Annotated in this window: 111 protein-coding genes, 2 tRNA genes and 1 pseudogene (2 of these 114 only partly in view); 43 read left to right on the forward strand and 71 right to left on the reverse strand. The window is 68.8% G+C overall.

Features of this window, described 5'->3' with window-relative positions; genetic code table 11:
* The 3 genes from sufB to EI982_RS08765 form a co-directional block, all read right to left on the reverse strand.
* On the reverse strand, positions 1 to 775 hold the 5' portion of the coding sequence (gene sufB / locus EI982_RS08755) for a Fe-S cluster assembly protein SufB (protein ID WP_157689337.1). The gene continues 656 nt to the left of window position 1, outside the view; 775 of the gene's 1,431 nt are visible here — the first part of the coding sequence; it begins with the start codon at positions 773 to 775; the stop codon falls past the left edge of the window.
* 26 nt (positions 776 to 801) lie between these two features.
* Positions 802 to 1,719, reverse strand: coding sequence for an ABC transporter ATP-binding protein (locus EI982_RS08760; RefSeq protein ID WP_157689338.1), 918 nt, complete (start codon positions 1,717 to 1,719; stop codon positions 802 to 804).
* A 104-nt stretch (positions 1,720 to 1,823) separates the two neighbouring features.
* Positions 1,824 to 7,019 carry a DNA polymerase domain-containing protein gene (locus EI982_RS08765; protein WP_157689339.1) on the reverse strand — a complete coding sequence of 1,732 codons (5,196 nt, stop codon included), beginning with the start codon at positions 7,017 to 7,019 and terminating at the stop codon, positions 1,824 to 1,826.
* A 107-nt stretch (positions 7,020 to 7,126) separates the two neighbouring features.
* On the opposite strand from EI982_RS08765, the gene EI982_RS08770 reads away from it, so the two are divergent.
* From EI982_RS08770 to EI982_RS08780, 3 genes are read left to right on the forward strand one after another with little or no spacing between them, the layout of a single operon-like run.
* A complete protein-coding gene (locus tag EI982_RS08770) occupies positions 7,127 to 7,306 on the forward strand; it encodes a DUF7331 family protein (protein WP_157691111.1) in 180 nt (59 codons plus the stop codon).
* Between the two features lie 47 nt (positions 7,307 to 7,353).
* On the forward strand, positions 7,354 to 7,728 hold the full coding sequence (locus EI982_RS08775; protein WP_157689340.1) for a DUF7322 domain-containing protein: 375 nt from the start codon (positions 7,354 to 7,356) through the stop codon (positions 7,726 to 7,728).
* Between the two features lie 25 nt (positions 7,729 to 7,753).
* Complete coding sequence (locus tag EI982_RS08780; RefSeq protein ID WP_157689341.1) at positions 7,754 to 8,182, forward strand: DUF7346 family protein; 429 nt, start codon at positions 7,754 to 7,756, stop codon at positions 8,180 to 8,182.
* Positions 8,183 to 8,216: 34 nt separating this feature from the next.
* Here the strand turns inward: EI982_RS08780 and rad50 are convergent, their stop codons facing one another.
* The 4 genes from rad50 to EI982_RS08800 are packed head-to-tail and all read right to left on the reverse strand — an operon-like array spanning position 8,217 to position 12,746.
* Positions 8,217 to 10,883 (reverse strand): DNA double-strand break repair ATPase Rad50, encoded by a 2,667-nt coding sequence (rad50, locus tag EI982_RS08785; protein ID WP_157689342.1) that lies wholly within the window; start codon positions 10,881 to 10,883, stop codon positions 8,217 to 8,219.
* The gene (gene mre11, locus EI982_RS08790; protein WP_157689343.1) at positions 10,880 to 12,151 is read right to left on the reverse strand and encodes a DNA double-strand break repair protein Mre11; all 1,272 of its coding nucleotides are present in this window, start codon (positions 12,149 to 12,151) and stop codon (positions 10,880 to 10,882) included. The genes rad50 and mre11 overlap by 4 nt, the downstream gene beginning before the upstream one ends.
* Positions 12,148 to 12,459: a DUF7966 family protein gene (locus EI982_RS08795; protein ID WP_157689344.1), complete on the reverse strand. Its 312-nt coding sequence runs from the start codon at positions 12,457 to 12,459 to the stop codon at positions 12,148 to 12,150. The genes mre11 and EI982_RS08795 overlap by 4 nt, the downstream gene beginning before the upstream one ends.
* Before the next feature lie 26 nt (positions 12,460 to 12,485).
* Entirely contained in the window at positions 12,486 to 12,746 is a 261-nt protein-coding gene (locus EI982_RS08800; protein WP_157689345.1) for a MarR family transcriptional regulator, read from the reverse strand.
* A 159-nt stretch (positions 12,747 to 12,905) separates the two neighbouring features.
* On the opposite strand from EI982_RS08800, the gene pan1 reads away from it, so the two are divergent.
* The gene (gene pan1, locus EI982_RS08805; protein WP_157689346.1) at positions 12,906 to 14,120 is read left to right on the forward strand and encodes a proteasome-activating nucleotidase Pan1; all 1,215 of its coding nucleotides are present in this window, start codon (positions 12,906 to 12,908) and stop codon (positions 14,118 to 14,120) included.
* A 71-nt stretch (positions 14,121 to 14,191) separates the two neighbouring features.
* Positions 14,192 to 14,623: a DUF5796 family protein gene (locus EI982_RS08810; RefSeq protein ID WP_157689347.1), complete on the forward strand. Its 432-nt coding sequence runs from the start codon at positions 14,192 to 14,194 to the stop codon at positions 14,621 to 14,623.
* Here EI982_RS08810 and EI982_RS18360 read toward each other — a convergent pair whose 3' ends face one another.
* The 3 genes from EI982_RS18360 to EI982_RS08820 all read right to left on the reverse strand — a co-directional run bounded on the left by EI982_RS18360 (position 14,624) and on the right by EI982_RS08820 (position 16,566).
* Positions 14,624 to 14,764, reverse strand: coding sequence for a DUF7128 family protein (locus tag EI982_RS18360; protein WP_199243773.1), 141 nt, complete (start codon positions 14,762 to 14,764; stop codon positions 14,624 to 14,626). It lies immediately after the preceding gene.
* A 77-nt stretch (positions 14,765 to 14,841) separates the two neighbouring features.
* Complete coding sequence (locus EI982_RS08815) at positions 14,842 to 15,180, reverse strand: DUF8153 family protein (RefSeq protein ID WP_157689348.1); 339 nt, start codon at positions 15,178 to 15,180, stop codon at positions 14,842 to 14,844.
* A 63-nt stretch (positions 15,181 to 15,243) separates the two neighbouring features.
* Positions 15,244 to 16,566, reverse strand: a complete 1,323-nt coding sequence (locus EI982_RS08820) for an adenylosuccinate synthase (RefSeq protein ID WP_157689349.1) — start codon at positions 16,564 to 16,566, stop codon at positions 15,244 to 15,246.
* A gap of 187 nt (positions 16,567 to 16,753) precedes the next feature.
* Between EI982_RS08820 and EI982_RS08825 the strand changes: the two genes are divergently transcribed.
* A complete protein-coding gene (locus EI982_RS08825; protein ID WP_157689350.1) occupies positions 16,754 to 17,059 on the forward strand; it encodes a hypothetical protein in 306 nt (101 codons plus the stop codon).
* Here EI982_RS08825 and EI982_RS08830 read toward each other — a convergent pair.
* The 4 genes from EI982_RS08830 to EI982_RS08845 all read right to left on the reverse strand — a co-directional run bounded on the left by EI982_RS08830 (position 17,056) and on the right by EI982_RS08845 (position 20,712).
* Positions 17,056 to 19,218, reverse strand: coding sequence for a DUF7527 domain-containing protein (locus tag EI982_RS08830; RefSeq protein ID WP_157689351.1), 2,163 nt, complete (start codon positions 19,216 to 19,218; stop codon positions 17,056 to 17,058). The genes EI982_RS08825 and EI982_RS08830 overlap by 4 nt on opposite strands.
* Positions 19,219 to 19,291: 73 nt before the next feature.
* Entirely contained in the window at positions 19,292 to 19,516 is a 225-nt protein-coding gene (locus EI982_RS08835) for a CDGSH iron-sulfur domain-containing protein (protein ID WP_157689352.1), read from the reverse strand.
* Positions 19,517 to 19,579: 63 nt separating this feature from the next.
* The gene (locus EI982_RS08840; protein WP_157689353.1) at positions 19,580 to 19,807 is read right to left on the reverse strand and encodes a DUF7385 family protein; all 228 of its coding nucleotides are present in this window, start codon (positions 19,805 to 19,807) and stop codon (positions 19,580 to 19,582) included.
* Positions 19,808 to 19,857: 50 nt separating this feature from the next.
* Positions 19,858 to 20,712 (reverse strand): cytochrome c oxidase subunit 3, encoded by an 855-nt coding sequence (locus tag EI982_RS08845; protein ID WP_157689354.1) that lies wholly within the window; start codon positions 20,710 to 20,712, stop codon positions 19,858 to 19,860.
* 106 nt (positions 20,713 to 20,818) lie between these two features.
* On the opposite strand from EI982_RS08845, the gene EI982_RS08850 reads away from it, so the two are divergent.
* The gene (locus EI982_RS08850; protein WP_233255318.1) at positions 20,819 to 22,237 is read left to right on the forward strand and encodes a hypothetical protein; all 1,419 of its coding nucleotides are present in this window, start codon (positions 20,819 to 20,821) and stop codon (positions 22,235 to 22,237) included.
* Between the two features lie 2 nt (positions 22,238 to 22,239).
* Positions 22,240 to 22,506, forward strand: a complete 267-nt coding sequence (locus tag EI982_RS08855; protein ID WP_157689355.1) for a DUF7410 domain-containing protein — start codon at positions 22,240 to 22,242, stop codon at positions 22,504 to 22,506.
* 5 nt (positions 22,507 to 22,511) lie between these two features.
* On the opposite strand, the gene EI982_RS08860 is transcribed toward EI982_RS08855, so the two are convergent.
* Positions 22,512 to 23,585, reverse strand: coding sequence for a phytoene/squalene synthase family protein (locus EI982_RS08860; RefSeq protein WP_157689356.1), 1,074 nt, complete (start codon positions 23,583 to 23,585; stop codon positions 22,512 to 22,514).
* Between the two features lie 110 nt (positions 23,586 to 23,695).
* Here EI982_RS08860 and EI982_RS08865 point away from each other — a divergent pair, with 110 nt between their 5' ends.
* A complete protein-coding gene (locus tag EI982_RS08865; protein WP_157689357.1) occupies positions 23,696 to 24,874 on the forward strand; it encodes an LEA/WHy family protein in 1,179 nt (392 codons plus the stop codon).
* Here the strand turns inward: EI982_RS08865 and EI982_RS08870 are convergent, their stop codons facing one another.
* The 12 genes from EI982_RS08870 to EI982_RS08920 all read right to left on the reverse strand — a co-directional run bounded on the left by EI982_RS08870 (position 24,875) and on the right by EI982_RS08920 (position 35,789).
* On the reverse strand, positions 24,875 to 25,906 hold the full coding sequence (locus EI982_RS08870; protein ID WP_157689358.1) for a phosphate signaling complex PhoU family protein: 1,032 nt from the start codon (positions 25,904 to 25,906) through the stop codon (positions 24,875 to 24,877). It lies immediately after the preceding gene.
* Positions 25,907 to 25,986: 80 nt separating this feature from the next.
* Positions 25,987 to 27,045 (reverse strand): ATP-NAD kinase family protein, encoded by a 1,059-nt coding sequence (locus tag EI982_RS08875; protein WP_157689359.1) that lies wholly within the window; start codon positions 27,043 to 27,045, stop codon positions 25,987 to 25,989.
* 144 nt (positions 27,046 to 27,189) lie between these two features.
* The gene (locus EI982_RS08880) at positions 27,190 to 27,921 is read right to left on the reverse strand and encodes a competence/damage-inducible protein A (RefSeq protein WP_157689360.1); all 732 of its coding nucleotides are present in this window, start codon (positions 27,919 to 27,921) and stop codon (positions 27,190 to 27,192) included.
* Positions 27,922 to 27,962: 41 nt separating this feature from the next.
* Positions 27,963 to 28,763 (reverse strand): DUF5803 family protein, encoded by an 801-nt coding sequence (locus EI982_RS08885; protein WP_157689361.1) that lies wholly within the window; start codon positions 28,761 to 28,763, stop codon positions 27,963 to 27,965.
* A 3-nt stretch (positions 28,764 to 28,766) separates the two neighbouring features.
* On the reverse strand, positions 28,767 to 29,435 hold the full coding sequence (locus tag EI982_RS08890) for a DUF2110 family protein (RefSeq protein WP_157689362.1): 669 nt from the start codon (positions 29,433 to 29,435) through the stop codon (positions 28,767 to 28,769).
* Positions 29,435 to 29,959: a transcription factor gene (locus EI982_RS08895; protein WP_157689363.1), complete on the reverse strand. Its 525-nt coding sequence runs from the start codon at positions 29,957 to 29,959 to the stop codon at positions 29,435 to 29,437. The genes EI982_RS08890 and EI982_RS08895 overlap by 1 nt, the downstream gene beginning before the upstream one ends.
* A 39-nt stretch (positions 29,960 to 29,998) precedes the next feature.
* Positions 29,999 to 30,598 carry an NfeD family protein gene (locus EI982_RS08900; RefSeq protein ID WP_157689364.1) on the reverse strand — a complete coding sequence of 200 codons (600 nt, stop codon included), beginning with the start codon at positions 30,596 to 30,598 and terminating at the stop codon, positions 29,999 to 30,001.
* A 52-nt stretch (positions 30,599 to 30,650) separates the two neighbouring features.
* Entirely contained in the window at positions 30,651 to 30,851 is a 201-nt protein-coding gene (locus EI982_RS08905; RefSeq protein ID WP_157689365.1) for a DUF7312 domain-containing protein, read from the reverse strand.
* A 49-nt stretch (positions 30,852 to 30,900) separates the two neighbouring features.
* A complete protein-coding gene (pyk, locus tag EI982_RS08910) occupies positions 30,901 to 32,655 on the reverse strand; it encodes a pyruvate kinase (protein ID WP_157689366.1) in 1,755 nt (584 codons plus the stop codon).
* A 55-nt stretch (positions 32,656 to 32,710) separates the two neighbouring features.
* On the reverse strand, positions 32,711 to 34,804 hold the full coding sequence (gene metG, locus EI982_RS08915; RefSeq protein WP_157689367.1) for a methionine--tRNA ligase: 2,094 nt from the start codon (positions 34,802 to 34,804) through the stop codon (positions 32,711 to 32,713).
* A gap of 88 nt (positions 34,805 to 34,892) precedes the next feature.
* Positions 34,893 to 35,006 carry a FimD/PapC N-terminal domain-containing protein gene (locus tag EI982_RS18740; RefSeq protein WP_233255319.1) on the reverse strand — a complete coding sequence of 38 codons (114 nt, stop codon included), beginning with the start codon at positions 35,004 to 35,006 and terminating at the stop codon, positions 34,893 to 34,895.
* Between the two features lie 33 nt (positions 35,007 to 35,039).
* A complete protein-coding gene (locus EI982_RS08920) occupies positions 35,040 to 35,789 on the reverse strand; it encodes a class I SAM-dependent methyltransferase (RefSeq protein ID WP_157689368.1) in 750 nt (249 codons plus the stop codon).
* Between the two features lie 77 nt (positions 35,790 to 35,866).
* Between EI982_RS08920 and EI982_RS08925 the strand changes: the two genes are divergently transcribed.
* Both EI982_RS08925 and EI982_RS08930 read left to right on the forward strand, forming a co-directional pair.
* Complete coding sequence (locus tag EI982_RS08925) at positions 35,867 to 37,027, forward strand: pyridoxal phosphate-dependent aminotransferase (RefSeq protein ID WP_233255320.1); 1,161 nt, start codon at positions 35,867 to 35,869, stop codon at positions 37,025 to 37,027.
* Between the two features lie 38 nt (positions 37,028 to 37,065).
* Positions 37,066 to 38,136: a molybdopterin-dependent oxidoreductase gene (locus tag EI982_RS08930; RefSeq protein ID WP_157689369.1), complete on the forward strand. Its 1,071-nt coding sequence runs from the start codon at positions 37,066 to 37,068 to the stop codon at positions 38,134 to 38,136.
* Positions 38,137 to 38,189: 53 nt separating this feature from the next.
* On the opposite strand, the gene EI982_RS08935 is transcribed toward EI982_RS08930, so the two are convergent.
* The 7 genes from EI982_RS08935 to gatB all read right to left on the reverse strand — a co-directional run bounded on the left by EI982_RS08935 (position 38,190) and on the right by gatB (position 47,513).
* A complete protein-coding gene (locus EI982_RS08935) occupies positions 38,190 to 38,951 on the reverse strand; it encodes a 4-phosphopantoate--beta-alanine ligase (protein ID WP_157689370.1) in 762 nt (253 codons plus the stop codon).
* A 38-nt stretch (positions 38,952 to 38,989) separates the two neighbouring features.
* On the reverse strand, positions 38,990 to 39,847 hold the full coding sequence (locus EI982_RS08940; protein WP_157689371.1) for a pantoate kinase: 858 nt from the start codon (positions 39,845 to 39,847) through the stop codon (positions 38,990 to 38,992).
* A gap of 102 nt (positions 39,848 to 39,949) precedes the next feature.
* The gene (aspS, locus tag EI982_RS08945) at positions 39,950 to 41,251 is read right to left on the reverse strand and encodes an aspartate--tRNA(Asn) ligase (RefSeq protein ID WP_157689372.1); all 1,302 of its coding nucleotides are present in this window, start codon (positions 41,249 to 41,251) and stop codon (positions 39,950 to 39,952) included.
* A 198-nt stretch (positions 41,252 to 41,449) separates the two neighbouring features.
* Positions 41,450 to 42,550, reverse strand: coding sequence for a mandelate racemase/muconate lactonizing enzyme family protein (locus EI982_RS08950; RefSeq protein ID WP_157689373.1), 1,101 nt, complete (start codon positions 42,548 to 42,550; stop codon positions 41,450 to 41,452).
* 64 nt (positions 42,551 to 42,614) lie between these two features.
* On the reverse strand, positions 42,615 to 43,331 hold the full coding sequence (locus EI982_RS08955; protein WP_157689374.1) for a phosphoglycerol geranylgeranyltransferase: 717 nt from the start codon (positions 43,329 to 43,331) through the stop codon (positions 42,615 to 42,617).
* 74 nt (positions 43,332 to 43,405) lie between these two features.
* A complete protein-coding gene (locus tag EI982_RS08960) occupies positions 43,406 to 45,922 on the reverse strand; it encodes a DNA topoisomerase I (RefSeq protein WP_157689375.1) in 2,517 nt (838 codons plus the stop codon).
* A 100-nt stretch (positions 45,923 to 46,022) separates the two neighbouring features.
* On the reverse strand, positions 46,023 to 47,513 hold the full coding sequence (gene gatB, locus EI982_RS08965; RefSeq protein WP_157689376.1) for an Asp-tRNA(Asn)/Glu-tRNA(Gln) amidotransferase subunit GatB: 1,491 nt from the start codon (positions 47,511 to 47,513) through the stop codon (positions 46,023 to 46,025).
* Between the two features lie 149 nt (positions 47,514 to 47,662).
* Between gatB and EI982_RS08970 the strand changes: the two genes are divergently transcribed.
* Positions 47,663 to 48,292, forward strand: coding sequence for an archaellin/type IV pilin N-terminal domain-containing protein (locus EI982_RS08970; protein ID WP_157689377.1), 630 nt, complete (start codon positions 47,663 to 47,665; stop codon positions 48,290 to 48,292).
* Between the two features lie 152 nt (positions 48,293 to 48,444).
* Here EI982_RS08970 and EI982_RS08975 read toward each other — a convergent pair.
* Positions 48,445 to 49,458, reverse strand: a pseudogene (locus tag EI982_RS08975) (hypothetical protein).
* Between the two features lie 260 nt (positions 49,459 to 49,718).
* On the opposite strand from EI982_RS08975, the gene ilvB reads away from it, so the two are divergent.
* The 4 genes from ilvB (at position 49,719) to EI982_RS08995 (ending at position 54,983) form a co-directional block, all read left to right on the forward strand.
* Positions 49,719 to 51,476 (forward strand): biosynthetic-type acetolactate synthase large subunit, encoded by a 1,758-nt coding sequence (ilvB, locus tag EI982_RS08980; protein WP_157689378.1) that lies wholly within the window; start codon positions 49,719 to 49,721, stop codon positions 51,474 to 51,476.
* A 58-nt stretch (positions 51,477 to 51,534) separates the two neighbouring features.
* Positions 51,535 to 52,701 carry an acyl-CoA dehydrogenase family protein gene (locus EI982_RS08985; RefSeq protein WP_157689379.1) on the forward strand — a complete coding sequence of 389 codons (1,167 nt, stop codon included), beginning with the start codon at positions 51,535 to 51,537 and terminating at the stop codon, positions 52,699 to 52,701.
* A 1-nt stretch (position 52,702) separates the two neighbouring features.
* Positions 52,703 to 54,436 carry an acyl-CoA carboxylase subunit beta gene (locus EI982_RS08990; RefSeq protein ID WP_157689380.1) on the forward strand — a complete coding sequence of 578 codons (1,734 nt, stop codon included), beginning with the start codon at positions 52,703 to 52,705 and terminating at the stop codon, positions 54,434 to 54,436.
* Positions 54,437 to 54,536: 100 nt separating this feature from the next.
* A complete protein-coding gene (locus tag EI982_RS08995) occupies positions 54,537 to 54,983 on the forward strand; it encodes a MaoC family dehydratase (protein ID WP_157689381.1) in 447 nt (148 codons plus the stop codon).
* Between the two features lie 166 nt (positions 54,984 to 55,149).
* On the opposite strand, the gene EI982_RS09000 is transcribed toward EI982_RS08995, so the two are convergent.
* Positions 55,150 to 55,575, reverse strand: coding sequence for an EamA family transporter (locus EI982_RS09000; protein ID WP_157689382.1), 426 nt, complete (start codon positions 55,573 to 55,575; stop codon positions 55,150 to 55,152).
* 236 nt (positions 55,576 to 55,811) lie between these two features.
* On the opposite strand from EI982_RS09000, the gene EI982_RS09005 reads away from it, so the two are divergent.
* Positions 55,812 to 56,015, forward strand: a complete 204-nt coding sequence (locus tag EI982_RS09005; protein WP_157689383.1) for a DUF7511 domain-containing protein — start codon at positions 55,812 to 55,814, stop codon at positions 56,013 to 56,015.
* On the opposite strand, the gene EI982_RS09010 is transcribed toward EI982_RS09005, so the two are convergent.
* Positions 56,016 to 56,264 carry a hypothetical protein gene (locus EI982_RS09010; protein ID WP_157689384.1) on the reverse strand — a complete coding sequence of 83 codons (249 nt, stop codon included), beginning with the start codon at positions 56,262 to 56,264 and terminating at the stop codon, positions 56,016 to 56,018.
* A gap of 27 nt (positions 56,265 to 56,291) precedes the next feature.
* On the opposite strand from EI982_RS09010, the gene EI982_RS09015 reads away from it, so the two are divergent.
* Complete coding sequence (locus EI982_RS09015; protein ID WP_157689385.1) at positions 56,292 to 56,690, forward strand: acyl-CoA thioesterase; 399 nt, start codon at positions 56,292 to 56,294, stop codon at positions 56,688 to 56,690.
* On the opposite strand, the gene EI982_RS09020 is transcribed toward EI982_RS09015, so the two are convergent.
* Both EI982_RS09020 and EI982_RS09025 read right to left on the reverse strand, forming a co-directional pair.
* On the reverse strand, positions 56,687 to 58,738 hold the full coding sequence (locus EI982_RS09020) for a DEAD/DEAH box helicase (RefSeq protein WP_157689386.1): 2,052 nt from the start codon (positions 58,736 to 58,738) through the stop codon (positions 56,687 to 56,689). The two genes, EI982_RS09015 and EI982_RS09020, sit on opposite strands and share 4 nt — an antisense overlap.
* 157 nt (positions 58,739 to 58,895) lie before the next feature.
* Complete coding sequence (locus EI982_RS09025; protein WP_157689387.1) at positions 58,896 to 59,273, reverse strand: cupin domain-containing protein; 378 nt, start codon at positions 59,271 to 59,273, stop codon at positions 58,896 to 58,898.
* Between the two features lie 127 nt (positions 59,274 to 59,400).
* On the opposite strand from EI982_RS09025, the gene EI982_RS09030 reads away from it, so the two are divergent.
* Entirely contained in the window at positions 59,401 to 61,089 is a 1,689-nt protein-coding gene (locus EI982_RS09030; RefSeq protein WP_157689388.1) for a choice-of-anchor I family protein, read from the forward strand.
* 91 nt (positions 61,090 to 61,180) lie between these two features.
* Positions 61,181 to 62,368 (forward strand): M50 family metallopeptidase, encoded by a 1,188-nt coding sequence (locus EI982_RS09035; protein ID WP_157689389.1) that lies wholly within the window; start codon positions 61,181 to 61,183, stop codon positions 62,366 to 62,368.
* Between the two features lie 11 nt (positions 62,369 to 62,379).
* Here EI982_RS09035 and EI982_RS09040 read toward each other — a convergent pair whose 3' ends face one another.
* The 3 genes from EI982_RS09040 to EI982_RS09050 all read right to left on the reverse strand — a co-directional run bounded on the left by EI982_RS09040 (position 62,380) and on the right by EI982_RS09050 (position 65,008).
* Positions 62,380 to 63,483, reverse strand: coding sequence for an AI-2E family transporter (locus tag EI982_RS09040; protein ID WP_157689390.1), 1,104 nt, complete (start codon positions 63,481 to 63,483; stop codon positions 62,380 to 62,382).
* Between the two features lie 144 nt (positions 63,484 to 63,627).
* Positions 63,628 to 64,620: a hypothetical protein gene (locus EI982_RS09045; RefSeq protein WP_157689391.1), complete on the reverse strand. Its 993-nt coding sequence runs from the start codon at positions 64,618 to 64,620 to the stop codon at positions 63,628 to 63,630.
* Positions 64,621 to 64,936: 316 nt separating this feature from the next.
* A tRNA-His gene (locus tag EI982_RS09050) sits at positions 64,937 to 65,008 on the reverse strand.
* 117 nt (positions 65,009 to 65,125) lie between these two features.
* On the opposite strand from EI982_RS09050, the gene EI982_RS09055 reads away from it, so the two are divergent.
* Positions 65,126 to 65,581, forward strand: a complete 456-nt coding sequence (locus EI982_RS09055) for a DUF5814 domain-containing protein (RefSeq protein ID WP_157689392.1) — start codon at positions 65,126 to 65,128, stop codon at positions 65,579 to 65,581.
* On the opposite strand, the gene EI982_RS09060 is transcribed toward EI982_RS09055, so the two are convergent.
* From EI982_RS09060 to EI982_RS09070, 3 genes are all read right to left on the reverse strand, one after another.
* Positions 65,573 to 65,977, reverse strand: coding sequence for a DUF8146 domain-containing protein (locus EI982_RS09060; protein ID WP_157689393.1), 405 nt, complete (start codon positions 65,975 to 65,977; stop codon positions 65,573 to 65,575). The two genes, EI982_RS09055 and EI982_RS09060, sit on opposite strands and share 9 nt — an antisense overlap.
* A gap of 73 nt (positions 65,978 to 66,050) precedes the next feature.
* Complete coding sequence (locus EI982_RS09065) at positions 66,051 to 66,662, reverse strand: RPA family protein (protein ID WP_157689394.1); 612 nt, start codon at positions 66,660 to 66,662, stop codon at positions 66,051 to 66,053.
* A gap of 1 nt (position 66,663) precedes the next feature.
* Complete coding sequence (locus tag EI982_RS09070; RefSeq protein ID WP_157689395.1) at positions 66,664 to 67,596, reverse strand: replication factor A; 933 nt, start codon at positions 67,594 to 67,596, stop codon at positions 66,664 to 66,666.
* Between the two features lie 150 nt (positions 67,597 to 67,746).
* Here EI982_RS09070 and EI982_RS09075 point away from each other — a divergent pair, with 150 nt between their 5' ends.
* Both EI982_RS09075 and EI982_RS09080 read left to right on the forward strand, forming a co-directional pair.
* On the forward strand, positions 67,747 to 68,019 hold the full coding sequence (locus EI982_RS09075) for a DUF7091 family protein (protein WP_157689396.1): 273 nt from the start codon (positions 67,747 to 67,749) through the stop codon (positions 68,017 to 68,019).
* A gap of 47 nt (positions 68,020 to 68,066) precedes the next feature.
* Positions 68,067 to 69,080, forward strand: a complete 1,014-nt coding sequence (locus EI982_RS09080) for a mannose-1-phosphate guanylyltransferase (protein WP_157689397.1) — start codon at positions 68,067 to 68,069, stop codon at positions 69,078 to 69,080.
* Here EI982_RS09080 and EI982_RS09085 read toward each other — a convergent pair.
* The gene (locus tag EI982_RS09085; RefSeq protein ID WP_157689398.1) at positions 69,077 to 69,544 is read right to left on the reverse strand and encodes a Tfx family DNA-binding protein; all 468 of its coding nucleotides are present in this window, start codon (positions 69,542 to 69,544) and stop codon (positions 69,077 to 69,079) included. The genes EI982_RS09080 and EI982_RS09085 overlap by 4 nt on opposite strands.
* Before the next feature lie 76 nt (positions 69,545 to 69,620).
* A complete protein-coding gene (locus EI982_RS09090; protein ID WP_157689399.1) occupies positions 69,621 to 70,085 on the reverse strand; it encodes a TRAM domain-containing protein in 465 nt (154 codons plus the stop codon).
* Positions 70,086 to 70,186: 101 nt separating this feature from the next.
* On the opposite strand from EI982_RS09090, the gene EI982_RS09095 reads away from it, so the two are divergent.
* Positions 70,187 to 70,336: a 50S ribosomal protein L40e gene (locus EI982_RS09095; protein ID WP_157689400.1), complete on the forward strand. Its 150-nt coding sequence runs from the start codon at positions 70,187 to 70,189 to the stop codon at positions 70,334 to 70,336.
* A 43-nt stretch (positions 70,337 to 70,379) separates the two neighbouring features.
* Here EI982_RS09095 and EI982_RS09100 read toward each other — a convergent pair whose 3' ends face one another.
* Positions 70,380 to 70,991: an MBL fold metallo-hydrolase gene (locus EI982_RS09100; RefSeq protein ID WP_157689401.1), complete on the reverse strand. Its 612-nt coding sequence runs from the start codon at positions 70,989 to 70,991 to the stop codon at positions 70,380 to 70,382.
* Positions 70,992 to 71,088: 97 nt separating this feature from the next.
* On the opposite strand from EI982_RS09100, the gene EI982_RS09105 reads away from it, so the two are divergent.
* From EI982_RS09105 to pheA, 6 genes are all read left to right on the forward strand, one after another.
* Complete coding sequence (locus EI982_RS09105) at positions 71,089 to 71,265, forward strand: DUF5786 family protein (protein ID WP_157689402.1); 177 nt, start codon at positions 71,089 to 71,091, stop codon at positions 71,263 to 71,265.
* Entirely contained in the window at positions 71,262 to 71,828 is a 567-nt protein-coding gene (locus EI982_RS09110; RefSeq protein WP_157689403.1) for an endonuclease dU, read from the forward strand. The genes EI982_RS09105 and EI982_RS09110 overlap by 4 nt, the downstream gene beginning before the upstream one ends.
* 24 nt (positions 71,829 to 71,852) lie before the next feature.
* Positions 71,853 to 72,443, forward strand: coding sequence for a uracil-DNA glycosylase (locus EI982_RS09115; RefSeq protein ID WP_157689404.1), 591 nt, complete (start codon positions 71,853 to 71,855; stop codon positions 72,441 to 72,443).
* A 130-nt stretch (positions 72,444 to 72,573) separates the two neighbouring features.
* Complete coding sequence (gene hisH, locus EI982_RS09120) at positions 72,574 to 73,260, forward strand: imidazole glycerol phosphate synthase subunit HisH (protein ID WP_157689405.1); 687 nt, start codon at positions 72,574 to 72,576, stop codon at positions 73,258 to 73,260.
* A 46-nt stretch (positions 73,261 to 73,306) separates the two neighbouring features.
* Positions 73,307 to 74,713 carry a PAS domain S-box protein gene (locus EI982_RS09125; protein ID WP_157689406.1) on the forward strand — a complete coding sequence of 469 codons (1,407 nt, stop codon included), beginning with the start codon at positions 73,307 to 73,309 and terminating at the stop codon, positions 74,711 to 74,713.
* Between the two features lie 43 nt (positions 74,714 to 74,756).
* Complete coding sequence (gene pheA / locus EI982_RS09130; protein WP_157689407.1) at positions 74,757 to 75,560, forward strand: prephenate dehydratase; 804 nt, start codon at positions 74,757 to 74,759, stop codon at positions 75,558 to 75,560.
* Positions 75,561 to 75,620: 60 nt separating this feature from the next.
* On the opposite strand, the gene EI982_RS09135 is transcribed toward pheA, so the two are convergent.
* Positions 75,621 to 77,054, reverse strand: a complete 1,434-nt coding sequence (locus EI982_RS09135) for an ATP-binding protein (RefSeq protein ID WP_157689408.1) — start codon at positions 77,052 to 77,054, stop codon at positions 75,621 to 75,623.
* Positions 77,055 to 77,232: 178 nt separating this feature from the next.
* Here EI982_RS09135 and leuS point away from each other — a divergent pair, with 178 nt between their 5' ends.
* A complete protein-coding gene (leuS, locus tag EI982_RS09140; protein ID WP_157689409.1) occupies positions 77,233 to 80,094 on the forward strand; it encodes a leucine--tRNA ligase in 2,862 nt (953 codons plus the stop codon).
* Positions 80,095 to 80,118: 24 nt separating this feature from the next.
* Here leuS and EI982_RS09145 read toward each other — a convergent pair whose 3' ends face one another.
* The 5 genes from EI982_RS09145 to EI982_RS18365 all read right to left on the reverse strand — a co-directional run bounded on the left by EI982_RS09145 (position 80,119) and on the right by EI982_RS18365 (position 84,679).
* Complete coding sequence (locus tag EI982_RS09145; protein WP_157689410.1) at positions 80,119 to 81,114, reverse strand: ornithine cyclodeaminase family protein; 996 nt, start codon at positions 81,112 to 81,114, stop codon at positions 80,119 to 80,121.
* Between the two features lie 46 nt (positions 81,115 to 81,160).
* Entirely contained in the window at positions 81,161 to 82,108 is a 948-nt protein-coding gene (locus EI982_RS09150) for a hypothetical protein (RefSeq protein ID WP_157689411.1), read from the reverse strand.
* Positions 82,109 to 82,231: 123 nt separating this feature from the next.
* On the reverse strand, positions 82,232 to 83,857 hold the full coding sequence (gene thsB, locus EI982_RS09155; RefSeq protein ID WP_199243806.1) for a thermosome subunit beta: 1,626 nt from the start codon (positions 83,855 to 83,857) through the stop codon (positions 82,232 to 82,234).
* 227 nt (positions 83,858 to 84,084) lie between these two features.
* On the reverse strand, positions 84,085 to 84,480 hold the full coding sequence (locus EI982_RS09160) for a DUF7383 domain-containing protein (RefSeq protein ID WP_157689412.1): 396 nt from the start codon (positions 84,478 to 84,480) through the stop codon (positions 84,085 to 84,087).
* 46 nt (positions 84,481 to 84,526) lie between these two features.
* A complete protein-coding gene (locus tag EI982_RS18365) occupies positions 84,527 to 84,679 on the reverse strand; it encodes a hypothetical protein (protein WP_199243774.1) in 153 nt (50 codons plus the stop codon).
* A 166-nt stretch (positions 84,680 to 84,845) separates the two neighbouring features.
* Here EI982_RS18365 and EI982_RS09165 point away from each other — a divergent pair, with 166 nt between their 5' ends.
* A complete protein-coding gene (locus EI982_RS09165; RefSeq protein ID WP_157689413.1) occupies positions 84,846 to 85,037 on the forward strand; it encodes a hypothetical protein in 192 nt (63 codons plus the stop codon).
* Positions 85,038 to 85,067: 30 nt separating this feature from the next.
* On the opposite strand, the gene EI982_RS09170 is transcribed toward EI982_RS09165, so the two are convergent.
* The 6 genes from EI982_RS09170 to citZ all read right to left on the reverse strand — a co-directional run bounded on the left by EI982_RS09170 (position 85,068) and on the right by citZ (position 88,810).
* Positions 85,068 to 85,148, reverse strand: a tRNA-Ser gene (locus EI982_RS09170).
* 28 nt (positions 85,149 to 85,176) lie between these two features.
* Positions 85,177 to 85,383, reverse strand: coding sequence for a DUF7981 family protein (locus EI982_RS09175; protein WP_157689414.1), 207 nt, complete (start codon positions 85,381 to 85,383; stop codon positions 85,177 to 85,179).
* Positions 85,380 to 85,760 (reverse strand): Rid family detoxifying hydrolase, encoded by a 381-nt coding sequence (locus tag EI982_RS09180; RefSeq protein WP_157689415.1) that lies wholly within the window; start codon positions 85,758 to 85,760, stop codon positions 85,380 to 85,382. The genes EI982_RS09175 and EI982_RS09180 overlap by 4 nt, the downstream gene beginning before the upstream one ends.
* A gap of 60 nt (positions 85,761 to 85,820) precedes the next feature.
* Positions 85,821 to 87,050 carry a threonine ammonia-lyase gene (gene ilvA / locus EI982_RS09185; RefSeq protein WP_157689416.1) on the reverse strand — a complete coding sequence of 410 codons (1,230 nt, stop codon included), beginning with the start codon at positions 87,048 to 87,050 and terminating at the stop codon, positions 85,821 to 85,823.
* A 208-nt stretch (positions 87,051 to 87,258) separates the two neighbouring features.
* Positions 87,259 to 87,648, reverse strand: coding sequence for a gamma-glutamylcyclotransferase family protein (locus tag EI982_RS09190; protein WP_157689417.1), 390 nt, complete (start codon positions 87,646 to 87,648; stop codon positions 87,259 to 87,261).
* Positions 87,649 to 87,673: 25 nt separating this feature from the next.
* Positions 87,674 to 88,810 (reverse strand): citrate synthase, encoded by a 1,137-nt coding sequence (gene citZ / locus EI982_RS09195; protein WP_157689418.1) that lies wholly within the window; start codon positions 88,808 to 88,810, stop codon positions 87,674 to 87,676.
* Positions 88,811 to 88,953: 143 nt separating this feature from the next.
* Between citZ and dcd the strand changes: the two genes are divergently transcribed.
* Genes dcd through EI982_RS09210 form a run of 3 tightly spaced genes read left to right on the forward strand, consistent with a single transcriptional unit; the run spans position 88,954 to position 91,150 of the window.
* The gene (dcd, locus tag EI982_RS09200) at positions 88,954 to 89,535 is read left to right on the forward strand and encodes a dCTP deaminase (protein ID WP_157689419.1); all 582 of its coding nucleotides are present in this window, start codon (positions 88,954 to 88,956) and stop codon (positions 89,533 to 89,535) included.
* Entirely contained in the window at positions 89,532 to 90,473 is a 942-nt protein-coding gene (locus tag EI982_RS09205) for a thiamine-phosphate synthase family protein (protein ID WP_157689420.1), read from the forward strand. Before dcd ends, EI982_RS09205 begins: the two co-directional genes overlap by 4 nt.
* A complete protein-coding gene (locus tag EI982_RS09210) occupies positions 90,470 to 91,150 on the forward strand; it encodes a class I SAM-dependent methyltransferase (RefSeq protein WP_157689421.1) in 681 nt (226 codons plus the stop codon). Before EI982_RS09205 ends, EI982_RS09210 begins: the two co-directional genes overlap by 4 nt.
* Here the strand turns inward: EI982_RS09210 and EI982_RS09215 are convergent, their stop codons facing one another.
* The gene (locus tag EI982_RS09215; protein ID WP_157689422.1) at positions 91,151 to 91,909 is read right to left on the reverse strand and encodes a DUF7001 family protein; all 759 of its coding nucleotides are present in this window, start codon (positions 91,907 to 91,909) and stop codon (positions 91,151 to 91,153) included.
* Between the two features lie 12 nt (positions 91,910 to 91,921).
* Entirely contained in the window at positions 91,922 to 92,848 is a 927-nt protein-coding gene (locus EI982_RS09220; RefSeq protein ID WP_157689423.1) for a sulfide-dependent adenosine diphosphate thiazole synthase, read from the reverse strand.
* Positions 92,849 to 92,962: 114 nt separating this feature from the next.
* On the opposite strand from EI982_RS09220, the gene EI982_RS09225 reads away from it, so the two are divergent.
* Entirely contained in the window at positions 92,963 to 93,931 is a 969-nt protein-coding gene (locus EI982_RS09225; RefSeq protein ID WP_157689424.1) for a glutathione S-transferase family protein, read from the forward strand.
* Between the two features lie 3 nt (positions 93,932 to 93,934).
* Here the strand turns inward: EI982_RS09225 and EI982_RS09230 are convergent, their stop codons facing one another.
* The 3 genes from EI982_RS09230 to EI982_RS09240 all read right to left on the reverse strand — a co-directional run bounded on the left by EI982_RS09230 (position 93,935) and on the right by EI982_RS09240 (position 97,869).
* Positions 93,935 to 94,486: a YqaA family protein gene (locus tag EI982_RS09230; protein WP_199243775.1), complete on the reverse strand. Its 552-nt coding sequence runs from the start codon at positions 94,484 to 94,486 to the stop codon at positions 93,935 to 93,937.
* A 53-nt stretch (positions 94,487 to 94,539) separates the two neighbouring features.
* Positions 94,540 to 96,819, reverse strand: a complete 2,280-nt coding sequence (ppsA, locus tag EI982_RS09235; RefSeq protein WP_157689425.1) for a phosphoenolpyruvate synthase — start codon at positions 96,817 to 96,819, stop codon at positions 94,540 to 94,542.
* Between the two features lie 147 nt (positions 96,820 to 96,966).
* On the reverse strand, positions 96,967 to 97,869 hold the full coding sequence (locus EI982_RS09240) for a PhzF family protein (protein WP_157689426.1): 903 nt from the start codon (positions 97,867 to 97,869) through the stop codon (positions 96,967 to 96,969).
* A gap of 87 nt (positions 97,870 to 97,956) precedes the next feature.
* Here EI982_RS09240 and EI982_RS09245 point away from each other — a divergent pair, with 87 nt between their 5' ends.
* The 3 genes from EI982_RS09245 (at position 97,957) to EI982_RS09255 (ending at position 99,956) form a co-directional block, all read left to right on the forward strand.
* The gene (locus EI982_RS09245; protein ID WP_157689427.1) at positions 97,957 to 98,646 is read left to right on the forward strand and encodes a phosphoribosyltransferase; all 690 of its coding nucleotides are present in this window, start codon (positions 97,957 to 97,959) and stop codon (positions 98,644 to 98,646) included.
* Positions 98,647 to 98,712: 66 nt separating this feature from the next.
* The gene (locus tag EI982_RS09250) at positions 98,713 to 99,672 is read left to right on the forward strand and encodes an AEC family transporter (protein ID WP_157689428.1); all 960 of its coding nucleotides are present in this window, start codon (positions 98,713 to 98,715) and stop codon (positions 99,670 to 99,672) included.
* Between the two features lie 47 nt (positions 99,673 to 99,719).
* Entirely contained in the window at positions 99,720 to 99,956 is a 237-nt protein-coding gene (locus tag EI982_RS09255; RefSeq protein WP_157689429.1) for a hypothetical protein, read from the forward strand.
* Between the two features lie 170 nt (positions 99,957 to 100,126).
* Here the strand turns inward: EI982_RS09255 and EI982_RS09260 are convergent, their stop codons facing one another.
* From EI982_RS09260 to EI982_RS09270, 3 genes are read right to left on the reverse strand one after another with little or no spacing between them, the layout of a single operon-like run.
* A complete protein-coding gene (locus EI982_RS09260; RefSeq protein WP_157689430.1) occupies positions 100,127 to 100,960 on the reverse strand; it encodes a segregation and condensation protein A in 834 nt (277 codons plus the stop codon).
* Positions 100,953 to 104,534 (reverse strand): chromosome segregation protein SMC, encoded by a 3,582-nt coding sequence (smc, locus tag EI982_RS09265; protein WP_157689431.1) that lies wholly within the window; start codon positions 104,532 to 104,534, stop codon positions 100,953 to 100,955. Before smc ends, EI982_RS09260 begins: the two co-directional genes overlap by 8 nt.
* Positions 104,535 to 104,549: 15 nt before the next feature.
* Positions 104,550 to 104,870: a DUF7518 family protein gene (locus EI982_RS09270; RefSeq protein ID WP_157689432.1), complete on the reverse strand. Its 321-nt coding sequence runs from the start codon at positions 104,868 to 104,870 to the stop codon at positions 104,550 to 104,552.
* Between the two features lie 150 nt (positions 104,871 to 105,020).
* On the opposite strand from EI982_RS09270, the gene EI982_RS09275 reads away from it, so the two are divergent.
* Complete coding sequence (locus tag EI982_RS09275) at positions 105,021 to 105,848, forward strand: M48 family metallopeptidase (RefSeq protein WP_157689433.1); 828 nt, start codon at positions 105,021 to 105,023, stop codon at positions 105,846 to 105,848.
* Positions 105,849 to 106,085, forward strand: coding sequence for a DUF6199 family natural product biosynthesis protein (locus EI982_RS09280; protein WP_157689434.1), 237 nt, complete (start codon positions 105,849 to 105,851; stop codon positions 106,083 to 106,085).
* 126 nt (positions 106,086 to 106,211) lie between these two features.
* On the opposite strand, the gene EI982_RS09285 is transcribed toward EI982_RS09280, so the two are convergent.
* The 3 genes from EI982_RS09285 to EI982_RS09295 all read right to left on the reverse strand — a co-directional run bounded on the left by EI982_RS09285 (position 106,212) and on the right by EI982_RS09295 (position 108,766).
* A complete protein-coding gene (locus EI982_RS09285) occupies positions 106,212 to 106,778 on the reverse strand; it encodes a DUF7504 family protein (protein ID WP_449271828.1) in 567 nt (188 codons plus the stop codon).
* Positions 106,779 to 106,856: 78 nt separating this feature from the next.
* Positions 106,857 to 108,431 (reverse strand): hypothetical protein, encoded by a 1,575-nt coding sequence (locus EI982_RS09290; RefSeq protein ID WP_157689436.1) that lies wholly within the window; start codon positions 108,429 to 108,431, stop codon positions 106,857 to 106,859.
* Between the two features lie 140 nt (positions 108,432 to 108,571).
* Positions 108,572 to 108,766: a cold-shock protein gene (locus EI982_RS09295; protein WP_049935367.1), complete on the reverse strand. Its 195-nt coding sequence runs from the start codon at positions 108,764 to 108,766 to the stop codon at positions 108,572 to 108,574.
* 121 nt (positions 108,767 to 108,887) lie between these two features.
* On the opposite strand from EI982_RS09295, the gene EI982_RS09300 reads away from it, so the two are divergent.
* Together EI982_RS09300 and EI982_RS09305 are read left to right on the forward strand one after the other, a co-directional pair.
* Positions 108,888 to 110,531: a sensor histidine kinase gene (locus EI982_RS09300; protein WP_199243776.1), complete on the forward strand. Its 1,644-nt coding sequence runs from the start codon at positions 108,888 to 108,890 to the stop codon at positions 110,529 to 110,531.
* A 36-nt stretch (positions 110,532 to 110,567) separates the two neighbouring features.
* On the forward strand, positions 110,568 to 110,829 hold the 5' portion of the coding sequence (locus EI982_RS09305) for a hypothetical protein (RefSeq protein WP_157689438.1). 107 nt of this gene lie beyond the right edge of the window; 262 of the gene's 369 nt are visible here — the first part of the coding sequence; its start codon is at positions 110,568 to 110,570; its stop codon lies off the right edge, out of view.

Consider the following 110,829-nt stretch of genomic DNA (forward strand, 5'->3'; position numbering starts at 1 on the left):
CCTCGACGCCGCCGGAGTGGAGGTTGAACGCGGAGTATTTCGGGGCACTGCAACCCTCGATGTAGTGGACCTCCGAGTTCTCCTCGGCGATGATGAGCGTGTGCTCGAACTGGCCCATCCCCTCGGAGTTCATCCGGAAGTACGCCTGGACCGGCATCTCGACGACGGTGTCCTCGGGGACGTAGACGAACGAGCCGCCGGACCAGATGGCGCCGTGGAGCGCCGCGAACTTGTTGTCGCTCGGCGGCACGCACTTCGTCATGAAGTGCTCGCGGACGAGTTCCTCGTGCTCCCGAAGGGCCTCGTCCATGTTACAGAAGATGACGCCTTTGTCCTCCCACTGCTCCTGCATGTTCTGGTAGACGACTTCGGACTCGTACTGGGCGCCGACGCCCGAGAGGGCGTTCTTCTCGGCCTCGGGGATGCCGAGTTTGTCGAAGGTGTCCTTGATGTCGTCCGGCAGGTCCGTCCAGTCGTCGACGCTCTCGCGCGTCTCGACGTCCGGGCGGATGTACGGGACGATTTCGTCCACGTCGACCTCGGAGAGGTCGGGCTGGCCCGGCCAGTCGGTCGGCATGGGCATCTCCTGGAACTGTTCCAGGGCCCGGAGCCGGCGTTTCAGCATCCATTCTGGTTCGCCCTTGTCCTCCGAGATGACGCGGATCGTCTCCTCGGTCAGGCCCTTGTCGGCCTGGAAGGAGGAGCGCTCCTCCTTCTTGAACTCGAAGCGAGCCTCGGTGTCCGTCTCTTTGAGATGGTCTTGATCTGAGCTCATGGTGTTGTGTTGTGGGTGTAGCCGTATTACGCTGTCCCGTAGACCTGCTCGCGGACCCAGTCGTAGCCTTCGTCCTCGAGCTTCCGGGCCAGATCCGCACCGCCGCTCTCGGCGATCTCGCCGTCGATCATCACGTGGACGTGGTCGGGCTCGACGTAATCGAGGATCCGCTGGTAGTGCGTGATCTGGAGGACCCCGGTGCCTTGCTCGTCACGGAGGGCGTTGATCCCCTTGGAGACGTCCTGCAGGCGGTCGATGTCCAGGCCCGAGTCGATCTCGTCGAGCACCGCGACCGACGGCTCGAGGATCGCCGCCTGGAGCACCTCGTTCTGTTTCTTCTCGCCGCCGGAGAACCCGGCGTTGAGGTAGCGCTGTGCGAACTTCTCGTCCATGTCCAGCAGCTCCATCTTCTCCTTCAGGAGCTGCTGGAACTCGGCGACACCGATCTCGCCGTCGTCGGCCTCACCCTCCATCGGGGAGGTGTCGTAGCCGGCGTCGTCCTCGTCCTCGGTTGCCTCGTCGTCCTCGTCCTCGAACAGTTCCTCGCGCTCCTCGTGTTTGGCGTTGAGCGCCTGTCGGAGGAAGTTCGTCATCGTGACGCCCTCGATTTCCGCCGGATACTGGAACCCGAGGAAGATGCCGAGCGCGGCGCGCTCGTTCGGTTCGAGATCGAGCAGGTCCCACTCGCGCTTCTCGGGGGGTACCTCCTCGTCGACGTCGGCCAGGTCCTCGTCGTCGAGGACGAGCGTGATCTCGCCCTCGGTGACCTCGTAGGCCGGGTGGCCGGCGATCACCTTCGCGGTCGTCGACTTACCCGAGCCGTTCGGTCCCATCAGGGCGTGAATCTCGCCCGATTCGACCGTGAGATCGACGCCACGAAGGATACTCTCGCCGTCCTCTTCTGCGACTTTCGCGTGAAGGTTGTTGATCTGTAATGTTGCCATGTCCCTATCGAGTGACTGGGGTGTAACACGCATAATGCTTACGCATTCTCCCCCTTCGAGTTCCGACAACAGCAACTATTGTTTCGAGATGTAGAAATCAGCTTTCAGAACTGGCCGAGACCGGTCTGTCGCTGGCCGCTTTTCACCTCGTCCCACGAGAGGCCGAGTGCCTCGATGACCCGGGCGATCGGCCCTTTGAGCGTCTTTTCGAGCATCTTGTCCCAGTCGACTTCGAAGGCGTCCGGGATCTGATCGGCGTACTCGAAGCAGATCACGTCCGGATCACGCTTGAACTCGCCGTAGAGCGGATCGGTCTGCGGGTCGAACCCCTCATCGGCCTCCAGCCGTCGGAAGAACTCGGGGTGGACCTTCTTCAGGTACAGTCGCTTGGGCTTGCTGCCGCGCTGGAAGTTGGTGCCGAGCAGGTGGTTGGCGTACTTCGCCCCCCGGACCTGCGCGGTGTCGGTGTCGTAAGCGGTCAGTCGCTTGCCGATGCCGCCCGGGATGCCCACGTCGTCGAGGTCGACGTTTCCGGCCTCGAAGTCCTCGATGACGTCGTGGACGTACTCCTCGACGTCGTCGACGTCCTCGCCCGTGACGATCATCTCGATGACGCGTCGCTGGACCTCCTTGGTGATCGGGGCGATGTCCGAGCGCTTGTACTCGAAACCCGTGATGTCGATGTCGTCGACGTGTTTCCCCTCCTTCCAGACTATGTGGCCCGCGTAGCGTTTCTTCTTCCCTGCCTGGAAAAAGCGTCTGTAAAGCTTCTCGAACTCGATCTGGAAGCGGTGTTCGTGGGCGTTGAGTTCCTCCAGCGCGAACTCGTCGTAGGAGTCGTTGATCGACTCCTCGAGTTCGTACCCCGTCTCGATGGCGCCGGCGACCTGTCGGAGTTCCGACTCGCTCATCTCGGGGTGGGCCTCCCGAACCTCGTCGGGGACGTCCTCGGACTCCACGTCCTCCCCGAGTTCCAACATGACGCTGTCCGTGTCGCCGTAGGCCACCTCGTAGCCCACGTCGTTGGCCGCGGACTGGGTGTGTTCGATGACGTCCCGTCCGGTGGCGGTGACGGCCGCGCCCATCTCCCGGTCGTAGAGGCGGAAGCGGTCCCACCCCAGAACGCCGTAGAGCGATTGCCCGACGAACTGGAATCTACCGTTCCGGCCCGCGAGGAGCGTATTGTTGTCCGCGACGGTGACACAGTACGCACCATCGTCGGCGGTACTCTGACCTCCCGACCGGTGCATCCGGAAACTGTTCTTTGCGTCCTCGGTGCAGTAGATGCGCCACGATCCGCTGTCGCGGTTGTAGCTGGCGGTCAGCCCGACGTGCGCACAGAGGCGCAACACGTCGTCTCGGAGTCGTTCGCTCGACGTGGTGTATCGCCAACTGTTCACCTGCCGGTCGCCGTCGCCTGCGATGAGCGTGTCGAGGAATCGCTCCTTCTGCTCGCGGCTGGCCTCGAAGACGAATTCGGGAATCCGTTTCTCGAAGCTGTTCTTGCCACACGTATCTTCGAGCCACCGGCCGAGCAATCGTGAGGTGACCTGGTAGCTCCGGTCGTCGACGTAGTAGTCGAAGCCGAGTCGGTCCAGCAACTCGCCGATTGCGGTGTGGCCGTCACCCTCGCCGCCGTCGGCAACCGCCTCCTGTGCAAGCTTGATCGTCGTGGCACTACCTCTGAACTGCTCCCCGAACTGCTTGTCTTCGGACGTGTACACCGACCCTTCGGTGACGTACCACGCGAGCAGTTCGAGGAAGTCGTCGCCATCGTAAAAGCGCGGAATCCACTTCCGGCCCCGTTCGGCGTGAACGTAGAACTCGGAACAGCACTCGTTCAGATACTCGCGGTGCTCCTCGAACTCGGTCGCCGAGAAGACGTAACCCGTCCCATCGGAACCCTGTTTCTCCATCTTGTCCGGGTAGTGGCCGACTTCGGCGGCGAGGGTGTGTCCGTGTACGTCGTTGTTCGCCCACACCTCGTAGTCGCCGTCCAGCAACTCGGTTAGATCGACCGTCTCCAGTCGCCCACCGTCCGGACCCTCCCAACCGTGCGGTAGTTCGTAGTGTGACGACTCGTTCAGATCGCCGGCCTCGACGAATCGGAAGTCCTCCCACGACTCGCCGTTCGTATCGTCCTTCCGGACGAGCATCCGGTGGTTCGGCGTGACGCTGAAGTCGATTTTGCTCGTCTCGATGTCGACGAGGTCGCCCCGGTAGTTCGGATACGCGTGCGTCTCGGTAACGGGCTTGACTTCCATCCGCAGCGTCTCGGGGTCGAGCGAGTACACCTCGTCACCGACCTCGAGATCCCGGATATTTCGGACGCCGTCGGGCGTCAACACGTCGGTGTCGGACGTGAAACAGTTCATAATCACCTTGACAGCTTGTTGCTGCCGGTCGTACTGCTCGTAGGCCTGACTGTCGGGGTCGTGGTCGTTGCGCTCGGCTTTCTTCTGTTCGCGCTCTTCGAGCAACTCGTCGACCATCTCCCGGATGACGCCGTCCGGTTCCTTCCGGAAGTGGGTCCCGTTGGGTGCGTGGTAGGTGTCGTCGTCGTAGTCCTCGGGGTCGACTTTCGTCTCGGGCGACGCGTTGATCGTCACCATGCACATCGGGTAGAGCGACTGGCCGACCCACTGGTAGTTCCCGTTACGACCGGCCAAGACCACGTGGTTGTCGGCCGCAGTAACGCAGTACACGTCGCCGTCGTGATCCTCGACCGTCGCGTTCGTCGCCTTCTTGAACGAACCGCGCTTGCCGGCGGAAACGTACCAAGTCCCGTCCGCCTGCTTAGAGACCGTCGGCTTGTGCCCACATCGGACCGCGACATCGACGATGCCGGCTTTGAGTTCGTCACTCTTCGTCCAGAATTTGGCCAGGCCGGAATCGGTGTACCGCCCATCGCCTCGAATCATCGTATCGAGGAGCCGCGACAGGAGCTCGCCGTCCAAGTCGAACACCCACTCGGGGAGCTGCTTGTCGGTGTATCCCTCGCCGCAGTTGTCGGCGAACCACTCTAGAAGATACCGGTTCGAAACGTTGATTCCCCGCTCGTCGACGTTGTGATCGATACCCAACCGGTCGAGTAGGTCTCGAATCGCCTCCCGCTCCGTCCGGCCTTCCTGGTGAATCGTGATGCGTCCCCCAGCGTGGTCAACGCTCCCCTCAGTGACGAACCAGCCAACGAGCGCCAGCCAGTCGTCCATCTCGAAGGATAGTGGCGTCTCGCAGTGCTGTTTCCCGTATTTGAGAAACACCTCGTCCGCGTGTCGGTCGACGAGGGAACGGTGGGTACGGTACGTCTCGACGGGAATCAGGTACTTGCCGACTGCCTTCTGGATCCCCATCGTCGACGATGAACCGTGCACGAGTTCCATCGAGGTGGTGACGTCCTCGGGGAGTGTGGCTCTGAACGATCGGAGATCGTCGTCGGTATAGACGACGACCTGTCCTCCCTCGACCTCGTCGATCAGATCGAAGGTTTCGGGTGATCGACCGTCCATCGGCTCGTGCTGTGGGAACGCGAACCGTTCGTTCTCCGGGATCTCTCGGTACTCGTCGAAGGTGAAGTCGGACGGCCGCTGGTCGTCCCAGCCGCGCTCTTTCGAGTAGAGGAACCGGTGGTTCTCGGTGACTTTCAGATCGTGGGTGTTGCCCGAGAGGTGGTGGAGCTCACCGAACCGGTTCTCGTACTGGTGGGTTTCCTCGACGGGTTTGACCTCACACTCAAACGTGTCCGGATTCAGCGTGTATATCGGATCGCCGACCTCCAGTTCGGCGATGTTTCGCTCACCGTCCGGAGTCAGGACGTCCGTATCCGCACTGAAACATTTCAAGTCCAGTACGCTGACGTTCTCCTTGATCCCCGTGATGGGGTCGAAGACGGCACCGCCCTCGTAGTCCTCGGCGTCGGCTCGCCCCTTCGAGGGGAGCGCGAAGTCGCCGTGGACCTTGTGGAGGACGTAGACGTCGACGGCGTCGCCCGGCGTCGGCGCGTCCTCCAACTTACAGCCGACGAACGTCCGCACCTCGTCCCAGAAGGAGATGATGTCGCGCTTGCGGTCGAGTTCGACACAGAGTTCCACGTCCCGGAGGTTGTACTCCAGCAGTCGCTCGGGGTCGTCCTCCCAGAGGTCGCCGATGTCGCCCGGATAGCGTTCCTTGCCCGCGCCCAGTTCCATCTCGCCGACTGCGTCCAGCCGGTAGGACTCCAGTTCGGTGAACTGGGTCCGCTTGTAGGCGTAGAGCAGGTCGAAGACGGCCCGTCCCTTGATCGTGGGGCCGCCCCAGTCGCTTCGCCACACCTCGCCGATCCGCGAGAGGCGGTCGGGGTTCAGGTCGTGGTCCACGTCCGGTCGCTTGCCCAGCGTCTCCAGCCGGTCGATGAGGTAGGGGGCGTCGAAGTCCTCGAAGTTCCACCCCGTGAGCACGTCCGGGTTCGTCTCCTCGATGTAGCCGAGGAAGGCATCGAGCATCGCCGCCTCGGACTCGAAGGCCCTGATCTCGGCGGTCACGTCGTCCTCCAGACCGTCGTAGTCGTCCAGCGCCGCGGGGGCCACGCCCGACCCCACCGGTGCCTCGTACAGCCACGCGACGTACTCGTCGCGGCGGGAGTCGTGACTCGTGAGACAGACGATGGCCTCCTCCCCGTCCTCGGGGAACCCGGAGCGGTCGTCCACCTCGATGTCGAAGGTGTTCACCCGCAGATCCGTGGGGACGTCGACGGGTTCGAGTTCGTCGTGTGGCACCTGGATCGCCCCGCTCTCCAGCCGGCGGACGGGGACGCGAACCCCGCTCCCGATGTCCTTGTCGATCAACAGCCGGTTGGGAAAGAGGATGTCCGCCTCGTAGTGGTCGAACTCGTCGCGGATCGCCCCCACGTCGCGGGGCGTCCGGGTACAGATCTTCGTCAGGTCCTCGCCGCGGATGCTCTCGTAACCCGTCTCCGTGCGCGTGATCACGTCGCGGTCAAGGTCGTCGTCGTCGAGGCTCGCCGTCGGCGCGTAGAAGTACGGCTCGAACCCGAGGACGCGGACGTGTTCGGCGTCGCCGTCCGGCGTCCGGCCGAACACGTGCACCACGGGGTACTCGTCGGCACCTTGTCCCTCGACCGTGTAGTCGACCTGGGTGACCGCGAGGTCGACCGCCCCCTCGGGGTCCGGAAACTTCAGGTCCGCCGCGTCGACGACTTCGGTGACCGACTGGCTAACGTCGCCGGCGACGGCCATCGCCTCCGCCTCGGGCCTGTCGGCGTCGTCGGCTCCCCAAGAGCCCGTAAGCTCCGCCTGTTCCATGCCGCTCACTTCGGGACTTCCGGATAAAAACCCAGCCACTCCGCCGCGGAAACGCTGCCACGACGGAAAGACATATACCATGTGATTTCTTACCAAGCGGCGTGACGATGTCCGACCACGTCGACGCAGGCCGGTGGGACAGTGCGGACGAACGCCGTCCGGATCACGACGGGATCGACACCGTCGAGGCGTACGAGGTCGAGGACGGAACGGTACTGTACGACGCGGAGAACCCGCTCGCGTGGGTGGAGTCGTCGACGGCGGTGCCCATCTACGAACTCGCCTGAATCCGGCAAGCGAACCCCTTTTGTCGCCGCGCTCGCTCTCTGAGAGCGTGCCGTCCGATCCGTGGGGCGACGACGACGCGTGGGACGACGACGCCGAGAAAGCGCCAGCCGAGCTGCGTGCGGAGGACCTCGGCCCCGATCCACCGACCGCGCCGACCGCTCCGACCCCGGACGTCGATCCGAGCGACGTCGACCCCGAGGTTCGGGGACTGTTCTGGCGGAGCGTCCTCATGGCCAACGTGGCGGTGTTCTGTCTCGCCTTCGCCCCCATGCTCGTTGGGTTCCGGGGAGAGTGGCGGACCGGCCTCGTCCTCGTCCTGATCGGCGCCGTGGCCGGACTGCGCGTCTATCACCACTATCGGACCTTCCGGCGACGGAGCGACGACGACGACGGGACGGACGCCGACGAACACAACCCCTAACCCCACCGATCGCCTCGTGTGGACCATGCGAAGCGTCCGGGACGACGAGGGCAACCGGTACCTGCTCGTGAAGCGATCGGCGGAGTCGAGTCTCGTCCGCGATCCGGCGACGGGCACCGAGCGCTACCTGCCCAACGCCGATCTACACGCCGACGCCGAAACCGAGCCACTCCGGACCGCCGCCGAGGGGATCCCCACGCCGGCCCGGCGCGTCCTCACCGCGGTGCCGAACGACCGGGCGCTCGGCCTCCTCGTCGAACTCGTGGACCGCGGCCCAGTCGCCGCCCGGACGCTCCTCGACGCCTACGACCTCTGTGAGAGCGACCTTCACGGTCTGCTCGCCGAGTTCCGGGCGGCCGGGCTGGTCGCCGGGACGCAGGTCGCCGGCGAGCGCGGCTACGAGGCGACCGAGACGACCCGCGAGGCGGTGCGGACCCTCCGCGGGACGGAGTGAACCGATCGCCGCTACCCGGGGCCGACGGTCCGGATCACTCCTCGGGGATGGCGGCCGGATGCGACCGCGACACCGTCGACCGGTTGGTCCGGGGGTCCTTCTCGACCCGGACGAGGTCGTCGGCGGCGCCGACGAGTTCCTCGTCGTGGCTGACGATCACGATCTGAGCCACGCCCATCTCGCGCATCTCCTCGACGAGGTCGACCAACCGCGAGACGTGGCCCGCATCGAGGAAGACCGTCGGTTCGTCGAGGATGAGCGGCGGCATCGGCGCCGCGCCGTCGATGCCCTCGGCCAGCAGTCGGTAGATGGCACACCGGAGGCTGAGGTTGAACAGCGCACGCTCGCCGCCCGACAGCTGGGCGGGGTCGAGTTCGCTCCCGTCCTTCTGGACCACCGAGAGTTCGTAGTCGCCGTCGAGCCGCAGGTGCGCGTAGGCGTCGTTGCCGTAGACGAGGTCGAACGTCTCGTTCAGGAGGCGTTCCAGCGTCTCGACGTTCCGCTGGCGGAGCTCCGCCCGCAGGTCGCCGTACATGGCTTCCAGCCGTTCGGCCTCCGCGTGGAGGTCGTCCAGGGCTGCCACCCGCTCGGCGAGGGCGTCGCGCTCCGCTCGGAGCGACTCCAGCGCGTCGAGTTCGTTCCGCACCCCACCGATCTTCGTCTGCAGGTCGTCGCGGGTCGACGCCAGCCGATCGAGTTCCTCGTCGACCTCCGCGAGGTACTCCTCGGCTTTCTCCTTGTTCTCCCGGGCCGCCTCGATGGCCTCCCCGTCGACCGCCTCGCGCAACTCGTCGCGGCGCTCCCGCTTCTCGGCCAGCCGTTCCCGACGCTCGTCGTTCGTCTCCTCGATCCGCTCCGCCTCGCCGCGCAGGCGCTCGATCTCGTCCTCGTGGTCCGCGATACGGTCCAGCCGCGACGCCACGGCGTCGACCGCCGCCCGCGTCTCGGCGAGGGCCTCCAGTTCGGCGGTCGACTCCTCGACGCGTTCCTCGGCCTCGGCGGCCTCCTCGCGTTTCTCGGCCGCGACCTCCCGAGTCTCTTCCGCCCGCTCGCGCAGGTCGGCCGCCTCCGACTCGTGCTCCTCGGCCTCCTCCCGTCGGTCCGCCGCCTCGTCCCGCTTCTCGGCCGCCCGCTCGGCGAGGCGTTCGCGCTCCTCGGCGAGTTCGTCGAGGCGCGTTTCGGCCTCGGCGAGATCGGAGAGGATCTCGATCCGGTCGTCGAGCTCCGCGACCCGTTCGCGGGCGGACTCCAGTTCCGCGTCCAGCTCCGCGACCCGTTCGCGGTCCGTCTCGATCCGATCGGCGTGTGGCGACTCCTCGACCGGCTGTCCACACTCGGGACACTTGCCGGCCGCCAGTAGTTCCTCCGCCTCGGCGACCCGCTCCGCGGCCGCCTCGCGTTTGGCCTCGAGTTCCGCGATCCGCTCCCGGAGCTCCGCGCGGCGGTCACGGAGCGCCGACCGTCGGTCGGCGGCCTCACCTCGATCGACCGGCGCGTCCTCGAACCGGGCGCGCAGGTCGGTCGCCTCCGCGTCGAGGTCCTCGATCCGTTCCTCGTGGTCCGTGGCCGCATTCGTGGCCGCCTCCGCCGCCTCGCGTAGCTCCGCGGCCCGCTTCTCGGCGCGGTCGGCTCGGTCGGCCAAGTCGTCGGCCTTCTCCGCGAGGTTCGTCGCCTGGTTTCGCAGCCCCGTCGCCGACGCGTTCGCCTCGCTCTTGGCCTCGCGGATCGACTCCTCGCTATCGTCCAGTTCCGCCCGCCGACGTTCGACCGCCGACGCCGTCGCCTCGTCGAGCCCCGCGGCGTCGCGGCGCTCCTCGAGGTCGGCTTCGAGGTCGGCGATCCGTTCGCGCGCCTCGCGGATCGACTCCCGGATCGACTCGCGTTCGTCCTCGGCCTCCGTGATCGCCGTCTCGAGGTCCGCGATGTCGCCCTCGATGGCGTCGAGTCGCTCCCGCTTTGCCTCGTGTTCCTCGAGGATCGCAGTCGCCTCGCTTCTCGTCCGCTCGGCCTTCTCGCGCTGTCGCTCGTAGTGTTCGATCCGCTCGGTCACGTCGGCGAGCTCGCCCTCCAGGTCGTCGAGACGGGCGTGGAGGTTCCGGTCCTCCTTCGCTTCGATCTGTGACTCCACCTTCTCGAGTTCACCCCGCTTGCCCGAGCGGACGTCCTCGACGCCCAAGCGGGCGGTCGCGGCGCGCTCCCGGTACTCCTCCAGCCGCCCCAGTTGCAGGAGGTCGTCGATGACGTCCCGTCGCTGGTCGGGGGAGGCGTTGATGAGCTGATTCACCTCGCCCTGCCGGACGTACGCGCAGTTGACGAACGCCTCGGCGTCCATGCGGAGCAGGTCGGCGACGAACCCGCGGACGTCGCGTGCGCCCTCGACGGTCACGTCGGGGCCGTCGAGGGTACAGTCCGCCGTCGAGGTCCGGTCGCCGGACTGCCGGAGTCGACGGTGGACGTGGTACGCGGCGTCGTCGTGGGTGAACCACAGGTCGATTTCGGCCTCCGTCTCCCCGTTTCGCACCACCTCGTCGAGCGTCCCCTCCAGCGCCTTGGACCCGTAGAGCGCGAAGAAACACGCCTCCAGCAACGACGACTTCCCGCTTCCGTTGAGCCCGTGGATCACCGTCACGCCGTCCCGGAGGTCGAGGTCAGCGTCGGCGTAGGGACGGAAGTTCCGCAGGCGGATCCGATCGAACCTCACTGGAAGTCCTCCATGGAGACCTGGTCGTCGGGCGCACCGTTCCGTGCGTCCGCGGCGTTCGTCTCGGCGTCGGCGTCCTCGGCGTCGGCGTCCTCGGCGTCCGCGGCGTCGGCGAGTGATCCCTCCGCGACGGCGTCGTCGACGAGCGAGGCGACCCGGTCGCGGACGTTCGAGTCCGGGAGCGCGCCGTCCCGCACCGTCTCGTCGAGACGGCGGGCGGTCGGGGAGAGGTCCATCTCGCGGACGCGCTCCCGGACGGCGGCGTCGGGGTCGCCGAACTCCACGTCGGTATCGGTCGCGTCGGTATCGCCGCCCACGGCACGGTGGTCGGTGACACGAGCGAGGAGGGCACCCGCCGAGAGCGCCGCCTCCTCGACTGCGGCCGGGGTGACGGGGTCGCCCTCGCCGGTGATCGACACCACGACGACGGCGTCGGTCAGGTCGTGCTGGCGCACCTGCTCGCGGACCCGATCGACCCCCTCGCCCGCGGCGAGTTCCACGTCGACGAAGACGAACGGGCGGGTGTCGAGCGAGCGCCGGCGGACGTCGACGGTCGCGTCGCCGCCCGCGTCGGATCCGAACTCCACGAGGTTGTAGCCGCGGGCGTCGCGTTCGTCGGCGCTGGCCCGCTCGGTCGAGCCGCAGTACGTCACCCACGTCCCGTCGACGCGGGCGGTGTCGGCGACGTGGTTGTCGCCGAGCAACACGGCGTCGAAGTCGACCGTCGCCTCGTCGAGTACCGTCTCGGTGTCCCAGTCGGCGTGCGGGAAGGGGGTGAACAGGCCGTGGCCCACCAGAGCGGCCGCGTCGGCGTCGTGGGGGGCGAAGTCGTAGTCGAGTTCGTCGCGGCGGGACCGAGGGACGTGATCGAGCCCGTAGAACGCCGTGTCGCCGACGACCGTCGGCTCGGCGCCGAGGCGGGTCGCCAGCCCGAGATCCGAGAAGAGGTCGAGCCACTGCTCCCCGCGGGTCGCCTCGTGGTTGCCGACGACGGCGAGGAAGGGCACGTCGGCGGCCGCCAGGCGGCGGAGCGCGGAGAGGACGCCGAGGAGGTCGGGGAGGTCCGGACGGCGGTCGTGAAAGAGGTCGCCGGCGTGGATCACCGCGTCGACGGCGTCGTCGGACCCCGTCCGATTGCCCGTCGACTGTGAGTCGACGGCGTCGTCGATCACCGCCTCGAAGGCGTCGAGGAAGTCCTGCCGGCGCTCCGGCGAGTGGTACTGACGGTAACCGACGTGGGTGTCGCCGGTGTGGATCACCCGTGTCATCGCTCGGGAGGTTGATCGTCGGCACTCAAAACCGTTCCGCGACCGGAGCGAAAGTGGTCGGCGGCCGCCGTCCGACAGCGATCGATGGTCGCGAGCGCCCGCCGCCCCCGGCGAGCAGTCCTCTCCGCCCCCTCCCGTTCCGCGGCCGCGACGGCGCGGCGGAGCCGGTCGATCCCGCCGTCGTCGACGAACGCCGCCAGGGCGCGCACGTCGTCGAGCGCCGAGACGGCCTCGTCGACCGTCGCGGCCGGGGCGGGGGGTTCGTCGGTCGCCAGGGAGCGAAGCGCGTCGCGGACGTCGTCGGTCACGGCTGGCGGTGGTCGCCCGTTCGGACTTAAACCTTCAGGGAGTAGAGCCGCTTGCGGGCGTCGGAAAAGGAGAACCGGGACTCGACGACGCCGGCGTCCTCCAGTCGCGTGAGCGCGTAGCGAACCGTCCGCGGCGGGAGGAGCGTCTCCTCGGCTAGCTGACTCTGGCTCAGCGTCTCGTTGTAGTCCAGTACCTTCGCGACGAGCTTCGCGCTCGGTGGGAGATCGCGGACGTCCGCCCACCGATCCGATTCCGCGTCCGGAGCGACTGTCTCGGTCGTACTCATCTTACCTCTCGATGGGGCATACAGGATAATAATATTTGCTATCGAATATTATTTTTCATAGTAATATATTGGCGGAGGTCCGGGTCGATTCGGGGCCGAGTCACGGCGAAGGCCGCGCCCACCCGAAGTCTCTTATGAGTCTGCGCCTTAAACGGGACGATGACCGACACTGTGGACGATGTCGACCTCCCGTACGACGAGGAGGCGGCGTCGCAGCAGGAAAAAATAGAGGCCCTCCGCGAGCGGCTGGACGTGTTGGAGGGGCAAAACGAGGAGATGCGCGACAAGCTGCTGGACGCGAACGCGGAGAACAACAAGTACCAGCAGAAACTGGAGCGGCTGACCCACGAGAACAAGAAGCTCAAGCAGTCGCCGCTGTTCGTCGCGACGGTGCAGGAACTGACCGACGAGGGCGTCATCATCAAACAGCACGGCAACAACCAGGAGGCCCTGACGGAGGTCACCGAGGAGATGCGGACGGACCTGGAGCCCGACTCGCGGGTGGCGGTGAACAACTCGCTGTCCGTCGTCAAGCGTCTCGACAAGGAGACCGACGTGCGGGCCCGCGTCATGCAGGTCGACCACAGTCCCGACGTGACCTACGAGGACATCGGCGGCCTGGAAACACAGATGCAGGAGGTCCGCGAGACGGTCGAGATGCCGCTCGACCGCCCCGAGATGTTCGAGCAGGTGGGCATCGACCCCCCGTCGGGCGTGCTCCTCCACGGGCCGCCGGGCACCGGGAAGACGATGCTCGCGAAGGCCGTCGCCAACCAGACCGACGCGACCTTCATCAAGATGGCCGGCTCCGAGCTCGTCCACAAGTTCATCGGCGAGGGAGCGAAGCTCGTCCGGGACCTCTTCGAGGTGGCCCGCGAGAACGAGCCCGCCGTCCTCTTCATCGACGAGATCGACGCCATCGCGTCGAAGCGGACGGACTCGAAGACCTCCGGCGACGCCGAGGTCCAGCGGACGATGATGCAACTGCTCTCGGAGATGGACGGCTTCGAGGAGCGGGGCGACGTCCGCATCATCGCGGCGACCAACCGCTTCGACATGCTCGATCCCGCGATCCTGCGTCCCGGCCGGTTCGACCGCCTCATCGAGGTGCCGAAACCCGACCACGCGGGCCGCGAGATCATCTTCAAGATCCACACCCGCAACATGAACGTCGCGGACGACGTGGACTTCGTGGAACTGGCCGACGTGGCGACCGACGCGTCCGGTGCGGATATCAAGGCGATCTGTACCGAGGCCGGGATGTTCGCCATCCGCGACGACCGGACCGAGATCTACATGGACGACTTCGTCTCCGCGTGGGAGAAGATCAGCGCCGAATCGACCGACGAGAGCGTCTCGCGGGCGTTCGCCTGATCGCGGCGGCGGCCCTCGACGCGGCGGGGACGTGACGCGACGTTTTTGCCCGGGCGCACAGTACGGACGGTATGACCATCCGCACCGACGTCGCTCCGAGTACGCTTCCGGTGACCCTCGAAGAGGGGGGCGTCGAAGTGGAGTACCTCGACGGTCGGACGGCGTTCTACCGCGGCGTCCCGGAGAAGGTAACGGAGACGCTCTCGGCGGCCCCCGGCAAGGCGGTCCACGTCCTCGTGACCGACCCCGACGGGACCGAGGGCGTGTTGATGTACGTCAACGATCGCAAGACCCACGAGGACATCCTCGAATCGACGGGCGTCGGTCGGATCGTCCTCGACGGCGGGGAGACCGAGGAGATATTCCCGGGCGTGACCGTCGGCACGCCCGACGGGATGCGGTGTCGGGTGCAGGCCGACCTGTCGACGGCGCGCGGCCGCGTGTTCGTCTTCGTCGAGGACGACTGGGGCGAGGAGTCCTACGAACTGGTCGCGGGAGACTAGTTACTGGAGATAGGAGGGGTCGGCGCTGTCGCTGTCGCAGTTGTCCTCGTGCTGTCTGGCGTCGTCCCGGTCGTCGAACAACATCCCACAGCTCTCACACTCGTACCACGTCATACCGTCCCGCTCGGTCGTGGTCACCATACGTGTACGTGCGCGAGGTGGCGATAAAACCGTTGCCCCGGTGAGGCCGTGTTCCGGTGCCGCGTCGAGGCTCGCTCTTACCGGTCGAGCGTCGACACGTCGGCGATGGCGATGGCCATGCCGAACACGAACAGGCCGAACGCGGTCATCCCGACCGGGATGGAGACCCGCATCAGCGCCCCGAGGGCGAAGGCACCGACCCCACCGCCGATGGCTCCGAGTTTTCGTGACGGGTCGGCTTGTCGGGTCAGTTCGACCCACGTAGCTCGGTGAGCGAGGATGATTGATGTTGTCGGGCCGTAGACGATAGGGACCGACATGAGCGGGAGGCTGAACGATCCGGTGGTGGAGGCGGCAAAGGCGGTGACGACGGCGGCGGCGAGGGTGGCGGTCGCATAGCGGAGGGAACGGCGCATGAGTGGGACTCGTCGCAGGAGGTCAAAGGCCTCCTGCACCGTCGCCGACCGTGCGACGGGCCGCTATTCGAACGGATCGACGAGTTCGACCGTGTCCGCGCGGTCCGGGCCGACGCCGACGGCGTAGATGGGGACGCCGACCTCGTCGCTCAGATACTCCAGATACGTGCGGGCGTTCGCGGGGAGGGCGTCGTATCCGTCGTCGGCGACGGCGGTCCAGTCGACCTCCGGCCAAGGCTCGAACGCCTTCAGGATCGGCTCGCACTCCGCCCAGCGCTCGGTCGTCGCCGGCATCGTCTCCAAGCGCTCGCCGTCGATGTCGTAGGCGTCGCCGACCTTCACCTCGTCCAGGCCGGCCAGTACGTCCAGGTGGTTGACGGCGATGCCCGTGAACCCGCTGGTCCGGGCCGCGTGGCGGAGCATGGGCACGTCGAGCCAGCCGATGCGGCGCGGTCGGCCGGTGACGGTGCCGAACTCGCCGCCCTTCTCGCGGATGTAGTCCGCGAGGTCCTCGTCGTCGCCGTCGAGTTCCGTCGGCAGGGGCCCGGTGCCCACGCGGGAGAGGTAGGCCTTCACGATGCCGACCACCTCGCCGCGCCCGACGACGGTCGGACCCACACCCGACCCCGTCGACGCCCCGCCGGCGGTCGGGTTCGAGGAGGTCACGTAGGGGTAGATACCGTGATCGATGTCGATGGAGGTCCCCTGTGCACCCTCGAACAGCAACTCCGCGCCGTCGTCGAGTCGGCGCGCGAGGAAGTCGCCGGCGTTCACCGTCATGTCCTCCGCGGCGAGGCGGCGGCCGACGTCGGCGAACTCCTCGTGGAGCGCCTCGACGTCGAACTCCTCGCCGGCCTCCAGGCCGAACACCTCCTCGACGAGCGCGCGCTTCTGGGGGACGACGTACTCCAGTCGGTCGCGGAGCACCTCGGGGTCGAGCAGGTCGCCGACCCGGATGCCGCGGCGGCCGACCTTGTCCTCGTAGGTGGGGCCGATGCCACGACCCGTGGTGCCGGCCGCCAGGTCGTCGTCGCTTTTGACGTCCTCCTCGATGCCGTCGAGGACGCGGTGGTACGGCATGATGACGTGTGCGCGGCGCGCGACGCGGACGTCGGGGTCGAGTCCCCGCTCCCGGAGGGTGTCGATTTCCTCGAACAGCGTGCGCGGGTTGACGACACAGCCGTTGCCGAGGACCCCAGTCTTCCCGCGGACGGCACCGCTCGGCACCAGCGACAGCTTGTACTCCTCGCCATCCTCGACGACGGTGTGGCCGGCGTTGTCCCCGCCTTGGTACCGGACCACGATGTCGGCGTTCCCACCCCACAGGTCGACGAGGGCACCTTTGCCCTCGTCTCCGAGCTGGGATCCGACGATGGTGACAGTCATGTCCGACCGGGGATTCCATCCCCCTCGCTAAACCGATTACGATACGCTCACGCCGACCGAGACGCGGGGACGCCGGCCGCGACCCGAAGCGTTAACTACTCCCAACGCGCACCTGGGAGCGTCCGCTTCCGAGCCGCCGGGTCTCACAGCAACTTTTAAAACCCGCTACGACAAGTTAACAAGTGTCATGATAGACAGGCTCGAAAAAGAAGTCGATATGCTGGAACGCCATCTTCAGGTGTTGAAGATGGTCATCGGCAACGAACCCATCGGGATCGTGAAGATGTCCAACGAGACGGGTTACCCGCATCACAAGGTCCGGTACTCCCTGCGAGTCCTCGAGGAGGAGAACCTCATCGAGCCGTCGAGCCAGGGAGCGATCACCACCGAGGACACCGCCGACTTCGTCGACGAACTCGACGAGAAGATCGACTCCATCGTCGACAAACTCGACTCGATGAAGATCGAAGAGACGGCCGAGATCCAGAGTTAGAGGTCCGGTACGGTCAAAAAGAGATCGTCGTCTCGCGCCTCGACCAAGCACAGGTGGAACCCCGACTTCCGTGAGAGCTTTACGTAACTCCGTCGAGAGCTCCGACTGAACAGGCCGCCACGGGTGGCATCGACCACGGCTTTCATCGCCGCCGACTCGAAGAAGCTCGTCGAGACGAAGAAGGCACCCGCGAGCGTCGTCGCCGTCTCGCTCACGCGACTCGCGCTCTCGATCAGTTCCTCGACGGCCGAGGCCGTGGTCGGGTCACGATCATCCTCGATGGCGGCGACGAACAGCGGATCGCCCATCTTGTCCCGGAAGACCACGTCGAAGGACTCGGACGTCGCCTCCGGACGGGTCTCGGCGGTCACGTCGACCTCGCCGCCGAGGTCGATGCGGTCGATCCGCTCGATGGCCTCGTACAGCTTCGAGAGCCCCGCCCGCGTGTCGGTCTGCCTGATCTCGTAGGTCAGCGCGGTCAACAGCCACTCGACGAACCGGTGTTCGGTCGTCCCGCGGAGGAACGCCTCGAACGGCCGGCCGTCGACGGCCAAGCCCTCCGTCTCGAACTCGGTGTGGTGGTCGATCCGGAGGTTGTCGCGGAGCGTCGACGGGTCGATCCGACCCTGTGCGGCGCGTTCAAGCGTCCCCGCGGTCTTGTCCTCGTACCGGACGAACAGGTTCGTCCCCGCGAGCGCCTCCGCGGGCGTGAGCGTCCGGTCTGTGGCCACGGCCGCGGCGTCGTCGTCCTCCAGACGTTCGATCTCGGCCTCCAACTCGGCCACGCGCTCCTGCAGACGCTCGACCGCGGCGCGGTGCTCGTCGCGCTCGCTCGCGATCCGGTCGCGCTCGGCCTCGACCTCCGATTTCGCCTCGCGGACGGCCTCGAGTTCGTGTCGCAACCGGGCGACCTGGTCGGCCGTCACCCCGTCGGCGGTCCCGTCGTCCGTCGCGTCCGCGTCGGTGGCCTCGTCGGCCCCCGTCGGTTCGGCGTCCGTCGCACCGTCGCCCGTCGCGTCCGCGTCGGCCGCCTCGTCGGCCGTTCCGTCCCCGTCCGTCGGATCCCCGGCTTCCTCGTTTGTCGCCGGCTCCAGCGCCACGTCCTCGGTGGTCACCGTCCCCGCGTCCATCGCCGACGCCGCGTCGTCCGCGGCAGGCTCGTCGGCCCCGTCGGCCGCGGCGGAGGTCCCACCCTCCGGGGCCGCGTCGGCGTTCGCGTCCGCCTCGGCGTCCGTCTCCTCGTCCTCCGGGGCCGCGTCGGCGTTCGTGTCCACGCCGGCGGCCGTCTCCTCCCCTGTGGCCTCGTCGTCCGCGTCGTCGGTGGCCACCTCCGGCGTCGCCCAGTCGGGGGTCGGCGCGTCGGTATCGGCCTCGTCCGCAGCGTCCGCGTCCGCCGACCGGTGATCCGTCGTCGCGTCGGCGAAGGCGCCGTCCGCAGCGTCGTCGGGACCCGTTCCGGCGGGGGTCGTCCCGTCGCCGGTGTCGACGTCGTCGAACGCGACGTCGTCCGCGGCGTCGGCGGGCGCGTCCGCCCCGGCGGCGTCGGTCGTGGTGGCCGCGGCACCGGCCGCCCCACCGGCACCGGCGCCCGCGCCGGCGTCGTCCGTCTCGCGCGGGTCCGGTTCCGGCAACTCGACGATGTCGACGTCGGCGTCGACGACCGAGTAGATGCCCACCTCGTCGGCCGCGCGTTCGAACGCCTCGTCGCCCGTCAGGAGGCGTCGGCTGTTGCCAACGTAGGCGACCGGGAGCGACCGACCGCCGTAGTAGACGACGTAGTAATCCCCGGAGAGGACGTTCTCCGAGAGTTCGACGTAGCCGACGAAGTTCCCCGAGGAGAGCGTCTCGTCGATCTCGGTCAGCGGCGTCTCGTTGGAGTAATACTGACCGCGGGTTTGGCCGCCGCGGGCCCGCATCGCATAGAGGAGCGGGAGGGAGACGTCGGGGGCGGTGTAGGCCGTCAGCGACGCGTCCTCGAAGTCGTGGACGTCGCCGTCGAACACTCCCAGATACCGACCGTTGAGGACGAACGTCCAGGCAGTACCGTCGGTGACGGCCCCCGAGAACTCCTCGTCAGCGAGGTCGTACAACCCGGCAACGCCGTCGGAGACGGGGCGAGCTCCCCACTCGGTCACCGCGTCCAGAATCTCGCTGTCCATTATCGAATATGCCCCCGAGCGATGCAAATACTTTCCGGCAACCGGCGGCGACGGCGCCGACGCCCCGGCGGCGCTACTCGTCGCGGAACTCGACGGCGACCCGACGGCGCTCCCCGTCGACGTACTTGTAGCGTTCGTCCGGATCCTCCCCCTCCGCCCGCTTGTGGGAGCCGTCACAGAAGGGGTACTCCTCGCTCAGGCCGCAGAGACAGACCGCCACGTCGCCTTTCTCCTCGTCGATGTCCGCCGGCGTGATGATCTTCGGTCCCGTCGCGGTGTGGGTCACTTCCCGTGCCATACCACGGGATCGGTGGCCGTCCCCTTAACCGCGGTGCCGACGGCGGGGGGATCGGTCGCGCGGTCAGTGTTTGTGGGTGAAAAGCAGCGGACTGCCCTCGTGGACCGTGACGCAGATGTCGAGCGGTTCGATCTGTTCGAGGCTGGTTTCGGTCTTCTTGCAGGCCACGAGGTCGTCGAACGGTTCCTCACACACCGGACACGCCACCGAGACGGTGTTCTGGTAGAGTTTGATCTCGTCGTTCTCCTCCCGGGGCGTGAGCGACGACACGAGTTGCTCGAAATCCTCCATGGCAATAGCTGTCGCGTGTGGCTACATAAATTTACGGCGGGGGACGCCGATCAGGCGCCGACCGACCCGCCGAGATAGAGGATGACGACGAGGAAGATCCAGACCACGTCGACGAAGTGCCAGTACATCGAGACGGTGCTGACCGAGACGTGCCGTTCGGCGGAGTACTGGCCGGCCAGCGCGCGGATCGTGACGATGGCGAGGAGTACGCCGCCGAGCGAGACGTGGAGACCGTGGAGGCCGGTCAGTCCGTAGAAGGCCGACCCGAACAGTCCGGAGGTGACCGTAAACTCGGTGTGGACGATGAACTCGTAGTACTCGTAGACCTGCCCGCCGATGAAGACCAGTCCCAAGATGAGCGTCGACAGGAGGCCGAGCGCGAACTTCCGGCGGTCGTCGTTACGGATGGCGACGTGGGCCCAGTGGAGCGTGAGACTCGACGCCACCAGGATGGCCGTGTTGATGATGACGAGCGATCCGGTCAGGTGCGGGAGTTCGCCGGGCGGCCACGTGCCCGCGCGGATGAAAAAGTAGTACGTGAACACCCCGCCGAAGGTGGCGATTTCGGACCCGAGGAAGGCGATCATCCCCCAGCGAAGGGCCGACGCGCTCGTCTCGTCGGCGCCGCTGGACCAGAACTCGGTGACGAAGGCGTGATAGATCCAGCCGTACAGGCCAAAGAGGAAGGCGCCGACGCTCGCCGACGTCGCGAGCGGGGCGAGCATGGGGTCGATGGTCGATTCGGACCCGCCCGAGACGATGAAGAGGGCCGCACCCAGGTAGATGCCGCCCGCACCCAGGGCCGTGATGAAGGGCCACCAACTCGCCTCGCCGAACCCCCGGGGCCAGTCCTCGACTGCCGGGAGGTGATGTCCATGGTCGTCCCCGCCGTGATCCGTACTCATACCCCCCCGTTGCGATTCGACTACCAAAAATCCTCCCAACCGGACCCGCCACGCGGCCGAGTCGGTTCCGGAAGCTACTCGTCGGGGACACCCCAACTGTCGACCGATGGCCGTGGAACCACGACGGCGACGACGCCAGCGACGGCGGCGGTGGGTGCCGACGGTCGCGGCCGTGCTCGGCGTCGCCTGGTGGCTCTCGGCCGGCGTGGGCCGCGCCGCCGCCCACAGCGGCGGCCTCCGTGGCGCGACGCGCGACCCCGTCGCCGTCCCCACCTGGCTGTTCCTGCTGACCGGCGGCGGCGTCGTCGGCGTCTCCTTTCTCCTCGCCAGTTTCGTCACCGACCGCCGCCTGGTCGCGGCGATCCACGACTGGGCGCGGCCGCTCCCGACCCCGGGACGGGTGGGTCACGGCCTCGCCAGCACCCTGGGGGTCGCCGTCCTCGCCGTCACGTTCGGCGTCGGGATCCTCGAGGACGCGACGGGCGTCCGCAACCTCGCGGTGCTCGTCGTCTGGGTCGGCTGGTGGGGCGGCTACGTCGCCTCGACGTATCTGCTCGGGAACACCTGGCCGGCGTTGAACCCCTTCCGGACGGTGGCGGAGCGTCTCCCGACCCTCGACCGCCCCTACCCCGACAGGCTGGGCGCGTGGCCGAGCGTCGCCGCCCTCCTCCTCTTAGTGTGGGTCGAGGTCACGGCGCCGCTGGCGGACGACGCACGACTCCTCGCGACGGCGCTCGCCGGATACACCGCGGTGACGCTCGTGGGCGCCGTCGTCTTCGGCCCGGATCGATGGTTCGGGTCCGTCGACCCGCTCTCGCGGGCGTTCCGACTCTACGGCCGCCTCGCGCCGCTCGGCATCGCCGACGGTCGCCTCCGGCTTCGACTCCCCGGGAGCGACCTCCCCGACACGCGACTCGACGGCGCCGGGGACGTGGCCTTCGTCGTCGCCCTGCTTTTCGTCACCACTTACGACGGGTTCGTCGCGACCGGTCCCTGGGCGGCCGGCGTCCGCGCCGTCGCCGGCGTGGGGGTCCCGCCGCTCGCCGCCTACCTCGCTGCGTACCTCGTCGGCGCCGGGCTGTTCTACCTGGCCTATCGGGCGGCGGCACGGGTGGGGCGACGACGCGCCGACACCTACCTCTCGGTCGGGGAACTGGCGCGGCGCTTCGCCCCGTCCTTGCTCCCCATCGCCGCTGGCTACCACCTCGCCCACAACCTCGTATCGGTGCTGGTCCTCGGGCCGACGTTCGTCGCCGTCGCCGCCGCGCCGCTCTCGCCGCCGCCGTCGCCCCCACAGCTCGCCGGCCTCCCCGGCTGGTTCGGCGGCCTGGAGTTCGCCTTCGTCCTCCTCGGCCACCTGCTGGCCGTCTGGGTCGCCCACGCGACGGCCTACGAACTGTTCCCCTCGCGGCTCCAAGCCGTCCGCAGTCAGTACGGCGTGACCGCCGTTATGGTCTGTTACACCATGCTCAGCCTCTGGATCGTCGCCGAACCGTACGTCGCACCCCCCTTCATCGCCTCGTGACCGTGACCGACAACGCCGACACCGACGTCCCGCCCGACGCGACCGCCCACGCCTGCGAGCGCTGTGGCCGCCCGTTCGCCGACGAGGAGTATCTCGCGCTCCACCGCGGCCTCGACCATCCAGGCGACCTGTCGGCGACCGAGCGGGCGGCGTTCGACGACGCCCGCGAGCGGGAGGAGGAGAAGCTACAGCGGTTCAGACTGCTCGCGCTCGGCGCGCTCGTGGTGCTCTACTTCGGGTTCCTCATGACGTACGCGGTCGTCACCTGACGGGATCAGTCGGCCCCGCCACGCGCCCGGTGGTAGGGCTCCCCGGCGATATCCTCGCGGAGGTCCTCGAGCGACCCGGACGAGGCGCCCGTCATCTCGGTGACGACGGCGAACACCTCCTGGCGCGAGACCTTCACGCCGGTATCGGAGAGGGCGTCCTCCGGGCGAGCGAGGAGTTCGCGGAGGGTCCCGACCGCGAGCAGGAAGGGGATGGCCCACGCCGCGACGGTGTTGCCGTCCGTCGTCGGCACCGTCTCAAGGTACGTCTGGGCGTCGTCGAGAAAGGAGCGGGCGTGGCGCGCGGTGCGGCGGACGACCGCCGCCGCCCCGGATTCGTGTTCGGGAGCGACGACCTCCTCCTGTGGGACGCCCTCGGCGGCCAGCCACTCCGCCGGCAGGTAGACGTTGTCCTCCTCGGTGTAGTCGTCGTAGACGTCCTTGGCGACGTTGACCAGTTGGAGTAGGAGCCCGAACTCCTCGGCGGTGTCGTAGAGGCGTGCGCGACGCCCCTCGCTGAGGTTCCCGCGGGCCACCAGGTTCGTCACGAGGGTACCGACGGTGCCGGCGGCGTAGTAACAGTACTCCTCCAGTTCCTCGCGGGACTGGATGCGGAGTCCACCCTCGTCGGCGTAGCGCTCGACGAACATCGCCATCCCCTGGACGAGTTCGCGGGCCGGCGGGGTGACCGCCTCGCGCACGTCGTCGGGGAGCCCCTCGAACGTGCGGACGATCCGCGGGGTGCTGGCGACGACCTCCCAGTCGTCGGTTCGCTCGTCGGGTGCCGGGAGCCACTCGTCGACCGAGGCGCGGAACGCCTCGGCGTCGGTGTCGGCCGCCGGGTCGAGGACGCGGTCGTACTCGTGCAGCAGCCGCGCCTGTTCGGCCGGCGGGATGTGATCGGCGTCCTCGACGGTGTCGGGAACGCGACAGAGGAGATAGCCGACACAGATGTACGACGCCATCGGTTCGTCGAGTACGTCGACGGTCAACGCGAACGTTCTGGAGACGCCTTGGACCGCCTCGTGGCACCAGTCGAGGTCGGTGTTGTCACCGGGAGGTCTGGCTGCGTGTCGAGACATTCGGAGCGGTTTGGGTTACGAGCGAGGGGTTAAAAAGTCTCGTGGGCGATTCGGCGGCGTCGACGGCGGAAGCCACAAGCCGTATGTCCCGGCCGCCCGACCCACGCCGTATGCCATCGAGGGGGACCATCGCCGTCGGCGTCGTGGTCGTGCTTCTACTCGCGGGGGTCGCGTTCTTCGTCCTCGGACAGCCCACCGTCTCGGGGGTCGACAACCGGTTCGGCGGTGTCAACGAGACGACGACCGTCGTCGAGAGCGACCTGACGGTGCAAAATCCCAACCCCGTCGGCGCCAGCCTCGGGGGCCTCACCGTCGACTACGCCATCGACATGAACGGCATCCGGATGGCGACCGGCGTCAAGGAGGGACTCGCGCTCCCCAGCGGGGAGTCGACGGTGCCGATGACGACCTACCTCGCGAACGAGCGCATCCCCGCGTGGTGGGTGAGCCACCTCAACAACGGCGAGCGGACGGAACTCGCCGTCAACGCGGACGTCCACTCGTCGGCGCTCGGCGCCTCCTTCGGCGCGCCGAAGGTCACCCGCACCATCGAGACGGACATCATCTCGGCGTTCGACTCCACCGAACGCCGCCCCGTCGGCGACGAGGGGCCCAACGGCGAACCGGTCCTCTACATCGAGGAGACGAGCGCCCAGTGGGGGACGGTCGACTCCTCGGCGACGGAGATCGACATGCGATTCGTCGTCTACAACCCCAACCCGTACCCCGTCCCGATTTCCGAGCTGAGCTATCGGGCGACGATGAACGGCGTGGAGATGGGAACCGGCGCGACGGAGGGCCACGGGACGGTCCCGCCGGAGTCGACCCGCACCATCCGGGCGACGACGACCCTCGACAACGGCAACATCGACGAGTGGTGGGTCACCCACCTGGAGAACGACCAGCGGACCGAGCTACGGATCGACTTCTCGGCGCGGGTCGAACTGCCGACCGGCACCGTCGATATCCCGCTGGCGCCGCTGACCTACACCGAGACCATCGAGACGGACATCTTCGACAACGAGGAGGGGACGGACGTGGACGGCGAAGCGACGCCGACGCCCACGCCCACGGACGACGAGGGGACGCCCACGCCCACGGACGACGGCCTGCTGGACGGTGGGGACACGGAGACGGCGACGCCGGAGCCCACGGATGCGGCGACGCCGACGGACACGGCGACGCCGGGACCTACGGAGACACCGGCGCCCACGCCGACCCCGCCGCCGACCGACGACGACGGCCTGCTCGACGTGCGGTCGCCGCGCGGGGCGGCCGCGGTTCGGTGACTACTCGATGGTGACGTGTTCGGACTCCTCGTTGAGCGCGAGGTTCGCCGCGATTTCGGCGTTGCGCATGGCGTACTGTGCGGTCTGCTGGAGGCTCACCAGCACCTCGCGGGTCCGCAGGAGTTCGACCTTCGGCATGTCGGGGAGGCTCCGGATCAGCTCCATCTCCCGGTCGCTGATCTCCTCGAACATCCGCCCGACGGCGATGGCCTTGTCGTAGTCGCGTTCGACGACGGCCTCGACGGCGGTGACGGTGATCTCGTCGACCTGATCCGTGAACTCGCGGATCGCCCGCATCGTCGAACCGTCGACGTCGATGGTGTTGTTCTTCGCGTCCAGCGCGATGTTGCCGATGTCCTCGGCGTTGTCGGCGGTGAGTTCCAGGTTCTTCGCCACCGACCGGTAGCCGATGAGGGGGAAGCCGGACTCGAGGCCGACCGCGCGGGCGAGGTTGGGGTTCTGGTACGCCATGAAGATCAGGCGAAGCAGGAGGACGAAGATCTTGTTCGCCTGGCGCTCGCGGTTCAGCGCCCGTTCGGCCAGGTCGGCGTTGCCGTGGGCCAGCGCCTTGACCGACTCGCCGCGCATGGTGCTCCCCGTGTTCTCCAGCCGTTCGAGGAGGTTGTCGAGGGTGAAGTCCTCGGGGTCGACCGAACAGCGGATCGCGATCCGCTCTGGCGTCTCCTCGATGACGCCGAGGCCCATCAACTGCGTCTCGGCGCGGTAGACGGCGTTGATGTGCTCGCTGTCGAGGGCGCCCTCCGACTTCTGGATGTGAATGACGCGCCGCCCGAGTACGTACTGGGCGACGATGGCGCGTTCGAGCGCCCCCGCGTCGAGGTTGTCGGCGTGGATGGTCGCCGTCGATCCCTCGGTGCTCGCCGACTCCGGCAGCACCGTCAGCGTCCCCTTCCCACCCATACGGAGCGACACCTCGTCGCCCTTCTCGACGTCGTGTTCCTTGGCCCACTCCGCCGGGAGCGTCATCGCCAGCGTCGACGGCCCCAGCCGTTGGACTTTCCGTGTTTCCATACCACAGGTACTGCCCCCAACGACCTTAATCTTCACTATGCACCATTATACGTGACCAAAGGCGTTGATGTGCGGTGGTTTTAGGCGATCTCCATCAGCCGCCGTTCGAACCGGCCGACCCGGACCTGGGTCCAGCCCCGCAGTTCCGCGTCGAGTTCGGGGTCGTCGGTGTCGACCCGAAGCCGTCCGATGTCGTCGAGTTTCGACCGGGAGGCGACGACCTCGACGTCGCAGCGACGGACGACCGCCGGGGAGAGCTGTGGGTTCCCGCGCCCGAAGACGAACCCCTGTCCGCCGATGGGCGAGACGACGATCACGTTGCGTTCGCCGAGGGCGTCGAGGATCTCCGACTCGGTGGCGTCCGTGGCCAGCACCTCGCCGTCGCGCCACACATCCACGCCGAGTGGTGACCCCTCGAATCCGAGCGCGTCCTCGATGGCGCCGACCGTGCTCCCGGGGCCGAAGACGTATGTCACGCCGGGTTCGACGCCGTCGGCGAACCCCTCGGCCAGGGATTCGACGTTGCCGCTCCCCGTCTGCTTCGAGGACTGCAGGTTCTCGCCGACCGGCACCCGGGCGACCGCCCGGAGTTCGGGGTCGACCGACCCCTCGCGGTACGCGTCCTCGTCGATGTCCATCACCTCCCGGCGCTCGGTCCGCTCGAAGGTGTCGATCACGTCGGCGGCGTCCTCCGGCGAGACGGCGAACACCGACGAGTAAACCTTCACGCCGCCGGGGATGCCGAGCATCGGCGTGTCCGTCCCCTCGAGAGCGTCGGCGACGTCAGCGGCGGTGCCGTCGCCCCCGACGAAGCAGACGAGGTCGGCGCCCGCGTCGACGAACGCAGCGACGGCCTCGCGGGTGTCCGCGGCCGTCGTCTCCGCGCCCGCGGGAGCGCCGAGGACCTCGGGGTCGAAACCGACCTCGCGGGCCAGGTCGGCACCCATCGGCGCGCCCCAGGTCAGGACCGTCGCGTCGGGACGGCGGTCGTGAAGGGCGTCGAGCGCCCGTCGCGCCCGGTCCGGCGAGCGCGGGTCGGCACCCCGGGCGCGCGCCTCCTCGACTTTTCCGTCCGTGCCTTTGAGGCCGACCCGTCCGCCCATGCCCGCGATGGGATTGACCAGGAACCCGAGTCGCATGGTGTGTGCTACGTCGGGACGGGCAAAAGTCTCCCCACGCGGGCGGCGTGACGAACGTTTAAGCGACTGCCGGCGATAGGGGCGACCATGCTCCCGCTACAGTCCGGGGAACCGCTCCCCATCGAGGCGACCGGCGCGGTGGTACTACTGGCCAGTCTCGCCGTCACCCTGCTCTGGTTGCTCTACCTCCGTCGCTAGATCGACGCGCTCGCGGAGCCAGTCGGCCGCGTCGCGGGCCGTCGCCGCGTCGGCAGCGATCACCTTCAACCGGACCGAGTCGCCGGGGTAGCTCCCGATCGAGACGTCGAACCGTTCCTGCACCCCGTCGAGACGGTCGATGAGTGCGCTCTCCGGTTCGGTCGTGTGGACCTCCTCGACGTATCCCCGCTCGCCGGTGAACTCCCCGGCGACCGTCTCGAACATCGCCTTCATCTCGGCGGGGACCCCGGGCAGGACGTACACCGACTCGAGGGCGGCCCCCGGGGCCACCCCCTCCGGGTTCCGGAGCAGGCGGGCGCCCTCGGGGAGGTGGGTCGTCCCCTCGGTCAGGTCGTCGGCCGAGTAGTCGCCGTGGTCGGCGATCCACGCCGCGGCCGCCTCGTTGGGGACGACCGCCCGACCGAACGCCGCCGCGACGCCGTCCATGGTCACGTCGTCGTGGGTCGGGCCCACGCCGCCCGTGACGATGACCGCGTCGTACTCCGCGCGGTACTCGTTGACCACGCGGGCGATGTCGGCGACCCGGTCGGGGACGGTCGTGATCCGCTCGACGGACACCCCGCGGTCGTCGAGCCGGTCACACAGCCACGAGGCGTTCGTATCGACCGTGTCCCCGGAGAGCAGTTCGTCGCCGACGGTGACGACCGCGACTCGCATGTGGCGCCGTAGACGGGGCGAGGTGAAAAGGCTCGCGACGGCTACCCCATCCCGGGCGGCGGGTCGTCGCGGAACTCGTCGTCCTCGGTCTCGACGTCGAGGCCGAGTTCCTCCCGCCGTTCGCGGAGTTCGTCGATCCGTCGCTTGTAGTAGAGCGCGCCCGCGATGCCGACGACGGTCAGGCCGGCCGCGGCCCCGCCGAAGATCAGCAGGTCGCGCTGCAGGTAGAACTGCACCGAGACGGAGTCGGCCTCCACGCCATCCCAGCGGATGATCCGCCGGTCGCCGTCGGTCTCTACCTCGTAGCCGCGCGGATTGACCGTCCCGAACGGGAACACCTCGACCCGGCGGTTCGGGGGCAACACGACGGCGTACGAGCCGTTGACGAACGTCGGGAGGCTGAACCGCTTGGGCGTACTGGAGGAGGTGAAGGCGAGGCGGCCGCCGCCGTCGCTCGGGGCGTCGTCGGGGAGGACGACCGACACCCGCTCGCGCGAGCGGTTGATCGACCCGCCGCGGGCGACGAGTTCCGTCCCCGTGATCACCGTCCCGTTGGGGTAGCGATAGCGGACGGCCGAGACGGGGATGGCGTTCCGACCGCCGAAGCCGTCGCGGCGGAACAGCTCCATCCGCTCGTCGTCGAGCCGGTAGACCGCCTGGAACCGCGCGTTCTCGGTGATCGTGATGTGGGCGTTCACCTCGTTGTCCCAGACGTACGGGGCCGGTGGCTCCTCGTCCAGTTGCTCGTTGGAGATGGGTTGGGAGCCGAAGAAGCCGGCACAGCCCGAGGTGACGACCAGCGCCACGAGCCCGATCAGCGGGAGCAACTGGCGGCGGTTCATCGATCAGGGGATGACACACTTCAGCTCCGCGGGGAGGTACTCGCCGACGCTGGCGAGCAGCCCCGGCGGGTCGGTTCCCTCGGCACAGACGACGCTCTGTTCGAGCAACCCGAGCCGTTCGACGGTGACGATGTCGCGGGCGTGCCCGGCGCGGTTGATCGTCGCCCGCACCTCGCCCCGCGTCGCGCTGTTGACGTTCAGTCGGCCGTTGTCGCCGCGGGTCCACTCGAACAGCCGGTCGCGTTCGGCGTCGGCCAGCCGCGGCGGATCGCCCGCGGTAAAGCGCAGGGGAAGGTGCTGGACGAGACCGAACCGGTCCCGGATCTGTGACGGCGACCCCTGGCCGAGGCCGAGTTCGTCGGCCGGGATCCGGACCCGCTCGCCCGCGTCGAGGACGACCCCTTCGTCGTCCCAGGATTCGAGCGTCCCGACGTAGGTCTCGCCGTCCTCGAAGCCCGTACCGATCGCCCCCCACTCCTCGCCGAGGGCGTTGCGCGCGGCCACCGCGTCGTCGCCCGTGATCGTCACCGAGACGAAGTCGTCGTGGCGGACGCCAACCTCCCACTCCACGTCCAGGTCGCCGACCGCGTTGTCGACCAGCGCGTCCATCCCGTCGAGCGCCCGCTCGCGAGCCGACCCCTCGACGTAACACTTGGTTGCGAGGACGACCATCAGCGGGTGACTTCCACGTTGAGTTCGCCTTGAAGTTCCTCGATCCGGCGTTCGGTCGCCTCGACGAGGTCGTCGTTGTCCATCGGTTCGAGCGGCGCGCCCGTCTCCGGGCACTGGAAGTCGAACTCCATGGCCTCGCTGAACTCGAAGCGGATGCCCGCGGGCTCCGAGAGGTAGAACTCGTGGGTTCGCTCGTACTCGAGACGCTCCTCCAGGGCGTCGAGCAGCCGGTGCATCTCCTCCTCCAAGTTCTCCGGAATGTTCTCGTACTGGAACGTCCAGAGGTAGGTGAGCCACCCCGAGTCCTCGTCGCGGACGCGGCGGTAGCTGGCGAGGTCGTTCTCGTAGAGGATAAACAGGGCACGGCGCACGTCGTTCAGTTCCAACCCCAACTCCTCGGCGAGTTCCTCGTCCGTCACCTCCCCGTCCGGCGGCGCGGCGGCGACCGGCATCCCCGTCGGCCCGACGAGTTCGTGGAGGTACTTCTGGATCACCGGATCGCTCAGCAGCTCCTCAAAAGCCATTACGTTCCGTTCGGACCGGCGTCGGTTTAAACGCCACGGTCAGGCCCGTTCCGACTCCTCCTCGCCGGTTGACTCCCCGTCGTCCGCTTCCGCCGCCGTCGTGGCTCGCTCCCTAGCGAGTTCGGCGTCGATGTCGTCTTCCATCTCGTCCAGCGAGGCGACGGTGAGCACGTTCCCGCCGCCGGGGTCGACCACCAGCACCTCCGCGCCGACGGGAATCTCGCCGTCGAGCGCGCGGGCGCTGTAGTTGGGGTTGAAGCCGCCGCGGTCGAGTTTCACCTCCCCCGACCCCTCGGTCACCCGTTCGGTCACGCGTCCCGTCCGGCCACGGAGCGAGTTGGAGTCGCTCGTCCGCCCGGAGCCCGCGCCCCCGTAGAGGTCGAACCGGCGGTAGCCCGCGAGCGCCAGGCCCCCGAAGACGAGAACGAGGACTGCGAGGACGAGCGGCCCGGCGATCGGTCCCAGCAACAGGCCGACGATGCCGGCCCCGAGCAAGGCGACACCCAGGACCGCGAAGTGTGCACCCGGTGCCATCGCCTCCGCGATGGACAGGCCGAGCCCCGCGATCACCAGGAGGAGCGGAAGGGTCTGGGGACCGAGTTCGATCCCCGCCTGCAGGACGCTCGTGGCGACGACCATGTCCTCGCCTTTGAGCCGCGGGCGTTTATACTACCGGCCCCGCCGGCCACACTCACAGCCCGGCGAGGGCCGCATAGAAGAGCAGGATCGAGAGGGCTACCCCGAGGAGGACGAAGGCGGCGTTCTCCAGGGACGGCGTCTCCGGTTCGATGGGGTCCGGCGCGTCGGGTTCGGCGTCCTCGCCCACCTCGTCGAGGGCGAACCGCCATTGCGACTCGTCGTCCTCGCGGTCCTCCTCCGGAACGGCGCTCATGCCCGTCGGTAGCGGCCGGTCACTGAAAGGGATACCGACCCGCGGCGGCTCACCGCTGGTGTTCGCGCGGCGTCACGTCGCCCTCGTACACGACACCCCGGTCGGCGTTGACCGTCACGGTCGTGCCGTCGGCGACCTCGTCCGGGAGCGGCGCCCCGCTGACCATCGGCACGCCGCGCTCCCGAGCGATCACGGCGGCGTAGCTCGTCATCCCCGGCCGGGCGTCGACGATCCCGCCGATGCGACCGGTGTCGCCCGCGAACTGGCCGTCGAAGGTGGCCGGCAGGACGACGATGGCACCCTCGGGGGCGTTCGAGAGGTCGCCGTCCGGACAGCGGAAGACGGGGCCGGCGACCCGCCCGTTGACGACGTTCCGGCCCGTCGCGACCGTCTCGGAGGCGACGTGGACCTTCAGGGTGTTCGTCGTGTTCGTCCCCTCCAGTTCCGTCATCATCCCCGTGAGGACGACCACGGTGTCGCCGCTCTCGGCGGCGCCGGCGTCGATGGCGGCGTCGACCGCCGCGTCGATCATCCCCTCGATGTCGTCGCGGTAGGCGGCGTACTGGGAGTCGACACCCCACGAGAGCGCGAGTTGGCGGCGGACCCGATCCCGCGGCGTCGTCGCGACGACGGGGACGCTCGGTCGGAACTTCGCCGTCGCGCGGGCCGTATAGCCCGACTCGGAGACGGCGACGATGGCCGCCGCCCCGAGGTCGCGGGCGAGATACCGCGCCGCGCGCGCCAGCGCCTCCGTCTGGGACTCCTCGGCGGCCGCGGGCACTCGCCCCTCGGTCGTCTCGTCGTACTCCGCGCTCCCCTCGACCTCCCGGACGATGCGGTCCATCGTTTCGACGACCCGGACGGGGTGGTCGCCGATGGCCGTCTCGCCCGAGAGCATCACCGCGTCGGTGCCGTCGAGCACCGCGTTCGCCACGTCCGAGGCCTCCGCCCGGGTCGGCCGCCGGGCCGAGACCATCGAGTCCAGCATCTCCGTCGCGGTGATGACGGGAACGCCCGCGTCCTGGGCGGTCCCGATGATCCGTTTTTGCACCATCGGCACGTCTTCGAGCGGGCACTCCACGCCGAGGTCGCCCCGGGCGACCATCACGCCGTAGGACGCCGCGACGATCTCGTCGACGTTGTCGACCGCCCCCGCCCGCTCGACCTTCGCGACGACCGGGATGTCGCCGCCAGCGTTCTCGATGGCGTCGGTCACGGCGAGGACGTCGGCGGCGTCGCGGACGAAACTCGCCGCGACGAAGTCCGCGCCCCGTTCGACGGCGACCTCGATGTCCCGGCGGTCGCGCTCGGTCACCACGTCCAGATCGAGGTCGACGCCGGGGACGTTCACCCCCTTGCGGCTCCCGAGTTCGCCCCCGGAGACGACGCGGGCGGTCACGACGTCGCCGTCGACGGCCGTCACGCGCGCCTCGATCCGGCCGTCGTCGAGGAGGATGCGGTCGTCCGGGTCGACCGCGCCGAGGGCGTAGGAGAGCCCGATCTCCTCGGGTGTCGCCGCGTCGCCCTCGACGAACCGGACCGTCGAGTCGGTCTCCAGGTGAATGGGGTCGTCGAGGGGGGCCGTCCGGACCTCCGGACCCTGGAGGTCGAGCATCACCGAGAGCGGGTTGTCGATGGCGGCGTCGACCTCGTGGACCCGCTCGATCAGCGCCGCCCGGTCCTCGTGGGTGCCGTGACTCGCGTTGAGGCGGGCCACGGCCATCCCGGCGTCCGCGAGTTCGCGGATCGTCGCCCGGTCGTCGGAGGCGGGGCCCAGTGTACAGACGATCTTTGCCCGTCGCATACCGCTCCCTTCGACGGGGTGGGTGAAAAAGCCGGTCGGCACCGATCGCGGTCGCCTACCGCACCCGCTCGCCGGGGTCGGCGTCCTCGAGCGTCGTCAGGAGGTCCGCCCCCTCGCCCGCGGCGAGCACCATCCCGTTGGATTCGACGCCGAACAGTTCCGCCGGCTCCAGGTTCGCCAGCACGACCACTCGCGTCCCGGGCAGGGAGTCGAGGTCGTGGAGTTGCTTGATGCCCGCGACGATCTGTCGCTCCTCGACGCCGATGTCGACGACGAGTCGCGCGAGGTCGTCCGCTCCCTCGATCCCCTCGGCCGCCAGGATCTCGCCGACCCGCATGTCGAGGTCCTGGAACTCGTCGAAGCCGATCCGCTCGGATTCGAGGGGATCGAGGTCGACCGCGGCGTCGCCGTCGTCCTCGCCCTCGGCCTCCTCGACGCGCGCTTCGAGTTTCGCGTTGAGTTCCTCGACACGCTCCTCGGGGATCTTCTCGTAGAGTTCGTCGGGGGCGTCGAACTCGGCGGCCGGCGGTTCGAGCGCGGCGTCGACGGTCACGTCGTGGACCGACCCCTCGCCGCCGACCTGCGACCACAGGCGGTCGCAGGTGCCGGGCGCGACCGGCGCGAAGAGGACGGCCACGGCCTTCGACACCTGCACGCAGTCCCGGAGCACCTGTGCCGCCCGCTCGGGGTCGTCGTCGACGAGGTTCCACGGCTCGTTTTGCTGGATGTACTCGTTGCCGAAGGCCGCGAGCGAGACGGCGGCGTCGCCCGCCTTCCGTACCGAGTAGTCGTTGACTGCGGCGGCGAACTCGTCGACGGCGTCCTCGATGCGTTCGCGCACCTCGGCCGAGAGGTCGGCGTCGGGCGTCCCGCCGAACTCGCGGTGGGCGAAGAGCAGCGATCGGTAGGCGAAGTTGCCGACCGTCCCGACGAGTTCGTTGTTGACGCGCTCGCGGAACCGCTCCCACGAGAAGTCCACGTCCTGCTGGAAGCCGCCGTTGGTGGCGAGGTAGTACCGCAGGAGGTCCGGGTGGAAGCCCTCGTCGAGGTACTCGTCGGCCCAGACGGCGCGGTTGCGCGAGGTGGAGAAGCCCTGGCCGTTGAGCGTGATGAACCCGCTCGCCATCACGGCGCGGGGTTCGCCGTAGTCGGCGCCCCGCAACATCGCGGGCCAGAAGACGGTGTGGTGCTGAATGATGTCGCGACCGATGACGTGGACCACCTCCCCGTCGCCCTTCCAGGCGTCCTCCCAGTCGAAGACGTCGGCGCCGACGCGCTCGGTGTACTGCTTCGTCGAGGAGACGTACTCGATGGGGGCGTCGACCCAGACGTAGAGGACCAGATCGTCCGCTCCCTCGCCATCACCGGACTGCATCCGGTCTTCCGAGGAGCGTGGCTCCTCGCCCTCCGGGTAGTCGATCCCCCAGTCCATGTCGCGGGTGATACACCAGTCGCGGAGCTCCCCTTCGATCCACTCCCGGGGCTGGTTCTTCGCGTTTGCCGTCCCCTCGAGGCGGTCGATGAACTCGGCGAGGTAGTCCTGGAACGCCGAGACGCGGAAGAACTTGTGGGTCTGCTCGCGGTACTCCGCGGGGTTGCCGGTGATGGTGCTTTCGGGGTCCTCGATCTCCCCGGGTTCGAGGTGACGGCCACAGCCCTCGTCGCACTCGTCGCCGCGGGCCCGCTCCCCGCAGTACGGGCAGGTCCCCTCGACGTATCGGTCCGGGAGCGACTGCTCCTCGGCGGGGTCGTAGGCCACCATGATCTCCTTCTCGTAGACGTGGCCGTTGTCCGCCAGCGCCCGCACGATCTCGGTCGTCAGTTCGACGTTCGTCTCGTCGTGGGTGTGACCGTAGTTGTCGAACTCGACGCCGAACTTCGGGAACGTCTCCGCGTAGGTCTCGTGCCACTCCAGGGCGAACTCCTCCGGGGAGACGCCCGCCTCCTCGGCGTTGACCGCGACGGGCGTCCCGTGCATGTCCGATCCGGAGACGAAGGCCGTCTCCTGTCCCAGTTTGCGCAGGGCGCGGGCGTAGACGTCCCCGCCGACGTACGTTCGCAGGTGGCCGATGTGGAGGTCGCCGTTGGCGTAGGGCAACCCACAGGTCACCACCGCCGGTCGATCCGTGGGGAACTCCTCGTGGCTCATACGCGTGTAGTCGGCGATGGGCGCCTAAAGCCCGCCGGTTCCGGACGACACCGCCGCCCCGTTCGGGCCGCCCCACGAGCGTCGGCGGCTACTCGATGGTGACCGTCCCGGTGGCGGTCCGCTCGCCGTTCAGTCGTACCTCGACCTCGTACTCGCCGGGGTCCTCGGGGTTGTCGACGGCGGGGTAGCCGACGACGATCACGTCACCCCGGGGGGGTGTCGCCGGTGTCGAGGGTCACGCCGGCGTCGCCGCGACGGCGACGTACGTCCCCTCCCGCGTCGGCCGTTCGACGGTCGCCACGCGTTCGACGGTCAGCCCCGCGTCCTCGAGACACCCCCGCCAGTACGCCACGTGGTCGTCGACGCCGTCGGGCGTGATCGGCAGTTCCAGCAGGCCGACGACGCCGTCGTCGGCACACACCCGTCGGAGTTCCGCGAACGCCGCCGCCCGCCGCTCCTCGGGGACGTCGTGGAGGACCCGACAGGCGGTGACGGCGTCGACCGACCCGTCCGCGAGGGGGAGGCGGGCGGCGTCGCCCGCGACCGGCGACACGTCGACGCCCGCGAGCGCCCCGTTGTGTCGCGCCAGCGCCGGGCCGTTGCCGAGGATCACCCGGTCGTCGAAGGGGTCGAGGCCGACCACCGTCGTGCCGTCGGGGAGGGATGGCGCGAGGCCGACGATCGACCGCCCGGAGCCACACCCCACGTCGAGGACGCGGTCGGCGTCCTCGAGCGACAGGATCGACCCCAGCGCGTCGTACTTGGCGCGGTCGAGCGCCCACGGGGCCGGCGAACAGAGGCGGCGGGCGGCGTCGCCGCCGCGGTAGAGCGCGCCCGCCGCGACGCCGACGGCGACGGCCCGGAGCGTCCGCCCCCCGCGCCGGTAGGCGACGACGGCGGCCCAGAGGAGAACCGCCGCGGCGGCGATTCGGGGGAGGCGTTCGCGCCAGTGGTAGACGCCGAAGAAGTGCGGTCGGGATGCCATGGAGGGAGTCGAGGCCGCGGGGGGATGTAGCTGACGGGGATCGAACGCCTTTTGCGCCCGCCCGGCCACCGCCGACTATGACACTCGGACCCACCGACCGCGTCCGTGCCGTCGAGCGTTCCAGCATCCGCTACATGTTCGACATCGCCGAGGAGATGGACGACGACCTCGTGCGACTGGAGGTCGGCATTCCCGACTTCGAGACGCCCGAACACGTCGTCGACGCCGCCTGCACGGCCGCGCGGGACGGCCACACGAGCTACACCACCAACGCCGGCAACCCGGAGCTCAGAGCGGCCATCGCCGACCACATGGCCGACGACTACGGCGTCCAAGTCGCTCCCGACGAGGTGATCGTCACCGCGGGCGGGATGGAGGCGCTACACCTCGCCGCCCTCTGTACCGTCTCGCCCGGTGAGGAGGTCGTCTTCCCGACGCCCGGATTCCCCAACTACTGGGTTCAGGTTCGGATGGCCGACGGCGTCCCCACGCCGGTCCCGATGCCCGCCGACGACGGGTTCGCCCTCGACGCCGACCGCCTCGTCGACGCCATCGGCCCCGACACGGCGCTCGTGATCCTCTGTTCGCCCAACAACCCCACGGGACGGACGTACGACGCCGACGCCGTCAACGCCGTCGTCGACGCCGCCGCCGAGCACGACGCCTACGTCGTCGCCGACGAGGTGTACCTCGGCCTCTCCTACGGGCGCGACCCCCAGGGTGTCGCCGCCATGACCGGCCACCCCGAGAACGTCCTCACGGTCAACTCCTGTTCGAAGCGCTACGCCATGACCGGGTGGCGGGTGGGGTGGCTCGCGGGGACGACCGACATCGTCGATCAGGCGACGAAGATCCACGAGTCGACCACCTCCTGTGCGTCGAGCGTGAGCCAGCACGCCGCCCTCGCGGCCCTGACCGGGCCCCAGGACGCCGCCGCCGACATGTACGACGCCTTCCGCGAGCGCCGCGACTACGTCGTCGACCGGGTCGCGACCATCGACGGCCTGACCTGTCCCCGACCGGAGGGCGCGTTCTACGCCTTCCTCGATCCGGACCTGCCGGGGACGAGCCTGGAGATGGCGGAGCACCTGCTCCGGGAGTACGGCGTCGTCCTCGCGCCCGGCGACGGGTTCGGCGAGGCGGGCGACGGCCACGTTCGCCTGAGCTTCGCCAACAGCCTCGACCGTCTGGAGACGGGACTCGATCGGCTCGAACGCGCCATCGACGACGCCCGGTAGCGCGACGGGTTTTTGCCCGGTGGACGGTACCGTCACACATGGTGTCGGTCCCCGGCGAACTCGCTCCACCCCCGCGGATCGTCGACTGGTCGCTGTTCGCCGCCGTCGGCGTCGCCGTCGCGACCGGCGTCACGAGCTTCTGGCTCGGCCACCCGTCGGACGCCGCCGTCTTCTGGATCCACGCCGTCGCCGGGCTGTCGCTCCTCCCGCTCCTCGCGGCGAAGTTCCGCCGGGTCGCCGGCCGCGTCCGCGACCGGCGGGCCTGGGACCGCGCCACGCCACTCTCCGTCTGTCTCGCGGCCGTCGCCGTGGCCGCCGGCGCGACGGGCGTCGGGTGGGCCCTGGGCGTCACCGCGCCGCTCGGCGTCTGGACGCTCCTCAACCTCCACATCCTGTTCGGCCTGCTTGTCGGACCTCTCCTGTTGGTGCACCTGCGGTCGCGCTTTCGCCCGCTCCGGGGCCGGGACGTCCGGGACCGCCGGGTCGCGCTCCAGTACGCGGCGCTTGTGGCCGCCGGCGGCGCGACGGCGTGGATTCTGCGACGGCTCGCGGCCCTGCTGGAAACGCCCGCCGCGTCCCGGCGGTTCACCGGCTCGCGCGAACTCGACGCCGGGAGCGACCTCCCGGTCACGAGCTGGGTGGTGGACGACCCGGCGCCCGTCGAGCCGGCGGCGTGGACGCTGACCGTCGACGGACGGGTCGCCCGCCCGCTGGCACTCGGCGTCGACGACCTGCAACCTGCCACGGAACGGCGGGCGCTCCTCGACTGTACGAGCGGGTGGTACGCCGAGCGCGACTGGCGGGGGCTCGACCTCGGCACGCTCGTCGACGCCGCGGAGCCGACGGCCGACGCCGCGTGGGTGACGGTCCACTCGGTGACGGGCTACCGGTGGAGCCTCCCGCTGCCGGAGGCCCGGGAGGCCCTGCTGGCGACGCATCTCTCCGGCGAACGGCTCGACCACGGCCACGGCTACCCGCTCCGTCTCGTCGCCCCGGATCGCCGCGGCTTCCAGTGGGTGAAGTGGATCGAACGGGTGGAGGTCCGTCGACGGCCCGATCCGCGCCAGTGGCTCGCCGTCTTCGTCAGCGGGTTCTATAGTAGCGGTTGAAACTGTTCACACATCCGATCGCCGGACTGCGTACGATCGGATGTGCGATGATTTCAACCGCTACTATAGTCCAAGTCGCCGCCCCGGATGGCGCGCTCGGCGGCGGCGAGCGTCGCGTCCGGGTCGAACTCCGCGACGAGCCGTTCCAGTTCGGCCCGGTCGGCGTCGGCCAGGTCGCGGGCGTGTGCCGTGATCCGCGGGACCGCACGCAGGATGTTGTCGACGATCGGGACGTCCGCGACCTGCGCCGACCGCGACAGCGGGTTCAGATCGATCACGAGTTCGACCTTCCCGAGGTCGGCGAGGGCCGCGGCGCGGTCGCCGTCCTCCAGCGGCACCAACACGACGTCGGCGTCGGCGATACCGTCCGCGTCGACTTTCGCGCGCTCGTGGGCCAGGTTCGGGATGCGGGCGTCGGCGGCCATCCCCTTCACCTCGCGTGCGCCGTGCTCGCGGAGGTGGTCGGCGATGGCCCGTATCCGCTCGTCCGTCCGGTTGAACAGGTTCACCTCCAGGTCGGCCCCGACGGCGTCGGCGAGGTCGACCAGTTCCGCGGGGACGAGCGCCGCCGCGTTGCCGTTCACGGCGACGACGGGATGATCGGCGAGCAGGAGGTGGGCAGCAGCCGCCCGCGCCGCCGCGTCCGCCGAGGGGATGGTCCGCTCGCCGAGCAAGTAGTCGAAGGCCTCGCCACGACCCTGTGCGATGAGGCCCTGCCGGCTGGTGATGCCCTTCTCGACGCCCGCCTCGACGCGGTGGCGGGTCACCAGCGAGTCGTGACGGGGGTGATCCGCCGGAATCTCGGCCTCGACCATGCGCGTCCGATACGCCGGGCCGAACAAAAGCGCCCCGATCAGTCGTCGGCGAGGTGCGCACCCGCGTCGTAGGTCCGACAGACCGTCGCGTCGTAGCCCGCGTCGGAGAGCCCCGACCCGAGTGCGAACACCGTCTCCCCGAGCATCGCCATGGAAGCCCGCCCGCCGGCGTCGTCGACGGCCGAGAGGACCTCTGCGAGTCGGTCGGTCACCAGCCCCGTCTCGTCGGCGAAGCGCCGCGATTCGTCGAGCAGCGTCGACAGGGTCGGCCGATCCACCAGCCGCGAGAGGGCCGCCTCACCCGCGGTCACCAGCCGGTCGGTGTCGCCGGCGAGGACCGCCGCCGTCGAGAGGTCACCCAGCGTGAGGTACTCCACGCGCGCCCGCTCCGGGACGGCGTCGAGTCGACCGTGCGCGGGCGCGCCGGGGTCGAGACGGATCGGCACCCCGCCGCGGGCCTGTGCAACCACGTCGCCGAGGCCGGTCCCCGCGACCACCTCCGCCCGGTGGGCGAGGGTCACGAGGGCGTTCGTCGACCGCTCGCACCCGAAGGCGCGGTTGGCCGCGAGCGCCGTCCCGAGGGCCATCGCCCCCGAGACGCCGAACCCCGTCCCGAGCGGGAGGTCGCCCTCCGCGATAACCCGCGCCCGGTCGGCGACGTCGAGCGCCGAGAGCACCGTCTCCACGGCCGCCATCGGACAGTCCTCGCCGTCGAGGGTGATCCGCGGCGCGTCGTCGGCCGGCTGCACCGTCACGCGGACGCCGTCCGAGAGGGTCACCCCCGCCCCGCGCGACCCCGCCCGTTCGGGGTCGTCGTCGGGATACGGGCTGAAGAAGCCGGTGACGTGACCGGGGACGAACGCCGTCGCGTCGGCCCCCCGCGACTGTTCGCTCATGTCACCGACGACGGGCCGGGGGTCGTTAAGCCCTGTCGGAACGGCGCCGCGACCGTCACGGAGGATTCGAGCGATGATTCGATCGGCGGAGCGGGGGTCGCCCTACGGGCTCAGACGCTGCCTGTCTCGCGGGAACAGGACAGCCTCGCGGATGTTGTCCAGATCCAGCATCGTCATCACCAGCCGCTCGACGCCGTAGGCCCACCCGGCGTGGGGCGGCATCCCGTAGCGGAACATCCGGGTGTAGTAGTCGAACTGCTCGGGGTCGAGACCCTGCTGTTCGAAGCCGGCGACGAGTTCGTCGTAGCGGTGTTCGCGCTGCCCGCCCGAGACGAGCTCCATCCGCGGGTGCATCAGGTCGAAACCCTTCGAGAGCTGCGGGTCGTCGTCGTAGTCCTGGATGTAGAACGGCTTGATCTCGGAGGGCCAGTCGGTGATGAAGTAGTGGCCGCCGACGTCCGAGCCGAGCGCCTTCTCGGCCTCGGTCGGCAGGTCGTCGCCCCAGACGAGCTGTTCGTCGAGTTCGCCCGTGGCGTTGACCCGCTCGATGGCCTCCTCGTAGGTGAGCCGCGGGAAGTCGTCCTCGGGGACCGCGAAGTCGTCGTAACCCAGCAGTTCGAGTTCCTCGGCGCAGTTCTCGGCGACGCCCTCGTAGGCCGCCTTGAGCGTCCCCTCACAGACGTCCATCGCCTCGTGGTGGTCGACGAAAGCCGACTCGAAGTCGATCATCGTCGCCTCGTTGAGGTGGCGGGGCGTGTTGTGCTCCTCGGCGCGGAAGATGGGACCGATCTCGAAGACGCGTTCGAGGCCACTGCCGACCATCAGCTGTTTGAACAGCTGTGGCGACTGGTTCATGAAGGCCTCCTGCCCGAAGTAGGTGATCGGGAACAGTTCCGTGCCGCCCTCCGTGCCGGTGGCGACGATCTTCGGCGTGTTGATCTCCGTGCTCCCGACCGAGCGGAAGTACTCCCGCACCGACCGCAGGATCTCGCTCCGGATCTCGAAGATGGCCTTCACCTCGGGCTTGCGGAGGTCGAGGGTGCGGTTGTCGAGCCGGGTCGGGAGTTCGGCGTCGACCTTCCCCGAGGGGTCGAGCGGAAGTTCGGGGTCGGCGCCGGCCAACACGTCGAGGGAGTCGGGGACCATCTCCAGGCCCGTCGGCGCCCGCGGCTCCTCCTCGACGGCGCCGGTGACGGTCACGACGCTCTCGCGGTGGACGTCCAGCCCCGTCTCGACGAGGTCCTCGTCCATCTCGTCTTTCTCGAACTTGATCTGGAGCTTGCCGGTGCGGTCCCGGAGGATCAGGAAGGCGATGCCGCCGAGGTCGCGGATCTCGTGGACCCAGCCGGCGACGGTCGCCGTCTCGCCGGCGGCCACGTCGGCCGTGTGCGTTCGGTTTTCCATACCCACCCGTATCGGTCCCCGTACCTTAAACGCGGCCGTTTTCGGTCGCTCGTCCGGGGCATCGTACGGCCGTCCCGTCGACCGGGGCGGCGACGGCCGCTCGCGGCCACGCCCGCTCATACGGTTATTGTGACTGTGTACCGGTGGTTCGCCGAACTGTTCTGGCGAACCACCGGTAATGACTTACGATAAACAGTATCAGTCGACGCGGAACTCGCCGATCACGTCCTCGTCGAGCGAGACGCCGAGTCCGGGCTCCTCGGGGAGGGCGATGCGGCCGTCCTCCAGCTCGGGCGGCGTCTCGAACAGCGCCTCGTACACGGGGAAGTCGGTCGGGTCGAACTCCAGCCACTCGCAGGCCGGCGACGCCGCGACGACGTGCATCGTCGCCGCGAGGCCGACGCCGGTGGTGAAACAGTGGGGGGAGACGACCGTCCCGTGGGCCTCCGCGAGCGCACAGACCTTCGTCGCCTCGGTGATGCCGCCACAACGCATCACGTCGGGCATCGCGTAGTCGACAGCGTCCGCCTCGAACAGGTCACGGAAGCCCCACTTCGTGTACTCGTTCTCGCCGGCGGCCAGCGGGACGGCGAGTTCCTCCTGCAGGGCCGCGAGCCCGTCCACGTCGTACGGCGAGAGCGGCTCCTCGTACCAGTAGACGTCGTAGTCTTCGAGCATCCGCCCGACGCGCCGGGCGTCCGGGCGGTCGTACCCGCAGTTCATGTCCACCATCAGTTCGGCGTCGCCGATGGCGTCCCGCATCGCCGCCACCCGCTCCTCGTCGGCGTCGATCCCCCGTCCGAGGTGGGTCTTGACGCCCGCGAACCCGCGGTCGACGTACGAGCCCGCCCGCTCGGCCATCGTCTCGGGGTCCTGCCAGAACAGGTCGCTCGCGTACGGTTTGAGGTCGCCGCCGACGGGACCACCGAGCAGGCGGTAGACGGGCACGCCGTGGTGCTTGCCCGCGATGTCCCAGAGCGCGATGTCGACACCGCTGGCCGCGGACAGTCCCTGCCCCTTCAGGTCCTTGTACACGGTGTCGGTCACCATCGACTCCCAGAGCCGCTGGATATCGAGGGGGTCCTCGCCGATCAGCCGCGGGGCGTACTTCTCCTCGACGATGCGCTCGACGATGTACGACTCCGGTCCCACGCCCTCGCCGATCCCCGTGATGCCCGCGTCCGTCTCGACGACGACGAAGGCCGCCCCGCGGGCCGACATCGAACGCCCACGCGAGACGCCGAGCGGTCGCTCCAGCGGTACCTCGATCCGTTCGACCCGCACGTCGGTGATCTCCATGCACGCGGGGTTCGGTGGCGGGCGAATAAAACCACGGGGCGACCGCGGCGGTGGCGTCCCCGGCTCACTCCGCGTCGGCGTCGGCCGCCTTCGCGCCCTCGACCGTCTCGCGGACGGCCGCACAGCCCTCGTCGTGAAGCAGGTCGCCGACGACGACCACGTCGGCGTGCTGGCTCATCTCCCGTGCGGCGTCGTAGTCGCCGATGCCGCCACCGTAAAACAGGGTCGCGTCGTCGAGCGCCTCGTTCGCGGCCGCGACCGTCTCGGGGTCGCCGAAGGTGCCCGAGTACTCGATGTAGACGATCTCCTGGCCGAACAGTTTCTCCGCGACGGCGGCGTAGGCGGCCACGTCGTCGGGCGACTGGTCGCAGTCGGCGTCGGTGTACTCCGCAACGGAGGAGTCGGGGTTGAGGACGATGTAGGCCTCGGTGTGGGTGCGACTCCAGTCGAGACCGTTCTCGATGCGCACCCACTCCTTGTGGGCGCCGGTGACCCAGAAGCTGTCACCGGCGTTGAACACCGTCGGGATCAGGTAGCCATCGAGCGCGGCGTCGTCGATGACGACCGCGGGGTTCGACGGCTCCTGATAGAGCGGCACGCCGTACTTCGCGCAGGCGTCGACGACCGTCTCCATCTTCTCTTTGGTCATCCCCGTCGTCCCGCCGATCTCGATGGCGTCGGTTCCGGTGGCACAGACGTCCTCGAACGTCTCACCCGCGACGAGGTCCTTGTCGGGGTCGATCTTGAGGACGTGGTCCCACTCGTCCCACGGCGTGGTCATTGCAGGTGGTTACTCCGCGGAGACGATAAAAAGGGTCCGACTCGTGGCGCTCGTCCGCCGTCGGCCACGGACGGTCAGTCCGCGTCGGCCTGCCAGTTTCGTACGGTATCCTCGCCGACGCCGTCGATCTCGTCGGCCAGCGCGTCCGGTTCGGCGGCCTTCAGGCCGGCGACGTCCTCGACGCCCGCGGCCTTCAGCTTCTCGGCGGTCTTCTCGCCGATGCCGTCGATGGCCTCCAGTTCCGTCCCCGCCTGCCGGGCCTGGTACTCCCGGTAGTTACAGATCGGACAGCCCAGATCCCACGGCTCGCGGTCAGCATCCTCGTAGGTAATCCGCAGGCCCGGGAGGCCGTGTTCCTCGCAGGTCTCCTCGACGCGTTCGACCTCGCCACGGCGAGGCATCGGGAGGGAGTACTCGCAGTCGGGGTAGCGCGTACAGCCGACGAGTCGGCCGCCGGAGCGGAGGCGCTTGACCGCGAGTTCGCCGTCGTGGTCCGCGCCACACTCCGGACACGGCCCGACGATCAGGTCGGGTTCCTCGTCGGCGGCCTCGGCCGCACACAGCGGACAGCCGTGGACGAACGTCTTCCGCCCGGCGAGCATCTTCACGTCGTGGAGGCCGTGCTCCCCGCAGACGTCGTCGAGGAGGATGGGCTTGCCCGTCGAGGGGAGCGGGAGCGTATACTCGCAGTCGGGGTAGCCGTCACAGCCGACGAAATAGGAGCCCCCGCGGCTCCGCCGGATCACGAGGTCCGCGCCACACTCCGGACACGGCCCGACGGTCTTGTCGGCCTTCAGCGACTCGCGGAGGTGATCGCCGAGCGCCTCCCGGGAGTCCTCGAGGCGGTCGAACACGCGTTCGAGGATCTCCCGCGACTCGTCGGTCACCTCGTCCAGGTCGGCCTCGCCGCGGGCGATGGCCTGCATGTCCTCCTCCAGTCGGGCGGTCATCTCCTCGCTGACGATGCGGTCGGCGAACTCCTCGGAGGCCTCGACGACCCCTCGGGCTAGCCGGGTCGGCCGGGGCGGATCGCCCTCGATGTACCCCCGGTCGTACAGCTTCTGGATCACGTCGTGTCGCGTCGCCTTCGTCCCGATGCCCATGTCCTCCATGGTCTCGATGAGTCGGGACTGCCCGTACCGGCGCGGCGGCTGGGTCTGCTTGGCTTCGAGGCGCGCCTCGGTCACCGCGAGTTCCTCCCCCTCGGCGACGTCGGGGACGTAGTTCTCCGTCGTCGAGCGGTAGGGATAGACGGCGTGGTAGCCCGGATCGACGAGGCGCTTGCCGTTGGCTTTCAGGCGGAGGTCCTCGTCGTCGCCGTCGACGGCCGCGACGACGCGCAGGTGTTCCCAGGTCGCCGCGTCCGCGACGGTGGCCAGGAAGCGGCGGACGACGAGTTCGTACACCACCCACTCGTCCTCCGAGAGGTCCGAGGGCGAGGGGAGTTCGTCGGTCGGGTGGATCGGCGGATGGTCGGTCGTCTCCTCGTCGCCGGCCGTGGGCGTGATCTCGTCGGCGTCGAGCAGGTCGGCGGCGTCGTCGCCGAACCGGGGGCCGTCCGACAGCGCGTCGAGCAGGGCCCGCGGCTCCAAGTCTTCGGGATAGACCGTGTTGTCCGTCCGGGGGTAGGTGACGTAGCCCGCGGTGTAGAGGTCCTCGGCGATGCTCATCGCGCGCTGGGCGGAGTAGTCGATCCCGCTCGCGGCGCGGATGAACTGCGTCGTGTTGAACGGCGCCGGCGGATCGTCGGTCCGGGTGCGCCGGCGCACCTCGTCGACGGTCGCCGTCGACGCCGCCGACAGGGTCCGGTCGACCGCGTCGGCCCGCGCCTCTTCCCAGACGCGCTCGGCCTCGTTGTCGTCCGCATCGAGGTAGAAGTACTGCGCCTCGAAGGTCTCCGAGTCCTTCGTGAGGGCGGCGAACAGTTCCCAGTAGTCCTCGGAATCGAAGGCGTCGATCTCGCGTTCCCGATCGACGATCAGCTTCAGCGTCGGACCCTGGACCCGGCCGACGGAGATGAAGTCGTCGCCGAGTTGCCGGGCCGACAGGGAGAGAAAGCGCGTGAGCGAGGCGCCCCACATCAGATCGATGATCTGCCGGGCCTCGCCCGCGGCCGCGAGGTCGAAATCGAGGTCGTCGGGGTCGGCGAACGCCTCCTGCACCTCGCGGTCGGTGATCGAGGAGAACCGCACCCGATCGACTGGCGCCGCCTCGTTGACCTCGCGGACGAGTTCGTACGCCTCCTTCCCGATGAGTTCGCCCTCGCGGTCGTAGTCGGTCGCGATGTGGATCCGCGAGGCGTCGCGTGCCAGCCGCCGGAGCGCCGCGACGATGTTCTCCTGGGTCGGCCGTTTCTCGACGTCCGCGCTCACGAGTTCGACCGGCTCGACGTCGCGCCAGTCGCCGTACTCCGGCGGGAAGTCGACGCCGACGACGTGCCCCGACAGGCCGATACAGCGCTTGCCACCCCACTTGTAGACGTTGACGCCGTTGACGCGGTCGCTCTCCGCGCTCCCGTCGCTCAGGATGTCCGCGATGCGACGGGCGGCGTTGTCCTTCTCCGTGACGATCAACTCGGGGCCGCGTTTCATCGACCTGCCGTACGCCGAGGGCACGCCTAAAGCTTTCGTGGGGCGTAATCACCGGACGTGAGTGGTGTGAACTGGGGACACGGAGCGCCCCCGCGGCCGCTCACTCGTCCAGGCGCTCGCGGAGCAGGCCGTTGACCGTCCCGGGGTCGGCGCTCCCGCCGGTCTTGCTCATCACCTGCCCGACGAGGAAGTTGAGGGCGCCACCCTCGCCGTCGTGGTAGTCCTCGACGGCGTCGGGGTTCTCCTCGATGGCCGCGTCGACGGCGGCGGCGACGGCGTCGTCGCCCGCCTTGCCCAGTCCCTCGCGCTCGACGACGGTGTCCGGGTCCTCGCCCTCGTCGAGCATCGTCCGCAACACCACCTCGCGGGCGTTCTTCTCCGTGATCTCGTCGGCGTCGACGAGTTCGATCAGGCGGGCGAACTCGTCGAGTCGCCCCTCGACGTCCGTGACCCGCATGTCGCGGTAGTTGAGTTCGCCCAGCAGGTCGTCGGCGACCCACGTCGCCGCGAGGCCGGGATCGAAGCGGTCCGCGACGGTCTCGAAGAAGTCGGCCACCTCCTTGGTCGACGTGAGCTTCGACGCCGCCTCGGGGTCGAGCCCGTACTCCTCGCGGAAGCGCTCGCGGCGCGCGTCCGGCAGCTCCGGGATCGGAATCCGCTCCTTCCAGTCCGCGACCTGCAGGGGCGGGAGGTCCGCCTCGCGGAAGTAGCGGTAGTCCTTCTCCTCCTCCTTCGAGCGCATGGAGACGGTGATCCCCCGGCTCTCGTCCCAGTGGCGCGTCTCCTGTTCGATCTCTCGCCCGCGCTCGACGGCGTTCTTCTGGCGGGTCACCTCGTAGGCCAGTGCCTGCTCCGCGCCCTTGTGACTGGAGATGTTCTTCACCTCGGTGCGGTTGGCCGCTTCGAGCGCCGCCTCGTCGACGTCGCCGTCGCCGTCCATCTCGTCGGCCGGGACCAGCGAGATGTTGGCGTCGATCCGGAGGCTGCCGTCGCGCGAGGCGTCGAAGACGCCGAGGTACTCCAGGACCTCCTCCAGTTTCGCGAGGAAAGCCCGGACCTCGGCCGGCCCCCGGAAGTCGGGCTCGGTGACGATTTCCATCAGCGGCGTGCCCGCGCGGTTGTAGTCGACGAGCGTGTGCTCGGCCGTCTCGATGTTGCCGCCCTCGTGCTGGAGGCTCCCGGGGTCCTCCTCGAGGTGCGCACGGCCGATGCCGACCTCGCGGCGCTCGTCCTCGACGCTCACCTCCAGGGAGCCGTCGGCACAGATCGGTGCGTCGTACTGCGTGATCTGGAAGTTCTTCGGCAGGTCGGGGTAGTAGTAGTTCTTGCGGTGGAACCGGGTCTCCTCGGCGACCTCGGCGTCGAGCGCCTTCCCCACCTTCACCGCGGCCTCGACGGCCGCCTCGTTGAGGACCGGGAGGGCACCGGGCAGGCCCAGACAGACGGGACAGGTCCGGGTGTTGGGCCCCTCGTCGTCGGCCGACTCGGTCGAACAGCCACAGAAGATCTTCGTGTCGGTCTCGAGCTGGACGTGGACCTCCAGCCCGATGACGACCGCGAGATCACGTTGCTGGAGCGCCTGCGCAGTCATTGTGCGGGGTTGTACCGGCGGTGGCTAAAGGCTAACGGGACTCGTCGGACAGTCGCTGTCGCGCAGGACAGGCCGGTGGAGAGCGGTTCGTTTTCACTACTGAGAACCCATCGTGGCTTTGTTGCCGATGGGGTCCCCAAGCCAGGGCGATGAACCGCCGAGGGATCTCCCCGCTCGTGGGGACGGTCGTCGTGATCGTCATCACCCTCCTGCTGGCCTCGATGTTCGCCGCCGGGGCGACGCAGATGGCCGACTTCGACCGTGAGCGCGATCAGGTGGGCGATCTGACCGACGACCGGGGAGCTGGGGGGTGGAACGACAGCTACCGATCCGAACTGATCTGGGCGCGCGACGACGATCCGGACGAAAACACGGTGCACGTGGTGAACTACACTATCGCGACGGGTGCCGACGCTGCCGGCAACTCCCTGAACAGCGTGGTCGTCGAATATCCCGACGGATCGGCGAGCGTCACGGGGGTGGACGAACGCGAGGACATCGAGACCGTCGGGATCGACGAGGATCGCGACGGCGACATCGAGGTCGACGCGACCGACGACGTGGAGTGTTGTCCACCCGACGACGGGGTGAAAGTCTCCGACGGCGGGAACACGATCACGATCGAGCTATCGGGGAACTACAACCTGGAGGGCGGCGACGCGTTGATCGTGGAGTTCGAGGAGGTGGATAACCCCGACGGCGCGGGTGACTACGCCGTCACCGTCGGAATCAACGGCGACGAAACCGACTCGGGTACGCTGGAGATTGACAACGACTGACCCTTCACGGCCGCCTCGGTCGAACAGCCACGGAGCAAATTCGTGCCGGTCTCGAACTGGTGTGAACCTCCAGCCCGGTGACGACCGCGAGATCACGTTGCTGGAGCGCCTGCGCAGTCATTGTGCGGGGTTGCACCGTTGGTGGCTAAAGGCTAACGGGACTCGTCGTCGGCCCACGACACCTCCTCGATTCCCTCCGCCTCCTGCGGGATGAACGGACCGATCGAGAGCGTGTGTTTCGCCACCGTCGCGATGCGGATGACGTAGACCAGCAAGACGAGAAAGGGGAGTACCGACACCGTGGTGGCCAGGGCGACGACCGGCACCAGAACGCCGGGGTAGCTCGTCGGATCGAAGAAGGCGATCATGCAGGCCGCGACGAGCAGTGCGGGAATCGTGACCGCGAAGATGCTCTCCGAGAGGTCGATGAGTTCCCACTGGAAGTAGAGCGTCTTGAAGTGTTCGCGCGCGGGGCCGAACAGTTCGAGCGTGTCGACGAGCCGGTCGAGCGCGTCGCGGGTCTCGTCGGAGACGTCGTAGCGGTTGCGGATACGCTGGGCGGTGAACAGCTTCCACGAGTAGTTGAAGTCCAGCACCGCCGAGAGCACGTCGAACCCGCCGAACTGGGCGCCGTGCAGGTCGTCGGCGACCTACGTCGCGTTCTCGGTCAGGCCTTCGGTGAGATTACGCACCGCGTCGTAGCCGTCGTCACCGTCTTCGACCGTCTCGCCGAGGGCCCTGGCGCGCTGGCCGGCGAGTTCGACGAGCGCACGCAGGAACTCCGAGGGGCGGGCGGGACTGACCGGGGCGCCGAGCATCTCGGCGGTGTCCTCGCGGAAGTCGAGGGCACCACGCATCCGGTCGCGCTGGTCGCCGAGCGGCCCCAGTTCCTGTGAGAGCACGAGTTGGTTGAGCGTCAACACCAGCGTCACACCGGTGATCGTCGCGGTGAGTAAGCCCTGGAAGAGGGTGTCGATCGAGTCGCTCTCGCGGAGGGTCCCCTCCGCACCCGGGAGATAGGTGCCGGTCACGAGCAAGACGAGAAACGCCACGACGACAAGCCCCGCGACGATGAGGCGACGGTCGGCCTCCAGCAGGAACCGGAGTTTGGTTCGGCTCTCGCCGGCGCGAGCGCGCAGCGTATCGCCGGAGTGATCCTCGCCCATGGCCTCGTTGGGGGGGCAAAAGACTGGGGCCGGCGCCGCGCCGAGCGGAAGCTTAATACCTGCGCCAGCCATGTGAGTTGACAGATGACACGGTCCACCACACCCGGACGGCCGCCGGCCGACAGTGGTGTGTCCATCGTCGCGATTATCGGGGCCCAGTAGCCCCACAACATCCTCTCTCCTCGAATCCGTCCCGTCCGCAACGACCCCCGACCATCGGCGTCGCCGCGCCACCGTGACGCCGTCGCCACACGACCCACATGACAGAACACGTTTCAGTCCAGCAAGACCCAGCGGAGGAATCGACCACAACCACGCGACCGATCACGAGCGGTGCCGACGCCGTCGTCGCGGCGCTCGAAGCCGCCGGCGTCGACCACGCGTTCGGGGTACAGGGCGGGGCCATCATGCCCGTCTACGACGCCCTGTATCACGCCGACATCGAACACGTCGTCATGGGCCACGAACAGTCCGCGGCCCACGCCGCCGACGCCTACGGCACCGTCACCGGCACGCCGGGGGTCTGTCTGGCCACCTCCGGTCCCGGCGCCACCAACCTCGTCACCGGGCTGGCCGACGCCGACATGGACTCCGATCCGGTGGTCGCCCTGACCGGGCAGGCCCCGTCGACGCTAGTCGGCAAGGACGCCTTCCAGGAGACGGACACGACGGGCGTGACCGAACCGATCACGAAGACGAACTACTTCGCGACCGATCCCGATACGGTGGGTGACGACGTCGGCGAGGCGTTCGCGCTCGCCCGCGACGGCCGGCCGGGGCCGACGCTGGTCGACCTCCCGAAAGACGTCACGCAGGCACCCGCCGAGTGGACGCCCGGCGACCCCCCACGCCCCGCCCACGTCGAGGTGCCCGATGCGGCCGACGGCGCCCGGGTCGACGCGGCCGCGGCCGCCCTCGCGGGCGCCGAGCGTCCCGTCGTCCTCGCCGGCGGCGGCGTGATCAAGGGCGAGGCGTGGGGTGAACTCCGGGCGGTGGCGACCGAGTTCGGCCTGCCGGTCGTGACGACGATGCCGGGACTCGGCTCGTTCCCCGAGGATCACGCCCTCTCGATGGGCGTCGCGGGCATGCACGGCACCGGCTACGCCAACATGGCCCTCCAGCACTGCGACGTGTTGCTCGCCGTCGGGACGCGCTTCGACGACCGACTCACCGGCGGCGTCGAGACGTTCGCACCGGGAGCGACGGTGGTCCACGTCGACATCGACCCCGCGGAGATCGACAAGAACGTGCACGCGGACCACCCGCTCGTCGGCGACGCGGCGACGGTGCTCGACCAACTCCGCGATGCGACGCCCCGGTCGCCCGACGCGGCCGCGTGGCGTACGGCGTGCGAGGAGTGGAGAGACGAGTACGCGATGGACTACAGGACAGCCGAGGACGGCCCCCTGAAACCGCAGTTCGTCGTCGAGGCGACGGACGCGCTGACGCCCGAAGACGCGATCGTCACGACGGGTGTCGGCCAACACCAGATGTGGGCGATGCAGTACTGGACGTTCCGGCACCCCCGGACGTGGGTCTCCTCCCACGGGTTGGGGACGATGGGGTACGGACTCCCGGCGGCCATCGGCGCGCGCCTCGCCGCGGCCGACGACCGGTCGGTCGTCTGCTTCGAGGGCGACGGCTCCTTCCTGATGTCGGTCCAGGAACTCGCCGTCGCGGTCCGGGAGGACCTCGACGTCACGGTGGTCGTCCTCAACAACGCGGCGATCGGAATGGTCCGGCAGTGGCAGGACGCCTTCTTCGACGGCCGCCGGATGGCCTCGGAGTACTCCTGGGTTCCGGAGTTCGACACGCTCGCGGAGGCGTTCGGCGCCAAGGGCTTCCGCCTCGAGACGGACGACGAGGTGGCCGAGACGCTTCGGGCGGCGCTCGAGTACGACGGCCCGTCGATCGTGGACGCACACGTCGCTCCGGAGGAGGACGTCTATCCCATCGTCCCGAGCGGCGGCGACGACGCCAAGTTCGCGCTGAACGGCTCGCAACTCGCGGACCTGTGACCCCGACACGTGTCACCCCGTGGCAAGAGTATAGGTTGCGGATCCCCGAAACGGACGTATGGACTTCGAAGCGCCACCCGAACACGCGCTGATCCGATCGACGGCCGAGGACATCGCGGCCGAGTACGGCCCCGAGTACTGGCGCGAACGCGAGCAAGCGGGCGAGTTCGCCGCCGACTTCTGGGACGAACTCGGCGAGGCGGGCTTCCACGGGCTGTTGGTCCCCGAGGAGTACGGCGGCGCCGGCATGGGCCTCCAAGAGATGGGGCTGGCGATGGAGACGCTGTGTGCCGAGGGCTGTGGGATGGCCGGCACCTGGTATCTGGTCGTCACCGCGGGCATGGCCGCCGTCGCGCTCCGGGAGTCGGGCACCGAGGCCCAGAAGGAGGCGTCCCTGCCCGACCTGGCGGCGGGCGACCGGCTCTTCTCCGTCGCCATCACCGAACCCGACGCGGGGACGAACACGCTGAACGTCGGCACGCGCGCCGAACGCGACGGCGACGGGTACGTCCTGAACGGCAAGAAGGCCTGGATCACCTTCGCCGACCGCGCCGACGACATGATCCTCGTCACCCGCACGACGCCGCGCGAGGAGGTGGCGAAACCAACCGAGGGGCTGAGCCTCTTCGTCGTCGACATGGACGACCCCGGAATCGAGGTGTCGCCCATCCCCAAACACGCCCTCAACTACTCGAAGTCCTGCGAGGTGTTCGTCGAGGACGTCCACGTGCCCGAGACGGCGCTGCTGGGCGAGGAGGACGCCGGCTGGTGGCACCTGGTCGAGACGCTCAACCCCGAACGGATCGGGTTCGCGGCCGGCGCGACGGGCGTCGCCGAACTCGCCGTCTCGAAGGCCGTCGACTACGCCAACGAGCGCGAGGTGTTCGGCGCGCCCATCGGCACCCACCAGGGCGTCTCCTTCCCGATCACGAAGGCCTACACGGGCGTCGAGACGGCGCGCCTGATGCGACGGAAGGCGTCGTGGCTGTTCGACCGTGGCGAGGACTGCGGCTACGAGGCCAACGTCGCGAAGGCCGCGGCGGTGGAGGCGGGCATCGACGCCGTCTACCACGCCATGCAGGCCTTCGGCGGGTGGGGGTACGCCAGGGAGTACGACGTCGAGCGGTGGTGGCGCGAGATCAACCTCACCCGCCTCGCGCCCGTCACCCAGCAGATGGCGTACAACCACATCGCGACCGAGATCGGCTTCCCGAGGTCGTACTGAGATGGACGTTCGCGTCGCCGGGACGACGGCCGCGGAGGCGGAAGCCATCGCCAGGGCGCTCGCGGCCCGGTTCGGCGAGCGGGTCCGCGTGTTCGCCGACCGAGACGGGGAGCCGGTGGCCGAGAGCGACCCGCCCGACGGGACGGGACGGGACGGCGACGACGCGGCGGGGCCGACCGACCGCGAGGCGGCTCTGTGGGCCGAAATCGAGGATATCCTCGACGGGGGACCGGAGGCGTACCGACAGCGACAGCGGGAGGCCGGAAAGCTGTTCGTCCGCGACCGCCTCGACCGCTGGTTCCCCGAGGGGCTCACCTTCGAGGACGGGAAGTTCGCCAACTTCGACGCGTGGCACCCGTCGGCCCCGGGTGAGGGGGACGGCGACCGCCTCCCCGCGGACGGCCTCATCACCGGCGCCGCCACCTTCGAGGGGCGGGCGGTCCACTTCATGGCCAACGACTACACGGTCAAGGCGGGGTCGATGGCCGAGAAGGGCGTCGAGAAGTTCCTCCGAATGCAGGAGCGGGCGCTCAAGACGGGGCGGCCGGTGCTCTACCTGATGGACTCCTCGGGGGGCCGGATCGACCAGCAGACGGGCTTTTTCGCCAACCGCGAGGGGATCGGGAAGTTCTACTACAACCACTCGCGGCTCTCGGGGGCGGTGCCACAGGTCTGCGTGCTGTACGGACCCTGTATCGCGGGCGCCGCCTACACCCCCGTCTTCGCCGACTTCACGGTCATGGTCGAGGGGTCGGCGATGGCCATCGCCTCGCCGCGCATGGTCGAGATGGTCACCGGCGAGGAGATCAGCATGGACGAACTGGGCGGGCCCGGGGTCCACGCCGCCGAGTCGGGGAGCGCGGACCTGGTCGCCGCCGACGAGTCCGAGGCCCGATCGCTCGTTGCGCGACTGTTCGCTTACCTCCCGGACAACGCCGACGCCGATCCGCCGCGGACCGAGGGCCGCGATCCGGCAAAGTCGCCGGACGGTATCGACGCCGTGGTGCCCGAGGCGCCGCGGAAGGCCTACGACGTCCGGAACCTGCTCGACCGCCTCGCCGACGAGGGGTCGGTGCTGGAGCTGAAATCGGAGTACGGCGCGGAGATCGTCACCGCCTTCGCCCGTCTGGATGGCCGGCCGGTCGGGGTCGTCGCCAACCAGCCGGCGAGGCGTGCGGGCGCCATCTTCCCCGACGCCGCCGAGAAGGCCGCCGAGTTCGTCTGGACCTGCGACGCCTACGGGATCCCCCTGCTCTACCTCTGTGACACGCCGGGGTTCATGGCCGGATCGAGCGTCGAGAAGGAGGGGATCCTGGAGGCGGGCAAGAAGATGATCTACGCCACCTCGGCGGCGACAGTGCCGAAACAGTGCGTGGTGGTGCGGAAGGCCTACGGCGCGGGCATCTACGCGATGTCGGGACCGGCCTACGACACCGAGTCGACGCTGGCGCTCCCGGGCGCCGAGATCGGCATCATGGGTCCCGAGGCGGCGATCAACGCCGTCTACGCCCGCAAGCTCGCCGACATCGACGATCCCGCGGAGCGCGAGCGACGGGAGGCGGAACTCCGCGAGGAGTACCGCGAGGGGATCGACGTCCACCGGATGGCCAGCGAGGTGGTGATCGACGAGCTCGTGCCGCCGAGTACGCTGCGCGAGGAGTTGGTCGGCCGCTTCGGGTTCTACGAGACGGTCGAGAAGGAGCGTCCGGAGAAGAAACACGGGACGGTGCTCTGACCGGGAGGTCGGCGCCCCGCGGCCCGGCGGCGGGTCGCGGCGTCGCGCGACGGCGTGACCGGGACCGCTCCTTTTGTCCGTCGCGGCCCACGGGACCCCCATGACGGGGCGTTACTACGAGGAGTTCGCGGTCGGAACGACCTACGAACACGACAAGCGGCGAACGGTCACCGAGAGCGACAACCAGCGCTTCTGTGACCTGACGATGAACCAGCAGCCGCTCCACCTCGACGCCGAGTTCGCGGCGGAGACCGAGTTCGGCGAGCGGATCGTCAACGGCCTCTATACGATGAGCCTCGCGGTGGGGCTGTCCATCCCCGACACGACCGACGGCACCATCGTCGCCAACCTCGCGTACGACGACGTGGAGCATCCGGCGCCGGTCTACGTCGGCGACACGCTCCGGGCACGGACCACCGTGACCGACAAGCGCGAGACGAGCGACGGCGACCGTGGTGTAGTCACGATGCACGTCGAGGCCCACGTCGGCGACCGACTCGTGTGCTCGTTCGACCGGACCGTCCTCGCCCGCAAGCGGCCGTCGTGAGGCCCCGCCGGCCGAACCCGTCGGCTGGGCACCGCCGTGATCCGTCTCACCGTCGTCGAGTACGCCTCATACTGTTTATTGTAAGTCAGTACCGGTGGTTCGCCGGACCGTCTCGGCGAACCACTGGCAACCAGTTACAATAATCCGTATCAGTGCACCGGTACCCCTACCGGGTGATCAGGACGATACTGAGACCTGCGAACGCGATTCCGATACATTTCGTGATCGTAACCTCGTCCCCGAGAACGGTCATACTGATGATGGCCGCGACGACGAAATACATGGCACCGAGCGTGGCGACCATCGTCGCCGACCCCTGGGAGAATCCGATGTACATCGAGATGAGGCCGGCTCCGGTGAACAACCCGGCCACACCGGCAAGCAGCCCCCCTCTCGCCGTCACGGCGAGCGATGCATCCGAAACGACGAGGAATCCGAGTGCGAGCAGACCCGCGACGAGATACGAGATCGCGGCGGCGGTCCGCGGATCGATGGACTCCGACGCGGCGTTTCCCAAAACCGTCCAAATCCCCCAGGTAACCATCGTAATCGACCCGAATACGATTCCGGAGTCTATTTCGGCCAATCCCATCGCTGAAGCTTTCGTATCGGTATTTGAAGAAACTCGCGTTCAGCGCGACCGACGGGTGGACCTTCGCCGCGATGGGGTGAGTGCGTTCGGGTGGTTCAGCCACGTGTCGTTCCGCGCGGAAACACGGCCGCTCCATTGGGATCCGTTGTCGTACGGACGGTATCGAGGGATACCGGCGGGGACGGAGCCAACATAGCAGCGATTAACCGTCGGCGCGGCCGATCGACGAACGCGTCATGTCGAACACCACAGGCTCCGACGGCGCCACGACCGAGGTGGAGAGGGATGCGGAGGGGCGTCTCCGGTCGGTCGTCGTCACCTACGAGGGCTCCGCGGACCGGCGAACGCTCTATCCGCCGGACGCGAGCGAGGTGGAGCGGCTCACCCACTGGCTGACCGCCGACGCCGAGGCCTTCGACCACCTCGACGAGATGCGCTAGTCAGCCGCGAGCGCCCGCCGCACCGCCGCCAAGCGCTCGTTGCGCCGCCGGCTCACGGCCCCCGGTCGTCGTCGTACTCGGGAAAGCCCGCACCGTCGGCGACGCCGCCGCGACCGACCGCGAGGCCGTGTCCCATCGTCGCCGTCGACCGTGACCGTCGTCGACGGGGACGATGTGCTGGTCGGTGACGTCGACCACACGGAGGACGGTGAGGTGCAGTAACCTCCGGCCGCCCCAGCCGATAGGCACAAATGGGCGCTCGTCCACGGGCACCGTATGTCCACCTTCGAGTACGAGACGGAGATACGGGTGCGCTTTCGCGACGTTGACGCCATGCACCACGTCAACAACGCCGTCTACGCCACCTACCTCGAACAGGCCCGGGTCGACTACTACGCCGACGTCCTCGGCGTCGGCCTCGACGACATCGACACCGTCCTCGTCAACCTCGAAATCGACTACCGGAGTCAGATCGAACTCGACGACACGGTGACCGTCGCCATGGGCGTCCGCGATATCGGGAAATCGAGCGTCACGATGGGGTACGAGGTCCGGGTCGGCGACCGGGTGGCCGCGACGGCCGAGACGGTCCAGGTGTACGTCGACTCCGACGGCGGCGGCTCGCGGCCGTTACCGGCCGACTGGGTGGATCGGATGGAGTCCTACCGCGTCTAGTCCTCGTCGCGGAGTTCCAGTTCGGCGACGATTTCGTGGGGATCCATCCCCTTGCGGATGCGGTCGAGGATGGCGAAGGCGTCGTCGGGCGCGAGGAAGTGGCGGGTCACCGCCCGCCCCAGGGGCGTCGGCGTCAGCCCGTCGATGAAGTCCCACTCGAGCAGTTTGCCGACCGCCTGGGTCGTCGGCACGTCGCCGAGCATCCGGTCGTTGAGGCGTTTTGCGCCCTTGCCCGCGACGGCGATGTTCGCCAGCGTCTCCTCGGCGGCCGCCGAGAGGTCGTAGACGGTGCGGACGTCCTCCATCTCCCCTTTCAACAGCTTGAACGCCACCTCGTCTTCGGTCATCTCCATGCTGTTGTGGTAGGCGCAGTCGGGCTCGACCAGGAGGTAGACGACGCCCTGGTCGTGGTAGTCGGGGCGGCCGGCCCGCCCGAGCATCTGCTCGAACTCCTGGACCGAGAGCCACTCGATACCCATCGCGAGGGTGTCGAAGACGACCTGTGAGGCGGGGAAGTCGACGCCGGCGGCCAGCGCCGCCGTCGTGACGACGGCCGCGAGGTCCTGGTTCCCGAACTGGCGCTCGACGCGCTTGCGCTGCCCGTAGTCGAGGCCGGCGTGGTACGGCGCCGAGTCGTACTCCAGCTTCCGGGATATCTCGTGACAGCGCCGCCGGGAGTTGGTGAAGATGATGGTCTGTCCCCGATACCCCTTCGAGGACTTGCTGTCGAACGCCCGGCGCACCAGCCGGTTCTCGATCCGCACCTTCTCCTGAGCGTCCGCGAAGGTGAGGTGTCGCTCGATGGGGACCGGCCGCTCCTCGAACTCGATGAGGCGGGCCCGGAGGCGCTCGGCGAGCCACTCGGGGTTGCCGACCGTCGCCGAGAGGTAGATCCACTGGGCGCTCGCGTAGTCGCCGCCGGTCGACGCCCGATCCTCGCAGTAGTGTTTGAGCCGGGAGATCATCCCGTCGAGGCGGTGGCCGCGTTCGCCCTCCTTCAGGGTGTGGACCTCGTCGATGACGACCGTACCGACGTCGCCGAGGTCCTTCCCGGTCCGGAGCGCGTGGTCGATCCCCTCGTAGGTGCCGACGACCACGTCCGCCGAGGGGTCGAAGCGGGTGCCGTCGTCGGTGACGCGGCTCCCGCCGACCCGGATCGTCACGTCGACGAGGTCGCCGTACCGCTCCTCGAAGTTCTCCTCTTTCTGGTTGGCGAGGGCGACCAGGGGGACCAGAAAGAGGAGCTTCCCCTTCCCCTTCAGCGCGCGGTCGACGCCGGCGAGTTCGCCCACGAGCGTCTTGCCCGTCGCCGTCGCGCTCACGACGAGCTGGTCGTCGCCGTCGAGCAGGCCGTTGCGTACCGAGAGGCTCTGGACCGGGAGGAGCGTCTCGAACCGGTCCGTCACCTGGGATTTCAGCTTCGGGTGGAGGTCGAGGTCGGCGGTGGCGACGGGGTCGACGTCCTCGACCGTGGCCCCGATCTCGTCGAACTTCGTGAGGTCGGGATCGAGTTCGCCCTGCAGGAGGTCGGTGATGCGGTCGAGGTCCTGTACCTCCAACAGGAGGTCCTCGAGTCGGTCCTGTGCGGCGCCGGTCAGGCCGCCGGCGTAGGCGAGTTCGCCGTCGAGTTCCTGCTTCGCACAGTCCGGGCAGATGTAATCCCGGTCGGCCTTGATCGCGGTGTCCTCCGTGATCGGCGAGTAACGCCCGTCCGAGGCACAGTATCGGCAGGTTCGGACCGTCAGGGCGTCCAGTTGGTAGCCGTCGAGCATCGCCTCCAGACGCTCGCGGTCCGCGGGCGACGTCTGCTGGGAGATGCGGATGCGCTCGGCGCGGCGCGCGAGTTCGACGAACTGGCTCGGGTCGCGTGGCTCCTCGGTCGATCCGCGTTTGAGCCGGAAGCGACCCGGGCGCGGACCGGCGTCCGTCTCCTTCAGTTCGAGGACCGCCCGAAACACCCGTTCACCGTCGCGCGTGACGGCGACCAGGAAGTCGCCGTCGCGACCGTGGAGGAAGAGCGTCTCGACGCGTCCGACCTGCCGTGACACGAATCCGGCTACGTGGACCGGGTATTTCAGCCGTTCGACTCCACACGTGTCCCGTTCGCGGCGGCCCGCGTGCCCCATACTGGTTATTGTAAGTCAGTACCGGTGGTTCGCCGGACTGTCCCCGCGAACCACCGGTGAACAGTTACGGTACTCCGTATCAGTCGACGAGTTCGATGGTGTCGTCGCCGTTGGGGACGGCACAGACGAACGCGCCGGTCTCGTCGCTCTCGTTGCGGTACCAGTGGGGGACGCCGGCGGGGATCAAGAGCGCGTCCCCCGCCGAGACGACGTGTTCCTCGCCGTCGATTCCGACCACGTACTCCCCCGAGAGGACGTACTGTTCGTGTTCGACCGCGTTGGTGTGTTTCGGCACCTCGGCGCCGGGATCGAGGGTGAACCGACGGATCGCGAAGTTCGGCGCACCGTCCGCCTCGTCGAGCAGGACGCCCTTCGAGAGGCCGTCGGCGGCGTCGACGGGTTCGTACGTGATCTCGTCGCTTCGCTTGAGCACCGGCGTCGTCGACCCTTCACTCATGCGGGTGCGTAGGTGGCCCCACGACTAAGCGTTTGGCGTCGCGGTCTCTCTATCCCACCCCACCGCCGACGAGTGATATATATCGGTATTATAAGCAGATATCAGCCGACGGCGGTCAACTGTGGGTGTGAGACTGAACGATATCGGACTTGATCGGCGGAGCGTACTCGGACTACTGGCCGGCGCGGCGGTTCCCTCCGGCCTCGCGGCACAGTTCGGCGGTGGCGACAACGACGTGGAGACGGTTCGGCTGAACCGGATCGGCCGGTACGCGACCGGCGAGGCCCTCGGCGGCGCGGAGATCGTCGCGTTCCACGCGGCCGGGAACCGGCTGTTCGTCGTCAACTCCGGTGCCGGACAGGTCGAGGTACTCGACCTCTCCGATCCGGCGAACCCTGAACAGGACGCCGTACTGGAGGCGAGCGACGTGGTCGCCCGCGAGGGGGTCGCGATGCAGGCCGTCGGCGGCACCAACAGCGTCGACGTCCACGGGAACCTCGTCGCCGCGGCCATCGAGGCCGACCCCGCGACGGCCGATGGCGCCGTCGCCTTCTACGACGCGTCGTCGCTGGAGTTCGTCGACGCGGTGCCGGTCGGCCCCCTGCCGGACAAGGTCACGTTCAGCCCCGACGGGAACTACGTCGTCGTCGCCAACGAGGGCGAACCCGGTGAGTCGACCGACCCCGCCGGTTCGGTCAGCGTCATCGACGTCACGAACGGCGTCGACGCCGCCGTCGTGCGGACCGCGACGTTCGACGAGTTCGATGGGCAGGAGGGCGCCCTCCGGGAGGAGGGAGTACACCTCGTCTCGCCGAACGAGGAGGCGGCCGTCGCCTCCACCGTCATCGAACCCGAGTTCGTCGCCGTCACGCCCGACTCCGAACGGGCGTTCGTCTCGCTACAGGAGAACAACGCCATCGCCACGGTCGATCTGGCCGACGGATCGGTGCTCGACGTCCACGGCCTCGGGTTCAAGGACTTCTCGCTGCCGGGAAACGAACTCGACACGAGCGACGCGGACGGGAGCAGCCTGCAGAACTGGCCGGTCCACGGAATGTACCAGCCCGACGCCATCGACGCCTACGAGGTGGGAGGCGAGACGTACCTCGTCACCGCCAACGAGGGCGACGCCAAGGACTTCGAGGTGAGTGTACTCGGCGACCTCGACCTCGACCCCGAGGGGTTCGAACTCTCGGAGAACCCGTACGTCGAGAGCGTCGAGGAACTCAAACGGCCCGAACACCTCGGCAACTTGGAGGTCAACGAGGCGGCGATGGCGGAGTTCGCCGACGAGAACGGCGACGGCAGCTACACCGACATCTACGCCATCGGCGGCCGGTCGTTCACCGTGTGGCACGCCACCGAAGACGGGCTGGATCCCGTCTTCGACAGCGGGCGGGACTTCGAGGAGACGTTCGCCGAACGGCGACCGGCGGGACATCAGAACGTCGTCGAGAGCGGTCCGGAGACCGAGAGCGCCGAACTCGGCACGATCGGTGATCGGACGTTCGCGTTCGTCGGCCAGGAGGTCGGCAGCGCCATCTTCGCCTACGACGTGACCCGGCCGGAGGCCGCCGAGTACGTGCAGATGGCGGTCGACCGCGACTACAGCGTGACCGAGGACGACCTCGCCGCGGCGGCCGAGGAGGACCCCGACGGCGACGAGCCCGCCCGGGCCGGTGACTTCGCTCCGGAGGGTGTCCACTTCGTGCCGGCCACGGAGAGCCCGATCCGAAACCCGCTGCTCTGTGTCGGCTACGAACTCAGCGGCACCGTCGGCGTCTTCAAGATCACGCCGGTGACGGGGTCGAACTGAGGATGGCCCGACGGGGCGGGATCCACACGACTGCGGGTCCGCGACCCACCCAGCTTACAAGAGTTAAGTCCGTCCCCTCGCAACGTGTCGTATGCGCGGGATCCGCATCGGAAGCGCGTTCGGCATTCCGATCAAACTCGATCTGACCTTCCTCCTGGTCCTCCCGCTGTTCGCCTGGCTGATCGGGGCCGACGTGGGGAACCTGGTCACCGTCCTCAACGACGTCCTCGGGGCCGCGATGCCCGTCGATACGCTCACGGTGGGATCCGTCCCGTGGCTCCTCGGCGCCGCGGCGGCCACCGGCCTGTTCGTCTGTGTCCTCCTCCACGAGTTCGGTCACTCCCTGGTCGCCATGCAGTACGGCTACGAGATCGACTCGATCACCCTCTGGCTGTTCGGCGGCGTCGCGCGATTCGCGGAGATGCCCGAGAACTGGAAACAGGAGTTCACCATCGCCGTCGCCGGACCGCTCGTCAGCATCACCCTCGGCGTCCTCTCCTATCTGGCCTTCCTCGTCGTCCCCGGGAGCCTCCCGACCGTCCAGTTCGTCCTGGCGTATCTCGCCATGACGAACGTGGCGCTGGCGGTCTTCAACATGCTCCCCGGGTTCCCGATGGACGGCGGGCGCGTCCTCCGGGCACTGCTCGCACGGACCCGCCCGCACGCCCAGGCCACCCAGATCGCCGCCGAGGTGGGCAAACTGTTCGCCGTCGTCCTCGCCATCGTCGGCCTGTTCGCCAACCTCTTTCTGATCGCGCTCGCCTTCTTCATCTACATCGGCGCGTCGAGCGAGGCCCAGCAGACGGTGATGAAGGCGGCGTTCCAGGACGTCACCGTCGCCGACGTCATGACGCCCGCGGCGGATCTGGACACCGTCACGGCCGACACCTCGCTGTCGGCGCTCACGGATCGGATGTTCCGCGAGCGCCACACGGGCTATCCGGTGTTGCGCGCGGGGAGCCTCGTGGGGATGGTCACGCTCGACGACACGCGCGAGGTTCGCGACGTGGAACGGGACGCCTACCGCGTCGAGGACGTGATGGCGACCGACCTGGTGACCATCGCGCCGGGCGCGGACGCGATGGACGCCATCTCGACGATGCAACGGGAGGGTGTCGGTCGGCTGCCCGTCGTCGACGACGCCGGGACCCTCGTCGGCCTCATCTCCCGTTCGGACCTGATGACGGCGTTCGACATCATCCGGACCCGCGGGACGGCGTCCGGCGGCGAGACGGGATTCGACCGCCTGTCGAACGACGCCGACTTCGCACGGCGGTGAGCGACGGCCGCTCAGAACTCGTCGAGGCGACGCTGGTCCGGCGGCAGCGTGGCGTCGACGGCGTCGTCGCCGCCGAGCAGTCGGGGAAGTGCCGTGTGGGCGAAAGTCACCCCGAGTGCGAGGACGACGGGGGCGAAAAAGAGCCCGTAGAAACCGAAGATGACCGGGCCGAAGATGTACGCGAGCATCAGCAGACCGACGTGGGTACGCTCGCCGCTGAGATACGGCCGGAGCACGAGGTCCGGGATGGTGTCGACGACGACGACCGCCACGGCCAGGAAGGCGGCGACGTACACGAGCAGGGAGTACTCGGAGTCGAGGACGAGGGGGATCGACATCGCGGCGGTGATGGGGACGTAGACGATCTTCATCCCGACGACCGGGATGAGGCTCGCGACGCCCGTGAGCACGCCCGCGAGCGCCGGATACGGCACCTGGACCGCCGCGGGCGCGAGCGCGTTGTACCCCTTGAACGCGCCGACACCGATGAGGGCGATGGCGATGACGTTCAGGAGGTTGCCAAAGAGGATGGCCTCGAGTTCGCGGTCCGCCGCCTCCAAGAACTCCCGGACGATGGCGTCGTCGTCGAACCGTTCCAGCCAGCCGTAGAACTTCGAGCCGTCGATCAGGAGGTAGTAGCTGACGACGATGACGATGAACAGGTTGAGGAAAAAGCCCGTGATGGCGCTCGTCAGGAGGGCGGCGTTCTCCACGAGGAAGTCGATGATCGCGTCGAACCGTCCGGCACGGTACGCCTCGACGACGCTCTCGAAGGAGAGGCTGGGCAGGTCCTCCAGCCCCTCCAGCCACGCCACGTTCGCGGCGGCCGTCTCGATGACCGGATACGTGTCGACGAACCGACGAGTCTCGGTGACCAGGAGGACGAGGGTGTAGCTGAGCAACAGGAGCAAGGGGAGTGCAAGCAGGAGTATCACGGTCACCGCCCGGACCCGCTTGGGGAGTCGAAGCCGTCCGAGGGCCCGGTAGAACCGCCGGGTCGAGTAGTAGATGAACACGGCGACGGTGAGGGCGGCGACGAACCGATACGCCATGTAGGCGATGACGGCGGTGACGAGGAGACCGAAGAGGGCGACGATAGCGCGACGTTCGTCCATGCGTATCGCCTCATCCACCGCCCGGGGTCAAAAATCGTGGTGTCGTGTCTCGGCGCTGTCCCCGCATACGGTTGATCGAGTCGGTACCGGTGGGTCGCCGGACTGTCCTGGCGAACCACCGGTGAACGGTCACACGAATCCGAATCAGTCGACGGGCTCGAACTCCTGGAGCACGACACAGACCGTCTCCGCCGAGGGGACGTCGCGGATGGCGTACGTCCGCGGGTGGCGCTCGTCGTGGGGGTAGACCTCCGGCTGTGGCACGTCGAACACGTCGGTGCCGTCGAGGTCACGCAGGTACTCGCGGGTGAGCATCGGTTCGACGAACGCCAGCCGCGGGTCGGCGTCGCTCGCGCCGACGCCGACGAACCCCTGGATCAGCGTGGCCGTGAACCGGTCCGGGTTCCCGTCGTCGTCGGGGCCGTCCGGGAGTTCCGGCGCGTCCCTCGGGGCCGTGTGTTCGCCCATGTCCGTGATGTAGCGTTCGTCGGCGACCGGCTCCGGCGAACGGACGTAGCCATCGGGGATCCGCTCGGCCGGAATCTCCCCCGTCGCCTCGGGGTCGTCGTACGGCGGGAGGGCTGGCCCCTCGATGGCGTCGACCGTTCCCGTATCGAGCATGTGGAAGTGGACGTCGAAGTGTGGAACCAGCCACGCCCCCTTGCCGCCCGGGTGGCCGTCCGGGTTCCAGTTGAGCCCGAGGAAGGTAAACGGCGTCTCCGCCGCGTCCGGGAAGGGGACGAAAAACTCCAGCGACTGCTTCCGATGGACCTCCAGTGCCTCGCCGTTCGGCCCGTACTTGTCGTCGTAGGTCCCCTCGTCTTCGTCCAGTTCCGCCGCGCTCGGCAGTCCCTCCAGTGCCGACCGATCGAACTCCACGCCGTGGTACTTCGGCTCTCCCGACGGCGTCTCGGTCGTGAACGGCCGCACCCGTCCCTCGCCGAGGTCGACCGCGTCGCCGTACTCGGTGATCCCGTCCGGCGGGAAGCCCTTCGAAGTACCGTCGCCGTTCCCGTTCCCCTGTGCCGTGACCGACGTCGCGAGACCGCCGGTCGCGACACCCCCGGCGACCGCCGATCGGAGCAGACCCCGCCGCGTCACGCGTCGTCGGATCGGTGATGGATCGTGTTCTGACATGGGTGTTTTCGTCGATCGTGGCGTGTGGTACCACGCCTCTCGACCGATACGACTGTCGGCGGATAAAGATGTTGGCCAGTCGACTAGTGTGTGCGTCGAAGGCGGACGGGCGCCGCCGCTGTGCGGGTTCGTTCACGGGGCAAACTGGCGGACGATTCGGGTCTCGGGTGACCGTCCGCTCCCCACGTTCGTCGCGAGAAGGTCCGGGTGCGAGAATCGAACCACGGTCACTCCGCTCGCGTTCGCTCGCTCCGTTCCCTGATTCGATTCTCTTACGACGGACGTTCGTCTGCTCACGTTCGTTCGCAGACAGAAAGTCCGGGTGCGAGAATCGAACCCGCGTCTCAGCCTCCACAAGGCTGAAGGATAACCACTACCCCAACCCGGACACGGATTACGGTACTGTGCTGTGAGTGAAGTAGGTTACGACTCGTGACGGGGGTGAGTCCCGTCCCCACGCCCGGAGTCGGGACGCTTTAGTTTCGTAGCCGCCTACGGGACGGTCGTGGCCATCACCGACAAGGTCTATCTGAAGAACCACCGCCAGATCGTCTCCCAGCTGGATACGTCCATCCCCAAGGGGGCGTTCAAGGGGGCGACGATGGAGGTGCTCTACAGCGGCGACGGCCTCTCGAAACTCGACGACGCGACCCGCGACCGACTGCTCGATTTCGCGACCGACTTCCTCGACTGCGAGGACCCCGACGACCTCTATACGGGCTATCCGGAGCGACAGTTCGTCCGCTACCTGCTGGAGCTTCGGGCCCAGGGACTCGGGCCGGACGCCATCGTCGACGTGATGAGCGACGAGTACATGCTCTACGCCTATCCGGGGGACGTCCTCTCCTTCCTGGATCGGGCGGTGCGGCGGCTGGAGGCGGTGGAGTCGTTGGCCGCCGTCGAGGGCGACAACGAGATGGAATCACGCGCCCGCAAGGCGCGTCGGACCCTGTCAGCCTAACCGGTAGGACGGTTCGTCGCGCTCGCCGTCCAGGTCTTCGAGTTGGATGACGTCTTCCTCGCTCTCCTCCAGGCGTTCCCGCAGGTGGTTGACGTAGCGTTTGTGCTCGTCGAGTTGTTCCCGGAGGTGTTCGGCTTCGAGTTCGAGGCGTTCGTGCTCGCGGACGAAGCTCTTTGGCACCTCGACGGTCGGCGGGAAATCGGCGCCGTCGTCCGTCGCGGCGTCGAACTCGTGTTCGGGGACGACCCGGACCTGGCCGTCGTGGGCAACGAGCATGTCGACGTAGTCGCGAAACACCGCCGAAAGCGAGAGGTCGCGCTCCTCGGCGATCTCGCGCAGGGTCTCGAACGCGTCCTCGTTGACGCGAAACGAGATGGTCTTGTTCTTGTTGCCCATCGTCACCCCGACTTCGACGGCGACTCACTTAACGGTTTGTCAGACGAGGGGCCTCGCCGGCACCGATCCGTGGTCAGTGCTCGGCGGGGACGTCGGCGTCGTCGTCGGCCAGTTCGTCTGACTCGTCGAGCCCTTCGAGGGCCGCGAGCGCCACCTCGCGGTACTCGTCGACCGCGAGGTCGTACTGCTCGCGGGCCATCCGGGCGTACTCGTCGCCCTCGTCGTCGAAGGCGGCGACGCGTTCGAGCGTCCGGGTCGCCGTCTCGGCCACCCAGCGGTCCCGCGTGGTGGCGTCGACGGGGGTGATGGATTCGGGCCGCACCGAGACGTTGACGCTCCCGTCGTCGGTCTCGTAGGTGCGCGGTTTGCCGACGACGGCGACGTACGCCGGGGGTTCGAGGTCCCGGAGCGTCGAGGCGGCGTCGGGCTGGTACTGCCCGGCGTAGACGAAGAAGGTGCCCGTCGGGTCGACGATCCGACCCCGCCAGTACTCGTCGCCCTCGCCGACGTCCTCCTTCTCGGTGAGCGTCCCGACGAGGAACACGCGGTTCGCGCGTTCGCCGGTCGGGAGCAGGAGGTAGACGGGGGCGCGTTCGTCCTCGGACTCCTTGAACGTGTGACTCGCGTCGTTGAATTCGCGGGCGAAGACGCGGCGCGCGACTTCGCGGGTGGGTGCCTGGCTCATGTCAGATCGACCTCGCTTCGATGAGGGCCGCCTCGGCGTCGATCGGATCGCTCAGCCGCTCGAAGTCGTCGACCAGCACGTACCGGCCGAACTGCGGGCCGCTCACCCGGTAGTACCGACCGAGCGTGTCCGCGCGCATCTCCTCGGCGACGACGGTGGTGTCGAGGGCGTCCATCGCCATGTCCTTCGCTTCTTCGAGGGTCGTACCGGTGAGCGACTCGGTGGCCTCGCGGTCGAAGATGACCTCGTGGACCGCCTCGCCGTCGTCGAGGACGCCCTTGATCCGCAGGTCGAACTCGCCCTCGACGTCGCCGTGTTCCGAACACCGGCCGTTCTGGAGGACGCGCGTACAGTCGTCTTCGGGACAGCGCTTGATGAGGCCGCTGCCGCTCTGGATGTCGACCAGCGCCCCCTCGACGGTCTCGGCGTCGTCGCCGACCTCGATCTCCTCGTCGACCTCGGTGATCGTGGTCGTCCGGTTGAGCTTCACCGAGAAGTTACCCTGGTACTCGTCGGTCACCAGGTTCTCCAGCCGGTAGACCGTCCCTTCCTCCAGTGCGGGCAGGTCGGAGGTCTCGAAGGCGACGAACTTGGTGGTGCCCGTCTCGTCGCCGAGCAGGCCGACCTGGGCGACGGAGTCGCTCCGGGCCTCCCAGAGTTCGACGACCTCGGCGGTCACGTCGAGCCACTGTTCGTCCTGGTCGATCTCGGCGAGGCCGACGGAGGCGTTGCCGCCCCCACCGCCCAGCGCGTCGCGGTCCAGGTCCGCCTCGTCGAGGTAACTGTTCACGACGCTTCGCCGGGCCTCGTCCACCGGGACCCGGTACTCGTTGACGAGGTTGTCGAGTCGCTCCTCGACCTCGTCGACGTCCAGATCGAGGTGATCCGAGAACTGCGCTACGATATCCTCCGCGTGGGTATGCAAATCGGTCATGGTCTCACTCGCCTCCGGTCTGTTCTCGTGGGGAGGCACACGCCGGTTGGTGCGCGACGATATAAAAAGTTCCGTGACCGGGGTGAAAGTGGACCGCTCGGGGGTCTCCCCCGGCGACGGGTCTTTGAGGCGGCCGCCGCAAGCGGGTGTATGGACGACCGACTGGAACGGTTCGTGCGGACGGCGTTCCGCTCGGCCGGCCGCCGCTACGGGGAGGCACGGCGGGCCTACCGCGATGGCCGGACAGCGGCCGACCTGCCCCGGGACGAGGCGGGGCGCGTCCGTATCGTCTGCCGTCGGGAGGCCGAACGGCGCGCCGTCGCCGTCGACGACGAGGGGCGCCCCGAGTGTTTCGAGGCGGGCCATCCCGACTGCGAGGGCTGTGCGGAGGACGTCCGCGAAGGTATCGTCGAGACGTGGTGAGGCCGCCCGTCGGAGCGCTTTTGCCCGGAGGCGCCGACCGGCCCAGTATGGACCGACCGCTCGTCGCGGTGGTGCTCGCCGGGGGTGTCGGGTCACGGCTCTACCCCGCGAGTCGTCGCCACCGCCCGAAGCAGTTGCTCGCGTTGGGGGGCGAGGGGACGCTCCTCGAACGCACCGTCGCCCGTGCCGACTTCGCCGACGAGGTGGTCGTCTCGACCCGCCCGGCGTTCGCCGACGCCGTCCGGGAGGCGGTCCCCGAAGCGTCGGTCCTCGTCGAGCCCGCCGGCAAGGACACCGGGCCGGCGCTCGCCTACGCTACCCACCGCATCGCCGAGCGGTTCGACGACCCCGTGGTGCTCGCCCTCCCGAGCGACCACCACGTCGAGGGGGAGTTCGAACCGACGGCCCAGCGCGGGGCGCGGGTCGCGGCCCGGACGGGGTCGCTCGTCACCTTCGGCGTGGACCCCGACCGGCCGGACACCGGCTACGGCTACGTCGAACCCGGTCCCGATCGGGGGGCGTACGCGGAGGTGGCCGCCTTTCACGAGAAACCCGACGCCGAGACGGCGCGGCGATACGTCGAGGCGGGGTACTACTGGAACGCGGGTATCTTCGCGTGGACGCCCGCGGCATTCCGGGAAGCGGCGGGGGCGGCGGACGCACCGCTTTCCCCCCTGATCGACGCGCTCGACCGGGGCGACCCCGAGGCCGGGTTCGCGGCGGTCGACCCCGTGAGCGTCGACTACGCGGTGTTCGAACGTGCCACGGACGTCGCCGTCGTCCCCCTCGATATCGCGTGGGACGACCTGGGGTCGTGGGACGCCCTGCGGCGGATCCTCCCGGCCGACGGAGACGGGACGGTCGTCGCCGGTGACGCGTCGGTGCGGGCCGTCGACGCGACGAACAACGTCGTCGCCGGCGACGACGTCCACGTCTCGCTGGTGGGCGTCGACGACCTGGCAGTCGTCGCCTACGACGACCGGATACTCGTGGTGCCGACGGCGGCGGCACAGCGCGTCCGGGAACTGGTCGCCGAACTGGACGCAGAAGGCGAGTTCTAGCGCTTCGACTGGCGGACGCGAACGGTCCCGTCGGTGGTGACGCCGACCAGGAGCGGTGCCTGCACCTCGCGACCCTGCACCGCGTCGCCGGCCTCGTCGCTGACGAGTTTCATCAGGTCCGGCGCCGTGTGGTTGACCTTCACCCCCGCGGCGTCACAGGCGTCGTAGACGAGTTTCGGGACGTTGTAGAGGTCGGTGTGTTCGTCGACTTCGACGCGAACCGGCGCGGTGAGCGCCTCGGCGAACGCGACCGTCTCCCGTGCTTTCGCCACGTTCTTGCGTGCGCTCGACTCGATGCTCGAGACGTTCGCACGGGAGGTACCGAGCAGGTCCGCGATGGTGGACTGGCGCACGTCACGCTCGCGAAGCGCGAGCACCTCCGCCTGCCGACGCGTCAGCACGCTCTCCTGCGGGTCGAATCCGGCGCGTTCGAGCAGCGCGTCCGCGTCCGGGTCGTCGTCCATGCCTCGACGTATGCCTTGGGGCCCTAAAAGCTACACTTCGGGCTGTCCGCTCGCGACGCCGCGTCGGCGCCGACGCTCACCCGCCCCAGAAGTTGTCGCGACTGCCGAGTTGCTCCGGGCGACCCGAGTCGCCGCCGTCGTCGGCCGTCGACTCCGTCTCGGCGTCGACGGCGTCCTCGCCCTCCTCGTCCGCCTCCTCCTCGGGATCCGTGGGAAGCCGTTCGACCTCGTCGGCCGTGGCGTGGTTGGCCTTCACGCGGTCGATGCGTACCCGCGCCCGGGACGGCGGGAGGGTCCCGTCGACCAGGACGATGAAGCCGTCCTCGGTGCGGCCGACGCCCGCGCCGCTCTCGTGGATGTCGGTCACCTCGACGACGAGTTCCTCGCCGGGTTTCACCGGCTGCTGTTTCAGGTCGGAGATGGGCATATCGTAGTGGTTACACCACTCGGCGCCCCCGCGGTCACCGTAGTGCTGGCACCCCATGCCCTGGATGCGCTCCGAGAAACTGGGGCAGTCGTCGGCGAGCGGACAGTTCGCCATACCCCGGACTACTCCACCGGCCGTCTAAACGCTTGCGTTGTCCCGACCATCGCTCGGGGGCACTCGCAAGGGTTATGCCGGTCGGCCGAAAACTCCGCCCCATGGCTAAGTTCGAGGAAGCGGAAAAGCGGATGCTCGAAAAACAGATCTGCATGCGGTGTAATGCGCGAAACGCCGCCCGGGCCGAGAGCTGCCGGAAGTGCGGGTACAAGAAGCTTCGACCGAAGGCCAAAGAGCGCCGCAGCGCCTGAACCGTCGCCGTCGGCTTTTTGCGTTCGTCCCCCATCGCTCCCGTCAGTCGTACTTCGGTTCCCGGCGCTCGGCCCGCGCGAGCGCCCGTTCGATCACCGCCCGGACGCTCTCGTCGTCGGGGACGGGGTCACCGTGCCCGGCGTACATCGCCGTCACCGAGTCGGGGAGTCGCTCCAGAAGCGCCTCCAGGCTCTCGATGAGCCGTTCGCGTGACTGTCCGGGGCTGTCGGTGCGCCCGAAGCTTCCGTCGTCGAAGGCGCCGTCGTTGTAGACGACCACGTCGCCGCTGAACAGGGTGCGCTCGCCCACGAGCGAGACGTGGTCGTCGGCGTGACCCGGCGTGTGGACGACGTCGAAGGACTCCTCGCCCAGCGCCACCCCGTCCCCGTCGGCGAGTGCGTGGGTCCGCCGGGGGTGGTCGGCGTGGGCGTACAGGTCGGCGTCGAAGGCGTCGAGGACGGCGTCGAGTTCGCCGACGTGGTCGTGGTGCTGGTGGGTGAGCACCACCCGATCCAGGTCGTCGACGTGGTCGCCGATAACGTCGACGACGCCCGGCATCGTCCCCGCGTCCACCAGCGCCGGACGCTCGCCGGTGACCAGGTACGCGTTGCAGGTGAACTCCTCGGCGTCCGCGGTGACGTTGTGGACGTCCATACCGCCGTCTTCCGCGCACAGCGACAAAAACCGGCCGGTGAGTGACGACCGCCCCCTGCAAATCTTTTTTGGTCGTGCGTCTGGTAGACGTACACGTATGGGCTTCGGGAGCTACGATGAATCCGAACAGGAGAACCAGGAGTTAGACGCCGACCTCGACGACAACGAGGGCGTCGAGACGTCCGAGAACGACCACCGGGGGTCGGTGGAGTTCGAGATCGGGGCGTCGAACGACGAGCTGATCGACCGGCTCAAAGAGATCAAAGACGAGTGAAAGCCGGCGCGCGGGCGCTCGGAGTCGCCGAATCTTTTTCCGACGACGATCGGAGCGTGCTCTGCGGTGTCGTCTGCCGTCGCGACCGGGTCACCGACGGGTTCGCCTTCGGATCGTGTGCCGTCGGCGGCACCGACGCCACCGCGGCCATCGCGGATCTCTGGACGACGCTGGATCGGGAGGACGTGCGCGTCCTCCTCGTCGCGGGGGTCGCACCCGCATGGTTCAACGTCGTGGACCTGTCGGCGCTCCACGAGCGGGTGGGCCGCCCCGTGCTCTCCGTGTCGTTCGAGGCCAGTCCCGGGCTCGAACCCGCGCTCCGCGAACAGTTCTCCGGCGACGCGCTCGACCGGCGGCTCCGGACGTACCGCGACCTGCCGCCGCGGCGGCGAGTCGACGTGAACGACGAGACGGTGTACGTCCGGGCCGTCGGCGTCGACGACGCGGCGGCCGCCGAGGCGGTGCGGGCGTTCACGCCGTCCGGCGGCCGCCCGGAGCCGCTCCGGGTGGCGCGGCTGGCCGCCCGGGCCGCTCGCCGGTTCCGGGCGGACGGGGAGACTTAAGCCGCCGGCCCACGGGCACCCGCTATGGTCGAGACGGAGGGGCCGGACGTGTGTGCCTGTGAGCGGTGTCCGGCGCTCGTCGAGTCGCGGAGTCGCATCGTCAACGGAACGGGGCCGGCCGACGCCGGCCTGCTGTTCGTCGGCGAGGCGCCGGGCGCCGACGAGGACGAGCGGGGGGAGCCGTTCGTGGGGCGCTCGGGATCGGTGCTGGACGACGCTCTCCGGGACGCCGGGCTGGCGCGGGCGGACGTGCGCATCACCAACTGTGTGCGGTGTCGGCCGCCCGAGAACCGGGATCCACACGTCGACGAACTCGACAACTGCGCGGGGTTCCTGGGGCGGGAGGTCGAGGCGGTCGATCCGGACCTGATCGTCACGCTCGGGAAGGTGCCCGGCGAGCGCCTGCTGGACCGGTCGGTGGCGGTGACGGAGGAGGCGGGATCGGTCGTCGACGTCCGCCTCGGCGGAACTCCCCGGCGCGTGTTGCTCTGCCTGCACCCGGCGGCGACGCTGTACGATCGGAGCCAGCGCGGGGCGTTCGAGGACGCCATCGCGCGGGCGGCCGACCTCGTGGGCGCCGGGAGCGGCGACCAGGCGCGGCTCGGCGACTACTGATAGCGATCATCGGAAGTCGTCATAGGTTCTCGCCGGATCATCCCCGCGAGAACCTATGGACAGTTACGATACTCGCTATGAGCGTCGACGCAACGGAAAACCACTTGCCCCCTGGCCACCGAGTGTCGGTATGAGCCTGTCCGAACCGCCGTCGGAGGCGCTGGCGGACGTAGTCATCGTCGACTACGGCCTCGGCAACCTCCGGTCGGCGACGCGCGGTCTGGAACGCGCCGGCGCGGCCGTGACCATCACCGACGACCCCGGCGACTTCGCCGCCGCCGACGGCATCGTGTTGCCGGGGGTCGGCGCCTTCCGCGAGGGGATGGAGAACGCCGGGCCGTACCGCGAGGCGCTCGCGGATGCCGTCGCCCGTGACCAGCCCGTCTTCGGCATCTGTCTGGGGATGCAGATGCTCCTCACGTCGAGCGAGGAGGCCGACCACGCCGGCGAGGGCGACGTCGTCGGCCTCGATTTCGTCCCCGGACGCAACGTCCGGTTCGACGAGGGGCAGACCATCCCCCACATGGGCTGGAACGAGCTGTCAGTCGAGCGGTCCCACCCGCTGGTCACGGGCGTCGAGGGGAGCGACCGCGGCGGATCCGTCGACGGCGAACACGCCTACTTCGTCCACTCCTACTACGCCGTCCCGGACGACGACGGGGCGGTCGTCGCCACGACCGACCACGGACGGACGTTCCCCGCGGTTATCGCCAGCGAGGACGGGACCGTCTTCGGGACCCAGTTCCACCCCGAGAAAAGCGGTGAGACGGGGCTGACGATCCTGCGGAACTTCGTCGACGTCTGTTCTCTGCGGTGATAATCGGCGCCGTGTATTTATACAGACCTCGCCGAAACGGGGGAACGTGAACGAACGGACGGTGACCACCGAAACCGGCGCCGGCGACTTCCTCGAAGGCATCCCGGACGGCGTCGTGGTGTACGACCCCGAGACCGGGGTGATTCGCGCCGTCAACGCTCGGTTCGCGGCCCTGACCGGCTTCGACCGGGAGCGTCTCGTCGGCCGGCACGTCGAGGACCTCCTGGCGGACGAACGACGTTCCGAGTCGCGAGCCGTCGATCCCGGGGACGGCACGGCGACCGTCGAGTGGCCGCTGGAGCGGCGCGACGGCGGGACCGTCTGGGCCGAACTCTCCGCGTCGCGTGTCGAGCGTGACGGCGGGACCCGCGTCCTCGCCACCGCCCGTGACGTGACCGACCGGAAGCACCGCCAGGACGAACTCGGCCGGTTCGAGGAGTTGGTCGAACACGTCCCCACGGGCATCTTCCGAGCCCACGACGACCCCGAGGGGACCTTCCTCGAAGCCAACCCGACGATGGTCGACCTGTTCGACGCCGACTCGAAGGCGGATCTGCTCTCGACGCCAGTGGCCGACATCTACGCCGACGGGGACGACCGGCGGCGCTTCTTCGACACCATCGCCGAGACGAACGTCGTCACCGAGAAACTCGAGCTCCGGACGCTCGACGGGGAGTCGTTCTGGGGGTTGGTCACCGTCTGTCGGTGTTCCCCCGTCGACGGCGAGCCGTACCTCGACGGCGCGATCAAGGACGTGACCGAGGCCCGCGAGTACCGGCAGGTGTTGGAGGAACAAAACGAGCGTCTCGAACTCCTCAACCGGATCGTCCGCCACGACATCCGCAACGACATGCAGCTCGTCCAGGGGATGACCGACCTGCTCGACAACGTCGTGACGGGGGGCCACCGCCCCCAACTGGAGACGATCCGGAGCCGGACGGATCACGTGATCGAGCTGACGGACGTGATGGGGGATCTGATGGAGACGCTCGTCTCGGAGACCGACCCGACGCTCGAACCGATCCACCTCTCGTACGTGCTCGATCAGGAGATCCGGGAGGCACAGTCGAGCTACCCCGAGGCGACGATCCGGACCCGCGGGAACGTCCCGCTGGTCGAGGTGGTCGCGAACGACATGCTGGGGTCGGTGTTCCGGAACCTGCTGAACAACGCCGTCCAGCACAGCGACCGCGACGACCCCACCGTCACCGTCTCCGCGTCCGCCGAGGACGACGCGGTGACCGTCCGCGTCGCCGACGACGGGTCGGGGATTCCCGACGACCGCAAGGAGACGGTCTTCGGCAAGGGCGAGAAGGGCATCGACAGCGAGGGGACGGGGCTGGGACTCTACCTAGTGTACACGCTCGTCGACCAGTACGGCGGCGACGTGTGGATCGAGGACAACGACCCCCGCGGCACCGTCTTCGTCCTGCGGTTCGAGCGGGCGGCCTGACCGGTCCGACGCGTTTTTCACCGCGCCACGCGACCCTCGATCCATGGAAGCCATCACGCTCGGCCCGGCGGGGACCTACTCCCACCGCGCCGCGCGGGCGGTCGCCGACGAGGTGACGTTCAGTGAATCCGTGACGGCCATCGTCGAGTCCGTCGCCGACGGCGAGTACCGCCGCGGCGTCGTCCCCATCGAGAACAGCATCGAGGGGAGCGTTACCGAGACGCTCGACGCGCTGTCCGACTACGACATCGGCGTCGTCGAGGAGGTGGTCACCCCCATTCGTCACGCCCTGCTCGCCCAGAGCGAGTCGTTCGAGGTGGTCGCCAGCCACTCGCAAGCGCTCGCCCAGTGTCGCACCTTCCTCGAATCCGAGTACCCCGAGGTGAGCCTGGAGGCCGTCGCGAGCACCGCCCGCGGCGTCGAACACGCCCGCGAGGATCCGACGGTCGCCGCCATCGCCCACCCCGACAACGCCGACGCCGACCTGCAGGTCCTCGCCGAGGACATCCAGGACCGGAGTTCGAACGCGACCCGGTTTTTCGCCATCTCGCCCGCCGAGGAGCGCACCGAGGCCGGCGGGAAGTCGACGATCATCGTCAACCCGAACGCCAACTACCCCGGCCTCCTGCTGGAGCTGCTGGAGGCCTTCGCCGACCGCGACATCAACCTCTCGCGTGTGGAGTCCCGACCGACGGGCGACCGCCTCGGCGACTACCTCTTCCACATCGACTTCGAGGCCGGCCTGTACGAGGACCACGCGCGGGCGGCCGTCGAGGAGGTCGAGGGCATCGCGGAGAAGGGGTGGGTTCGCCGCCTCGGCTCCTACGACACCCGCCACGTGGTCTGAGCGGCCACGGGCGCCTCGGAGCCGCCGCGCGTCCGCCGGCCGATCCCCGTCGTCGACCGGTCAGTCCTCGACGACCGGGAGTTCGACCACAACGACGGTGCCGCGGGGATCGTTCGGTTCGACCCACACGTCGCCGCCGTAGTGATCGACGAGCGACTGAACGAGGTAGAGTCCCAGCCCCGTCCCCGTGCTGTCGAGTCCTTTCTCCCCCTTGCCGAAGACGTCGCCGTCCAGTTCCGGCGGGATGCCCGGCCCGTCGTCGGCGACGCGGACGCGGACACGGGGGTCGCCACGCAAGAGGTCGGCGGAGACGGTGACGGTCGGCTCCTCGCGGTCGCTGTGCTGGACGGCGTTGTTCAGCAGGTTCCGGAACACCGAGGTGAGCAGGTCGTTCGCCCGGACCGTCACGTCCGGAATCTCGCCCTCGACGGACAGCGTGGCGTCGGCGAACGCCTCGCGCCGCCGGTCGAGTTCCGCCTGGATCGTCTCGGGGAGCGACACCGGCTCCAGCGGGAGTTCCGTCTCGCCGGCCACCGTCCGGGCGAGGTCCCGGGAACTCCGCGTGAGTTCGACGACGTGTTCGCCCGTGGCGACGATGGTGTCGAGCGAATCCTGTCCGGCCTCGTCGACGTGTTCCTCGAGGAGTTCCGCGAGGCCGAGGACGATCTGCATGTCGTTGCGGATGTCGTGACGGAGGACGCGGTTGAGCGCGCGGAGCTGGTCCCGGGTGCGTGCGAGCGCCCGCTCGGAGGCCCGGCGTTCGCTGATGTCCCGGGCGACCGCGAGGATCGCCGGTGCGTCGTGGTACCGGACGAGTCGGGCGCTGATCTCGACCGGAATCGTCTCGCCGTCGGCGGTTTCGTGGACCGTCTCGTAGACGATGCGGTCGTCGGCCGCGACGTACCGACCGTCGGCGCCGCCCTCGCCCTCCAAGTCGTCGGCGGACCGACGACGCAGGGCGGCGGCGTCGTAGCCGAGCCGGTCGACCGCGCCCTCGTTGGCGGCGAGGATCCGTCCCCGGGTGTCGTGGACGAGCACCGTATCGCCGATACCGTCGAAGAGGTCGCGGTACTCGTCCCGGGCGTGCCGGAGCGATCGGATCGACGCCGCCTGTCTCGCGGTGAACAGGCCGACGACGACGCCAACCGCGCCGCCGGCGCTGGCGACGTTCAGGACGACAAGCATCGATCGCACGCCGGCGACCGTGACGAGAGTGTCGAGGACGACCCACCAGGCGAACCCGCCGAAGGCGAGCGTCCCGGCGAGGGCCGCGGCGGGAACGTGGAGGGCGATCCGCCCGTCGAGGTCGCTCCACAGGAGCCACCCGGCCGCGACGGCGAGGAGGACGACCAGCCCGGCGGGGGCGGCGACGACGGCGGCCGGTGATCGCCACGGCCGACCACCCAACTCGCCGAGCCAGATGCCGAGCAACGCGACGGCGAAGCTCACGAGGACGGCCACTCCGAGGACCCGTCCGAAGGACGATCGGTTCACGAGTGTGCCCACCCCCGTCGGTCACGGGCCACACGGATAGATAATGTTCGCTTACCGCCGTTCGGCGCGGTTCTAACGGACACTTACCGGCGACTCTCGACGATGATAGCGTCGGAAACGAGTCGTTTCCGCCGGCGGTATAGGAGTTATTTTAGGTCGGGGGGACTTGATCCGGGGTATGGAATACGACCCGCAGGACATCGAGGAGCGCTGGCGGGAGCGCTGGGCCGAGACGGGCCGGTACGAGGCCGACCCCAGCGACGCGGACGACGAGCCGACGTTCATCACCGTTCCCTATCCGTATCCGAGCGGCGGGATGCACATGGGCCACGTCCGGACGTACACCGTCCCGGACGTGTACGCCCGGTACCGGCGACAGCGGGGCGACAACGTCCTCTTTCCCATCGCCTGGCACGTCACCGGCACGCCGATCATCGGCGCCGTCGAGCGCCTGAAGAAAGGTGAGGAGGAGCAGTTGTCGGTGCTCCGGGACACCTACGACGTCCCCGAGGACACCCTGCAGGACCTGGAGACGCCGATGGGCTACGCCCGCTACTTCATCGAGGAACATTACAAGCGGGGAATGAAGTCGCTGGGGCTGTCCATCGACTGGCGCCGCGAGTTCACCACCAACGACGAGCGCTACTCGAAGTTCGTCACGTGGCAGTACGAGACCCTCCGTGACCGGGACCGACTGGAGAAGGGCCTCCACCCGGTCAAATACTGCACCAACGAACAGCAGCCGGTGACCACCCACGACCTGCTGGAGGGCGAGGAGGCGGAGTACCAGGAGTACACCCTCATCCGCTTCGGCCTCGACGACGCGGTGGTGCCGATGGCGACGCTGCGCCCCGAGACGGTCCGTGGGGTCACGAACGCCTACGTCGAGCCCGACGCCACGTACGTCCGGGCGACGGTCGACGGCGAGACGTGGCTGGTCTCGGAGGCGGCTACCGAGAAGCTCCGCCTCCAGGCTCACGAGGTGGACGTCACCGAGCGGTTCCCGGGATCGGAGCTCGTCGGGCAGTCGGTCACCAACCCCGTGACCGGCGACGCGGTGCCGGTCCTGCCCGCGACGTTCGTCGACCCGGACAACGCGACGGGCGTCGTCATGTCGGTGCCCGCCCACTCCCCGGACGACTACCTGGCGCTGGAGGAGGCGAAGGCCGACGCCGAGCGCATGGAGCGGCACGGCGTCGACCCCGACGCCGTCGCGGCCATCGATCCGGTGCCCATCCTCGACGTCGAGGGCTACGGCGACGTGCCGGCCCGCGACGCCGTCGAGTCGGCCGACGTCACCTCGTCGAACGACCCCGAACTGGAGGCGGTGACGAAGGAACTCTACAACCGCGAGTTCCACGCCGGTCGCCTCCACGACGACTACGGGGAGTTCGCGGGCGAGGTCATCGAGGACGTGCGGGAGGAATACCGCGAGGCGGGTGTCGAGGCGGGCCACTTCGACACCATGTACGAGTTCTCGGAGGAGGTGATCTGTCGCTGTGGCGGCGACGTCGAGGTGGCCGAGCAGGACACCTGGTTCCTCAGCTACAACGACGCGGACTGGAAGGAAGCGACCAAGCGGGTCGTCGAGAACATGGAGTGTATCCCCGAGAACACCCGCGGGGAGTACGACCACACCATCGACTGGCTCAACGAGTGGCCCTGCATCCGCAACTACGGGCTGGGGACACGGCTGCCGTGGGACGACGACTTCGTCATCGAGCCCCTCTCGGACTCGACGGTCTACATGGCGTACTACACCATCGCGCCCCGCCTGCGGGAGATTCCGGTCGATGACCTCGACCGCGACTTCTTCGACGCCCTCTTCTACGGCCCGGAGGCCGTCGACGACCCCGATCCGCGCGCCCTCGACCTGCGTGAGGAGTGGCTCCACTGGTATCCCGTCGACTACCGCTTCTCGGCGAACGACCTCATCTCGAATCACCTCACGTTCTACCTGTTCCACCACGCCGAACTGTTCGACGAACCGCAGTGGCCCGGGGGCATCGTCATCATGGGCATGGGCCTGCTGGAGGGGCGGAAGATGTCCTCCTCGAAGGGACACGTCGTCCTGCCGGACGAGGCAATCCAGGCCTACGGCGCCGACACGGTGCGATTTTTCCTGCTCAACTCCGCGGAGCCGTGGCAGGACTACGACTGGCGTGCCGACCAGGTCGAGAGCGTCCGCGACCAGCTGGAGCGGTTCTGGAACCGGGCGACCGAGCTGCTCCCCGAGGAGCCGACGTCGACGTTCGACGACGAGCGGCCGGCCCTCGAACACGTCGACCGGTGGCTCCTGTCGAAGCTCCAGCGGACCGTCCGCGAGGTGACCGAGGCGATGGAGCGATCGGAGACGCGGACGGCCAGTCAGGCCGCCTTCTACGACTTCGAGGAGTCGCTCCGGTGGTACCGCCGCCGCGCCGACCGGGACCGACCCGGCGCCCGGTGGACGCTCCGGCACGCTCTGGAGACGCGGCTGCGCCTCCTCGCGCCCTTTGTCCCCTTCATGGCGAACGAACTCCACGAGCGGCTGACCGGCCGGCCCGCCGAGGACGCCCCGTGGCCCGAGGTCGATCCAGACCTGGAGAACCGGGCGGTGGAGCTACAGGAGGAACGGATCGAACGCCTCACCGAGGACGTCCACGACATCGTCGACGTGACCGGGACCGATCCCGAGGTCGTCCGGGTGTACGCCGCCGCCGACTGGAAGTGGAAGGTCTTCGACGCCGTCGTCGAGGCCGGACCGGACGTGGGTGCGGTGATGAGCGAGGCGATGAGCGACCCCGACCTCCGCGAACGGGGCGACGCGGTGAACGACCTCGCGGGCGAACTCGTCGAACTCGTCCGCGATCTGGACGACGCGACGGTCGACGCCATGGACGACCTCGACGAGCGGGCGACCTACGAGACGGCCGTTCCCTTCCTCGAACGGGAGTTCGGCGCCGAGGTGCGGGTCTACGACGAGGACGCCGACCCGCCGGACCCCGGCGACAAGGCCGGCGACGCCGTCCCCTTCCGGCCCGCGATCCACCTGGAGTAACGCCGCGGCCGGGCCACCGGCGCGTCACTCCGTCGCGAGGCCGAGCAGGTCGAACCGCGTGCCGGCGCCCGCGGCCGTGGCCCGTTCGTAGACGACGTGGGCCGCCGCCACGTCCTGGATGGCGAGGCCCGTGCTGTCGAAGACGGTGACCCCGTCCTCGGGCGTTCGTCCCGGCTTCGCCCCCGTCACCACCTCGCCGAGTTCGGCGTGGATGTCGGCGTCCGTGAGCCGGCCGGCCCCGTAGGGGACGTTGATTTCGCCGGAGTGGGTACACTGCGCGTGGTCGTCGACGACGAGCGTCGCGGCCGCCAGCAGGTCGTCGGCGAGTTCGTGTTTGCCCGGGGCGTCGGCGCCGACGGCGTTGACGTGGGTCCGCTCGCCGACGGCGTCGGCGGCGACGATGGGGTCGCGGACGGGCGTCACCGTCGAGAGGACGTCACAGGCCGCCGCCTCGGCGATGGTGCCCACGCGGGCGTCGAACCGATCGCTCACGGCGTCGACGAAGGCCCGCGCGCGCTCCGCGTCGGCGTCGGCGACGACGACGGTCCCGATCGGTCGGACCGTCGCGATGGCGTCGAGTTGGGCGTGGGCCTGCACGCCCGCCCCGACCAGTCCGAGGGAGGACGCCCCCTCGACCGCGAGGTGGTCGGTGGCGACGGCGGCGGCCGCGCCGGTCCGCCGGGTCGTGAGCGCCGTGCCGTCCATGATCGAGAGGGGCACCGCCGTCTCGGGGTCGGAGTAGATCATCGTCCCCATGACCGTCGGGAGGCCGTGGCGCTCCCCGTTGTGCGGGTGGGAGTTCACCCACTTCACGCCCGCGGCGTCCCAGTCGCCCGCGTCGAGGTAGGCGGGCATCGACCGGAAGTCGCCGTCGTACTGCGGGAGGTCGACGTACGACTTCGGCGGCATCGTCGCGTCGCCGCGCTCGTAGGCCGCGAAGGCGGCCTCGACCGCGTCGACGAGGGCGTCCATCGGTGCGTTGTCGGCAACCGTCTCGCCGTCCAGAAGCAGGGTCTCCATGGTCGCCCCTAACGTATCCGTGGAGTTACCGGTTTCGCGGGGCGGGTCAGTGGGTCGCGCCGGTGGTCGTCCCCGTCCCCGCGGGCGTCCCGCCGCCGTCGAGGGTCACCTCGAAGAGCTCCGAGAGGTCGGGGCCGACCACGGCGAACCGGACGCGTCCGGGCGCCGCGTCGTCGTCGAGGTAGTAGTCGACGGTCGTCCCGTGGGTCGCGGACTCGCCGGCCGCGAGCGACCGATCGATCCCCTCGGCGCCGTAGAGCGGCCCTTGTTGGTTGATCGCCGCGCGGAAGACGCCGGGGCCGTCGCCCTCGTTGGTCACGTCGATCGTGACGGGGATCGGCTCGTCCGCCGGAACGGACTCGGGCACGTCGGCGGCCGCCGAGAAGGCGGGTGGTGGCGAGCGGAGTGGGTCGACCGCCGCCGGGGGAACGGTCCATTCGGCGACGACGTCGCCGGGGTCCGGTGGCGTATCCGTCCGCTCGGGACCGTCGCTCCCCAGGACCACCGCGACCGACTCGGCGTCCAGGGGCGCGGGAACCCGGAAGCCGAGGAACCCCTCGGGGTTCGACTCGCCGTACCGCCGCCCGGTCACGGGCGCGGCGACGCGGGCGGGTCCGAGATACTCGATTCCCGATCCGTAGCGGGCGTCGTCGGCGACGAGCCCGAACCGGTCCGGCGCCGGCGGCGTTCCCGACCCGTCGGCGGCCACGGCGACGAAGACGAACTGGTCGCCGTCCGCCGGGTGGACGTCCATGGCGTCCGGCGCGCTCAGATAGCGGACCGAGTGGGCGGTCACGAGGTCCGAGACGGTGACGGTCGCGCCGTCGACGGCGACGGCGTCGCCGAGCGTGGCGGCGTCGCCCGCGGGCGTTTCGGTCGGCGTGGCGGTCGACGTTCGCGTCGGTTCGGCGGGGGATCCGCCGCCGAGACAGCCGGACAGGCCGATCGCTGCGGTGCCGATGCTCGCGAGGACGGCACGTCTCCCGGAGGGCATACCACGGGCTACCGGGGGTGGGATCAAGGGCTTTGTGACGGGAACGGGGGAAAACGGGAACGGAGCGTGCGGGGGGTACAGTCAGCGTTCAGCGGTCGACGGCAGTGGGGCGGTGACCGGGCGTCACATCGCGCCGCCCATGCCGCCCATGCCGCCCATGCCGCCGCCGGCACCGCCCTCGTCCTCGTCGCCCGAGGTCGAGAGGTCGCCCGCGGCGATGATGTCGTCGATCTTCAGGACCAGGTTCGCGGCCTCGCTGGCCGAGGTGAGCGCCTGCTCCTTGGAGTGGGCGGGTTCGACGACGCCCGCGTCGAGGGTGTCGACCACGTCGCCGGTGAAGACGTTGAGGCCGGCACGGGTGTCGCCCGACTCGTGGGCGGCACGCAGGTCGACGAGCGTGTCGATGCTGTCGAGGCCAGCGTTACTGGCGAGCGCGCGCGGGACGACTTCGATGGCGTCGGCAAAGGCCTCGACGGCGAGCTGCTCGCGGCCGCTGACGCTGTCAGCGTAGTCACGCAGGCGGCTCGCGAGTTCGACCTCGACGGCGCCGCCGCCGGGGAGCACGCGCCCGTCGGCCGCGGTGGTGGACACCACGTCGAGGGCGTCCTGAACGCCGCGTTCGAGTTCGTCGACGACGTGCTCGGTCGAGCCACGCAGCAGGAGCGTCACGCCGTGGGCGTCGTCGCCCTCGACGTAGAACAGGCCGGCCTCGGCGTCGCGGCTGATCCGACCGGTGCCGAGGTGGGCGTCGGTCGCGGCGTCGAGATCGGAGACGATCTCGGCGCCGAGGATCTCTTGGAGGAAGCCCATGTCGGATTTCTTCGTCCGGCGGACCGCCAGGATGCCCTCCTTGGCCAGCAGGTACTGGGCGAGGTCGTCGATGCCCTTCTGACAGAACACCACGTCGGCGCCCGTCGCGACGATCTGATCGACCTTCTGGCGGAGCTGTTTCTCCTCGCTGTCGAGGAACTGCTGGAGCTGGTCGGGGTTGTCGATGTTGACCGACGTGTCGGCGTCGGTCTCCTCGACCTCGATGGGATCGTTCAGCAGGAGCACGTCCGCCGAGTCGAACTCGACGGGCATGTCGTCGTTGACGGGGTCCTTGTCGATGACCGCGCCGTTGAGGAGCTCGGACTCGGAGGCCGAGCGGCCGGTCTGGGTCTCGATCTCGACGAACTCCAGGTCGACGACGTGGCTGCCGTCGTCGGCCTCGACGGTGACGGCCCGGACCGCCTCGACCACGAGGCGAGCCAGAAGGTCCTTGTCGAGTTCGGAGCTCTTGCCCGTCATCGACGTCTCGGCGACCTTCCGCAGGAGGTCCTCGTCGGTGGGGTCGACCTGCTCGGCGATATCGTCGACCTGCTCGCGGGCCTCCGTGGCGGCCATGTTGAAGCCCTTGATGATCGCCGTCGGGTGGATATCCTGATCGAGGAGTTCCTCGGCGTTCTTCAGGAGTTCGCCCGCGATGGCGACGGCCGTCGTCGTCCCGTCGCCGGCCTCGTCCTCCTGTGTCTCGGCGACTTCGACGATCATCTCGGCCGTCGGGTTGTCGATATCCATCTCCTGGAGGATGGTGACCCCGTCGTTGGTGATGGTGACGCTGCCCATCGAGTCGACGAGCATCTTGTCCATCCCCTTGGGTCCGAGCGTGGACCGTACCGACTCCGCGACCGCTCGGGCCGCCGAAATGTTGTACTCTTGGGCGTCCTTGTCCTTGACGCGCTGGGCGTCCTCGCCCATAATGATCATCGGCTGACCCTGCTGCATTCGCTGACTCATGGTTCACCGAACGATTGTTTGTCCTTCTATATAAAAATGAGGGTTGTGAGTCACGACGAAGCGCGAACCGTTCGGCGACGAATCGGAAGAGATCCGGAGACGGGAGCGACCCGACGTGTGTCTTGTCAACTGTTATCACGAGTCAGGACGAGGCGTTCGACTGGACGACGCGGCGGTTTTAAATACGCGAGGGTCGCTCAGTCGTCCGCGGGTTCCTTCCAGTGGACGGTGACGGTCCCGACGGCGAAGGCGTCCGTCGAGTCGTCGGCACGGACGACACGGAGGTCGTTGGTACCGGCCACAAGGTCGACGGCGTCGCCGAACGTGTCGACCCAGTACTGCCAGCCGTCGTTGGGCGGGATGTCGAAGCCGCTCATCCGGTCGCCGTTGATCCGGATCTCGTGGCCGTAGTCGCCGACGTCGAAGGCCTGGATACCGACGTAGCCGTCGAAGGCCTCGTCGGTCGGCACGTGGAACTCGTGGCGTGGCGTCCCGTTGCCGACGTTCTCGGCCCAGTCGAGGTCGAGTTCCCGCCCCTCGGGCGCGAGTTGCGCACCGACGTACATCGTCGCGTAGTTCGCACGGGGTGGCACGAACACCGGTTGGGTCGGGGGACTGAAAAGAGCGCCGACCCGGGCCTTACGGTTCGTCGACCGCGGCCTCGTCCTCGCCGAACTCGGGGAGCTCCGCGTCCTCGTCGAGGGTTTCGAGCTCCTGCTCGTACAGCTGCTGCCGGAGCTGGGCGCGCTTGTTCCGGCCGTTTCGTTCGCGACCACTTTTCGTGTCAGGCATTGTCATGCAGGGAAAGGAGTCCACGACACATGAACCTTTCTCCGATTCCGAGCCGGTGCGATACTGATCGAACGGTGGCTCGATTCTCTAATCACCGACCGATCGTGGACCGATCGACCGCCGAGTACGGCGTGCGTTTTAAGCCCCTCGAGTGAGAAGTGTTACCATGTCTCTACAAGAGGGGCGAACCGAGGTCGGACCGGACGAGCCAGCGGGCGTCCGGAGATACGTCGCCGAGGCGGTCTGTACCGACTGTGACTACGCGGAGTTCCGGACGACGACGGGCGTAACGGGGTCGTTCACCCGGTGTCCGGACTGTGGCGGCGACCTGGTGATGCCACGCGACGCGATGTCCTGAGGGGTGGTCGCCACTTCGGGATTGAAAAAGCGCCGGGACAGGGATTTGAACCCTGGATCCCAGAGGGAACACGCTTTCCAGGCGTGCGCCTTACCACTCGGCCATCCCGGCACGCAGTTACGAGTAACCGCTCGGGACTTTAACTCCTTTCCTTTCCCCGCATCCGCGGTTCGAGGACGTGGGTGAGGCCCGTGGCCACGGCACCGACGAGGAGGGCGACGGCGCCGAGGGCGAGCGGCCCGGGGCCCAGTGGGCCGAGGAGGAGTCGGTACCCCTGCGCGAGGACGAGGAAGGCGAGCGCCCCCACCAGCCCCCACAGGAGACTCGACGTGCGCTGGGTCGTCACTCCAGGTCGGCGATGGCCTCGATTTCGAGGGCCGCGCCCTTGGGCACGTTCCCCACTTCCACGGCGCTCCGGGCCGGCGGGTCCGCGTCGAAGTACGTCGCGTACGTCTCGTTCATCTCGTCGAAGTCGTCGATGTCGTCGAGGAAGATGGTGACCTTCAGCAGGTCGCTCGCGTCGGCGCCCTCGTCCGCGAGGATGGCCAGCACGTTGTCGAGACACTGCTCGGTCTGGGTCGCCACACTCTCGTCGTCGAGCAGGTCGCCGTCCGTCGTCAGCGGGAGCTGTCCCGCGGTGAACAGGAGCGAGCCGTTGGTCGTCGCCTGACTGTACGCGCCCACGGCGGCCGGGGCGTCGTCGGTGCTGATGGTTCGTTTCACGCCCGGGTGGTCGGTCGGCGACCGGTTAAAGGTACACATCGGCGGCAGGAACCGCCGCGCCTACACCGACATCTGGTAGCCGTTGACGATTTCGACCTCGTAGCCCTCGTCGCGGAGCGCCGCGAGGAGTTCGTCGACGTGCTCCGGTCCCCGGGTCTCGACTTCGAGTTCGACGCGCGCGTCGTTCATCGCCACGTCCCGGGAGGTGCGGTCGTGGTGGAAGGCCGTGATGTTCGCGCGGTGGTCGGCGATGATCTCTCCGAGCGCCACCAGCGCGCCCGGCTGGTCCTTCAGGATCGTCCGGAACCGGAGGTACCGCCCGGTCGCCACCAGCCCCCGCATCACCACCGTCGTCAACACGTTCAGGTCGATGTTCCCGCCACACAGCGCCGGGACGATAGTCTCGCCGTCCTCGTACTCGATGGCGTCGGAGAGGAGGGCAGCGAGGGAGATGGCACCCGCCCCCTCCGCGAGCGCCTTCTCGCGTTCGAGCAGGTAGGTCAGGGCGATGGCGATGGACTCGTCGTCGACGGTCACCACCTCGTCGACGCGCTCTTTGATCACCTCGAAGGTGCGGTCGCCGATCCGACGGGTGGCGATCCCGTCGGCGATGGTGTCGACGGCGTCGCGCTCGTAGATCTCCCCCCGCCGGATCGATTCGGCCGCGCTGGAGGCCCCCTCGGCCTGGACGCCGATCACGCGGACGTCCGGGTCGTGGGCCTTCACCGCCGTGGCGATACCCGAGATCAGGCCGCCGCCGCCGATGGGAACGATGACCGTATCGAGGTCCGGACAGTCCTCGACGATTTCGAGGCCGATGGTGCCCTGGCCGGCCATCACGGTTTCGTCGTCGAAGGCGTGGACGTACGTCCGCCCCTCCACCTCCTCGATCCGGTGGGCCTCGGCCTGGGCCTCGCTGTAGTCCGCGCCGTGGAGAACGACCTCGCCCCCGTAGCGCTCGGTCGCTTTCACCTTCGAGACCGGCGCGTGTTCCGGCATGACGATCTTCGAGTCGACGCCCGCCCGGGTCGCCGCCAGCGCCACGCCCTGGGCGTGGTTCCCGGCGCTCGCGGTCACGACCCCCGCCTCCTGGTCGGCCGTCGACAGCGTCTCGATCCGGTTCATGGCCCCGCGGATCTTGAACGCGCCCGTGCGCTGGAAGTTCTCCAGTTTCAGATGCACGTCGGCGCCGGTCATCTCGGAGAAGGCATACGAGTACTCGAGCGGCGTGTGCCGAGCGACCGTCGACACCCGCTCCCGAGCGTCGAGGACGTCGTCGTGGGTGAGCATACCGCCCATACCCGACGGTGGTGGTTAACGGTTTATGTACGGCTGGGGCCGTCGCTCACGGGTTTCGAAAGGGGAATGCACGCGTGTGACGTGCGATTCGACCAACACCGGGGAGACATATAAACATCATGAAGGCGCGGTGAAAGTGAAAGTAACCGACTACACGGGGCCGGGGCGCCACAGACGACCGACCGGCGCCGCGAGTGGATCACGGGCGCGGCCGGACGACCGCCCCGCCGTCGGCGACGTATCGACGGACCCGGTCGGCGAAGGGGCCCGTTCCGGGCCACGTCACCGACGACTCGACGTCGAGGGGCGCCGGATCGCCGACGTAGACGGCGGCCGTCCCGCCGTCGGTTCGGGGGACCGCGACGCGGACGTAGAGGCCCCGGTCGACACCCTCGTAGGCGTCGAGGGCGTCGAGGGCATCCGTCCGGAGGAGTCGACCCGCCGTCTCACCACCGGGCGCGAGCGTCGGATACCGACCGGCGACCGGGTGACAGCCCTCCAGGATCGCCGCCCCGACGAAGACGAAGGAGTCCACCACCGACGACACCCGGGCCGGTTCGGTGAGGCGGCCGTAGACGAACACGTCCATGGTGACACGGGGGTCGGCCGTTCGGCTATCGCTCCTCGATGGGAACGAACTCGCGGTTGCGGTCGCCGACGTAGCGCGCACGGGGCCGGATCAGGCGACTGTCCTCGTACTGTTCGAGCATGTGGGCGATCCAGCCGCCGACGCGCGACAGGGCGAAGATGGGGGTGTACAGGTCGACCGGGATGCCCATCTGGTAGTACATCGACGCCGAGTAGAAGTCGACGTTGGGCGCGAGTCCCTTCTCCTCGGCCATGTACTCCTCGATGGCGACGGAGTACTCGTACCACCGCGGGTCCCCGACCGTCTCGCCCAGACGTTCGGAGTACGTCTCGAGGATGGCCGCCCGCGGGTCGCGGACGTTGTAGACGCGGTGACCGAAGCCGGGGATGCGTTCGCCGCCGTCGACCGCGTCCTCGATCCACTCGCGGGGCCCCTTCCCGCTGTCGTCGATCTCCTGTAACATCCGCATGACGTTCTGGTTGGCGCCGCCGTGGAGCGGGCCGGCGAGCGTCCCGACGGCGCTGGTGACGCCGCTGTGCAGGTCGGACATGGTGGAGGTCGTCACCAGCGCGGAGAACGTCGACGCGTTCAGACCGTGGTCGGCGTGCAGGACGAGCGCGGTGTCGAACGTCTCGATGGCCACCTCGTCGGGCTCCTCGTCGTTCAGCATGTAGAGGAAGTTCGCGGCGTGATCCAGATCCGACCGGGGGTCGACGGGGTCGTCGCCGTCGCGAAGCCGGGCGAACGCCGCCAGGACCGTCGGTAGTTTGGCGGTGATCCGACAGCCCTTGGCCATGTTGGCCTCGCGGTCGTCGGGCGCGGCGTCGGCGTCCTCGTCGTACGCCGAGAGCGCGGAGAGCACCGTCCGCAGCATCGCCATCGGGTCCACTTCCCGCTCCGCGAGGTTCGCGATGAGGTCGTAGACGTCGGGATCGAGGTTCCGCTGGTCGGCCAGTCGGGCGGCGAAGGCGTCGCGTTCCGAGCGGGTCGGCCACTCGCCGTTCCAGAGCAGCGACAGCACCTCCTCGTAGCTCGCCCGGCGTGCGAAGTCCTCGATGGCGTACCCGCGGTAGCCCAACTCGCCGGCGTCGCCGTCGATGTAGCTCAGCCGGGACTCGGAGACTACGACGCCCTCCAGTCCCCGTTTGACCTCATCAGACATACCCAAGCGGTTTCGAACCGTCTCAAAAAAGCGTTGCCGTTTACCTCACGATCCCGTCAGGTCAGGCGCGTCGGTCGCCGGACGCCCGGAGGGGGCGTCCCGCCGACCGGGGGGATTTTACCGCTCGGCGCTACGGCCTATGTATGATCCTCTCGGACACCGACATCCTCGCTCGACTCCGCGAGGGTGACCTCGTGATCGACCCGCTGGACGACGTCGACCAGCAGGTCCAACCCGCCAGCGTCGACCTCCGACTGGGCTCGGAGTTCCTCGAGTTCCAGCGGACGAACATCCCCTGTATCCACCCCACTCACGAGGGGGAAGTCAGCGACTACATCGCCGAGACGGTCGTCCCGGACGGCGAGGAGTTCATCCTCCACCCCGGCGACTTCGTCCTCGGGACGACCCGGGAGCGCATCGAGATGCCCCCCGACCTCGTCGCCAACGTCGAGGGGCGCTCCTCGCTCGGCCGCCTCGCGGTCGTCGTCCACGCCACCGCGGGCTTCGTCGACCCCGGCTACCGCGGCCAGGTGACCCTCGAACTGTCGAACCTCGGGACCGCACCCGTCGCGCTCACGCCCGGCATGCGCGTCTCCCAACTCGTCTTCACCGAACTCTCCTCGCCGGCCGACCGGCCCTACGGCAGCGACCGCGGCTCGAAGTACCAGGACCAGCGTGGCCCCCAGGCCTCTCGCATCGGGGACGACCCCGAGTTCGAGTCATGAAGTTCGTCGAGGAGGTAGTCGTCGAGGAGTTCCTCCCGACCGTCCGCTCGATGCTCGCGGCGGATCTCCGGGACCGAGGGTTCACCCAGCGCGAGGTGGCCGAGGCGCTCGGCATCTCCCAGTCGGCCGTCTCGAAGTACGCCCACGGCGAGGTGGCGACGAGCGACGCCATCAGCGCCGACGAGCGGGTCCGTGACCTCGTCGAACGGGTCGGCGCCGGGCTGGCGACCGGCGACATGAGTCGCGTCCAGGCGCTCGTCGAGGTCGAAGTGCTGATCCGCCAACTCGAGGACGGCGACCTCCTGGCCGAGCGCCACCGCGAGGCCATGCCCGAACTCCGCGAACACGGCGGCGACTTCGACGTCCACGACCCCGAGAGCACCGTACGGACGACCGAGGAGGTCCGGTCGTCGGTGCGGCGGGGACTCCGGATCCTTCGGAACACCTCGGGCTTTGCCGGCCTCGTGCCGAACGTCGGCTCGAACTTGGTGGAGTGTCTGCCCGACGCCGCGGACGTGGAGGACGTGGCGGCGGTCCCCGGCCGCATCTTCGACGTCCGCGGCACCGCGACGGTGCCCTCTGACCCCGAGTTCGGCGTCAGCGAACACGTCGCCTCGGTGTTGCTGTCGGCACGCGCCGCCGGCGCCGCCGTCCGGGGCGCCCTCAACCTCCGCTACGATCCCGCCCTGATCGAGGGCCTGCACGCGGCCGGGTATCCGACCGTCGAGTTCGACGTCGAAGACGATCGATCTGGGGACGACACACACGACGACGAGGCGGCCCGGCCGGGCGTCGTCGAGGCCGTCCGCGAGGCCGACCCCGACGCGCCCTTCGTCCTCTACCAGACCGGCGGCTTCGGCATCGAGCCGATCACCTACGTCCTCGGGGCCGACGCCCCCACGGTGGCCCGGATCGTCCGGGACCACTGCCGGGAATGACGACGCCCGACCCCGACCGCGCGGCGGCCGCCCAGACCTTCTACTCCCGGTGGGCCGGCGTCTACGACCGCCTCGCGCGCCGGGCACCCGGGATCCGTCGCCTCCGCCGGGCCGCCGTCGCGCGGCTCGATCTCTCCCCCGGCGACACCGTCGTCGACGTCGGCTGCGGGACGGGGGCGAACCTGTTGCTCCTCCGCGACCGGGTCGGCCCCGACGGGACCGTCGTCGGCGTCGACTTCGCGCCCGGTGCGGTGCGACGGGCCCGGGCCCTCGTCGCCCGCGAGGGGTGGACGAACGTGGCCGTCTGCCGGGGCGACGCCACGCGCCTCCCGCTCGACGGCGCCGACGCCGTCCTCGCGACGTTCCTCGTGGGGATGCTCCCCGACCCCGCGGCGACGGTCGACGGGTGGCTCGACGGTCTCGACCCCTCGCGGATCGCGCTCCTGGATCTCGCTCGGAGCCACCGGCTCCCCGGACGCCCGCTGAACCCGCTGTTCGGCGTCGTCGTCGCCACGACGGCGCCGCCGGGCACCCGCGACCACCACGACGACCCGCCCGCACGGGTCCTCGACCGCCGGGTCGCGGGCGCACACCGGACGCTCCTCGAACGCTGCCCCTCGACCTCCCACGGGACGCGGATGGGCGGGTTCGCCTACCTGAGCGCCGGCGGGCGGTGACTACCCGTACCGGGCCGCGTGTCGCTCGCAGAGGGGTGGATCGCGTAGCTGTGCCCGCACGACCCCCGGCTGGCGGTGGGCGTCGTGGAGGCGACACCGCTCGTCGTCACAGAAGGCCGTCCCCGTCTCCAGGAGGTCGACCGCAGCGAGGGCGTACCCCTTCAGCGCCTCGGTCGTCCGCGGGTCGTCGGCGACGAGGAAGTCGCCCTCGATTTCGGCCTCCAGCACCTCGCGGGGCGGCGCGTCGCCCGTCATCAGGGCGTGTTTGCTCTTCGCCTCGTAGTAGGCCTCGGGCTTGGCCGGCGCCTCGTAGAGGCCCGGGACAGAGAGCAGGGCGGGCTGGCCGAGGACGGCCACCCGCTTGTGCCAGCGGCCGTCGTGGTCGCCCCAGGTGCCGATCACGCGGTCGAGGAGGGGGAGATGCAGGTGATCCAGCCCCCGCTCCCCGGGGAGGCGAGCGTTCAGCGCCCGCTGGACCGCCAGCCCGTCGTAGACGACGCCCCCGGCCCGCTCCGGATCGTCGAGCGCTCGCTCCTCGTACCGGACGATGCCGAGCATCGTGTTGCCCGTCGCCCGCTCGTAGGGGTCGGTGACGCGGGCGGCCGCCAGTTCCTCGGGGAGGTCGTCGTCCGCAGCAGTCGACAGCAGCCGGTCGCGCACCCGCACCTCGGCGCCGATCCGGTCGCGGAGCCAGTCCGCGATGGCGTCGGCGTCCGCGGGCGTCGTCGGGGCGCGATAGAGCGTGACGGTGTCGACCATCGGGACGCCCGATCAGTCGTCGGCGGGCGCCCGCGACGTGAGTTCGACGTCCGGCGCGTCGACGCCGAGTTCGTCGATGGCGGCCTGGGCGGCGCGCTTCCCCGAGACGAGCATGGCGCCGAAGGTCGGGCCCATGCGCGGCAGGCCGTAGGTGGTGGCGACGGCCATCCCCGTCGCGATCAGGCCGTCGTGGACCAAGCCCGTGTGTTCGACGACCGCGTCCTCGCTCTCGCCGACCCACATCGAGTCGTGGCCCGGCGAGTCGTGGCCCGGCGCCCCGTAGGAGTCGTCGCCGGTCTGGTCCATGCCCGTGTTGTGCTCCTTGGCGTGCTGGATGCCCGGCGCGTCGAGGACGCCGCGCTCGTCGAGTTTGGAGATGGCGACGGCGTCGTGGCCCGTCGCGTCGATGACCAGGTCCGCCTCGACGGCGATTGGGTCGACGCAGGTGATCTCCCGGGGCAGCGCGTGAACCGGCGTCCAGTTCATGACGATGCCGCCGACGCGGTGATCCTCGCGGATCACGATGTCGGTGAACTCCGTCATGTTCTGCATCTTGGCGCCGGCGTCACACGCGGCCTTGATCAGTCCCGAACACGCCTCGGGCCCGTTGGCGACGTACAGCCCCTCGGTGTCCTGGGCGGGCTTGTAATCCACGTCGAGGTCCTCCAGGACGTCCTGGGCCGGGTCCCGGACGGTCACCTTGTTCATCAGGAAGCCGCCGAGCCAGAACCCGCCGCCGAGGTAGTTGTTCTTCTCGACGACCATCGTCTTAACGCCCCGCTCGGAGAGCTCCTTCGCCGCCATCAGCCCCGAGGGACCGCCGCCGACGATCAGGACGTCGGAGTCCGAGAAGTCCATGAACTCCTCGGTCCACTCCTGACCGATCGCCCGGGTTACGTCCGCCTCGCCGACCTGACTGAACTGCTCGTACGAAGACATACCACTCAGTAGTATCATCGGGTGGTGGTTATACTTTGCGACCGCGCCGAACCGCCCAACCCTTTTCGCCGTCGACGCCCTATCCCGGTCGATGACCGCTACGGTGATGCCGCGATGAGTGGCCTCGTGGACGGCGAGTGGGTCGGCACCGACTACGCCACCGACGACGACGGCGAGTTCCAGCGCCAGACGACGACGTTCCGCGACCGGATCGGTCCGGACGAGGCCTTCCCGGTCGAGGCCGGACGCTACCATCTCTACATCTGCCGGGCGTGTCCCTGGGCACACCGGGCCGCCATGACCCGCGCGCTCAAGGGACTGGACGACGCCATCTCCCTGTCGCTGGTCCAGCCCGAGCGCTACGACCAGGGCTGGGAGTTCTCCGAGGCCCACCCCGACCCGCTGTACGGCGAGGAGTACCTCCGGGATATCTACGTCCGCGCCGACCCGAACTACACGGGACGGGTGACCGTGCCCGTCCTCTGGGACCGGGAGCGGGAGACCATCGTCAACAACGAGTCCGCGGAGATCATGCGGATGTTAGACGTCGCGGGCGACGAGCTGGCGACCCGGGACGTGGACCTCTACCCCGAGGGCTACCGCGACGAGGTCGACCGCCTGATCGAGGACGTCTACGACCCGATCAACAACGGCGTCTACCGCGCCGGCTTCGCCGACTCGCAGGCGGCCTACGACCGCGCCGTCGACGAACTGTTCGACGCGCTCGATCGGTACGACGACCTGCTGGCGGACCAGCGCTACCTCGCCGGCGACCGACTCACGGAGGCCGACCTCGCGATGTTCGCGACGCTCGTGCGCTTCGATCACGTCTACCACACTCACTTCAAGTGTAACCGCCGGGCCATCCACGAGTACGACAACCTCTGGGGCTACACGAAGGACCTCTACACCACGCCCGGCATCGAGCGCACCGTCAACGTGGACCACATCGTCCGGCACTACTACGTCAGCCACGGTGACGTGAACCCCAAACGACTGGTGCCGACGGGCCCCGACATCGACTTCACCGAGGGACACGACCGGGACCGGTTGCCCGGCGGCCCGCCCGCGGCGTTGCAGTAGCCCTCAGATCACCGCCACCACGCCCGCGCTCAGCGCCAGCGTGACGAGCAGTCGGCCGACACTCCCCGCGAACGTCGCGGCGGCGAAGCGGACGTAATCCTCCTCCAGCACCGCGAAGGCGTAGATGGAGAGCGTGTCGGGGAAGAAAGGCACCGAGAGCGCGAGCGCGAGGCCGGCGTAGCCCCAGCGGCGGGCGATTTCCACCGTGCGTCGCTCCGACCACGCGATCACGTCGAACCGGGAGCGCCGGAGCCAGCGGATCAGCGGTCCGGACTCCTTGGCCTCCTGGCCGAGGTGGAAGGCGAAGACGCTGCCCGCGGCCTTGCCGAGCGCCGAGACGAGGATGATCAGCGCCAGTCGTAGCTCGGTCGGCAGGCCCAGATCGAGGGGTGCGAGCAGGACGACTTCGCTGACTCCCGGGAGCGCGAAGGCGATGAGAAACGAGTAGACGAAGATGATGACGAGTCCGCCCCATCCGGTCGCCGAGCGGACCAACCGCGACAGCCACTCGAACCCGAGGAGGTCGACCGAGAGCAGGGGGACGAACGGGTCCACACCTCACCCTCGGAGGGGGCCGACGTAAGTCTTTCAGGTTCGACCGCGGGTCGTTACCGCACCGCGTCGAGGATCATGCGCTCTTCGACCGTATCGACCGTCTCCAGGACGTCGCCGACGGCGTCGATGTTGGCGCTGATCGAGGTGATCCCCTTGCGGACGAGGAACTCGACCATGTCGGGATGGGAGCCGGCCTGTCCACAGATGCTCGTGTCGACGTCCGCCGCCCGGCAGACGTCGATGGTGTCGCCGATCAGTTCGAGCACCGCGGGATGGAGTTCGTCGAACCGGTCCGAGACGTGCTCGTTGTTGCGGTCGACCGCGAGCGTGTACTGTGTGAGGTCGTTCGTCCCGAACGAGACGAAGTCGACGCCCTCGTCGACGATGTCGTCGGCGCCGATGGCGCTAGCGGGCGTCTCGATCATCACACCCCACTCGCGTTTGTCGGGGTCGATGCCGACCGCCTCCATGTGGGCCCGGGCGCTGGCCACGTCCTCACCGTCGTTGACGAGGGGGAACATGATCTCCAGGTTCTCGTAGCCCATCTCGTAGAGGCGCTTGAACGCCTCCAGTTCGTGTTCGAACACCTCGGGGCGGTCGAGGCTGCGCCGGATGCCCCGGTAGCCGAGCATCGGGTTGTGTTCGTGGGGTTCCTCGTCGCCGCCCTCGAGCTGTCGGAACTCGTCGGTCGGGGCGTCGAGGGTGCGAACCCGGACGGGCCGGGGGTAGAACGCCTCGGCCACCTGTCGGATACCGTCCGTGAGCTCCGAGACGTAGGCCTCCGAACCCTCGTCCTCGATGTACCGCTCCGGCGTCTTCCCGAGCGAGAGGACGAGGTGTTCGATCCGCAGGAGCCCGACGCCGTCGGCACCGGTCGCCGCCGCCCGCTCGGCCGCGTCGGGGATGGAGACGTTCACCTTCACCTCGGTGGCGGTCACGGGGTTGGGCGTCGCCGCCGCAGGCGCCGAGTCGTCGTCGGTCCCGGGGTTGGCGGCCGGCACGTCCGCCTCCGCCGTCCCCGAGAGACGTCCCTCGTGAACCGTCCCCATCTCGCCGTCGACGGTGACGACCTGGCCGTCCTCGAGGACCCGCGTCGCGCTCCCCGAGCCGACGACCGCCGGGACGCCGAGTTCGCGGGAGACGATGGCCGCGTGGGAGGTCATCCCGCCTTCGTCGGTGACGATGGCGGCCGCCCGCTTCATCGCGGGGACCATGTCGGGCATCGTCATCTCGGTGACGATGACGTCGCCCTGACTCACCTGATCCAGGTGATCGAGTTTCGTGACGACCCGGACGGGGCCGCTGACGGTGCCCGGACTGGCGCCGAGTCCGGAGAGCAGGTGGTCGCCGTCCCCCTCGTCGTCTTCGTCCTCCTCGGCCGCCTCGCCCTCGTCGATGGTCGTGATCGGACGGGACTGGAGCATGTACACCTCGCCGTCGACGACCGCCCACTCGACGTCCTGTGGCTCGCCGTAGTGGTCCTCGACCGTCTCGCCGAGTTCGACCAGCCGCTCGATTTCGGGCTGGGTGAGCACGCGCTGGTCCCGCTTGTCCTCGGGCACGTCGCGTTCGACCGTCTCGCCGGTCGCCTCGTCTTTGACGTGCATCACCTTCTTCGTGGCGACCGTCGCCGTCTCGACTTCGCTCGTCGTCCGGTCGACGACGTAGTTGTCGGGGGAGACGGCGCCGGAGACGACCGCCTCGCCCAGCCCCCACGCCGCCTCGATGATGATCCGCGGATCGCCCGTCGAGGGGTGGCTGGTGAACATCACGCCGCTCTTCTCGGCGTCGACCATCTGCTGGACGACCACCGCGATGTCGACCTCGTCGTGGGGGAACCCCTGCTGGTTCCGGTAGTAGATGGCGCGCTGGGAGAACAGCGACGCCCAACACTCCTTGACGCGCTCGATGAGGTCCGCCTCGGTGACGTTGAGGAACGTCTCCTGTTGCCCGGCGAAGGAGGCGTCCGGAAGGTCCTCCGCCGTCGCCGACGAACGGACGGCGACGAACGCCTCGCCGTCACCGACCGTCCGGTAGGCGTCGAGGATCTCCTCGCGTACCGACTCGGGAACCTCCGTCTCCATGATGAGTTCGTGGGCGCGTTCGTGTGCCGCCGCGAGCGCCGACGAGTCCTCGCTGTCGACGTCGACTGCCCCGAACAGTTCCTCGTCGATACCGGCTTCCTCGATGAACGTCCGATAGGTGCCGGCCGTGACGACGAATCCCGGCGGCACGGGCAACCCAGCCTCGGTAAGTTCGCCGAGCGAAGCCGCCTTCCCACCGACCGTCCCCAGGTCGGTAGACCGCACGTCCTCCAGCCAAGCTACAGCCATTTCGTACGCACGAATCCCGCCAGTGGCGTAAAGAAGGTTTCGAACCGTGCAACTACGGCCGTCCGATCCGGACGGCTTAACTGCCGATTGAGCCACTCACAGCCCCGTTTTCGGCATTTCGGTTCGATCCGTCGATCCCGGGCGCGACTACGCCTCCAGGATGTCGTCGTCGTCGGTCGACGGAACCGCGAGCGACCCGTCGAGCGCCGTCACCGCACGCCCGCCCACGCGGACGTCCTCGTCGACCCGCACCCGGACCAGCCCCGGCCGGTCCACGAAGTGGCCCTGTTCGAAACGCATCTCGTCCGGCAGGTCGTCGAAGGCGTCGACGGCACGGAGGTAGGCCCCGCAGGCCCCGCTCGCGGTGCCCGTCACCGGGTCCTCCGGGACGCCGGCCCCCGGCGCGAACATCCGCGCGTGGAGCGTCGAGTCCGCGTCGAGCGTATCGAAGGTGAACGCGTAGACACCCGTGGCGCCGTGATCGGCCGCGAGCGCGTCGAGCGCGTCCATGTCGGGGTCGGCGTTCCCGAGGTGTTCGAGGAAGTTCACCGGGACGGTCAGGAAGGGGAGGCCGGTCGAGGCGACGGCGGCGGGGAGGTCCGCCCCCACGTCGCGGAGTGCCGCCGGATCGATCCCGAGCGCCTCGCCCGCGCGGTCGTAATCCAGATCGACCGTCTCGACCGACGGGTCGTCCTGTGTCATCCAGGCGACGCCGTCGTCCGTCACCGCGACGTCGAGGACGCCGACGTTCGTCCGGAGCGACCCCTCGCCGGCGTCGAGGGCGCCCTCCTCGTGGAGGAAGGCGAGGGCCGCGACGGTCGCGTGTCCACAGAGGTCCACCTCCTGGGTCGGCGTAAAATAGCGGATCCGGCGGTCCGCGTCGTCCGCGTCGGGCGTGAGGAAGGCCGTCTCGCTCGCCCCGAGTTCACGGGCGACGGCCCGCATCCGGTCGTCGGTGAGCCCGTCGGCGTCGGGGACGAGTCCGGCCGCGTTGCCCGCGAGCGGTTCGGCGGCGAACGCGTCGATCAACAGGGTCCGGTACGTGTCCATGCCACGGACCTGCACCGCGGGCGACAAGACCCTGTTGCCCCACCGCGTCCCGTAAACCCTTACACCCCGGGCGTCGGAGTCGCCGCCATGAGCGACCTCCCGGACGAGTTCACCTGTACGATCACCAACTGGGAGTACATCTACGGCCTCTGCCGGGACGTGGCCGACGAAGTGCGGGCCGCGGAGTTCGACCCCGACGTGATCGTCGCGCTCGCCCGCGGCGGCTGGTTCGCGGGCCGGTGTTGCTGTGACTTCCTCGGCCTCGACGACCTCACCAGCCTGAAGATGGAACACTACGTCGGCACCGCGGCCAAGGGCGCCGACCCCGAGGTGCGCTACCCGATGCCCGAAGGGAGCGTCGAGGGCAAGGACGTCCTGATCGTCGACGACATCGCCGACACCGGCGAGTCGCTCCGCCACGCCCACGAGTACGTCGCCGGCCGCGACCCCGACGCGGTGCGGACCGCGACCCTCCAACTCCTCCACACCAGCGAGTTCGAACCCGACTTCGTCGGCGAACGCCTCGACGAGTGGGCCTGGATCGTCTACCCGTGGAACTTCATCGAGGACATGATCGACCTGATCGAGGGCGTCATGGAGCGGGCCGACGACGACACCTTCGAACGCGACGACATCCGGTCGTCCCTCGCCGACTACCACGACGTCCGGCGCATCGAGATGGAGATCGCCCAGCCCGACCGCCTCGACGAGGTGCTCGCGGAGATGGAGCGCCGCGGCGTCGTCGAGTCCGCGGGCGACGCCTGGCGACTCGCGTAACGTGTCCCGGACGACTCCGACGGCCCGCCACCGCCGGCACCGTCGACCGAATCGGGAGGAGGCCACGTGAGTTCGCTGCTCTCGATTTTCGCGACCGCGATCCTTCCGATCATCACCCTCGCGGGTGTGGGCGTACTCATCGGGCGCCTCCGCGATATCGACATCGGCCCGCTCAACACCATCACGGTGTACGTCTTCGTCCCCGCGCTCATCTTCCACAGCATCGCCACGGCGACCTTCGGGGGATCGACGCTCGCCCGCATCGGCGTCGCCACCGCGGCCTACCTGGTCACGATGGTCGTCCTCGCGGAGGTCGTTGGCCGCCTCACCGGCGAGTCCGAACCCGTCCTGAGCGCGCTCGTCCTCGTGAGTGCCTTCCCCAACTCCGGCAACTACGGCATCCCGCTCTCGGAGTTCGCGTTCGGCCCCGAGGGCCGCAGCACTGCCGTCATCTACCTGACCGTCCAGTCGGTCCTGCTCTACACCGGTGGCATCTACGTCGCCCAGCGGAGCGGCGGCACACGCGGGCTCGGCGGCATGAAGCGCGCGCTCAAGATCCCGCTCGTCTACGCCGTCGCCGCCGCCCTCCTCGCACGCTATCTCGGCGTCGTCCCCCCCGCCGGCAGCACCGCGATGGCGACGCTCGAACTCGTCGGCAACGCCTCCATTCCGATGATGCTCCTGATCCTCGGTATCCAACTCTCCGACACCGACTACGGTGCGGCGCTGTCGAGCGTCGGCAAGGCGACGGTCCTGAAGATGGGCGTCGCCCCCCTCGTCGGCGCCGGCATCGCGCTCCTGGTCGGCTTCCAGAACACCACCGTCGCGCGCACGTTCGTTCTCGAATGTGCGACGCCGGCCGCCATCACCCCCCTCCTCTTGGTCGTCGAGTTCGGCGGCGAATCCGCCGGCAACGGCCTCTCCGTCGCCGAGTACGTCAGCACGACCGTCCTCGTCACGACGCTCCTGAGCGTCCCGATCCTGACGGTGCTGATCGCGCTGCTCGAATCCGGACTGCTCGTCTGATAATCGGGCCGCGACGTTTAAGCCACCGGCCGTCCCACTCCGGACGAATGCGCGATAGAGACGGTCTCGACTGGTTGCTCGTCGCCGTCGTCACGGTCCTGACGGCGGTCCACATCCCCCCGTACCCGGTCGCCAAACGCGAGACGATCGAACTCGCCCACGAGACCGGCCTCGTCGCCCTCGCCGACCTGTTGCTCGACGTGCGTGTCGCGGTGTTCCTGCTCGCGGTCCTCGGACTGTTCATCGTCCTGGTCGTCACGGATACGCTCCCGGTACGGGAGTAGAGCGACGCCCTCATACGGATTATTGTAACTGGTTGCCGGTGGTTCGCCGGACCGTCTCGGCGAACCACCGGTAATGACTTACAATAAACAGTATCAGTCCGCCACGGCTTCGTCGTCCAACGGCTCGAAACCGTGAGTCTCCGCCGTCCGTCTCGCCGGTCCCGAGACCCTCAGTCCGCCACGGCTTCGTCGCCGACCGTCGGCGCCGACGGGTCCCGGATCCAGAGGTCGCCGAACAGGTCGTCCTGTCGGAGCTTGATCGCCCCCCGGTTGGCCAGAAAGAGCAGGGCGAGGAAGGTGTCGACCGGTGCCCCGCCGGTCTCGCGAACCTCCGCGAACAGCACCTCCGCGCGGCCGGCGTCGTAGTGGGTCCGCAGAGCGTCGCGCACCGACTCGATGGTCGTCTCGATGTCCTCGGTGTGGGTGTTGGCCGTCACGTCGCCCTCGGTCGGCTCACCCCCCTCGCGGAGGTCGTCGGCCGCCCGGTAGTCGAGGGTCTGCGTCCCGCGGTCGTACCCCCCCGGCGACGCCGAGGTGTCGTACGACCGTGACTCCTTCCACCACGAGTTCCGCTCCGCCTCGCGGAGTTCGCGCACGAGTTCGTCGAGCGTCTCCGGCGACCCCCGGGCGTGTTTCCGCTCCAGCCGCCGGTCGAGTTCGGTCTCCAGAGCGTCGATCGGATCCGGGCCGTCCAGCTCCGGATCGCCGCCCTCCATCGCCACTTCCCACGGCTCCGGTTCCGGCTCCGGGTCCGCCCCGTGACCGAGCAGGGCGTCGCTTTTCATCCGCAGGAGGACGCTCGCGTAGAACAGCGCCCGCCCCGACGTGCGCAGGTCCGTCCCGTCGAGGCGGTCGAGGAAGGCGTCGGTCGCGTCGACGATGTCGACGTCCCAGGGGTCGATCTCCCCCTCCTCGGCCAACTGGACGAGGAGTTCGACCGGCTCCACCTCGTCGTCGTCGGTGTCGGAGAGGGAGACGTCGTCGGGGAGGTGGTCCTCAGTCATCCGCGGTCACCTCCGGGTCGGCGTCGCCGTCGAGTTGGATGCCCGTGACCGCGCTCACGTTGTCGCCCTGCATGGTGACGCCGATGGCGCGCTCGGAGCGATCCAGCAGGGCCGAGCGGTGCGAGACGACGACGAACTGTGCCTCGCCGGCCAGATCGTCGACCATCTCGCCCACCCGCTCGGCGTTGGCGGCGTCGAGGAAGGCGTCCACCTCGTCCAGCGCGTAGAAGGGCGCCGGGTTGTGTCGCTGGATGGCGAAGATGAAGGCGAGCGCGGTCAGCGACTTCTCGCCGCCGCTCATCGCGTCCAAGCGTTGAATGGGCTTGTCGCCGGGCTGGGCCTTCATCGTCAGGCCGCCCTCGAAGGGGTCGTCCTCGTTCTCCAGGTGGAGTTCGCCCGTCCCCGCCGAGAGCCGCTCGAAGATGTCCTGGAAGTGGGCGTCGATGGCGTCGAACGCCTCCATGAACGTCTCCTTCTTTCTCGCTTCGTAGCCCTCGATGCGCTCCTCGATGGCGTCGCGCTCGTCGACGAGCGTGTCGCGACGTTCCCGCAGGTCGTCGAGTTCGGCTTCCACCTCGTCGTACTCGTCGATGGCGAGCATGTTCACGGGTTCGAGCGCCGCCATCTCCGCTTCCAAGCGTTCGACGGTTTCTTCCACCTCGTCGTGGTCCGGGATCTCCTCGGGGTCGTACGCCCCGACCTCGCTTTCGAGTTCGTCGATCTCCCAGTTCAGGCGCTCGACGTCGTCCTCGAGGTCGGCGAGCGTCGACTCGACGGCCGTCACCCGCTCGCGCGCCTCGTCGCGTTCCGTGCCCGCCTCCCGGAGGTCCCGCTGCAGGTCCCGGCGCTCGGCTTTCAGGTCCGCGAGTTCGTCCTCCAGTTCCTCGATGGCCGCGCGCTTCTCCTCGAGGGTCGCCTCGCGGTCCTCGATCTCCGCCTCCGCGTCCGCGATGGCGTCCTCGGCCTCGCTCTTGCGCGCTTTCGCCGTCTCGATGGTTGCTTCGAGCTCCTCGATGTCCTCCTCGGTGTACTCGATCTCCAGATCCGTCTGGTCGAGGCGGGCGTCGAGGTCGTCCATCCGCCCCTCCAGGTCCGCGATGTCGTCCTCGATTCCCTCCTTGCGCTCGGTGAGTTCGGGGACGCGGGAGTCGGCGAGTTCCGCTTCGAGGTCCGCGATTTCGGCCTCGACCGACTCGATCTCGTCGTCGAGGTGGTCGATGCGGTCCTCGTGATCGTTCATCCGCTCGTCGACCTCCTCGCGTTCGCTCCGGAGGTCGTCGAGTTCGGCCTCCAGTTCCTCGATCTCCGCCTCCGCCGCCGCGATGTCGCCCTCGACGTCCTCGATGTCGCTCTCGACCTCGTGGATCCGTTCGGTGGCGTCGGCCTTCCGGTCGCGGGCGTCGTCGAGGCGTGACTCCACGTCCCGGATCTCCTCGCGAAGCGCCCGGCGGTCGTCCTCCAGCGACTCGATCCCCTCGGCCAGCCGTTCGAGCTTTCCCTTCCCGCTTTTCGTGAAGGAGTACCGCGAGCCGCCGCCGGAGCCGCCGGTCATCGCGCCGCTTTTCTCGACGAGGTCGCCGTCGAGGGTCACCATCCGGTAGTCACCCATCAGGTCGCGGGCGGTGTCCATGTCCTCGACGACGAGCGTCGACCCGAGGACGTAGGAGAAGACGCCGGCGTAGCGGTCGTCGTAGTCGACGAGGTTCCGCGCGAAGTCGACGACGCCCGGATTGGCGGGCTTCGAGGGAAGTCCCCGCCGGTCCATCTCGGTGATCGGGAGGAAGGTCGCCCGTCCCGCCGACCGGGACTTGAGGTAGTCGATACAGGACGATCCGACGCCGTCGTCGTCGACGACGACGTTCGCCAGCCGCCCCCCGGCGGCCGTCTCGCAGGCGGTGGCGTACTCGGCACCGACGCTTCCCAGTTGGCCGACCGCGCCGTGGACGCCGTCGATGCCCGCGTTCAGGACCGTCGTCACCGACCGCGGCCAGGAGTCGTCGCCGTCGCGGCTCGCGCGCGCTTCGAGCTCCGCATACTCGTTCTGTTTCGAGCGGAGGTCCTCCTCGATTCCGTCGAGTTCGTCCTGCAGGTCGGCCTTCTCCGTGCGTAGCTCCTCGATGGCCGACTCGATCTTCTCGCGGTTCTTCTCCGCGCGGTCGAGTTCGCCGTGCAGATCCGAGCGCTCGGCTTTCAGCTCCGGGAGCCGCTCGTGGACCGCCTCCAGCTCCGACTGGGCCTCGCTGATGCGGTTGGACCGGCGGCGAGCCTCGTCGAGGAGCCGATCTTTCTCCCGCTGGGCGTCGTTGCGCTCGGTCTTCAGCTCCTCCAGTTCCGCCTTGCAGTCGGCGAGTTCCTCCTTGAGTTCGTCGAACTCCGTGTCGACGCTCTCGATTTCGGCCTCGACCTCCGCGAGGGCCGCCTCCTGCTCCTCGATGTCGCCTTTCACCGACGCCTTCTCGACTTTGATCGACCGCTTCTCCGCCTCGAGGTCGTCGAGTTTCTCGGTCTTCCGATCGAGGGTGACGAAGGCCTCGCGGCGGTCCTGCTCCGCGTCCTCGATCTTCTCCTCCTGGTTCTCGATGGTGGCTTCGAGGCGACCGATCTCGCCTTTGATCTCCTCGATCTCGCCTTTGATCCGGAGCTGTTCGTCCTCGCCCTTGCGCTCGATCTCACGGGTGAGGTCGTCGAGTTCGGCCTCCAGCTTTTCGACCGTGGCCTCGCGCTCCTCGAGGGTGGCCCGTCGGTCCGCGAGCTCCTGTTCGGTCGCCTCGACCCGCTTCTCGGTGCGCTCCAGGGCGGTCCGCTTTTCCTCCAGTTCGGCCGCCTTCAGGTAGCCCTCGTACTCCGCTTTCTCCTCGCGGAGCGATTTGTATTCGAGAGCCGTCTCGCGTTCGTCCTCCAGCTGGTCGAGGCGGTCCTCCTTCTCCTCGATCCGGAGGTCCGCCTCGTCGATGCGCTCCTCGACGGTCTCCAGCTCCCCGAAGGCGTCCTCCTTTTTCGCGTCGAACTCGGCGACGCCCGCGATCTCGTCGACGATACCCCGACGCTGACCCGCCGACATGTTGATGATCTCGGTCACGTCGCCCTGCATGACGACGTTGTACCCCTCGGGTGTCACCCCCGCCTGGGCCAGCAGATCCCGGATGTCCGAGAGGTTGACCGACCGGCCGTTGAGGTAGTAGTAGGAGTAGTAGTTGTCCTCGGTCTCCTTGACCCGGCGCTTGACGGAAATCTCGTCGACGTCACCCACGTCCTCGGTGCCGGCGGCGTTGACCACCTGCGAGCGGTCGAGCGTCCCGTCGGCGTTGTCGAGGACGACCGTGACGCTCGCCTCGCGGGGACCCGACCGGTCCGTGTCGTCCTCGTGGCCGGGGTTGTAGATGAGGTCCGTGAGCTTCTCGGCCCGGATGCCCCGCGTTCGCGCGAGCCCCAGCGCGAAGAGCACCCCGTCGATGATGTTGCTCTTGCCGGAGCCGTTCGGGCCGGTAATGACGGTGAAGTCCTCGTAGAAGGGGATGCGCGTCTTCCGGCCGAAGCTCTTGAAGTCGTCGAGTACGAGCTCGGAGATGTGCATGGGGGTCGGCCCCGATCAGGCGACGATGATGTCGTTCCCGTCCGAATCGGAGCCGTCGTCGTCCGTCTCGGGGTCGGTCCCGGTTTCGGCGCCGGCGGCCCCGTCGTCGGCGTCGGCGGCGTCGGCCGGGTCGGCCGACGCGTCGGCGGGCTCGGAGTCGGGGCTCGGGCTGGATTCGGACTCCCGGCGCTCCGGGGCCCGCGTTCGCTCGACGCCCTCCTCGGCTTCGAGCTGTCGCAGCCGTTCCCGTGTCTCGACGAGTTCCTCGGTGAGACCGTCGACGGCGGCCTGCAGTTCCGCGACCTGCGATTCGAGCTCCTCCACCCTGTTGCTCATGCACCTACCAGGCGTCGCCGGACGTATAAATGTACGTCAGACATCCACACTGTCGACCGGACGCCGGGGGGCGGTCGAGCCGCGCGACCGTGCGGTTGCGTGACACGCCGAACCGCCGAGCCTTTGTAGTCGCAGGCGCGACGGTCGGATATGCGTCACGTCGGACTGAAACTGCGGATGGCGATCGTCGGATCGATCCTCTTTGCCTTCTACGGCATCGCCGCCGTCGTCCTGATGGGGATGTTCGGGACCGACGTGTTCCCGCTGGTAGTCGTCGGGAGCGTCGCCTTCGTCGGCGTCCAGTACAAGCTCGGGAAGTGGATGGCGCTCCGGAGCGTCGGCGCCGAGGACCTGCCCGAGGACCGCTACACCGAGATCCACCGCCGGGTCGAATCGCTCTCCCGCGATATGGGCATCGACAAGCCGCGGCTCATGATCGCCCGGATGGGCGTCCCCAACGCCTTCGCCGTCGGCCGGAAGGGCGCCGGGACCGTCGTCGTGAGCCAGGAGCTCCTGCGGACGCTCGAACCGGACGAAGTGGAGGGCGTCCTGGCCCACGAACTCGCCCACATCCGCAACCGCGACGTGGTGATGATGGTGCTCGGGCAGGGCGTCGCCTCCATCGTCGCCATCGTCGCCCAGTGGGCCGTCCTCCTGACCGGCGACAACGACCTCGCGGACTTCTTCCTCGCCATCGTCGTCGGCCAGCTCACGCAGATGTTGGTGATGGTGTTCGTCTTCGCCATCTCGCGGTACCGCGAGTACGTCGCCGACGCCGACGCGGCCCGCGAGGTCGGGAGCGGCGAACCGCTCGCCAGCGCCCTGGAGAAGATCAGCCGAAGCGCCGAGCGCCGGGAGGACGCCGGCGTCGACGACCAGGTGAACGCGCTGTGTATCTTCGGCGACGGCGGGGGACTGGCGAGCCTCCTCTCGACGCACCCGCCGGTCGAGAAGCGGATCGAACGTCTCCGATCGTAGATGGTAGACGTCCGGACGCTCCTGGCGGCGATCCTCGGCCTCCTGCTCGGCGCACTCTGTCTGGTCGCCCCCGGCGCCGTGATCCGGGTCCACACCGTCGGCCGTCGTCCCCACGACCGGGGCGGCGGCTACGGCACCGACGGGGACCCGTCCGACCGCTGGCTGTACCTGGTCCGGGCCGTCGGCGTCGGCCTCGTCCTCGGCGGCGGCTACTTCGGCTACGTCGCGGCCGTCTGACCGACGGCGCCACGTGTGATACTGTTTATCGTAAGTCACTACCGGTGGTTCACCGGAACAGTTCGGCGAACCACCGGTAAACAGTTACAATAAACCGTATGAGTCGATCGGCTCCCGCCGGGCGTCTCAGGAGTCCCCGTGGACCCGATCGAAGACGGGCCGCAGGGTGTCGACCGCCTCCTCGTCGTGGGCGCCCTCGTGGAGGTGGAAGTGCGCCGCCGTGTCGGTCCGCTCGACGTGTGTCTCGAGCGTGTGGAGGAACTGGTACACCTCGTCGAGCGGCGCGTACTGCAACAGCACCGTCAGCGACTGGAAACAGAGGAGGGTCGGCCCGGCTGGCTGTCGCTCCAGCACCTCCGTCAGCGTGACCCCGACGTCGGTGAGGTTGCCGGGTGACGCGAGAGTCCGGACGCGGACGTCGGTGTCCGGCGACGCTGCGGCGTCGAGACGGTCGCGGGGGTCGCCGGCCACCCACGAGGTGGCGTCGTCGACGACGAACGTCGCGCGGTCGATGTCGGTGTCGGGCATGGCCTCCCAGTCGTCGAGCCACCGAACCGGCGACCCTGCGAGGGCGACGACGACGACGGCCGATGCTTCGGGAACCGGGGTGATGCGCGTACAGTGTCGCGGCTCGACCGTCGTCCGCGAGTCGGTCAGATGCAGGGTGATCGTGGAGGGCGATTCCGGCGGGATGGCATCACCTCGTCGGCGATTGCCGCCGCCGTCTGAAAACTACTGTGGCGGATGCCGGGCCGGGTGGCGGTTCGTCGGTCAGCGGCGGCGACCGACGACGCCCAGTCCGACGGCAAGCAGCGCGGCCACGGGGAGGATCGGAACGTCGAACGGCCCGACGACGGGGACCGGCAGCGAGACGGACGTGCCGAGGACGGACGGCACCGGTATCGTCACGCCGATAACGGGGACGGTCAGGCCGCTCGCGTTCGATCCGTCCGGGGTGGCCGTCGGCACCGGCGTCGCCGTCGATTCGGGCGGCGGGGAGGACGTGGTCGAGGGCCTCGGCGTCACCGTCGGCGTCGCCGTCGGTGTCTCGACGGTCAGCGTCCGGTCCAACGTGGTGACGTGTTCGGTTCCCGAGGAGTCGATGACGCGGAGTCGAACCGTCGTGTGCCGGCTCTCGGGGGCGTCGAGGTGGCGCTCGAAGTCGAGGTCGGTCACGATGTCGCCGTCGTGGAGGGAGACGATGTCGACCACCTCGCCGGTGTCGGCGTCGACGGTTTCGAGGGTGGCGGAGACGATTTCGCCGTCGGTCGCCACCCCCCTGGCGACGACGGTGCTACCGTTGACGTACCGGGTCCCCCCGCGGTCGAGACGGAGTTCGGGAACGACGGTCCGCCTGACGGAGACGGTCCGTTCGACGGTGTTGCCCGCCGTGTCGGTCGCCCGTAGGACGACACTGTTGACACCGGGGTGGAGCGTGACGTTCGACGCGAAGGTCGTCCGCTGGCGCGCGGGGTTCGGTTCGCCGACTCCCGGGTTGAGCAGGTACGTGGTGTCGTCGACGTTCGCGGGCGTGAGCGAGACGCTCCGGATCTGCCCGTTGTCCGTCGCACTCCCCCGCACCCGGAGGGTCTCCGGGGCCGTCCGGACCACCGACAGGTTCGACAGCGTCGGCGGCGCGGTGTCCTGGACCGTGATGGTCACCCGATGGACGCGGACGTGGTTGAGTTCGTCGTAGTAGCGCGCGGTCACGGTGTTGTCGCCCACCCCGAGGAATACCGACTGGGAGAACGACTCGTTCGGCGTTCGCGCCTCGTAGACGGCGCGGTCGGTCCGCGTGCCCGCGCCGGTGTCGTACTCGGTCGAGCGGTTGATGAGGAGGTGTGTGACCCCCGTCAGATCGCTGAAATTCCCCGCGAGCGTGACCCGCGACCGGTTCACCGTCACGCGCTCCGGCGGGGGCTCGTAGGTGTCCGTCTCGAACGGTGCTGTGTAGGCGACGTAGGGCCGTTGGGCGTCCTTGATCACCGTCACCTCGTGGGTCGTGACCTCCTCGGTCTTCACCACGACCGAGATATTGTGTTCGCCGCTCGCGAGGTCGAGGTGGAACGTCTCGTCGAGCGTGGAGCCGTTGGGCGTGTAGCGCCGCTCGGTGGTACCGTCGACGCGAACCGAGACGACGTCGATGGACCGATCCGCGTCCACGCTGACGCCGATGGGCGGGTCGTCGTTGACCACCGTCTCGTTGCCGTCGTCGACGGGCGAGCCGTCGACGGTGACGGTGATCGCCGGCGACGTCGCGCCGACGACGCCGGCGGCGGGGAGGAAGCCGACGACGCCGGCCGCGACGACCAGGGCGACGAGTGCGGAACGGCCGGGCGCGTCCATAGCAGTCACTCTGTCGAGCCGATGGCGCCCAGGGGTTTCAACGTGCCGCCCGCCTTCTCAGGGCTGAGAATCGGCGCCGCCGCTGGGTGTCGTGGTCACGCAAAAATCGTGGAGATCGGCGAGAAGTGACGTCCGTCGCCTTACAGGCGAACGACGTTGGTCGCGCGCGGACCCTTGGGGGAGTCCTCGATCTCGAATTCGAGTTCCTGTCCTTCTTCGAGGTCCGGACCGCCAACGTCCTCCATGTGGAAGAACACGTCGTCGTCCGCGTCCTCAGTCTCGATAAAGCCGTAACCGCCAGTGTCGTTGAAGAAATCGACCGTACCAGTTGCCATTGCATCCATACGGAGGCCCCCTCGACGCATAAGGCTTCCGTGAGTGGGTGACTCATGCCACGAGCGTAGCGATGGAACCGAAGGGTTGGTAACGGGGCGTGCCCAGGGATCCGACAGGCCGTTGGCCCTCGAACCGTCGTCGACCGTCGCGTACACGCTGCTGTTCGTCGTGGCGACCGCCGGCTGTGTCGCCGGCACCGTCCGCGCTCGACGGATCGAGGACGCCGAGACGCGCCGCGGGCTCGTGGTCCTGCTCGCCACGAGCGGGGCCTGGGCCGCCAGCCACGCGAGCCTGCTGGTCCTGCCCGGCCGCGGCCCGAAGACGGTGGTGTATCTGGTCGGACTCATCTTCGGGTTCAGCACCGTCTTCGCGTGGCTCTACTTCTGTTCGGCGTACACCGGCCGCACCTACCACCGACAGCGGGCGTACCGCCGCGCGGGGATCGCCCTCTATCTCGTCGTCGTCGCCGTGAAGGTCACCAACCCCATCCATCACCTCTATTTCACCACGGGCTTCGTCACGGAGCCGTTCCCGCATCTGGCGATCCAGCAGGGCCTCTTTCACTGGATCGTGACCGGCCTCTCGTATACGCTCGCGGCCGTCGGCATGTTCGCCCTGTTCGAGGCGTTCGTCGAAGCGGACTACGACACCCGATCGCTCGCAGTCCTGGTCGCGCTCGCGGGCGCACCGGTCGTCCTCGACATCCTCGGGTTCGCGTCGCCGCTGTTGATCGACATGATCCACGCGCCCCTCGGAGTGGCGGCCTTCGCGGTCGGCGTCCTGTTCGTCTTCGAGGACCGCTTTTTCGCCGTCCAGCTCACCGGCGGCGTCGAGGGGGCGACCGTCTTCCTCGACGACGACCGCCGCATCCGCGAGTTCAACGGGGCGGCCCGCCGGCTGTTTCCCGCCCTCGACGACGCGGCCGGCGAGCCCATCGAGTCGCTCCCGTCGGTGGCGGCGGCGCTGGACGACGACCGCGGCGTGGTCGACGTCGACGTCGACGGCGAGCGCCGACATTACGTGGTGAGCGAGAACGACTTCGACATCGGCCAAGGGTCGCTCTCGCGGATCGTCGTCTTCACCGACGTGACCCGGATCGAACGCCAGCGGCGCGAACTCGAACGCCACGACCGGCAACTCGAGGACCTCTCGACGGGGATGCGCCACGAACTCCGGAACGCGGTGACGATCATCCAGGGGAACGTCCGATGGGCCATCGACCGGCTCGAGGACGGATCCGTCGAGGACGCACGCGGCGCGCTCCGAACGGCCACCGACACGACCGACCGGACCACCCGCCTGATGAACGACTTCGCGACGCTCGCACAGTACGGGCAGACGATGGCCGATACCACCACCGTCGACGTCGCCGAGACGGCGCGGACAGCCTGGGCGGACGTCGAACACGAGGCCGCGTCGCTGACCGTCGAGGGGACCCCGTCGGTCGAGGCGGACCCGACGCGCTTCGAAGTGCTCCTCCAGCGGGCCTTCGAGTTCCTCGTCGACAACGGCGCGACGACGGTGACGGTCGCCCGCCACGACGGCGAGGTGACGATCACGGGCGACGGCGATCCGCCCGGCGACGATTCGGATCGGTACTTCGACTACGGCGACGCGGCGGCCCACGGCGCCGTCGGGACCGCCCTTCCCCTGGTGCGCACGCTCGCACAGGTCCACGGCTGGGGGGCGAGCATCGACGCGGACTACCGGGAGGGGATCCGGATCGTCCTGTCGATCGCGGACGTGTCGCCCGTGGACGAATGAGGTACGGTTTTGACGCTGGCCGTTCAGTTGACACGTATGACCGACCAGCTCCACGCGACGACGCTCGTCCAGCGCCTCACCCTGCTCGGTATCGCACGCCTGTCCGAGACGGGACGGACGCCGGCTCACGCGGGTGAGATCAGCCGCGTCTGCGGCGAGGAGGCCGCAGCCGTCGACGGCGTGGTCGGTACCGTCTCCGAGGCGGACGTGACCCGCGCGCTCAACGAACTCGACGCCGAGGGACACGTCGAGACGGCGGACGCGGGCGAGCGGTCGCCCGTCGGCAAGGGACGGCCGG

Source organism: Haloplanus salinarum, assembly GCF_009762275.1.
GTDB lineage: Archaea > Halobacteriota > Halobacteria > Halobacteriales > Haloferacaceae > Haloplanus > Haloplanus salinarum.

What these genes read in the sequence shown, in the direction of transcription:
- EI982_RS08760 (WP_157689338.1), bottom strand. Translation starts at nt 1,719, where the DNA reads ATGGCAACATTACAGATCAACAACCTTCACGCGAAAGTCGCAGAAGAG.
- EI982_RS08765 (WP_157689339.1), bottom strand. Translation starts at nt 7,019, where the DNA reads ATGGAACAGGCGGAGCTTACGGGCTCTTGGGGAGCCGACGACGCCGAC.
- EI982_RS08770 (WP_157691111.1), top strand. Translation starts at nt 7,127, where the DNA reads ATGTCCGACCACGTCGACGCAGGCCGGTGGGACAGTGCGGACGAACGC.
- EI982_RS08780 (WP_157689341.1), top strand. Translation starts at nt 7,754, where the DNA reads ATGCGAAGCGTCCGGGACGACGAGGGCAACCGGTACCTGCTCGTGAAG.
- mre11 (WP_157689343.1), bottom strand. Translation starts at nt 12,151, where the DNA reads ATGACACGGGTGATCCACACCGGCGACACCCACGTCGGTTACCGTCAG.
- EI982_RS08800 (WP_157689345.1), bottom strand. Translation starts at nt 12,746, where the DNA reads ATGAGTACGACCGAGACAGTCGCTCCGGACGCGGAATCGGATCGGTGG.
- pan1 (WP_157689346.1), top strand. Translation starts at nt 12,906, where the DNA reads ATGACCGACACTGTGGACGATGTCGACCTCCCGTACGACGAGGAGGCG.
- EI982_RS08810 (WP_157689347.1), top strand. Translation starts at nt 14,192, where the DNA reads ATGACCATCCGCACCGACGTCGCTCCGAGTACGCTTCCGGTGACCCTC.
- EI982_RS18360 (WP_199243773.1), bottom strand. Translation starts at nt 14,764, where the DNA reads ATGGTGACCACGACCGAGCGGGACGGTATGACGTGGTACGAGTGTGAG.
- EI982_RS08815 (WP_157689348.1), bottom strand. Translation starts at nt 15,180, where the DNA reads ATGCGCCGTTCCCTCCGCTATGCGACCGCCACCCTCGCCGCCGCCGTC.
- EI982_RS08820 (WP_157689349.1), bottom strand. Translation starts at nt 16,566, where the DNA reads ATGACTGTCACCATCGTCGGATCCCAGCTCGGAGACGAGGGCAAAGGT.
- EI982_RS08825 (WP_157689350.1), top strand. Translation starts at nt 16,754, where the DNA reads ATGATAGACAGGCTCGAAAAAGAAGTCGATATGCTGGAACGCCATCTT.
- EI982_RS08830 (WP_157689351.1), bottom strand. Translation starts at nt 19,218, where the DNA reads ATGGACAGCGAGATTCTGGACGCGGTGACCGAGTGGGGAGCTCGCCCC.
- EI982_RS08835 (WP_157689352.1), bottom strand. Translation starts at nt 19,516, where the DNA reads ATGGCACGGGAAGTGACCCACACCGCGACGGGACCGAAGATCATCACG.
- EI982_RS08840 (WP_157689353.1), bottom strand. Translation starts at nt 19,807, where the DNA reads ATGGAGGATTTCGAGCAACTCGTGTCGTCGCTCACGCCCCGGGAGGAG.
- EI982_RS08845 (WP_157689354.1), bottom strand. Translation starts at nt 20,712, where the DNA reads ATGAGTACGGATCACGGCGGGGACGACCATGGACATCACCTCCCGGCA.
- EI982_RS08850 (WP_233255318.1), top strand. Translation starts at nt 20,819, where the DNA reads ATGGCCGTGGAACCACGACGGCGACGACGCCAGCGACGGCGGCGGTGG.
- EI982_RS08860 (WP_157689356.1), bottom strand. Translation starts at nt 23,585, where the DNA reads ATGTCTCGACACGCAGCCAGACCTCCCGGTGACAACACCGACCTCGAC.
- EI982_RS08865 (WP_157689357.1), top strand. Translation starts at nt 23,696, where the DNA reads ATGCCATCGAGGGGGACCATCGCCGTCGGCGTCGTGGTCGTGCTTCTA.
- EI982_RS08870 (WP_157689358.1), bottom strand. Translation starts at nt 25,906, where the DNA reads ATGGAAACACGGAAAGTCCAACGGCTGGGGCCGTCGACGCTGGCGATG.
- EI982_RS08875 (WP_157689359.1), bottom strand. Translation starts at nt 27,045, where the DNA reads ATGCGACTCGGGTTCCTGGTCAATCCCATCGCGGGCATGGGCGGACGG.
- EI982_RS08880 (WP_157689360.1), bottom strand. Translation starts at nt 27,921, where the DNA reads ATGCGAGTCGCGGTCGTCACCGTCGGCGACGAACTGCTCTCCGGGGAC.
- EI982_RS08885 (WP_157689361.1), bottom strand. Translation starts at nt 28,763, where the DNA reads ATGAACCGCCGCCAGTTGCTCCCGCTGATCGGGCTCGTGGCGCTGGTC.
- EI982_RS08890 (WP_157689362.1), bottom strand. Translation starts at nt 29,435, where the DNA reads ATGGTCGTCCTCGCAACCAAGTGTTACGTCGAGGGGTCGGCTCGCGAG.
- EI982_RS08895 (WP_157689363.1), bottom strand. Translation starts at nt 29,959, where the DNA reads ATGGCTTTTGAGGAGCTGCTGAGCGATCCGGTGATCCAGAAGTACCTC.
- EI982_RS08900 (WP_157689364.1), bottom strand. Translation starts at nt 30,598, where the DNA reads ATGGTCGTCGCCACGAGCGTCCTGCAGGCGGGGATCGAACTCGGTCCC.
- EI982_RS08905 (WP_157689365.1), bottom strand. Translation starts at nt 30,851, where the DNA reads ATGAGCGCCGTTCCGGAGGAGGACCGCGAGGACGACGAGTCGCAATGG.
- pyk (WP_157689366.1), bottom strand. Translation starts at nt 32,655, where the DNA reads ATGCGACGGGCAAAGATCGTCTGTACACTGGGCCCCGCCTCCGACGAC.
- metG (WP_157689367.1), bottom strand. Translation starts at nt 34,804, where the DNA reads ATGAGCCACGAGGAGTTCCCCACGGATCGACCGGCGGTGGTGACCTGT.
- EI982_RS08920 (WP_157689368.1), bottom strand. Translation starts at nt 35,789, where the DNA reads ATGGCATCCCGACCGCACTTCTTCGGCGTCTACCACTGGCGCGAACGC.
- EI982_RS08925 (WP_233255320.1), top strand. Translation starts at nt 35,867, where the DNA reads ATGACACTCGGACCCACCGACCGCGTCCGTGCCGTCGAGCGTTCCAGC.
- EI982_RS08930 (WP_157689369.1), top strand. Translation starts at nt 37,066, where the DNA reads ATGGTGTCGGTCCCCGGCGAACTCGCTCCACCCCCGCGGATCGTCGAC.
- EI982_RS08935 (WP_157689370.1), bottom strand. Translation starts at nt 38,951, where the DNA reads ATGGTCGAGGCCGAGATTCCGGCGGATCACCCCCGTCACGACTCGCTG.
- EI982_RS08940 (WP_157689371.1), bottom strand. Translation starts at nt 39,847, where the DNA reads ATGAGCGAACAGTCGCGGGGGGCCGACGCGACGGCGTTCGTCCCCGGT.
- aspS (WP_157689372.1), bottom strand. Translation starts at nt 41,251, where the DNA reads ATGGAAAACCGAACGCACACGGCCGACGTGGCCGCCGGCGAGACGGCG.
- EI982_RS08950 (WP_157689373.1), bottom strand. Translation starts at nt 42,550, where the DNA reads ATGGAGATCACCGACGTGCGGGTCGAACGGATCGAGGTACCGCTGGAG.
- EI982_RS08955 (WP_157689374.1), bottom strand. Translation starts at nt 43,331, where the DNA reads ATGACCACGCCGTGGGACGAGTGGGACCACGTCCTCAAGATCGACCCC.
- EI982_RS08960 (WP_157689375.1), bottom strand. Translation starts at nt 45,922, where the DNA reads ATGAAACGCGGCCCCGAGTTGATCGTCACGGAGAAGGACAACGCCGCC.
- gatB (WP_157689376.1), bottom strand. Translation starts at nt 47,513, where the DNA reads ATGACTGCGCAGGCGCTCCAGCAACGTGATCTCGCGGTCGTCATCGGG.
- EI982_RS08970 (WP_157689377.1), top strand. Translation starts at nt 47,663, where the DNA reads ATGAACCGCCGAGGGATCTCCCCGCTCGTGGGGACGGTCGTCGTGATC.
- ilvB (WP_157689378.1), top strand. Translation starts at nt 49,719, where the DNA reads ATGACAGAACACGTTTCAGTCCAGCAAGACCCAGCGGAGGAATCGACC.
- EI982_RS08985 (WP_157689379.1), top strand. Translation starts at nt 51,535, where the DNA reads ATGGACTTCGAAGCGCCACCCGAACACGCGCTGATCCGATCGACGGCC.
- EI982_RS08990 (WP_157689380.1), top strand. Translation starts at nt 52,703, where the DNA reads ATGGACGTTCGCGTCGCCGGGACGACGGCCGCGGAGGCGGAAGCCATC.
- EI982_RS08995 (WP_157689381.1), top strand. Translation starts at nt 54,537, where the DNA reads ATGACGGGGCGTTACTACGAGGAGTTCGCGGTCGGAACGACCTACGAA.
- EI982_RS09000 (WP_157689382.1), bottom strand. Translation starts at nt 55,575, where the DNA reads ATGGGATTGGCCGAAATAGACTCCGGAATCGTATTCGGGTCGATTACG.
- EI982_RS09005 (WP_157689383.1), top strand. Translation starts at nt 55,812, where the DNA reads ATGTCGAACACCACAGGCTCCGACGGCGCCACGACCGAGGTGGAGAGG.
- EI982_RS09015 (WP_157689385.1), top strand. Translation starts at nt 56,292, where the DNA reads ATGTCCACCTTCGAGTACGAGACGGAGATACGGGTGCGCTTTCGCGAC.
- EI982_RS09025 (WP_157689387.1), bottom strand. Translation starts at nt 59,273, where the DNA reads ATGAGTGAAGGGTCGACGACGCCGGTGCTCAAGCGAAGCGACGAGATC.
- EI982_RS09035 (WP_157689389.1), top strand. Translation starts at nt 61,181, where the DNA reads ATGCGCGGGATCCGCATCGGAAGCGCGTTCGGCATTCCGATCAAACTC.
- EI982_RS09040 (WP_157689390.1), bottom strand. Translation starts at nt 63,483, where the DNA reads ATGGACGAACGTCGCGCTATCGTCGCCCTCTTCGGTCTCCTCGTCACC.
- EI982_RS09045 (WP_157689391.1), bottom strand. Translation starts at nt 64,620, where the DNA reads ATGTCAGAACACGATCCATCACCGATCCGACGACGCGTGACGCGGCGG.
- EI982_RS09060 (WP_157689393.1), bottom strand. Translation starts at nt 65,977, where the DNA reads ATGGGCAACAAGAACAAGACCATCTCGTTTCGCGTCAACGAGGACGCG.
- EI982_RS09065 (WP_157689394.1), bottom strand. Translation starts at nt 66,662, where the DNA reads ATGAGCCAGGCACCCACCCGCGAAGTCGCGCGCCGCGTCTTCGCCCGC.
- EI982_RS09070 (WP_157689395.1), bottom strand. Translation starts at nt 67,596, where the DNA reads ATGACCGATTTGCATACCCACGCGGAGGATATCGTAGCGCAGTTCTCG.
- EI982_RS09075 (WP_157689396.1), top strand. Translation starts at nt 67,747, where the DNA reads ATGGACGACCGACTGGAACGGTTCGTGCGGACGGCGTTCCGCTCGGCC.
- EI982_RS09080 (WP_157689397.1), top strand. Translation starts at nt 68,067, where the DNA reads ATGGACCGACCGCTCGTCGCGGTGGTGCTCGCCGGGGGTGTCGGGTCA.
- EI982_RS09085 (WP_157689398.1), bottom strand. Translation starts at nt 69,544, where the DNA reads ATGGACGACGACCCGGACGCGGACGCGCTGCTCGAACGCGCCGGATTC.
- EI982_RS09090 (WP_157689399.1), bottom strand. Translation starts at nt 70,085, where the DNA reads ATGGCGAACTGTCCGCTCGCCGACGACTGCCCCAGTTTCTCGGAGCGC.
- EI982_RS09095 (WP_157689400.1), top strand. Translation starts at nt 70,187, where the DNA reads ATGGCTAAGTTCGAGGAAGCGGAAAAGCGGATGCTCGAAAAACAGATC.
- EI982_RS09100 (WP_157689401.1), bottom strand. Translation starts at nt 70,991, where the DNA reads ATGGACGTCCACAACGTCACCGCGGACGCCGAGGAGTTCACCTGCAAC.
- EI982_RS09105 (WP_157689402.1), top strand. Translation starts at nt 71,089, where the DNA reads ATGGGCTTCGGGAGCTACGATGAATCCGAACAGGAGAACCAGGAGTTA.
- EI982_RS09115 (WP_157689404.1), top strand. Translation starts at nt 71,853, where the DNA reads ATGGTCGAGACGGAGGGGCCGGACGTGTGTGCCTGTGAGCGGTGTCCG.
- hisH (WP_157689405.1), top strand. Translation starts at nt 72,574, where the DNA reads ATGAGCCTGTCCGAACCGCCGTCGGAGGCGCTGGCGGACGTAGTCATC.
- pheA (WP_157689407.1), top strand. Translation starts at nt 74,757, where the DNA reads ATGGAAGCCATCACGCTCGGCCCGGCGGGGACCTACTCCCACCGCGCC.
- leuS (WP_157689409.1), top strand. Translation starts at nt 77,233, where the DNA reads ATGGAATACGACCCGCAGGACATCGAGGAGCGCTGGCGGGAGCGCTGG.
- EI982_RS09145 (WP_157689410.1), bottom strand. Translation starts at nt 81,114, where the DNA reads ATGGAGACCCTGCTTCTGGACGGCGAGACGGTTGCCGACAACGCACCG.
- EI982_RS09150 (WP_157689411.1), bottom strand. Translation starts at nt 82,108, where the DNA reads ATGCCCTCCGGGAGACGTGCCGTCCTCGCGAGCATCGGCACCGCAGCG.
- thsB (WP_199243806.1), bottom strand. Translation starts at nt 83,857, where the DNA reads ATGATCATTATGGGCGAGGACGCCCAGCGCGTCAAGGACAAGGACGCC.
- EI982_RS18365 (WP_199243774.1), bottom strand. Translation starts at nt 84,679, where the DNA reads ATGCCTGACACGAAAAGTGGTCGCGAACGAAACGGCCGGAACAAGCGC.
- EI982_RS09165 (WP_157689413.1), top strand. Translation starts at nt 84,846, where the DNA reads ATGTCTCTACAAGAGGGGCGAACCGAGGTCGGACCGGACGAGCCAGCG.
- ilvA (WP_157689416.1), bottom strand. Translation starts at nt 87,050, where the DNA reads ATGCTCACCCACGACGACGTCCTCGACGCTCGGGAGCGGGTGTCGACG.
- EI982_RS09190 (WP_157689417.1), bottom strand. Translation starts at nt 87,648, where the DNA reads ATGGACGTGTTCGTCTACGGCCGCCTCACCGAACCGGCCCGGGTGTCG.
- citZ (WP_157689418.1), bottom strand. Translation starts at nt 88,810, where the DNA reads ATGTCTGATGAGGTCAAACGGGGACTGGAGGGCGTCGTAGTCTCCGAG.
- dcd (WP_157689419.1), top strand. Translation starts at nt 88,954, where the DNA reads ATGATCCTCTCGGACACCGACATCCTCGCTCGACTCCGCGAGGGTGAC.
- EI982_RS09205 (WP_157689420.1), top strand. Translation starts at nt 89,532, where the DNA reads ATGAAGTTCGTCGAGGAGGTAGTCGTCGAGGAGTTCCTCCCGACCGTC.
- EI982_RS09210 (WP_157689421.1), top strand. Translation starts at nt 90,470, where the DNA reads ATGACGACGCCCGACCCCGACCGCGCGGCGGCCGCCCAGACCTTCTAC.
- EI982_RS09215 (WP_157689422.1), bottom strand. Translation starts at nt 91,909, where the DNA reads ATGGTCGACACCGTCACGCTCTATCGCGCCCCGACGACGCCCGCGGAC.
- EI982_RS09220 (WP_157689423.1), bottom strand. Translation starts at nt 92,848, where the DNA reads ATGTCTTCGTACGAGCAGTTCAGTCAGGTCGGCGAGGCGGACGTAACC.
- EI982_RS09225 (WP_157689424.1), top strand. Translation starts at nt 92,963, where the DNA reads ATGAGTGGCCTCGTGGACGGCGAGTGGGTCGGCACCGACTACGCCACC.
- ppsA (WP_157689425.1), bottom strand. Translation starts at nt 96,819, where the DNA reads ATGGCTGTAGCTTGGCTGGAGGACGTGCGGTCTACCGACCTGGGGACG.
- EI982_RS09240 (WP_157689426.1), bottom strand. Translation starts at nt 97,869, where the DNA reads ATGGACACGTACCGGACCCTGTTGATCGACGCGTTCGCCGCCGAACCG.
- EI982_RS09245 (WP_157689427.1), top strand. Translation starts at nt 97,957, where the DNA reads ATGAGCGACCTCCCGGACGAGTTCACCTGTACGATCACCAACTGGGAG.
- EI982_RS09255 (WP_157689429.1), top strand. Translation starts at nt 99,720, where the DNA reads ATGCGCGATAGAGACGGTCTCGACTGGTTGCTCGTCGCCGTCGTCACG.
- EI982_RS09260 (WP_157689430.1), bottom strand. Translation starts at nt 100,960, where the DNA reads ATGACTGAGGACCACCTCCCCGACGACGTCTCCCTCTCCGACACCGAC.
- smc (WP_157689431.1), bottom strand. Translation starts at nt 104,534, where the DNA reads ATGCACATCTCCGAGCTCGTACTCGACGACTTCAAGAGCTTCGGCCGG.
- EI982_RS09270 (WP_157689432.1), bottom strand. Translation starts at nt 104,870, where the DNA reads ATGAGCAACAGGGTGGAGGAGCTCGAATCGCAGGTCGCGGAACTGCAG.
- EI982_RS09275 (WP_157689433.1), top strand. Translation starts at nt 105,021, where the DNA reads ATGCGTCACGTCGGACTGAAACTGCGGATGGCGATCGTCGGATCGATC.
- EI982_RS09280 (WP_157689434.1), top strand. Translation starts at nt 105,849, where the DNA reads ATGGTAGACGTCCGGACGCTCCTGGCGGCGATCCTCGGCCTCCTGCTC.
- EI982_RS09290 (WP_157689436.1), bottom strand. Translation starts at nt 108,431, where the DNA reads ATGGACGCGCCCGGCCGTTCCGCACTCGTCGCCCTGGTCGTCGCGGCC.
- EI982_RS09295 (WP_049935367.1), bottom strand. Translation starts at nt 108,766, where the DNA reads ATGGCAACTGGTACGGTCGATTTCTTCAACGACACTGGCGGTTACGGC.